Source organism: Streptomyces sp. NPDC005728, from assembly GCF_040630895.1.
Classification (GTDB): Bacteria; Actinomycetota; Actinomycetes; order Streptomycetales; family Streptomycetaceae; genus Streptomyces.
This window is the reverse complement of the sequence record NZ_JBEXYL010000001.1, coordinates 213,176-328,206: the sequence shown is the minus strand read 5'-3', so window position 1 is coordinate 328,206 and position 115,031 is coordinate 213,176. Positions and strand designations below refer to the sequence as shown.

The 115,031-nt window shown below is 72.1% G+C and carries 102 protein-coding genes and 3 pseudogenes (1 of these 105 cut by a window edge); 52 read left to right on the top strand and 53 right to left on the bottom strand.

The genetic code is table 11. The features are described 5' to 3' along the window. On the top strand, positions 1-296 hold the 3' portion of the coding sequence (locus ABZ471_RS01435; protein ID WP_359061132.1) for an ATP-binding protein. The gene continues 154 nt to the left of window position 1, outside the view; 296 of the gene's 450 nt are visible here — the last part of the coding sequence; the start codon falls outside the window, past its left edge; its stop codon occupies positions 294-296. Positions 297-389: 93 nt separating this feature from the next. Here the strand turns inward: ABZ471_RS01435 and ABZ471_RS01430 are convergent, their stop codons facing one another. Beyond that, positions 390-1,433, bottom strand: coding sequence for a DUF2637 domain-containing protein (locus ABZ471_RS01430; protein ID WP_359061130.1), 1,044 nt, complete (start codon positions 1,431-1,433; stop codon positions 390-392). 301 nt (positions 1,434-1,734) lie between these two features. Beyond that, the gene (locus ABZ471_RS01425; RefSeq protein WP_359061128.1) at positions 1,735-2,574 is read right to left on the bottom strand and encodes a (2Fe-2S)-binding protein; all 840 of its coding nucleotides are present in this window, start codon (positions 2,572-2,574) and stop codon (positions 1,735-1,737) included. Positions 2,575-2,740: 166 nt separating this feature from the next. Here ABZ471_RS01425 and ABZ471_RS01420 point away from each other — a divergent pair, with 166 nt between their 5' ends. Next, a complete protein-coding gene (locus tag ABZ471_RS01420; protein ID WP_359061126.1) occupies positions 2,741-3,520 on the top strand; it encodes a GntR family transcriptional regulator in 780 nt (259 codons plus the stop codon). A gap of 107 nt (positions 3,521-3,627) precedes the next feature. Here ABZ471_RS01420 and ABZ471_RS01415 read toward each other — a convergent pair whose 3' ends face one another. Both ABZ471_RS01415 and ABZ471_RS01410 read right to left on the bottom strand, forming a co-directional pair. Next, entirely contained in the window at positions 3,628-4,410 is a 783-nt protein-coding gene (locus tag ABZ471_RS01415; RefSeq protein ID WP_359061124.1) for a hypothetical protein, read from the bottom strand. A 152-nt stretch (positions 4,411-4,562) separates the two neighbouring features. Next, complete coding sequence (locus ABZ471_RS01410; RefSeq protein ID WP_359061122.1) at positions 4,563-6,236, bottom strand: PucR family transcriptional regulator ligand-binding domain-containing protein; 1,674 nt, start codon at positions 6,234-6,236, stop codon at positions 4,563-4,565. Positions 6,237-6,582: 346 nt separating this feature from the next. Here ABZ471_RS01410 and ABZ471_RS01405 point away from each other — a divergent pair, with 346 nt between their 5' ends. The 5 genes from ABZ471_RS01405 (at position 6,583) to ABZ471_RS01385 (ending at position 13,310) form a co-directional block, all read left to right on the top strand. Continuing rightward, positions 6,583-7,476, top strand: coding sequence for an FAD binding domain-containing protein (locus ABZ471_RS01405; protein ID WP_359061120.1), 894 nt, complete (start codon positions 6,583-6,585; stop codon positions 7,474-7,476). Beyond that, the gene (locus ABZ471_RS01400; RefSeq protein ID WP_359061118.1) at positions 7,476-8,057 is read left to right on the top strand and encodes a (2Fe-2S)-binding protein; all 582 of its coding nucleotides are present in this window, start codon (positions 7,476-7,478) and stop codon (positions 8,055-8,057) included. Before ABZ471_RS01405 ends, ABZ471_RS01400 begins: the two co-directional genes overlap by 1 nt. A 1-nt stretch (position 8,058) precedes the next feature. After that, positions 8,059-10,443, top strand: a complete 2,385-nt coding sequence (locus ABZ471_RS01395) for a molybdopterin cofactor-binding domain-containing protein (RefSeq protein WP_359061116.1) — start codon at positions 8,059-8,061, stop codon at positions 10,441-10,443. Between the two features lie 209 nt (positions 10,444-10,652). Continuing rightward, positions 10,653-12,110: an NCS2 family permease gene (locus tag ABZ471_RS01390; protein ID WP_359061114.1), complete on the top strand. Its 1,458-nt coding sequence runs from the start codon at positions 10,653-10,655 to the stop codon at positions 12,108-12,110. 48 nt (positions 12,111-12,158) lie between these two features. Further along, entirely contained in the window at positions 12,159-13,310 is a 1,152-nt protein-coding gene (locus ABZ471_RS01385) for an XdhC/CoxI family protein (protein ID WP_359061112.1), read from the top strand. A 43-nt stretch (positions 13,311-13,353) separates the two neighbouring features. Here ABZ471_RS01385 and ABZ471_RS01380 read toward each other — a convergent pair whose 3' ends face one another. After that, complete coding sequence (locus ABZ471_RS01380; protein ID WP_359061110.1) at positions 13,354-13,665, bottom strand: hypothetical protein; 312 nt, start codon at positions 13,663-13,665, stop codon at positions 13,354-13,356. 65 nt (positions 13,666-13,730) lie between these two features. Between ABZ471_RS01380 and ABZ471_RS01375 the strand changes: the two genes are divergently transcribed. After that, on the top strand, positions 13,731-13,886 hold the full coding sequence (locus tag ABZ471_RS01375) for a hypothetical protein (RefSeq protein ID WP_359061108.1): 156 nt from the start codon (positions 13,731-13,733) through the stop codon (positions 13,884-13,886). Here the strand turns inward: ABZ471_RS01375 and ABZ471_RS01370 are convergent. Further along, the gene (locus ABZ471_RS01370; protein ID WP_359061106.1) at positions 13,873-14,313 is read right to left on the bottom strand and encodes an SRPBCC family protein; all 441 of its coding nucleotides are present in this window, start codon (positions 14,311-14,313) and stop codon (positions 13,873-13,875) included. The two genes, ABZ471_RS01375 and ABZ471_RS01370, sit on opposite strands and share 14 nt — an antisense overlap. Before the next feature lie 140 nt (positions 14,314-14,453). On the opposite strand from ABZ471_RS01370, the gene ABZ471_RS01365 reads away from it, so the two are divergent. After that, entirely contained in the window at positions 14,454-15,269 is an 816-nt protein-coding gene (locus ABZ471_RS01365) for a hypothetical protein (RefSeq protein ID WP_359061104.1), read from the top strand. Between the two features lie 102 nt (positions 15,270-15,371). Here the strand turns inward: ABZ471_RS01365 and ABZ471_RS01360 are convergent. Next, a pseudogene (locus ABZ471_RS01360) lies at positions 15,372-16,140 on the bottom strand (polysaccharide deacetylase family protein). A gap of 194 nt (positions 16,141-16,334) precedes the next feature. On the opposite strand from ABZ471_RS01360, the gene ABZ471_RS01355 reads away from it, so the two are divergent. From ABZ471_RS01355 to ABZ471_RS01325, 7 genes are all read left to right on the top strand, one after another. Beyond that, a complete protein-coding gene (locus ABZ471_RS01355) occupies positions 16,335-16,985 on the top strand; it encodes a phosphoribosyltransferase family protein (RefSeq protein ID WP_359061102.1) in 651 nt (216 codons plus the stop codon). 17 nt (positions 16,986-17,002) lie between these two features. Further along, positions 17,003-17,521, top strand: a complete 519-nt coding sequence (locus tag ABZ471_RS01350) for a TIGR03668 family PPOX class F420-dependent oxidoreductase (protein ID WP_359061100.1) — start codon at positions 17,003-17,005, stop codon at positions 17,519-17,521. A gap of 64 nt (positions 17,522-17,585) precedes the next feature. Continuing rightward, positions 17,586-19,226, top strand: a complete 1,641-nt coding sequence (locus tag ABZ471_RS01345) for a serine protease (protein ID WP_359061098.1) — start codon at positions 17,586-17,588, stop codon at positions 19,224-19,226. Further along, positions 19,223-21,472, top strand: coding sequence for a tetratricopeptide repeat protein (locus tag ABZ471_RS01340; RefSeq protein ID WP_359061096.1), 2,250 nt, complete (start codon positions 19,223-19,225; stop codon positions 21,470-21,472). Before ABZ471_RS01345 ends, ABZ471_RS01340 begins: the two co-directional genes overlap by 4 nt. A 48-nt stretch (positions 21,473-21,520) precedes the next feature. Then, complete coding sequence (locus ABZ471_RS01335; protein WP_359061094.1) at positions 21,521-23,056, top strand: VWA domain-containing protein; 1,536 nt, start codon at positions 21,521-21,523, stop codon at positions 23,054-23,056. Next, positions 23,053-24,108, top strand: coding sequence for a hypothetical protein (locus tag ABZ471_RS01330; RefSeq protein WP_359061092.1), 1,056 nt, complete (start codon positions 23,053-23,055; stop codon positions 24,106-24,108). Before ABZ471_RS01335 ends, ABZ471_RS01330 begins: the two co-directional genes overlap by 4 nt. Further along, positions 24,105-25,415 (top strand): ABC transporter substrate-binding protein, encoded by a 1,311-nt coding sequence (locus tag ABZ471_RS01325; protein WP_359061090.1) that lies wholly within the window; start codon positions 24,105-24,107, stop codon positions 25,413-25,415. The genes ABZ471_RS01330 and ABZ471_RS01325 overlap by 4 nt, the downstream gene beginning before the upstream one ends. A 63-nt stretch (positions 25,416-25,478) precedes the next feature. On the opposite strand, the gene ABZ471_RS01320 is transcribed toward ABZ471_RS01325, so the two are convergent. Further along, complete coding sequence (locus ABZ471_RS01320; protein ID WP_359061088.1) at positions 25,479-26,321, bottom strand: patatin-like phospholipase family protein; 843 nt, start codon at positions 26,319-26,321, stop codon at positions 25,479-25,481. 225 nt (positions 26,322-26,546) lie between these two features. On the opposite strand from ABZ471_RS01320, the gene ABZ471_RS01315 reads away from it, so the two are divergent. Further along, complete coding sequence (locus ABZ471_RS01315) at positions 26,547-27,890, top strand: diacylglycerol kinase family protein (RefSeq protein WP_359061086.1); 1,344 nt, start codon at positions 26,547-26,549, stop codon at positions 27,888-27,890. Between the two features lie 6 nt (positions 27,891-27,896). Here ABZ471_RS01315 and sulP read toward each other — a convergent pair. The 4 genes and pseudogenes from sulP to ABZ471_RS01295 form a co-directional block, all read right to left on the bottom strand. After that, positions 27,897-29,603 (bottom strand): annotated as a pseudogene (sulP, locus tag ABZ471_RS01310) (sulfate permease). Between the two features lie 42 nt (positions 29,604-29,645). Continuing rightward, positions 29,646-32,369 (bottom strand): HAD-IC family P-type ATPase, encoded by a 2,724-nt coding sequence (locus ABZ471_RS01305; protein ID WP_359061084.1) that lies wholly within the window; start codon positions 32,367-32,369, stop codon positions 29,646-29,648. Between the two features lie 119 nt (positions 32,370-32,488). Beyond that, positions 32,489-33,406, bottom strand: a complete 918-nt coding sequence (locus ABZ471_RS01300; RefSeq protein ID WP_359061082.1) for a polyphosphate kinase 2 family protein — start codon at positions 33,404-33,406, stop codon at positions 32,489-32,491. A gap of 42 nt (positions 33,407-33,448) precedes the next feature. After that, entirely contained in the window at positions 33,449-34,591 is a 1,143-nt protein-coding gene (locus tag ABZ471_RS01295) for a magnesium and cobalt transport protein CorA (RefSeq protein WP_359061080.1), read from the bottom strand. Positions 34,592-34,746: 155 nt separating this feature from the next. On the opposite strand from ABZ471_RS01295, the gene ABZ471_RS01290 reads away from it, so the two are divergent. Next, entirely contained in the window at positions 34,747-35,856 is a 1,110-nt protein-coding gene (locus ABZ471_RS01290) for a winged helix DNA-binding domain-containing protein (protein WP_359061078.1), read from the top strand. A gap of 122 nt (positions 35,857-35,978) precedes the next feature. On the opposite strand, the gene ABZ471_RS01285 is transcribed toward ABZ471_RS01290, so the two are convergent. The 3 genes from ABZ471_RS01285 to ABZ471_RS01275 all read right to left on the bottom strand — a co-directional run bounded on the left by ABZ471_RS01285 (position 35,979) and on the right by ABZ471_RS01275 (position 40,833). Beyond that, entirely contained in the window at positions 35,979-36,770 is a 792-nt protein-coding gene (locus ABZ471_RS01285; protein ID WP_359061076.1) for a serine protease, read from the bottom strand. Between the two features lie 205 nt (positions 36,771-36,975). Further along, the gene (locus tag ABZ471_RS01280) at positions 36,976-39,819 is read right to left on the bottom strand and encodes an AAA family ATPase (RefSeq protein ID WP_359061074.1); all 2,844 of its coding nucleotides are present in this window, start codon (positions 39,817-39,819) and stop codon (positions 36,976-36,978) included. 177 nt (positions 39,820-39,996) lie between these two features. Further along, a complete protein-coding gene (locus ABZ471_RS01275; RefSeq protein WP_359061072.1) occupies positions 39,997-40,833 on the bottom strand; it encodes a helix-turn-helix transcriptional regulator in 837 nt (278 codons plus the stop codon). 126 nt (positions 40,834-40,959) lie between these two features. On the opposite strand from ABZ471_RS01275, the gene ABZ471_RS01270 reads away from it, so the two are divergent. Together ABZ471_RS01270 and ABZ471_RS01265 are read left to right on the top strand one after the other, a co-directional pair. Continuing rightward, positions 40,960-42,633, top strand: a complete 1,674-nt coding sequence (locus ABZ471_RS01270; protein WP_359061070.1) for an AMP-binding protein — start codon at positions 40,960-40,962, stop codon at positions 42,631-42,633. Further along, positions 42,630-44,216, top strand: a complete 1,587-nt coding sequence (locus tag ABZ471_RS01265; protein WP_359061068.1) for an AMP-binding protein — start codon at positions 42,630-42,632, stop codon at positions 44,214-44,216. Before ABZ471_RS01270 ends, ABZ471_RS01265 begins: the two co-directional genes overlap by 4 nt. A 4-nt stretch (positions 44,217-44,220) precedes the next feature. On the opposite strand, the gene ABZ471_RS01260 is transcribed toward ABZ471_RS01265, so the two are convergent. After that, positions 44,221-45,006: a hypothetical protein gene (locus ABZ471_RS01260; protein WP_359061066.1), complete on the bottom strand. Its 786-nt coding sequence runs from the start codon at positions 45,004-45,006 to the stop codon at positions 44,221-44,223. Between the two features lie 195 nt (positions 45,007-45,201). Between ABZ471_RS01260 and gcl the strand changes: the two genes are divergently transcribed. Then, a complete protein-coding gene (gene gcl, locus ABZ471_RS01255) occupies positions 45,202-46,989 on the top strand; it encodes a glyoxylate carboligase (protein WP_359061064.1) in 1,788 nt (595 codons plus the stop codon). 119 nt (positions 46,990-47,108) lie between these two features. Here the strand turns inward: gcl and ABZ471_RS01250 are convergent, their stop codons facing one another. From ABZ471_RS01250 to ABZ471_RS01165, 18 genes are all read right to left on the bottom strand, one after another. Continuing rightward, positions 47,109-47,768: a TIGR04222 domain-containing membrane protein gene (locus ABZ471_RS01250; RefSeq protein ID WP_359061062.1), complete on the bottom strand. Its 660-nt coding sequence runs from the start codon at positions 47,766-47,768 to the stop codon at positions 47,109-47,111. Positions 47,769-47,927: 159 nt separating this feature from the next. Continuing rightward, a complete protein-coding gene (locus ABZ471_RS01245) occupies positions 47,928-48,161 on the bottom strand; it encodes a hypothetical protein (protein ID WP_359061060.1) in 234 nt (77 codons plus the stop codon). A gap of 394 nt (positions 48,162-48,555) precedes the next feature. After that, complete coding sequence (locus tag ABZ471_RS01240; protein WP_359061058.1) at positions 48,556-50,013, bottom strand: catalase; 1,458 nt, start codon at positions 50,011-50,013, stop codon at positions 48,556-48,558. 214 nt (positions 50,014-50,227) lie between these two features. Next, entirely contained in the window at positions 50,228-51,121 is an 894-nt protein-coding gene (locus tag ABZ471_RS01235; RefSeq protein ID WP_359061056.1) for a 2-hydroxy-3-oxopropionate reductase, read from the bottom strand. Positions 51,122-51,195: 74 nt separating this feature from the next. After that, the gene (locus ABZ471_RS01230) at positions 51,196-52,026 is read right to left on the bottom strand and encodes a TIM barrel protein (RefSeq protein WP_359061055.1); all 831 of its coding nucleotides are present in this window, start codon (positions 52,024-52,026) and stop codon (positions 51,196-51,198) included. Between the two features lie 150 nt (positions 52,027-52,176). Beyond that, a complete protein-coding gene (locus tag ABZ471_RS01225) occupies positions 52,177-52,920 on the bottom strand; it encodes a hypothetical protein (RefSeq protein ID WP_359061053.1) in 744 nt (247 codons plus the stop codon). A gap of 22 nt (positions 52,921-52,942) precedes the next feature. Beyond that, positions 52,943-53,416 carry a hypothetical protein gene (locus ABZ471_RS01220; protein ID WP_359061051.1) on the bottom strand — a complete coding sequence of 158 codons (474 nt, stop codon included), beginning with the start codon at positions 53,414-53,416 and terminating at the stop codon, positions 52,943-52,945. An 11-nt stretch (positions 53,417-53,427) separates the two neighbouring features. Next, positions 53,428-54,702, bottom strand: coding sequence for an MlaD family protein (locus tag ABZ471_RS01215; protein ID WP_359061049.1), 1,275 nt, complete (start codon positions 54,700-54,702; stop codon positions 53,428-53,430). After that, positions 54,699-55,964: an MCE family protein gene (locus ABZ471_RS01210; RefSeq protein WP_359061046.1), complete on the bottom strand. Its 1,266-nt coding sequence runs from the start codon at positions 55,962-55,964 to the stop codon at positions 54,699-54,701. The genes ABZ471_RS01215 and ABZ471_RS01210 overlap by 4 nt, the downstream gene beginning before the upstream one ends. Then, positions 55,961-57,079, bottom strand: coding sequence for an MCE family protein (locus ABZ471_RS01205; protein WP_359061044.1), 1,119 nt, complete (start codon positions 57,077-57,079; stop codon positions 55,961-55,963). Before ABZ471_RS01205 ends, ABZ471_RS01210 begins: the two co-directional genes overlap by 4 nt. Further along, a complete protein-coding gene (locus ABZ471_RS01200) occupies positions 57,076-58,056 on the bottom strand; it encodes an MlaD family protein (RefSeq protein WP_359061282.1) in 981 nt (326 codons plus the stop codon). The genes ABZ471_RS01205 and ABZ471_RS01200 overlap by 4 nt, the downstream gene beginning before the upstream one ends. A gap of 257 nt (positions 58,057-58,313) precedes the next feature. Next, a complete protein-coding gene (locus ABZ471_RS01195; protein ID WP_359061042.1) occupies positions 58,314-59,354 on the bottom strand; it encodes an MCE family protein in 1,041 nt (346 codons plus the stop codon). After that, positions 59,351-60,598 carry an MCE family protein gene (locus ABZ471_RS01190; protein ID WP_359061040.1) on the bottom strand — a complete coding sequence of 416 codons (1,248 nt, stop codon included), beginning with the start codon at positions 60,596-60,598 and terminating at the stop codon, positions 59,351-59,353. The genes ABZ471_RS01195 and ABZ471_RS01190 overlap by 4 nt, the downstream gene beginning before the upstream one ends. A gap of 5 nt (positions 60,599-60,603) precedes the next feature. Then, positions 60,604-61,419, bottom strand: a complete 816-nt coding sequence (locus tag ABZ471_RS01185; protein WP_359061038.1) for an ABC transporter permease — start codon at positions 61,417-61,419, stop codon at positions 60,604-60,606. Between the two features lie 3 nt (positions 61,420-61,422). Next, positions 61,423-62,193 (bottom strand): ABC transporter permease, encoded by a 771-nt coding sequence (locus ABZ471_RS01180; protein ID WP_359061036.1) that lies wholly within the window; start codon positions 62,191-62,193, stop codon positions 61,423-61,425. After that, positions 62,190-63,119, bottom strand: coding sequence for an ABC transporter ATP-binding protein (locus tag ABZ471_RS01175; RefSeq protein WP_359061034.1), 930 nt, complete (start codon positions 63,117-63,119; stop codon positions 62,190-62,192). Before ABZ471_RS01175 ends, ABZ471_RS01180 begins: the two co-directional genes overlap by 4 nt. A 108-nt stretch (positions 63,120-63,227) precedes the next feature. Further along, positions 63,228-64,196: a sigma-70 family RNA polymerase sigma factor gene (locus ABZ471_RS01170; RefSeq protein ID WP_359061032.1), complete on the bottom strand. Its 969-nt coding sequence runs from the start codon at positions 64,194-64,196 to the stop codon at positions 63,228-63,230. A 101-nt stretch (positions 64,197-64,297) separates the two neighbouring features. Continuing rightward, positions 64,298-65,326, bottom strand: a complete 1,029-nt coding sequence (locus tag ABZ471_RS01165; RefSeq protein ID WP_359061030.1) for a lytic murein transglycosylase — start codon at positions 65,324-65,326, stop codon at positions 64,298-64,300. A gap of 200 nt (positions 65,327-65,526) precedes the next feature. Between ABZ471_RS01165 and ABZ471_RS01160 the strand changes: the two genes are divergently transcribed. The 7 genes from ABZ471_RS01160 (at position 65,527) to ABZ471_RS01130 (ending at position 71,226) form a co-directional block, all read left to right on the top strand. Beyond that, positions 65,527-65,775 carry a hypothetical protein gene (locus ABZ471_RS01160; protein ID WP_359061028.1) on the top strand — a complete coding sequence of 83 codons (249 nt, stop codon included), beginning with the start codon at positions 65,527-65,529 and terminating at the stop codon, positions 65,773-65,775. Further along, the gene (locus ABZ471_RS01155; protein WP_359061026.1) at positions 65,772-66,140 is read left to right on the top strand and encodes a helix-turn-helix domain-containing protein; all 369 of its coding nucleotides are present in this window, start codon (positions 65,772-65,774) and stop codon (positions 66,138-66,140) included. The genes ABZ471_RS01160 and ABZ471_RS01155 overlap by 4 nt, the downstream gene beginning before the upstream one ends. Positions 66,141-66,266: 126 nt before the next feature. After that, positions 66,267-66,782 (top strand): 2-oxo-4-hydroxy-4-carboxy-5-ureidoimidazoline decarboxylase, encoded by a 516-nt coding sequence (gene uraD, locus ABZ471_RS01150; protein ID WP_359061024.1) that lies wholly within the window; start codon positions 66,267-66,269, stop codon positions 66,780-66,782. A 4-nt stretch (positions 66,783-66,786) separates the two neighbouring features. Next, complete coding sequence (gene uraH, locus ABZ471_RS01145) at positions 66,787-67,179, top strand: hydroxyisourate hydrolase (RefSeq protein WP_359061022.1); 393 nt, start codon at positions 66,787-66,789, stop codon at positions 67,177-67,179. A 4-nt stretch (positions 67,180-67,183) separates the two neighbouring features. Beyond that, complete coding sequence (pucL, locus tag ABZ471_RS01140) at positions 67,184-68,107, top strand: factor-independent urate hydroxylase (RefSeq protein WP_359061020.1); 924 nt, start codon at positions 67,184-67,186, stop codon at positions 68,105-68,107. A gap of 127 nt (positions 68,108-68,234) precedes the next feature. Then, positions 68,235-69,614 carry an 8-oxoguanine deaminase gene (locus ABZ471_RS01135; protein ID WP_359061019.1) on the top strand — a complete coding sequence of 460 codons (1,380 nt, stop codon included), beginning with the start codon at positions 68,235-68,237 and terminating at the stop codon, positions 69,612-69,614. A gap of 223 nt (positions 69,615-69,837) precedes the next feature. Further along, entirely contained in the window at positions 69,838-71,226 is a 1,389-nt protein-coding gene (locus tag ABZ471_RS01130) for a nucleobase:cation symporter-2 family protein (RefSeq protein ID WP_359061017.1), read from the top strand. 137 nt (positions 71,227-71,363) lie between these two features. On the opposite strand, the gene ABZ471_RS01125 is transcribed toward ABZ471_RS01130, so the two are convergent. Next, complete coding sequence (locus ABZ471_RS01125) at positions 71,364-72,161, bottom strand: helix-turn-helix domain-containing protein (RefSeq protein ID WP_359061015.1); 798 nt, start codon at positions 72,159-72,161, stop codon at positions 71,364-71,366. Positions 72,162-72,248: 87 nt separating this feature from the next. Between ABZ471_RS01125 and ABZ471_RS01120 the strand changes: the two genes are divergently transcribed. Next, positions 72,249-73,112 (top strand): NAD(P)H-binding protein, encoded by an 864-nt coding sequence (locus ABZ471_RS01120; RefSeq protein WP_359061280.1) that lies wholly within the window; start codon positions 72,249-72,251, stop codon positions 73,110-73,112. A gap of 105 nt (positions 73,113-73,217) precedes the next feature. Here the strand turns inward: ABZ471_RS01120 and ABZ471_RS01115 are convergent, their stop codons facing one another. Then, the gene (locus tag ABZ471_RS01115) at positions 73,218-74,663 is read right to left on the bottom strand and encodes an MFS transporter (protein ID WP_359061013.1); all 1,446 of its coding nucleotides are present in this window, start codon (positions 74,661-74,663) and stop codon (positions 73,218-73,220) included. Between the two features lie 91 nt (positions 74,664-74,754). Here ABZ471_RS01115 and ABZ471_RS01110 point away from each other — a divergent pair, with 91 nt between their 5' ends. Continuing rightward, complete coding sequence (locus ABZ471_RS01110; protein ID WP_359061011.1) at positions 74,755-75,156, top strand: helix-turn-helix domain-containing protein; 402 nt, start codon at positions 74,755-74,757, stop codon at positions 75,154-75,156. A gap of 95 nt (positions 75,157-75,251) precedes the next feature. Here the strand turns inward: ABZ471_RS01110 and ABZ471_RS01105 are convergent, their stop codons facing one another. The 6 genes from ABZ471_RS01105 to ABZ471_RS01080 form a co-directional block, all read right to left on the bottom strand. Beyond that, positions 75,252-75,674: an acyl-CoA thioesterase gene (locus ABZ471_RS01105; protein WP_359061009.1), complete on the bottom strand. Its 423-nt coding sequence runs from the start codon at positions 75,672-75,674 to the stop codon at positions 75,252-75,254. Between the two features lie 52 nt (positions 75,675-75,726). Then, positions 75,727-76,350 (bottom strand): hypothetical protein, encoded by a 624-nt coding sequence (locus ABZ471_RS01100; RefSeq protein ID WP_359061007.1) that lies wholly within the window; start codon positions 76,348-76,350, stop codon positions 75,727-75,729. 177 nt (positions 76,351-76,527) lie between these two features. Further along, on the bottom strand, positions 76,528-77,127 hold the full coding sequence (locus ABZ471_RS01095; protein ID WP_359061005.1) for a histidine phosphatase family protein: 600 nt from the start codon (positions 77,125-77,127) through the stop codon (positions 76,528-76,530). Between the two features lie 137 nt (positions 77,128-77,264). Further along, positions 77,265-77,792, bottom strand: coding sequence for a DUF4232 domain-containing protein (locus ABZ471_RS01090; RefSeq protein ID WP_359061004.1), 528 nt, complete (start codon positions 77,790-77,792; stop codon positions 77,265-77,267). A gap of 28 nt (positions 77,793-77,820) precedes the next feature. Next, on the bottom strand, positions 77,821-79,725 hold the full coding sequence (locus ABZ471_RS01085) for a trypsin-like serine protease (RefSeq protein ID WP_359061002.1): 1,905 nt from the start codon (positions 79,723-79,725) through the stop codon (positions 77,821-77,823). Positions 79,726-79,886: 161 nt separating this feature from the next. Next, positions 79,887-81,095, bottom strand: coding sequence for a pyridoxal phosphate-dependent aminotransferase (locus ABZ471_RS01080; RefSeq protein ID WP_359061000.1), 1,209 nt, complete (start codon positions 81,093-81,095; stop codon positions 79,887-79,889). Positions 81,096-81,176: 81 nt separating this feature from the next. Between ABZ471_RS01080 and ABZ471_RS01075 the strand changes: the two genes are divergently transcribed. Next, positions 81,177-81,803, top strand: a complete 627-nt coding sequence (locus tag ABZ471_RS01075) for a winged helix-turn-helix transcriptional regulator (RefSeq protein WP_359060998.1) — start codon at positions 81,177-81,179, stop codon at positions 81,801-81,803. Between the two features lie 44 nt (positions 81,804-81,847). Here ABZ471_RS01075 and ABZ471_RS01070 read toward each other — a convergent pair whose 3' ends face one another. The 5 genes from ABZ471_RS01070 to ABZ471_RS01050 all read right to left on the bottom strand — a co-directional run bounded on the left by ABZ471_RS01070 (position 81,848) and on the right by ABZ471_RS01050 (position 87,990). Beyond that, on the bottom strand, positions 81,848-82,651 hold the full coding sequence (locus ABZ471_RS01070) for a hypothetical protein (protein ID WP_359060996.1): 804 nt from the start codon (positions 82,649-82,651) through the stop codon (positions 81,848-81,850). Next, positions 82,651-83,913, bottom strand: coding sequence for a VWA domain-containing protein (locus ABZ471_RS01065; RefSeq protein WP_359060993.1), 1,263 nt, complete (start codon positions 83,911-83,913; stop codon positions 82,651-82,653). Before ABZ471_RS01065 ends, ABZ471_RS01070 begins: the two co-directional genes overlap by 1 nt. A 96-nt stretch (positions 83,914-84,009) precedes the next feature. Further along, the gene (locus ABZ471_RS01060) at positions 84,010-84,759 is read right to left on the bottom strand and encodes an NUDIX hydrolase (RefSeq protein WP_359060991.1); all 750 of its coding nucleotides are present in this window, start codon (positions 84,757-84,759) and stop codon (positions 84,010-84,012) included. A gap of 87 nt (positions 84,760-84,846) precedes the next feature. After that, positions 84,847-86,385 (bottom strand): hypothetical protein, encoded by a 1,539-nt coding sequence (locus tag ABZ471_RS01055; protein WP_359060989.1) that lies wholly within the window; start codon positions 86,383-86,385, stop codon positions 84,847-84,849. 105 nt (positions 86,386-86,490) lie between these two features. Next, on the bottom strand, positions 86,491-87,990 hold the full coding sequence (locus ABZ471_RS01050; RefSeq protein ID WP_359061278.1) for an IucA/IucC family protein: 1,500 nt from the start codon (positions 87,988-87,990) through the stop codon (positions 86,491-86,493). An 87-nt stretch (positions 87,991-88,077) separates the two neighbouring features. On the opposite strand from ABZ471_RS01050, the gene ABZ471_RS01045 reads away from it, so the two are divergent. Genes ABZ471_RS01045 through ABZ471_RS01035 form a run of 3 tightly spaced genes read left to right on the top strand, consistent with a single transcriptional unit; the run spans position 88,078 to position 90,787 of the window. Then, positions 88,078-89,580, top strand: coding sequence for an IucA/IucC family protein (locus tag ABZ471_RS01045; RefSeq protein ID WP_359060987.1), 1,503 nt, complete (start codon positions 88,078-88,080; stop codon positions 89,578-89,580). A gap of 20 nt (positions 89,581-89,600) precedes the next feature. Then, entirely contained in the window at positions 89,601-90,515 is a 915-nt protein-coding gene (locus ABZ471_RS01040) for a HipA family kinase (protein ID WP_359060985.1), read from the top strand. Continuing rightward, positions 90,512-90,787, top strand: coding sequence for a SelT/SelW/SelH family protein (locus ABZ471_RS01035; protein WP_359060983.1), 276 nt, complete (start codon positions 90,512-90,514; stop codon positions 90,785-90,787). The genes ABZ471_RS01040 and ABZ471_RS01035 overlap by 4 nt, the downstream gene beginning before the upstream one ends. A gap of 3 nt (positions 90,788-90,790) precedes the next feature. On the opposite strand, the gene aceB is transcribed toward ABZ471_RS01035, so the two are convergent. Further along, a complete protein-coding gene (gene aceB, locus ABZ471_RS01030) occupies positions 90,791-92,416 on the bottom strand; it encodes a malate synthase A (RefSeq protein ID WP_359060981.1) in 1,626 nt (541 codons plus the stop codon). Positions 92,417-92,600: 184 nt separating this feature from the next. Then, on the bottom strand, positions 92,601-93,209 hold the full coding sequence (locus ABZ471_RS01025) for a nucleotidyltransferase family protein (protein WP_359060979.1): 609 nt from the start codon (positions 93,207-93,209) through the stop codon (positions 92,601-92,603). Between the two features lie 131 nt (positions 93,210-93,340). Here ABZ471_RS01025 and ABZ471_RS01020 point away from each other — a divergent pair, with 131 nt between their 5' ends. Next, positions 93,341-93,655, top strand: a complete 315-nt coding sequence (locus tag ABZ471_RS01020) for a DUF5955 family protein (protein ID WP_359060977.1) — start codon at positions 93,341-93,343, stop codon at positions 93,653-93,655. 76 nt (positions 93,656-93,731) lie between these two features. Here the strand turns inward: ABZ471_RS01020 and ABZ471_RS01015 are convergent, their stop codons facing one another. Then, positions 93,732-94,526: an IclR family transcriptional regulator gene (locus tag ABZ471_RS01015; RefSeq protein ID WP_359060975.1), complete on the bottom strand. Its 795-nt coding sequence runs from the start codon at positions 94,524-94,526 to the stop codon at positions 93,732-93,734. Positions 94,527-94,800: 274 nt separating this feature from the next. On the opposite strand from ABZ471_RS01015, the gene allB reads away from it, so the two are divergent. Continuing rightward, positions 94,801-96,138: an allantoinase AllB gene (gene allB / locus ABZ471_RS01010; protein WP_359060973.1), complete on the top strand. Its 1,338-nt coding sequence runs from the start codon at positions 94,801-94,803 to the stop codon at positions 96,136-96,138. Positions 96,139-96,191: 53 nt separating this feature from the next. Next, positions 96,192-97,307, top strand: a complete 1,116-nt coding sequence (gene alc / locus ABZ471_RS01005; protein WP_359060971.1) for an allantoicase — start codon at positions 96,192-96,194, stop codon at positions 97,305-97,307. An 89-nt stretch (positions 97,308-97,396) separates the two neighbouring features. On the opposite strand, the gene ABZ471_RS01000 is transcribed toward alc, so the two are convergent. After that, complete coding sequence (locus ABZ471_RS01000; RefSeq protein ID WP_359060969.1) at positions 97,397-98,161, bottom strand: SDR family oxidoreductase; 765 nt, start codon at positions 98,159-98,161, stop codon at positions 97,397-97,399. Positions 98,162-98,264: 103 nt separating this feature from the next. Between ABZ471_RS01000 and ABZ471_RS00995 the strand changes: the two genes are divergently transcribed. From ABZ471_RS00995 to ABZ471_RS00980, 4 genes are all read left to right on the top strand, one after another. Then, positions 98,265-99,077, top strand: a complete 813-nt coding sequence (locus tag ABZ471_RS00995; RefSeq protein WP_359060967.1) for an AIM24 family protein — start codon at positions 98,265-98,267, stop codon at positions 99,075-99,077. A gap of 89 nt (positions 99,078-99,166) precedes the next feature. Beyond that, positions 99,167-99,793 (top strand): dihydrofolate reductase family protein, encoded by a 627-nt coding sequence (locus tag ABZ471_RS00990; RefSeq protein WP_359060965.1) that lies wholly within the window; start codon positions 99,167-99,169, stop codon positions 99,791-99,793. A 109-nt stretch (positions 99,794-99,902) separates the two neighbouring features. Next, entirely contained in the window at positions 99,903-100,811 is a 909-nt protein-coding gene (locus ABZ471_RS00985; RefSeq protein ID WP_359060963.1) for a DMT family transporter, read from the top strand. Positions 100,812-100,896: 85 nt separating this feature from the next. After that, a complete protein-coding gene (locus ABZ471_RS00980) occupies positions 100,897-101,292 on the top strand; it encodes a ribonuclease domain-containing protein (protein ID WP_359060961.1) in 396 nt (131 codons plus the stop codon). Positions 101,293-101,347: 55 nt separating this feature from the next. Here the strand turns inward: ABZ471_RS00980 and ABZ471_RS00975 are convergent, their stop codons facing one another. Continuing rightward, on the bottom strand, positions 101,348-101,548 hold the full coding sequence (locus ABZ471_RS00975) for a hypothetical protein (RefSeq protein WP_359060959.1): 201 nt from the start codon (positions 101,546-101,548) through the stop codon (positions 101,348-101,350). 169 nt (positions 101,549-101,717) lie between these two features. Here ABZ471_RS00975 and ABZ471_RS00970 point away from each other — a divergent pair, with 169 nt between their 5' ends. The 3 genes from ABZ471_RS00970 to ABZ471_RS00960 all read left to right on the top strand — a co-directional run bounded on the left by ABZ471_RS00970 (position 101,718) and on the right by ABZ471_RS00960 (position 105,032). Continuing rightward, positions 101,718-102,998: a histidine kinase gene (locus tag ABZ471_RS00970; RefSeq protein ID WP_359060957.1), complete on the top strand. Its 1,281-nt coding sequence runs from the start codon at positions 101,718-101,720 to the stop codon at positions 102,996-102,998. Between the two features lie 82 nt (positions 102,999-103,080). Continuing rightward, a complete protein-coding gene (locus tag ABZ471_RS00965; RefSeq protein ID WP_359060955.1) occupies positions 103,081-103,758 on the top strand; it encodes a response regulator transcription factor in 678 nt (225 codons plus the stop codon). 83 nt (positions 103,759-103,841) lie between these two features. Next, positions 103,842-105,032, top strand: a complete 1,191-nt coding sequence (locus ABZ471_RS00960; protein WP_359060953.1) for a cytochrome P450 — start codon at positions 103,842-103,844, stop codon at positions 105,030-105,032. Between the two features lie 13 nt (positions 105,033-105,045). Here ABZ471_RS00960 and ABZ471_RS00955 read toward each other — a convergent pair whose 3' ends face one another. Continuing rightward, the gene (locus ABZ471_RS00955) at positions 105,046-106,068 is read right to left on the bottom strand and encodes a Gfo/Idh/MocA family oxidoreductase (protein WP_359060951.1); all 1,023 of its coding nucleotides are present in this window, start codon (positions 106,066-106,068) and stop codon (positions 105,046-105,048) included. Positions 106,069-106,206: 138 nt separating this feature from the next. On the opposite strand from ABZ471_RS00955, the gene ABZ471_RS00950 reads away from it, so the two are divergent. From ABZ471_RS00950 to ABZ471_RS00915, 8 genes and pseudogenes are all read left to right on the top strand, one after another. Continuing rightward, positions 106,207-106,944, top strand: a complete 738-nt coding sequence (locus ABZ471_RS00950) for a GntR family transcriptional regulator (protein ID WP_359061276.1) — start codon at positions 106,207-106,209, stop codon at positions 106,942-106,944. Between the two features lie 163 nt (positions 106,945-107,107). After that, positions 107,108-108,121 carry a sugar ABC transporter substrate-binding protein gene (locus ABZ471_RS00945; protein WP_359060949.1) on the top strand — a complete coding sequence of 338 codons (1,014 nt, stop codon included), beginning with the start codon at positions 107,108-107,110 and terminating at the stop codon, positions 108,119-108,121. After that, entirely contained in the window at positions 108,118-109,158 is a 1,041-nt protein-coding gene (locus ABZ471_RS00940; RefSeq protein ID WP_359060947.1) for an ABC transporter permease, read from the top strand. The genes ABZ471_RS00945 and ABZ471_RS00940 overlap by 4 nt, the downstream gene beginning before the upstream one ends. Then, complete coding sequence (locus ABZ471_RS00935) at positions 109,155-109,925, top strand: ATP-binding cassette domain-containing protein (RefSeq protein ID WP_359060945.1); 771 nt, start codon at positions 109,155-109,157, stop codon at positions 109,923-109,925. The genes ABZ471_RS00940 and ABZ471_RS00935 overlap by 4 nt, the downstream gene beginning before the upstream one ends. 140 nt (positions 109,926-110,065) lie before the next feature. After that, entirely contained in the window at positions 110,066-111,211 is a 1,146-nt protein-coding gene (locus ABZ471_RS00930) for an ROK family glucokinase (RefSeq protein ID WP_359060943.1), read from the top strand. Then, the gene (locus ABZ471_RS00925; RefSeq protein WP_359060941.1) at positions 111,208-111,789 is read left to right on the top strand and encodes a sugar kinase; all 582 of its coding nucleotides are present in this window, start codon (positions 111,208-111,210) and stop codon (positions 111,787-111,789) included. Before ABZ471_RS00930 ends, ABZ471_RS00925 begins: the two co-directional genes overlap by 4 nt. A 96-nt stretch (positions 111,790-111,885) precedes the next feature. Beyond that, the gene (locus tag ABZ471_RS00920) at positions 111,886-114,732 is read left to right on the top strand and encodes an SNF2-related protein (RefSeq protein WP_359060939.1); all 2,847 of its coding nucleotides are present in this window, start codon (positions 111,886-111,888) and stop codon (positions 114,730-114,732) included. Beyond that, a pseudogene (locus tag ABZ471_RS00915) lies at positions 114,729-115,031 on the top strand (hypothetical protein); the annotation flags it as partial. The gene ABZ471_RS00920 and the pseudogene ABZ471_RS00915, both read left to right, overlap by 4 nt.

Here is a 115,031-nt window from a genome sequence, read left to right as displayed (position 1 = left end):
GGGGCAGGCCGGGCCGCTCGGAGATAGCCGAACTGCTCACCAGCGAACTGGTCACCAACGCGCTCGTGCACACCGACGACGACGCCGTCCTGACCGCCGTGGTCTCACCGCGCGGACTGCGCGTGGAGGTACGGGACTTCGTGGCCCGCAGGCCGCGCCTGAACGCGCCGGAGGCGAGCGAGGACACCCACGGCCGGGGGCTGGTGCTGGTGCAGTCCCTCGCGGACGCCTGGGGCGTACGGCCGCACGGGGTGGGCAAGTCGGTGTGGTTCGAACTCGGTGCCGAGGCCGCCTGAGACGGGCGGCGGCGGACACGGAAACGGGACGGGGGCGTGACCCGTGCGGTCACGCCCCCGTCCCGTGACGAGTCGCAGCTCCGGCCGGACGTCCTAGCCGAACTGCTGCTCCAGGTCCTTCAGTTTGCGCTCCAGCGAGTCCAGGCGCGGCAGGGCCATCGTGTCGTCCTCGGCGGTGAGGTCGACGGTGAGGGGCTCAGTACCCTTGCGGACCGGCTGAAGGGAGGGCCGAGAGCGTACGGGCAGTTGTTCCGGCGTCGATATGGCAGGCTCCGCGGTGGCCTGCGCGGGGGCGCGTTCCACGGCCTGGACCTCGACCTGCCGGGCTCCGGGCCGGCCGACGATGCCGCGGTGGCCCCGGCTGATCGCCTTCAGCTGGGCGCGCTCCACGCGCTGCTGGTCGCGCCGCCGCTGCCGCGTCTGGTCCTTCTGCCGCTTGTCCTCACGGACCTCCTCGACCGCCTCGTCCAGGCTGCGCACGCCTTCCAGGAGCATCAGCGACCAGGCCCTGTAGGTCTCGATGGGGGCCCGAAGCCAGCGGACGATGCGGATCTGCGGCAGCGGGCGCGGCACCAGACCCTGCTCGCGCAGGGCGGCCCGGCGGGTCTGCTTCAGCGCGCGGTCGAAGAGTACGGCCGCCGACATGGACATGCCGGAGAAGAACTGCGGCGCGCCGTCGTGGCCGACTCCCCGGGGAGCGTGCACCCAGTTGAACCAGGCCGCCGCCGCGGCGAACATCCATACCAGTATCCGGGAGCCGAGGGCGGCGTCACCGTGGCTGGCCTCGCGCACCGCGAGGACGGAACAGAACATCGCCGCGCCGTCCAGGCCGAACGGCACCAGGTACTGCCAGCCGCCGGTCAGCCCGAGGTTCTGCTCGCCGAAGCCGACCAGGCCGTGGAAGGACAGGGCGGCCGCCACCGCCGCACAGCAGAACAGAAGTACATAGGAGGCCGTGCCGTAGACGGCCTCCTTGCGCCTGCGGCGCTCCTCGCTGCGCTCCCACGAGTCGTCCGTGCTCGCGTTCTCCCCGGAGGAGCGCTTGCCGCGCGCGAGCACCGCCACCGCCACCAGCATGCCCAGGAGCAGTACGGCGCCAGGAAGCAGCCAGTTGAGCGATATGTCGGTCAATCTCATCAGGGGTCCCTTGCATTGGGATAGGGCGTAACGCCCGCCATATTGGCCCACGCCCGACGGCCCTCAGGGGGTTTCGGGGCAAGAGGCCGCCAAGGAAGTGCAAGGGGATGCCCAGGGCGGCGTTCTGCTCGAACTGCCGCTTGAGGGGCGGGAGTTGAGTTCGAATAAGACTACCCGTACGGATGGTTCCTCGGAAAGTTCCTGAGACTGGTGAGGAAGTTGTGAATTACCTGTCCGCAGGCGGGCGTCCGATTCCGGTGATCTTAGTGGACCCGGGGGGCGCATCGGACCTGAAGGATCCTCAGGTCGCTGCGGCGGCAGTGAGTTTGGCGATGCGGTCGCTGTCGCAGGTGCGCGGACAGGTGGCGCAGGTGTCCGCGGGGCGCACGGTGTAGAACATGCAGCAGCTGGCCCGGTCCCGGGTGGGCAGTGGCTCGCCGTCCGGCCCGGTGAGCACACGGAATGCGGCCGAGCCGACGTACGGCCTCGTCGCGCCCGGCAGCAGCAGCTCCAGCTCCCGTACGGCCCGTGCCTCCTCGGCCTCGCCCAGCAGGCGGGCCACGTACCACAGCCCCTCGACGACCTCGTCCGTCGCCATGCCCCACAGGGCCCGCCCGCGCCGCCGCATCCGCGGCCCGAAGGCGGCGAGCACGGGCTCCAGGTGTTCGGCCACGGCCGCGCGCACCTCGGCCCGCAGCGCCTCCTCGCCCGGCACGACGACGGCGCCGGGCAGTGCGGCCGCGGGGTCGCCCGGCAGGCAGGCGAAGGAGGCGGGGCGTACGGCCATGCGGCCGGCGGTGCGGTCGTAGGAGACCTGTGTCACGGGCAGCCGGGGGACACGGCGGTGCAGGAACCACGGGACGGTGATCAGCAGGCAGGCCGGCCAGGCGTAGCGGTGCAGGCCGAAGCTCGCGACGACGTCCGGGCGGGCCCGCTGCCCGTAGTCCCGCAGGACCTGCGCCTCGTCCCGGGCGAGGAAGGCGTCGAGGCGGGTCCCGCCCTCCGCGAGCCCGGCGGCGCCGACCCGGCCGCCGCCCGCGGGCATCGCCTCCGCCGGGTCCAGGACCGTCACGGCCAGGCCGGGGTAGACCTCGGCGAGGCGGGCGTAGGCGGCGGTGAGCGGCGAGGCCGCAGCGGGCATGGCGGGACCACCGATCCTTGATCGCGTACCGGGTTGCACAGGTAAGGCTAACCTTATCTGCCCTTCAGGGAGTTTGAACTGCCGCCTGGTGCGCCTATGGTGCTTGACGGACAAGTGACAACCCGCCGTTAATGGCCCATGTACCGACAAGCCGGAGGAGGACCCCGTGAAGCAGCGTGTGCAGGGCTCCGCCGGTGTGCAGGGCGCCGCCCGGGTGCCGGCACAGCGCGCGGTCGACGTGGCCCGGGAACGGGACGTGGCCGTGCCGGGCGCACGGGGCGAGCACACGCACTGCGAGCCGCCGATCCCGCAGCCGCGTGCCGTCGTGCAGCGCTCCTCGGTGCGCGGGCAGATCCTGGACGCGCTGCGTACGGCGCTGGTGGCGGGCGAGCTGAAGCCCGGCGAGGTGTACTCGGCGCCGGTCCTCGGCGAGCGCTTCGGGGTGTCGGCGACACCGGTGCGGGAAGCGATGCAGCAGCTCACGCTGGAGGGCGCCGTCGAGGTCGTGCCCAACCGGGGTTTCCGGGTCGTCCGGCGGGGCGCACGCGAGCTGGCCGAGCTGGCCGAGGTGCGGGCGCTGATCGAGGTGCCGGTGATGCTGCGGCTCGCCCGTACGGTGCCGGCCGAGCGGTGGGCCGGGCTCCGGCCCCTCGCGGACGAGACGGCACGCGCCGCGTCCTCCGGCTGCGCGGCGACGTACGCGGAGTCCGACCGGGCCTTCCACCGGGCGGTGCTGTCCCTGTCGGGGAACGAGCAGCTGGTGCAGGTCGCGGAGGATCTGCACCGGCGGTCCCAGTGGCCGCCGGTCGGAGGCCCGGTCCGGCACGGCCGGGCGGATCTGGTGGCGGACGCGGCGGAACACACCGCGCTGCTGGAAGCCTTGATCGCCCGTGACCTGGACGTGGTGCGGGGGCTGGTCGGGGAGCACTTCGCCGGCGCGAGCTGAGCGGGGTCTCGCCGCAGGGGTACGGGTCGTCTGCCGGGTGCGGGTCCGTTCCGGTTGATCGCGCAGTTCCCCGCGCCCCTTCGGCCCGCACCCGCAGCGCTCCGCCGCTAGGCCGTCGCGGCGTCGGGTGCCGGCGGTGTCAACTGGCGGGCCAGCCATGTGGGCACACCCCCGAGCAACCGGAACAACCGGCGGGCCTCCTCCCGCAGTCGCGACGCCTCGGGCTCGGACTCCGCGTCCGCCAGGGAGGCGAGCGCGGGGGCCGTACCCACCAGATAGCCCAACTCCTCGCGGATCCGCAGCGATTCGGCGAAGCCGTGCCGCGCCTCCGTCAACTCGCCGTCCCGCAGGGCGAGTCCGGCCAGATGGCGCCAGGTGAAGGACAGCAGCAGCGGGTCGGAGTGCGCCGTGGCGCCCGCGTGGGCCCGGCGGTACGCGGCGCGAGCCGCCTGCGGGGAACGGGCCAGGTTCTCGGCCAGCAGGCCCCTGCGGAAGTCCAGCAGGGCCCGGCCCGCACCCCCCGGAGGGATCAGCGCCGCCGCCCGGCCCAGCGCGGCACGCGCCTCGTCCGCCCGGTCCCGTACCCCGTGCAGCGTGGCCGCGTAGGCGAGTTGGCCGCGTTCGCAGGCGGCCGCCCCCCGCTCCTCGTCGGAGTGCGCCAGCGCCTCGGCCGTGCGCAGCGCGTCCTCCGCCTCCTCCCAGCCCCGCTCGGTGTACAGGCACCGCTCGACGAGCAGCGCGGCCCGCTGGAGCGAGGCCGTCGGGGTGTCCGGTGGCAGCAGGGCCGCCGCATCGGCCCAGCAGGCCCGCGAGCGCAACCGCCATACCGCGGTCTGGAGAGGATCGTCACCGGCGGTCGTTCCGTTACCAGACATGGCGGAATACGCCACGTTGCCCTCCCCGAGCACGCCATCGAGCTGTTGAGTGGTGGCGGCATTCCAACACCGATGGCGGCGCTGGGCCAAGAGGGTGGGTGAAAGATTTCACAAAGTGGAGGCGCTTTGGCGTGACTTGGTTTGGCCGCCGCGCGCCCCGCCTGACCTCAGCTCATGCGCAGAGCCAGGAAGAAGTCCAGCTTGTCCTCCAGGCGAGAGAGATCCCTTCCCGTCAACTGCTCGATGCGGCCCACCCGGTAGCGCAGCGTGTTGACGTGCAGGTGGAGCCGGGTGGCGCAGCGGGTCCAGGAGCCGTCGCACTCCAGGAACGCCTCCAGGGTCGGGATCAGCTCGGCCCGGTGCCGGCGGTCGTAGTCCGTCAGGGGGTCCAGCAGACGTGCCGTGAAGGCGCGGCGGACGTCGTCCGGAACGAAGGGGAGGAGGAGGACGTGCGAGGCCAGTTCCTGGTGGCCCGCGGCGCAGACCCGGCCGGGCCGGGCCGCCGCCACCCGGCGGGCGTGCCGGGCCTCCTCCAGGGCGCCGCGCAGCCCCTCCGCCGAGTGCACGGCCGCGCTCACCCCGAGGGTGAGCCGCCCGTCCTCGCTCAGGCCCGCAGACAGCGGCTCGCGCACCGACTGGAGCAGCGCGTCGGCGAGCAGTCCGGTCTCCGGGCCGTCGTGCTCGGTGGAGACCGCAGGGAGCGGGACGAGAGCGATGGCCTCGTCACCCGTGTGGGCGACAGCGATGCGGTCCGAGGGCTCCGGGCCCGTGGCCAGCGGGTCGACCAGGATCTCCTCCAGCAGCGACTGGGCGACCGGACCGCCCTCGACCTCGTCGCCCTCCCAGTCGACGCGGGCCACCACCACCTGCCAGTGCGGGGCCGTCCCGAGCCCGGGCAGCAGCACCGGCGCCGCCACCCTCAGACGCGCCGCGATCTCGGCGGGCGCGGCACCCGTCTGGACCAGCTCCAGCACCTCCTGGGCGAGCCTGCGCCGCACCGTGCGGGCGGCATCGCGGCGGTCCCGCTCGACGGCGATCAGCTGGGTGACGCCCTGGAGCAGGTCGAGGCGCTCTTCCGGCCAGTCGCCCGCGTCGGCCTCGACGGCCAGCAGCCAGTCCGACAGGACCGTCTCCCGGACGTCGCGGGCGGCCTGCGGGGAGCGCCCGGAGGAGCGGATGGGGAAGAGGGAGTACCGGCTGCCGCCGAGCAGCAGCCGGTGCGGTCCGCGGCGGCCCGTGCGGGCGGCGGCCAGGTGCTCGGCGGCGAGCCCGGCGCAGGTCTCGGGGGGCAGGTCCGGGCCGGCGACCTTCGAGCCCGCGATCAGGCGGCCGGTGGGCGAGAGCACCCAGGCGCGCAGGTCCAGGTCGGAGCCGAGCAGGTCCAGGACCACGTCCGGGCCGCCGCCCGCCGGGCCCGAGGTCATCATCCGGCGGTGCCGGTCCACCACGGCCGCCAGGTCCCCGGCGCGCTCGCCGGAGACCTGCCGGACGACGTGCTCGGTGATCGTCGCGAACGCCACCGACTCGTGCACCGCGAACAGCGGCAGCCGGTGCCGTGCGCAGGCCTGCATCAGGTCCTCCGGCACATCGCCCAGCTCGGCCTCGCCGGCGGCGAGCGCCGCCACCCCCGCCTGCACCAGGATGCGGACGAAGGGCTCGGAGTCGTCGGCGTCCCGGCGCCAGGCCAGGCCCGTCAGCACCAGCTCACCGCCGGAGAGGTAGCGGCTCGGGTCGCGGAGGTCGGTGGTCATCACCCCGCGCACGGAGCGGTCCAGCTCGTCCTCGCCGCCGAGCAGCCGCAGGCCCAGCGCATCGGTGTCCAGAAGTGCGCGCAGCCGCATCTCGTCGCCGCCGTTCTCTTGTCTCGAAACCTACGATGAATCTTGATGGGTGACGGGGGAGGGACCCGACGCGGGGCGCGCAGGCCGTTCTCCGGGGTCGTCGGGCTGTGTCCTGCGTTTCTCGAGGAAACCGGAGAGGTTACCGATGACCTCCGTTCATACGAATCTACAAGATGCCCACCATGGCCAGCCAACTCCTTCATGGTTTCGGTGACTGACCTCGCCCGAGCAGGGGGCGGTGTACTGAGTCCACTCCGCGTTAACAGGACATGAACGAGCCGGACCCACCGCACACGGATTGGCTCAATCTGTACGACCCACGAGACGAAGAAAAAGAGAGCCGGTCATGGACTTCCTTCGCCCCGCCAGCTGGGATGAGGCGCTCGCCGCGAAGGCCGAGCACCCCAGCGCTGTGCCGATTGCGGGTGGCACCGATGTGATGGTCGAGATCAACTTCGACCACCGTCGGCCCGAGTACCTGCTCGACCTCAACCGCATCGGCGACCTCACCGAGTGGGAGGTCGGCGAGGACACCGTGCGGCTGGGTGCCTCCGTCCCGTACGCCCGGATCATGCAGAATCTCCGTGCCGAGCTGCCCGGCCTCGCGCTCGCCTCGCACACGGTCGCCTCCCCGCAGATCCGCAACCGCGGCGGCGTCGGCGGCAACCTCGGCACGGCCTCGCCCGCCGGCGACGCCCACCCCGCCCTCCTCGCGGCCGGCGCCGAGGTCGAGGCGGAGTCGGCGGCCCGCGGCACCCGCCTGATCCCGATCGACGAGTTCTACACCGGCGTCAAGCGCAACGCGCTCCAGCCCGACGAGCTGATCCGCGCCGTCCACGTCAAGAAGGCGGACGGCCCGCAGCAGTACTCCAAGGTCGGCACCCGCAACGCCATGGTCATCGCGGTGTGCGCCTTCGGTCTCGCCCTGCACCCGGAGACCCGCACCGTCCGGACCGGCATCGGCTCCGCCGCCCCGACGCCCGTGCGGGCCAAGACCGCCGAGGACTTCCTGAACGCGGCCCTGGAAGAGGGCGGCTTCTGGGACAACGGAAAGATCATCACCCCGTCGGTCGCCAAGCAGTTCGCGGACCTGTGCTCCGGCGCCTGCAACCCGATCGACGACGTCCGGGGCACCGCGAGCTACCGCCGCCACGCGGTCGGTGTCATGGCCCGCCGGACACTCACCTGGACCTGGGAGTCGTACCGCGGCACCCGTCGCGCCTCGGAGGGAGCTGCGTAATGCGCGTCAACTTCACTGTCAACGGACGTCCGCAGGAAGCAGACGACGTCTGGGAGGGCGAGTCCCTGCTGTACGTCCTGCGCGAGCGCCTCGGCCTGCCCGGCTCCAAGAACGCCTGTGAGCAGGGCGAGTGCGGATCCTGCACCGTGCGCCTGGACGGCGTCCCGGTCTGTTCCTGCCTGGTCGCGGCCGGCCAGGTCGAGGGCCGCGAGGTCGTCACCGTGGAGGGCCTGGCCGACTACGCCAAGCAGCGCTCCGAGGGCGGCTGCGCGACCGGCGCCTGCGGTACGACGCTGCAGGACGCCCAGCAGTGGCAGGCCAAGGGCACCGACTCGCAGACCGGCGAGGGCACGGAGCTCTCCCCGATCCAGCAGGCGTTCATCGACGCCGGCGCCGTCCAGTGCGGCTTCTGCACCCCCGGTCTGCTGGTCGCCGCCGACGAGATGCTGGAGAGCAACCCGAACCCGTCCGACGCGGACATCCGCGAGGCACTGTCGGGCAACCTGTGCCGCTGCACGGGCTACGAGAAGATCATGGACGCGGTCCGTCTGGCGGCCGCCCGTCAGTCCGAGGGGGTCTGACATGCCGACCAACGGCGCTCCTACGAAGATCACGCAGGGCTCCCAGACCAAGGGCGGCATCGGCGAGTCCACGCTCCGCCCGGACGGCACCCTCAAGGTCACCGGCGAGTTCGCGTACTCGTCCGACATGTGGCACGAGGACATGCTGTGGGGCCAGATCCTGCGCTCCACCGTCGCCCACGCCGAGATCGTCTCGATCGACACCGGTGAGGCCCTGGCCACGCCCGGCGTCTACGCGGTCCTGACCTACGACGACCTGCCCACCGAGGTGAAGAACTACGGCCTGGAGATCCAGGACACCCCGGTCCTCGCCCACGGCAAGGTACGCCACCACGGAGAGCCGGTCGCGATCGTCGCCGCCGACCACCCGGAGACGGCCCGCCGCGCCGCCGCCAAGATCAAGGTGGAGTACAAGGAGCTGCCCGTCATCACCGACGAGGCCTCCGCCACCGCGCCGGACGCGATCCTCGTCCACGAGGGCCGCGACGACCACCACATCGGCCACGTTCCGCACCCGAACATCGTCCACCGCCAGCCGATCATCCGCGGCAACGTGGAGGAGGCCCGCAGGCGGGCCGACGTGATCGTCGAGGGCGAGTACACCTTCGGCATGCAGGACCAGGCATTCCTCGGCCCCGAGTCCGGCCTCGCCGTGCCCGAGGAGGACGGCGGCGTCCACCTCTACATCGCCACCCAGTGGCTCCACTCCGACCTGCGCCAGATCGCGCCCGTCCTCGGCCTGCCCGAGGAGAAGGTGCGCATGACGCTGGCCGGCGTCGGCGGCGCGTTCGGCGGCCGCGAGGACCTGTCGATGCAGATCCACGCCTGCCTGCTGGCGCTGCGCACCGGCAAGCCCGTCAAGATCGTCTACAACCGGTTCGAGTCCTTCTTCGGACACGTCCACCGGCACCCGGCGAAGCTCTACTACGAGCACGGCGCCACCAAGGACGGCAAGCTCACGCACATGAAGTGCAAGATCGTCCTGGACGGCGGCGCCTACGCCTCCGCCTCCCCGGCGGTCGTCGGCAACGCCTCCTCGCTCTCCGTCGGCCCGTACGTCATCGACGACGTCGACATCGAGGCCATCGCCCTCTACACCAACAACCCGCCCTGCGGCGCCATGCGCGGCTTCGGCGCGGTCCAGGCGTGCTTCGCCTACGAGGCGCAGATGGACAAGCTGGCCATGAAACTGGGCATGGACCCGGTGGAGTTCCGGCAGCTCAACGCGATGGAGCAGGGGACCCTCATGCCGACCGGGCAGCCGGTCGACTCCCCGGCTCCGGTCGCCGAACTGCTGCGCCGCATCAAGGCGATGCCGATGCCGCCCGAGCGCCAGTGGGAGTCCAGCGAGGGCGCCGACGTACGGCAGCTGCCCGGCGGTCTGTCCAACACCACGCACGGCGAAGGCGTCGTACGCGGCGTGGGCTACGCGGTCGGCATCAAGAACGTCGGCTTCTCCGAGGGCTTCGACGACTACTCCACCGCCAAGGTGCGCATGGAGGTCATCAACGGCGAGCCCGTGGCCACCGTGCACACCGCGATGGCGGAGGTCGGGCAGGGCGGTGTCACCGTCCACGCGCAGATCGCCCGCACCGAGCTGGGCGTCACCCAGGTGACCATCCACCCGGCCGACACCCAGGTGGGCAGCGCCGGTTCGACCTCGGCCTCCCGGCAGACGTACGTCACCGGCGGCGCCGTGAAGCACACCTGCGAACTCGTCCGCGAGAAGGTCCTGGAGATCGGCCGCCGCAAGTTCGGCACCTACCACCCGGCGTGGGCCACCGCCGAACTCCTCCTGGAGGGCGGCAAGGTCGTCACCGACGGTGGCGAGGTCCTCGGCGACCTGGTCGACGTCCTGGAGGGCGAGACCGTCGAGATCGAGGCGGAGTGGCGGCACCGGCCGACCGAGGCCTTCGACCTGCACACCGGACAGGGCGACGGACACGTCCAGTACTCCTTCGCCGCACACCGCGCGGTCGTCGAGGTCGACACCGAACTCGGCCTGGTCAAGGTCATCGAACTGGCCTGCGCCCAGGACGTCGGCAAGGCCCTCAACCCGCTCTCCGTCATCGGCCAGATCCAGGGCGGTACGACCCAGGGCCTGGGTGTGGCGGTGATGGAGGAGATCATCGTCGACCCGAAGACGGCCAAGGTCAGGAACCCGTCCTTCACGGACTACCTGATCCCCACGATTCTCGACACGCCGACCATCCCGGTCGACGTGCTCGAACTCGCCGACGACCACGCCCCGTACGGGCTGCGCGGCATCGGCGAAGCCCCGACCCTGTCGTCCACCCCGGCCGTCCTCGCGGCGATCCGGGAGGCGACCGGTCTGGAGCTCAACCGCACTCCGGTGCGGCCCGAGCACCTGACGGGGACCGCGTAACACCCAAGCTCTCCGGGCGGTGTGAGGGAACGTCACACACTCCGCCGCACCGCCCGGAGGAACCCCCTTTGAGTTCCGCACCGCTCGCGGTCCTTGAAGTACCAGGAAATTTGTTCGTCTCGGGCCGTCCCCCGGGTCGTCCATTCCCCAAATCCCGTGACCGTCAGGCGGTTGCACGGGTGCCCCTGTGAACCTTGGGAGATGGCACCATGACCCAGCAGTCAGTGGAGCCCAGGACCTCAGCCGACGACGCAGCCGATGGCAGCCGCGTCCCGGCCGGGCGTGCCTGGCTCGACCGGTACTTCCACATAACCAGACGAGGATCCACGGTCTCGCGAGAGGTCCGCGGCGGCATCACCACCTTCATGGCGATGGCCTACATCCTCCTGCTCAACCCCCTCATCCTGTCCGGCAAGGACGCGGCGGGAGACACGCTGGGCCAGAAGGCGCTGATCACCGCGACGGCGTTCGCGGCGGCCTTCACCACCCTGCTGATGGGCTTCGTCGGCAAGGTGCCCCTCGCGCTCGCCGCCGGCCTCTCCGTCTCCGGCGTGCTGTCCTCGCAGGTCGCCCCGGAGATGACCTGGCCGCAGGCCATGGGCATGTGCGTGATGTACGGCGTGGTCATCATGTTGCTGGTCGTCACCGGCCTGCGCGAGATGATCATGAACGCGATTCCACTCGCGCTCAAGCACGGCATCACGATGGGCATCGGCCTCTTCATCGCCCTCATCGGTCTGTACAAGTCCGGCTTCGTGCACCAGGGCAAGGCCACCCCGCTCAGCCTGGGCCCCGCGGGCCAGCTCACCGGCTGGCCGGTGCTGCTCTTCGCCGGCACCCTCCTACTGATCTTCATGCTCCAGGCCCGGAACATCCCCGGCGCCATCCTCATCGGCATCATCTCCGGCACCGTCGTCGCCGCGGTCCTCAACGGCCTCGGCGTCATCGACCCCAAGCAGTGGGCGAACGGCGCCCCCGAACTGCACGGCGGCGCGGTCTCGATGCCCGACTTCTCGCTCTTCGGGCACGTCGAGTTCGGCGGCTGGGACAAGGTCGGCGCGATGACCGTCGGCATGATCGTCTTCACGCTCGTGCTCGCCGGGTTCTTCGACGCGATGGCCACCATCATCGGCGTCGGCACCGAGGCCGAACTGGCCGACGACAAGGGCCGTATGCCGGGCCTGTCCAAGGCTCTGTTCATCGACGGTGCCGGCGGTGCGATCGGCGGTGTCGCGGGCGGCTCCGGCCAGACGGTCTTCATCGAGTCGGCCACCGGTGTCGGCGAAGGTGCCCGCACGGGTCTCTCCTCGGTCGTCACCGGCCTGTTCTTCGCGGCCTGTCTGTTCTTCACCCCGGTCACCGCGATCGTCCCGCAGGAGGTCGCCTCCGCCGCTCTGGTCGTCATCGGCGCGATGATGCTGATGAACGCCCGGCACGTGGACTGGGCCGACCGTGCGACCGCCATTCCGGTCTTCCTGACCGTCGTCCTGATGCCGTTCACGTACACCATCACCTCCGGTGTCGCCGCGGGCGTCATCTCCTACGTGGCCATCAAGACCGCCCAGGGCAAGGCGCGCGAGATCGGCGCCTTCATGTGGGGTCTGACGGTCATCTTCCTGGTCTACTTCGCACTCCATCCCATCGAGGGCTGGCTCGGCGTCCACTAGCCGACAGCCGAACGTCCCTTCCGCGCAACCCCGTTAGGAGACCGAGAGATGCTGGACATCGCCGAGGAGCTGAACCGGTGGGTCGAGCAGGGCCGTGACTTCGCCGTCGCCACCGTGGTGGCCGTCGGCGGCAGTGCCCCGCGCCAGCCCGGCGCCGCCCTCGCGGTGGACGCCGACGGCACGGCCATCGGCTCGGTCTCCGGCGGGTGCGTGGAGGGCGCCGTGTACGAGCTGTGCCAACAGGCACTCAAGGACGGGGAGACCGTCCTTGAGCGCTTCGGGTACAGCGACGAGGACGCCTTCGCCGTCGGTCTGACCTGCGGCGGGATCATCGACATCCTGGTCGCACCGGTCCGGGCGGACGGTCCCGCCCGGCCGGTGTTCGCGGCCGCGCTGGCCGCCGCCGCCGTTGGGGAGGCGGCGGCGGTCGCGCGCGTCGTCTCGGGACCGGCCGAACTGCTGGGCCGAGCCCTCCTCGTCCGCCCCGACGGCTCCTGCGACGGCGGCTTCGGCGCCCATCCCGAACTGGACCGTACGGTCGCCGCCGAGGCCGGCGCCTTCCTGGACGCGGGCCGCACCGGCACTCTGGAACTGGGCGAACAGGGCGCGCGCTGCGGCGCCCCGCTCACGCTCCTCGTCGAGTCGGCGGTCCCCGCCCCCCGTATGATCGTCTTCGGCGCCATCGACTTCGCCTCGGCCCTGGTCCGCGTCGGCAAGTTCCTGGGCTACCACGTCACGGTGTGCGACGCCCGCCCGGTGTTCGCCACCCGCACCCGCTTCCCGGAGGCCGACGAGATCGTCGTCGAGTGGCCCCACAAATACCTGGGGCGCACCGAGGTCGACAGCCGTACCGTCCTGTGCGTCCTCACCCACGACGCCAAGTTCGACGTACCGCTGCTCCACCTGGCGCTGCGCCTGCCGGTCGCCTATGTCGGCGCGATGGGCTCCCGGCGCACCCACCTCGACCGCAACGAGCGCCTGCGCGAAGTCGGCGTCACCGAAATCGAACTGGCCCGGCTGCGTTCCCCGATCGGGCTGGACCTCGGCGCCCGCACGCCCGAGGAGACGGCGCTGTCCATCGCCGCGGAGATCGTCGCGGGCCGGCGGGGCGGCAGCGGCGTCTCGCTGACCGGAGCGCACATCCCGATCCACCGTGACCCGGCGGCACAGCCGGCGGGTCGGATCGGGTCGGTGGCCTGAGGGGCTCGGGAGCCCCGTGCCGGCAGGGGCGGCGACGACGGTCTCAGTCGGGCACTCCGTCCCGCAGGATCTGCCGGGCGACCTTCTGCCGTGCCTCGGTGAGTTCTGTCGCGATGCTGCGCGCGCGGTCGTCGTCGGATGTGACGGCCCCGGGCTCGGGCTCGCCGATGAGCAGGCAGGCCCGGCGTGCGAAGGCACGCCGGGCGCGCTCCAGCCGTCCCGGCTTCTGCGCCGGGCCCGTCGGGTCCACGTTCCAGTCACAGCCGGCGCACCACGGGGTGAACCGGTTGTCCCCCCGGATCTCGGCTCCGCACTGCGGACACGGTTGAACGACTTCTTCCACGACGGCGCTCATGCGCCCTCCCCCCCCCGTACCGGCTTCCGCCTCTCCTGGCAGCAACACGGTTCCACGATCATGGCATGAGTGACGCGAGCACGTCAGTCGAAGAGCCGCAGGCCGCCGGGCTGTGGCCACGACGCCCGGCCGAAACCGACATCGACGCGATCTACGACGGCTTCGGCCGGATCCACGTCGCACGGCCGGGGGACCGGCTCACCTCTTTCACGCCCGCCTGAGCAGCCGGTTCACCGCCCGCCCGAACACCGGGCGGGCCGTCTGTGCCACGACGCCGTCGAAGAGGCGGGGGAGGAAACGGATCCGCAGCTCCTCGCGCCACACCACGCGGGCACGGCCCCCGGGCCCCGGCCGGACCTCGATCTCCGCCCAGCCCAGGATGACCCGGCCATGCTTCTCCAGGCGGCACAGGCCGGGCTCGCCGTCCACCGGAGGGCACCAGACCGTGACCTCCATGGGGTCCTCGAAGGCGAGGGGGCCGAGGCCTGAACGGGCCACCAGGCGGGTGCCCTCGCGGGTCGGTGCGGGCGGGACCACGGTGATCCGGGTGAGCGGGACGACGTCACCGTGACGGGGCCAGTCGGTGAGCCGGCGCCACGCCTCCTCGAGGGGGAGCGGCACGGTGCGTTCGAAAGAGAAGAAGGGCACACCACGATCGTAGGGAATCGCCGTCGGCCACCTGCGAGTTCGCCCCCTGCTCACCTCCTTGGCGCAGCAGCGGGCAGGCCGCCCGCGAACGGGTGGATCCACGAGTGGCCGATGGGGCGCACGGTGCTCACCCTGGAAGGGTGAGCACCGCGGGCCGTGCCGCGGCGGCCTCCGGCCTGAGCGGGTTCCTGGAGAGCCCGATCGTCGGCATGGCTCCGTGGATCGTCTTCTCCCTGCTGGTCGGACCGGGCCGGTTCGAGATCTCGGTCGCGCTCGCCCTGGCCGGCGCTGTCGCCGTGGTCGTCCTCGGCAGACTGGCCCACCGGGGCAGCTCCTGGAAGCTCCTCGAACTCTGCGACGTGGTCTTCTTCGCCGGCATGGCGGTCGTCGGTGTCCTGGCGAGCGACGGCACGCTGCGCTGGCTGGAGACGTACGCCGGGGAGGTCTCCAACATCGCCCTCGCTCTGATCGCCTTCGGTTCGATGGCCGTCCGGTTGCCGTTCACCCTCCAGTACGCCCGCGAACAGGTCGACCCGGCCCTGTGGGACACGCCCGCGTTCCTGCGCACCAACTACGTCATCACCGGGACGTGGGGGCTCGCCTTCCTGGTGGCGGCGCTCGCGGGCGGCTACGGCGACCTCGTCCTGCACAACCCGAACAACCTCTGGACGGGCTGGATCATTCAGATCCTGGCCATCGTCGCGGCTCTTCGTTTCACCGAGTGGTACCCCGAGGTGGTCCGTGCCCGTGCCCGGCACGACAGCGGTCTGCCGGGCCCGGAGCCGCCCCGGGTCGCCGACCTGCTGCTGCCGCTGGCCGGCCTGCTGGTCCCGATCGGGATCGCCGTCCTCGTCTTCGACACCATGTGGTGGCTGGGCGGTGCCCTCATCGTGGCCGGCACGCTGCTCACCAGGGCGTTGCGGCGGCCGGGAGCCGGTCCGGCCCCGAGCGCCTGACGTGGCGGGCCTTCGATCCGGAGGGGCGGTTCCGGGACGGACCGGGAGCGCCCGCGCGACGGGACGACCCGTCCGCGGCCCGCGGCCCGGACCCCGCCCGCGTCAGGGCCGGTACACCTTCCCCGGCTCGGCCTTGCCGGGCGCCAGGAGCTGAGGGACCGTCACGAAGACGTACCCGCGCTCCTTCAGTGCGTCGATGATGCCGGGCACGGCGGGCACGGTGCCCTTGTAGATGTCGTGCAGCAGGATGATCCCGTCCCGGGACGCCTGCTCGAGGACCCGCTTCTTGATCAGCGCGGAGTCGTTGGTCGTGCAGTCCTTCGCGGTCACGCTCCACAGCACCTCGGCGAGGCCCAGATCCTTCGAGATCTTGTGCACGTCGGCGTCCGTGCGGCCCTGCGGGGGCCGCATCGGCGTGGGCTTGCGCCCGGTGAGCCGCTCGATCGCGTCGTTCGGCCGCTTCAGCTCCTCGCGTATCTGCGCGTCCGGGATCCGGGTGAGGATCTTGTGGTCCCAGGTGTGGCTCGCGACCTCGTGGCCCTCGGCCGCCATCCGCTTGACCAGCTCCGGGTACGTGTCGATGTGCCGCTTGCCCAGCAGGAAGAAGGTCGCCGGGACCTTCTTCTCCTTGAGGATGTCCAGCAGTCGCGCCGAGTTCTCGCTGGGCCCGGCGTCGAACGTGAGCGCCATGCACTTGGCCTGGCGGCAGTCGACGGTCCCGAACCGGGCCGGTGCCCCCGTGCGCCGCCTCGCCGCGTGCCGTGCTCGGCGAGGTCGTGTCGACCTCCGCGCAGCCCGACAGCGTCAGCGCCAGGCAGGCGGCGGCCGAGGCGAGCGCGGACAGACGCAACCGTCGGCGCCCTCCGCGCATCTTCATGGGCGCGTGCTGCGGGTCCGGGGCCGTCCCGGTCGAAGTCGGAAGAGGCATGCCGGGACTATGCACTGCGTGTATAGTCCGTACGTTCGAATCCATGCCGGTGGCGTTCCGGCCGTCCCGACGACAGACCCGCCCGCCGTAGCACCATGGAGGTACAGGGGGGAGGACCCCGGCGAAAGGACGGGCCCATGCGCTACCGGGACCGCGCCGAGGCCGGACGGAAACTCGCCGGCCTGCTGAGCGACCTGCGTGACCGGGGCGAGCTTCCCGACCCCGTCGTCCTGGCCCTGCCCCGCGGCGGGATCGACGTGGCCGCACCCGTCGCCCGGGCCCTGGACGCCCCGCTCGACGTGCTCGTCGTACGCAAGATCGGCGCCCCGCACCACGAGGAGTTCGCCGTCGGCGCCCTTGCCCCGGGCGACCCGCCCCTCTTCGACGCCGGCACCCTCGACCGTCTGGGCCTGACCGAGGAGCGGCTCGCTCCCGTCGTGGAGCGGGAACGGCGCGAGCTGGCCCGGCGCGAGCACCGCTACCGCGGTGACCGCCCGCCCCCGCAGCTGAAGGGCCGGACGGTGATCGTCGTCGACGACGGCCTGGCCACCGGCGCCACCGCCCGCGCCGCCCTGCGCCACGTACGGCGCCGGCAGCCCGCCCGGCTCGTCCTGGCCGTCCCGGTCGGCGCCCCGGACTCCCTCGACCTGCTCACCGGCGAGGCCGACACCCTCGTGTGCCCGTACCGGCCGGCCGCCTTCAGCGCCGTCGGCCAGTGGTACGACGACTTCGGGCAGCTGACCGACACCGACGTGCTCGATGTGCTCGACGCACTGCACGCGCGCTGAACGCCCCGGGAGCGACGATGCCCGAACTGGACGGGACCGAGGCACGACGCCGGTTCACCGCCGCCCGGGTGGCCCGGCTGGCCACGGTCGACGCGGCGGGCCGCCCGCACCAGGTGCCGGTGGTCTTCGCCGGGCACAGCCTCGACGGCACCGACCGGCTCGTCACCGCCGTCGACCGGAAACCCAAGACCACCACCCGCCTCAAGCGGCTGAGCAACATCGCCGCCCACCCGTCCGTGTGCCTGCTCGCGGACGCCTACGACGAGAACTGGGAGCACCTCTGGTGGGTCCGTGCGGACGGCGAGGCCCGCGTCCTCGCGCCCGACGCGGCCGACCCGGCCGCGCGCCACGCCCACGAGAGGGCCGTCGCGCTGCTGTGCGAGAAGTACCCGCAGTACCGGGAACAGCCGCCGGACGGGCCGGTGATCGCGGTCACCGTCCGGCACTGGACCGGGTGGGAGGCCCGCCCGCACGGCCCCCGCACGTCCGCGACAACCCCGTGCACACCAGTGGTACCGGAAGGGCACGCGGAGTAACCTCGGGGCCATGACGCGCACGGGGGAGCGAGCCGTCAAGTCGCGGTTACGCACGCCACCTTGGGTGGCTCGCATCGAAGAGCGGGACGGGCAGATCCTCGGTGCGGGGGTGCTCCTGGCCCCCGACCGGGTACTCACCGCCGCCCATGTCGTCCGACCCGGCCGGCCTTACGTCGTCCACTTCGTCGGCGTGCCCGGCGTACCCGGCGTGGCCGCCACGGTCCGTGCGGACGAGCATGTGCCGCAGCAGGAGGACACCTTCGGCGACCGCAGCGGCGACCTGGCCCTGCTGCGGCTGGCGCACCCGCTGCCCGCCGAGCACACCACCCGGCTCTACCGGCTCGCCGCGCCGCACGGACCGGTGAGCATGTACGGCTTCCCGGACGGACACGACGGCGGCCTCTGGCACGGCGCCGTCCTGGTCGCCGCCCGCGGCCGCGACAGCCAGGTGCAACTGCGCCCGCAGACCCCGGACGAGCTCGCCGCCCCGGGCTTCAGCGGCGGGGGAGTGGTCGACCACGACACCGACGAGGTCATCGGGATCGTCCTCAGCGTCGACGAAGGACCCCGCGCCACCTTCAGCTACATGAGCCCCACCGAGACCATCCTCAGCCATCTGCCGCAGGCCGCCGCCTGGACCGAGGGCGCCGAAGCCGTCGACCCGGCGCTGCGCACCGGCGCGACGGGCGGCACCGGCCGGCTCGACGTGCCGTTCGCCACCGAACTCGCCTCCTGGTTCCGCGGCGAGGGCTGGCCGGTGCTCGTCACCGTCGTCCCCGCCCGCAGCGGCCGCGCCTTCACCCTCACCCGCGCCGTCACCCTCGCCGACCGGGAACTGCGCACCCAGCAGAACACCAGCGCCTTCGGCCACGACCCGCCCGAGACCGTGCCCCCGGCCGGCGGCCACGATCTCGCCCTGGACGTCAAGGGCATGACGGCAACCCAGGTGATGGACCGGATCGCCGGGCGGCTCGGCATCCGCGGCGACCCCCGGCCCGAACGGCTCGGCGCCCTGCGCGTCCCGCTCGCCGCCGTCCTGGTCGGCGTCGACCAGGCCGCCGAACCCGACGCCCTGCTCGGCCTGCTGGACCGGCTCGCCGAGCAGGGGGCCCGGCTGCTCCTGGTCTTCCGCCGCCGCGGCGACCACACGGACCGGGCCGCCGAATCCTTTGTCCAGCGTCCGCTGCGCGACCGCTGGACCCGGCTGCACCACGAACTCGACGACATCGTCGACGCGCTGGGACCCGCGCTCGACGAGCGCCGCGACCGCGTGGCAGCGGACCCCGGCACCCGGCAACTGCTCGACGAGGCCGAGGCCGCCGTGCGACGCACCCGGATGCTGCGCGCCTGGGTCGCCCACACCCCCGCACGCGAACGGGAACCCCGCCGCGCCGACCTGCTGTTCACCTTCGAGGACGCCGCCGAACGCCGCCGCCAGCGCCTGGAACAGGCGGTCTCCGTCCTCGACGCCCGGCTGCACCGCCGCGAGGAACTCCTCGGCCGCGTCACCGCCGCCTGGCCGCTGTGCAGGGAACGGGCCGCGGCCCAGGGCGGCGACCTCGTCATGGAGGCCTACCGGCGCTACGAACACGCCCTGTCGCTGCTCCGCCGGACCCCCTGCGACGTGGACGAGGCGGAGACCGCCGCCCGCCGGTTCATCGGCTTCTGCTCCGGCACGGCACCCGGAAAGGAGGGCACCTCATGACCTCGTGCATCCGGCCCGGCTGCGCGGGCCGCATCATGGGCACCGGCTACTGCGACACCTGCGGACACCGCCACCTGGAGCCGCCGGCCGCGCCGACGCCCCCGCCGCCCGACCCCGGCACCGAGGAACCGCCGGGCCCGGGGCCCGTCCACGCCGTCGCCGGAGTCGGCGAACTCGACCAGCACGGACTGGTCCGGCTGCCCGACGTGCCCGACCCCGAGGGCGTACTCGTCGCGGACCCCCGGCCGCCCACCGGCGGCCGCCGCTGCGGCGCGGACGGCTGCACCATGACCATCGGCATCGGCTACGGCGGCCAGGCCGCCCGCGCCGAAGGGCGCTGCCCCCGCTGCGGCACCCCGTACTCCTTGCTGCCCCAGCTGCACAAGGGCGACGTGGTGGATCGCCACTACCGGGTCCTCGGCTGCCTGGCCCGCGGCGGCCTCGGCTGGATCCACCTCGCCGAGGACACCAGCGCCGACGGCCACCGCGTCGTCCTCAAGGGGCTGATCGACGTCCACGACGCGCTCGCCCGCCACAACGCCGTCGAGGAGCGCCGCTCGCTCACCGACCTGCACCACCCGGACATCGTCCGGATCATCACCCACGTCGAACACCAGGTTCCCGGCCGCTCGCCCACCGGCTACCTGGTCATGGACTACATCGGCGGCCGCTCCCTGCAGCAGCTCTTCGACGCCGACGACGCCGAGCGGATCTTCCAGGGCCGCCCCCGCCTCGACCACGTCCTCACCTACGGCTGCAAGATCCTCGGCGCTCTGCAGTACATGCACGAACGCGGGCTGCTCTACTGCGACATGAAGCCCGCCAACGTCATCCACTTCGGGCGGGCGATCAAGGTCATCGACCTCGGCGCGGTCCGCGCGATCGGCGACCGCGGCTCGGCCTACGTCTACACCGCGACCTTCGCCCCGCCCAAGGAGGAGGTCGACAGCCGCGGCTGGCACGTCGACAGCGACCTCTACACCGTCGGCATGACCCTGCAGGCCCTGGCCCGCGGCACCGAACCGGCCCGCGGCCTCGCCCCCGACTCCTTCCGCCGCCTCATCGACCGCGCCACCCACGCCGAACCCCGCGCCCGGTTCCGCTCGGCCGCCGAGATGTCCCGCCAGCTGTGGGAAGTACTCCGCGAGTTCCGCTCACTGCAGTTCGGCGAGCAACTGCCCGAGAGCTCCACCCGGTTCCGTGCCACCGACGCCAGCCTCGACGCCGGGCTCGGCACGATCCCCTCCCTGGACCACTGGACCACCCGCCCCGGCGAACACCCCGCCGAGCTGGACGTCACCCCGCCCGCCGCCGCCGAGGTCGCCGGCGCCCTCCCGGAGCCGGTGCCCGACCCCGACGACGGCGCCGCCCTGCTGCTCGACACCTTCCCGCCCGACGCCCCCGACCGGGTCGCCCGGCAGTGGCCCCGCGAATCCCGCCTCGGCACCCCCGAGACCGCGCTGTGGCTGTGCCGCGCCTACCTCAGAAGAGGCGAGCAGGGCGAGGCGGAGAGCTGGCTGGCCGAGGCCGAGACCCTGCTCGGCGAACGCGCCGCCGCCCACGACTGGCGCATCGCCTGGCACCGCGGCGTGCTCCACCTGAGCAAGGCCGAGGTACGGCGGGCCGGCAGCTGCTTCGAGGCCGTCTACCGGGCGCTGCCCGGCGAGTACGTGCCCAAGCTCGCCCTCGGCTACTGCGCCGAACACGGCGGCGAGGGGCGCACGGCCCGCGCGATGCGGTTCTACGAGGCCGTGTGGGCCCGGGACTTCGCCCACACCGCCGCCGCGTTCGGCCTGGCCCGCGGCCACCTGGCCACGAGCGACCGGGACGCGGCCGTACGCGTCCTCGACGACGTCCCGTCCACCTCCCGCCACTACGACGCCGCCCGCATCGCCGCCGTCCGGATCCGCGCCGGCATCCTGCACGGCGACGCCCCGTCGGCGGCCGACCTGCGGGACGCCGAGCGGCGGCTGCCCGAACTGCACCTGGACGGCGGTGCCGCCGACGGCGAGACGCGGGCCCGGCTGGCCGCGGAGGTCCGCGAGAACGTCCTGCACCGCCGCCCGGAGCACGGCCGGGGGGCCGGGTTCCCCACCGGAGACCTGCTCGGATCCGGCACCGAGGACGCCCTGCGCACGCTGCTGGAACAGTCCTTCCGGCAACTGGCCGCACAGGCACGCACCGCGCAGGAACACGGCCGGCTGCTCGATCTGGCGCACGCCGTACGGCCGATGACCACGTTCTGAGCACACGGAGAACGCACCAGTGGACAGGGAAGCGAGGGGGACGCAGCCATGAGCGTGGCCGAGAGCGCCGAGGAGGTCGAGGTGACCCTCGCGGTCGGCCAGAAGAAGGAACTGCCCGCCGTGCCGACGACGGGCGGGCAGCGCCGCGACCGGGAGATGCACGCCATCCTGGAGATCGGGGTCAGGAGCAACGGCACGCCGGGCCTCGCCGCCGGCGCCGCCCGCGAGGCCGGGCCCGCCCTCGCCGAGGTGCTGATCGTCGACACCTCCCGCTCCATGCTCCATCCGGACACCAAACTGCACGCCGCCAAGGACGCCACGGTCGCCGCCCTCCGGCTGCTGCCGGAAGGGACCGCGTTCGCCGTGCTCTCCGGCCGGTTCGACGCCACGGTGGTCCACCCCGGCCCCGGCCGGGAGGTGATGGCCGTCGCCGGACCCGCCGAGCGCGACGCCGCCGAACGTGCCGTACGCATCCTGGACGCGGACGGTGGCACCGCCATCGGCCACTGGCTCGACCTGGCCCGGCGGCTGCTCAGCAAGCAGTCCGCGCCCGTCAAACATGTCCTGCTGCTCACCGACGGACGCAACGAGCACGACCACCGCGCCGCCATGCGCCTGGACACCGCCCTGGAGGCCTGCGACGGCCGGTTCGTCTGCGATGCGTGGGGCATCGGCGACGACTGGGACGCCGACCTTCTCCTGGGCATCACCCGGCGGCTGCACGGCCGGGCCGGCGCCGTCCGCCGGGAAGGCGAACTGCCCGCCGCATACGAGGAGTTGGTGAACGGACTGCTCGGCACGGCCGTCCCCGAGCTGCGCATCAAGCTCACCCCGACCCCCGGCACGGTGATCCGCCAGGTCAAGCAGGTCGTCCCGAGCGAGCAGGAACTCCTGGCCACCGGCGCCGAATTCGGCGAACGCGGCGCCGAGTACGTGACCCGCGCCTGGGGCGAGGAGACCCGGCACTTCCAGGTCGTGCTCACCGCCGACCCGACCGGCCGCGAGCTCGGCGAGGACCTCCAGCTCGCCGCCGTGGACGTGGTCGTACCCGACTTCGGCCGCCCCGTGCGGCTGCCGGCACCGCAGCCCGTCCTGGTGCGCTGGACCGACAACCCGCTGGACGCGTCCCGGCAGCATCCCGGGGTCCGCCGCCACGAGCTGTACCAGCAGGCGAGCGCTGCCGTGGCCCGGGCGTACCGGGCCTGGCTGCGCCGCGCGGAGGGCGGGGCGGAGGCGGACCGTGAACTGGCCCGTGCGCTGTCGCTGGCCGGGGAACTGGGCGACGCCCACCTGCTGGCCGCCCTGCGCCGGATCGAGGCCGAGCCGGGCACGGGCCGGGTCCGCGAGGGCCTCAAGGACGTCGACTGGCAGCATCTGATCCTGTCCAGCGCCATGACCACACCGCCCCGGCAGCCGGCCGCAGGCCCGCCGGCCGAGGGCCCACCGGCTCCGCCCGGCGCCGACGACCCCGCTCCGGCCGGTGCCGACGAGCTGGTCACGTGCCCGGACTGCCAGTGGATCGGCCCGGCGGACTCCGTGTACTGCGGGGGCGACTGCGGGCGGTTGCTGAAGGGGTCATCGTGACCGATGCCGCCCCGATGACCCATGCCACCTCGATGACCCATGCCGCTCCGACGGCTCATGCCGCCCCGCGCCTGAGGGATCCCGCCCCCCTGCCCCGCTTCCTCGGCCGTCTCGTGGGCGCCGGGCGGCGCCCGCCGGGCGAGGGCAGTACGACCGCCCACGACCTGTCCGTCCGGCGTCGGCTGCTGCTGGCCCTGTCCGCCCTGCTGACCCTCTCCCTCTTCCTGTCCTACGAGGGCGTGCACGGCGACGCGAACCCGCTGCGCACCTCCAGCGCCCCCGCCGTCCTCGCCATCGACACCGCGCTGTACGCGCTCGACGCGGCGCAGGCGGACGCGACCGGAGCGCCCCACTCCTTCAGCGAGTTCCAGAAGCAGATCTCGGTGGCCGCGCAGAGCGTCTCCCTGGCCGCCGCCGACGACGTGGGCGGTCCGGCCGGCCGGCAGGCCGTGCAGACGGTCTCCGGACTGATCACCGGGTACACCGCCATGGTCCTGAAGGCCCAGGTGGAGCCCGAGGGAAGCGTGCTGCGGGAGGCTTACCTCAGCTATGCCACCAGCATCCTGAAGGCCGAGGACTCCGGCATCGAGGCCCGGCTCAGGGACCTGCAGCGTGAACAACTGGCCGCGGTGGAGCGGCAGACCTCCTTCGGGCCGCCGCTGTGGCTCGGCTGGAGCGTGGCCGCGCTGCTCGTCCTCGCCCTCGGTACGGCCCTGGTGGAGACCCAGCTCTTCCTGCGCCACCGGTTCCGGCGCAGGTACAACCGGCAGCTCATCGCCGGCGGAGCACTGCTGGCGGCCGGGTTCGCGGCCCTGGTGCTGTTCACGGTGTGGACCCACCAGGGCATGGCGGACACCCGCGCCCTGCTCGACCGGACGCCGCCCGGCCCGTCCGTTCCCCACGCGGGGCGGCAGACCGCCTCGTACCTGGCGCACACCGGCTTCCGCGCCGCGGCCTCGGTGTGGATCGTGATAGGAGGCGTCCTGCTCATGGCACTGTCCGAGACGGGACTGCGGCAGCACATCAACGACTACCGGTTCAGGCCCCGGTGAGCGCCCCCGGCAGCGGCCCGGCGACGGCCGCACCCGGCCTCCGCCGCCCCTCCCGCCACCTCGTGCGCGTGGTCACCGTGGTGGCGAGCTGCCTCGCCGTGCTGGCGGCGGCCGTCGTGGTGGGCGTACGGGCACTCGGGCAGGAACCGACCGTCACCCTGCTGGCCAACTGGACCGGAGAGGACGCAACGCACTTCCGGGACGCGGTGATCGCCCCGTTCGAGCGGAAGTACCACATCCGCGTCGACTACCAGGGCAGCTCCGCCGAGAGCCAGGTGCTCAGCGCCGACGTGGAGGCGGGCACACCACCCGACGTCGTGGTGCTCACCGGCCCGGGCGAACTCGCCGACTACGCCGAACGCAAGCAGCTCTTCCCCGTCGAAGACCTCGTCCCCCAGGGCGCGTTCGGCACGTCCTGGGCCACGCCGCTGAAGGGGCACGTGTACTGGTTCCCGCTCAAGGCCGACGTCAAGAGCATCGTCTGGTACCCGCGCGACACCACCGACCAGGAGCTGAAGGCGGCCGGGGCCCGGCCGGACCAGTGGTGCCTCGGCATGGGTTCCGGCGCCACCAGCGGCTGGCCCGGCACGGACTGGATCGAGGACATCCTGCTCCAGCAGTCCGGCTGGCGGACCTACCAGCGGTGGGCGCGCGGCCTGCTGCCCTGGCAGTCCAAGGAGGTGGAACGGGCCTGGCAGACCTGGCGGAGGCTGGTCGGCGCGGGAACCGATCCGGACCTCGTGGCACGGGCGCTGAAGACCGAGTACCAGGACGCGTCGAAGCCGGTCACGCAGCGGCCGCCGCAGTGCACCCTGGAGCACCAGGCGTCGTTCGTCCGCAGCTACCAGCCCTGGAAGGACGTTCGCGGCCGCTACACGCACTCGGCCGAGCTGATCCCCGGCGCCACGGCCAAGGACACCTGGGAGGTCTCCGGCGACCTGGTGGCCCTGCTGCACAACACCCCGCAGGCCGAGCAGCTGATCCGCCACCTCGCCTCCGCCGAGGCCCAGCAGGCCTGGACCGCGAAGGAGGCCGGCTTCTCCGTGGACACCAGGGCACAGCCGGCCTCCGACTCCAACGGCTCCTGGCACAGCACCCTGGCCGACACCCTGCTGGACACCGGGGCGGTCCACTGCTTCGACGCCTCCGACGCCATGCCGCCGTCGGTCCGCGACGCCTTCGCGCAGGCGGCGATCGACTTCCTCGCCGATCCGCACCAGCTGGACGAGCTGCTGGCGCAGCTGGACAGCCTCAGCAGCAACGAGGAACTGAACTGGCTGCCCTCGGTCTGCGACCGCGGCCCCTGAGCACCGGCACGGGCCGGAGCGGAAACGGGCGGAACGAGGCGCGGGCCGACGGCGGCGGTCGGCTCAGCCCCGGCTCCACGGCAGCCGCAGCCCCCGCCCCTGCGCCCGCCCCGCCTCCGCGGCCGGGCGGCGGGTGGCCGGGTCCAGGACGTTGTCGCCGATCGCCGCCTGCGACGCCTCGTCCGGCGCGAGGACCACCACCTCGGTGCCCTGGGCGCGCAGCTCCTCCACCGCCCGCTCCACCGGCTGCTCGCTGGGGAACGGCTCGACGGTCCCCATCGGTACGATCAGCAGCACCCGGTCCGCGCCGCCCGCGTAGTCGACATTGGCCATGGACCGCACGCCCCCGTCGACGTACCGGCGCCCGCCGATCGTCACCGGCGGCCACACCCCCGGCACGGCGCAGCTCGCCGCGACGGCGTCGACCAGGGGCACCCCGGAGTCCTTGTCGAAGACGCTCGGCTCCCCGCTCCCGGCGTCCACCGCGACGACCTTGAGCGCCCGCTCCGGCCAGCCGTGGGACGGCAGCCGCGACTCGATCACCGTGCGCCGCCGCGCCTCCGGCACGGTCCGCGCCTCGAGCGCCACCCGCCCCACCGCACGCCGCAGCTCCGGCACCGAGGCGGCGGAGCCCATCGCGGCGCCGATCTCCGCGGCGAACTTCTCCAGGTCCATCTCGGCCGTGATCTCGGCGGGCTGCAACGCGGGATCCACCTGCCGCGCGTACAGCTCCTCCAGCCCCAGCCCGCTGGCCACCTGCGCGGCGACGGTCGCCCCCGCGGAGGTCCCGAGCAGCAGGTCGGCTCCGGTCACGTCCTGTCCGCCGTCGGCGAGCCCCGCCAGCAGCCCGGTGATCCAGGCGATCCCGCCCACACCGCCGCCGCCCAGCACCAACGCCTCGGTCATCTCAGCTCCTTGGTAGTCCTTGATCCACCGGAACGACACCGGACAGGGTGGCACCATTCCCCCGGCACGACGAGTGCGCGGACGGTGCCGTCGGACATGCCGTGCCCGGTGCCCCCTCGTAGCCTGAACGGGAAGCCGGCACCCACGGAACGGGGCCCGGGCTCACCCGGTGCACATCGGCCGGGCCCCTTGTCCGGTCTCGGTGCGGGGACGGGAGGTTGCCCCATGAGCAGGCGCTGGACCGCGCGGGTGGCCCTGCTGGCGGGCGTGGCGGCGGTAGCGGTGCTGCTGGTCTTCGCCGGGCTCGGCAGCATCCTTCTCGTGGCGGTGGGAGTGGCCGGGCTGCTGCTCACGGCGGCCGGCGTGTGGTGGATGCTGACCCGTACCGGGGGGACACGCGTACTGGCCGTGCTGCTGGTGGTCGCCGCGCCGCTCGCGGTCCTCGCGCTGTACACGGCCGCCGGACTGCTGTGGGTCGTGCTGGTCTCGCTCGGCCTGTGGGCCCTGGCCGTCTCCGCGGGCCGGGCCGCGCTCGTCGACGACTCCGCGCCGGGCATGCCGGAGCGACCCGCCGGCCGGGCCCGGCGGCCCTTCCTGATCATGAACCCGCGCTCCGGCGGCGGGAAGGTCGCGAGGTTTCGGCTGGCGGAGCGCGCCCGTGCCCTGGGCGCGGAGGTCGTCGTGCTGGACCCGGCCCGCCCCCAGGACGTGTCCGAGCTGGCGCGGCGGGCCGTGGGGCGGGGCGCCGACCTGCTCGGCGTCGCGGGCGGTGACGGCACGCAGGCCCTGGTCGCCGGTGTGGCCGCGGAGCACGACATCCCGTTCGTGGTGATCAGCGCCGGCACCCGCAACCACTTCGCCATGGATCTGGGCCTGGACCGGCAGGACCCCGCGACCTGCCTGGACGCGCTGACCGACGCCGTCGAACTCCGCGTCGACCTCGGGTACGTCCGCTCGGGACGGCAGCCCGCGGACGGCGGCGCGGAGCGCGTCTTCGTCAACAACGCCTCGTTCGGTGTCTACGCGGCCGTCGTGCAGAGCCCCGCCTACCGCGAGGACAAGGCCCGCACCACTCTGGAGATGCTGCCGGACCTGCTGACCCACCACAGCGGCGCCCGGCTGACGGTCCGCGCAGGGAGGCGGCGCCTGACGGATCCCCAGGCCGTCCTGGTGAGCAACAACCCCTACCGGACGGGCGACTCGGCGGGCCTGGGGCGCCGCGAACGGCTGGACTCCGGCGCCCTGGGGCTGCTGGCCGTCGAGGTCGCCGGCGCGGCAGAGGCGACGGACCTGCTGCTGCGCGGCGGGCACAGTCGCGGGCTGACCGCCGTCACCGCCCGCGAGGTCGTCGTCGACGCCGACACTCCGATGATCCCGGTCGGTATCGACGGCGAGGCCCTGATGCTGCCCACCCCGGTGCACTGCCGGCTCGCGCCCGGCGCCCTGCGCGTCCGTGTGCCGCGGCACCGCCCCGGAGTCCCGCGCGCCGCGCCGCCGGTCGACTGGCGCAGGGTACGTCGCCTGGCCCTGACGATGGGCCGGGTCGCGGCGGGCCGCGCCCCGGCCTGAGCGCGGTCAGCGCTCGTCCGGCAGGGTGGGAGCCTGCGCCGGGAGCGTCCACCGCGCTCCGGTGCGCTGTCGGAAGGCGGCTGACGGTGGACTCCACGGTGGGGAAGAAATGGCCCGGATCGATGGTGCGGGTCAGCCCGTACCGTTCGATCTTGCGCCGCACGGGGTCCTTCAGCTCGGCGAACACGAGGTGGACGTGTGCGGCGTTGAGTGCCTCGTCCAGTTCCTCCAGCACGTCGGCGGCGGTGGTGTCCACGTCGGTCACCGGTTCTGCCGCGATCACGATCCAGTCCGGCCGCGGGTCTGCGCGCGCCAGGCGCCGTACGGCGTCCCGGAAGGTCCTGGCGTCGGCGAAGAACAGCGGCGCGTCGAACCGGTAGATCACCAGGCCCGGCAGATGCTGGGCCCGCGGGTACGACCGCACGTCGTGGTACCCCTCCAGGCCGTCGACCCGCCCCAGCACGGTGCTGTACGGCCACCACGCGCGCCGGAAGACGTTGAGCACGGACAGCGCCACGGCGATCGCGATCCCCGGCAGGACACCGAGCAGGGCCACCCCGGCGAAGGCGGTGACCGACAGCAGGAACTCCGACCTGCGCTGCCGCCACAGCCGCACGGTTCCCGGAAGCTCGGCCAGGGACAGCGAGGCGGTGATGACGACGGCCGCGAGGGCGGGCTGGGGCAGATCGCGGAACATGCCCGGGACCGGCACGAGCATGAGGACGATCAGCACCGCCCCGACGACCCCGGTGAGCCGGCTCCGGGCACCGGCGCGCTCGGCCACCGCCGTCCGGGAGCCGCTCGTGCTGACCGGGAAGCCCTGGAAGAGGCCTGCCGTCAGGTTCGCGGCACCGATGCCCGCCATCTCCTGGTTGCCCCGGACCTCCTGCCGTTGCGGGCTGCGAACGCCGACGCGTTGGAGATCGTGTCGGCCAGGGAGACCAGGGCGATGCCCAGCGCACCGCCGAACAACGGCGCCAGGTCCAGGAGCCGGACGTGCGGGATCGTGAACGGCGGTAGTCCCTCGGGCAGCTGACCGACCAGGCCGACCCCGTGCGCGCCCAGGTCGAAGAGCACGGTCGCGGCGATCGCCACGACCGTCATCACCAGCACCGCGGGGACCTTGGGCAGCAGCCGCTGGAGCACCAGGATCAGGACGATCCCGCCGACGCCCACCGCGGCCGCGGCCCGCACCACCGCCCCCTCGGCGAGCTGGTGCACGAGGCCGACGCACTCCCCGACCAGGTTGTCCGCCTCGACCTTGAAGCCGAGCAGTTTGGGCAGCTGGCCGATCAGAATGGTCAGGGTCAGGCCGTTCATGTAGCCGATCATCGTCGGTTTGGAGATCAGGTCCGCGACGAACCCGAGCCGGGCCACCGAGGCGAGGATCATGACCGCCGCGACCATGAGGGCGAGCACCGAGGCCAGCGCGACCGCCCGGTCGGGATCCCCGCCGGCCGCGACCAGGGGCAGCACGGTGGCGGCGATCATCGGTCCCAGCGAGGAGTCCGGCCCCAGGACCAGGATCCGGGACGGTCCGCACACCGCGTAGCCGAGCAGGCACAGGACGGTCGTGTACAGGCCGGTGATGGGCGGCAGGCCCGCCAGCTCGGCGTAGGCCATGCTTTGCGGCACCAGCAGCGTGGTCAGGACGACGCCCGCGACCAGGTCCTTGGGCAGCCACTCGCGACGGTACGTGGAGAGGGCACGGATCCCGGGAACGGGCCCGGATGCGGGAGGGGGCGAGGAGTCTGCTCACCCGGTGTTCCTCGCCCGGCGGGCCAGGAGCTTGCCCAGCTCCCACACGCACAGCAGCGCGAGGGCGGACAGCAGCGCCCAGCCGAACTGCCGTGCGTCGATGTCGGTCGTCCCCAGGAGGCGACGGAAGCCGTCCATCTGGGTGACCATCACGGCGAGCACGAACTGGCCGAAAGCCACCCAGTTCATCTGCTTGCTGTCGAACGTGGAGGGCGTCAGGACGGACTCCGTCTCGCTGCGGCACTCGAACGCGGCCACGACCAGACAGAGCGCGAAGGCGGTGAACGCGACCGACTGCCCGACCGCGACGCTGTCGAAGAGCGTCTGACCGAGCTTGATCAGACCGAGCAGGACGGCGGTGATCGCCAGCCCGGCGAGCCCCACCGTGACCAGCACGGGCCGGGTGAGCACGGACTCGCCTCGCGGCCGCGGCCGGCGCCGCATGAGCCCGGGACTCTCCCGGTCGAAGCCGAGCGCGAAGCCGAAGGAGGCGTTGACCACGAAGTGGATCCACAGCACCTGCGGTGGGGTGAAGGGCTCGCCCGCGGCGATGTTCAGGATCGCGGCGCCGAGGAACGTCAGGACGAAGGTGACCAGCAGGAGCAGGACGAACCGGATGTACTTGGTGAGGTTGTCGTAGATCGCCCGGCCCTGCTCGACGGCGTACACGATGGTCGCGAAGTTGTCGTCGGAGAGGATCATGCGGCCGGCGTTCTTCGCCACGTCCGTGCCGCTGCCCATGGCGATGCCGATGTCGGCGGCCTTGATGGCGGGCGCGTCGTTGACGCCGTCCCCCGTCATCGCCACGACGTGGCCCTTCTTCTTGAGCGTGTCGGCGAGCAGCACCTTGTGCTCCGGCGCGACCCGCCCGACCACCCCGATGGCGTCGATGCGGGCGAGTTGCTCGTCCTCGCTCATGGCGGCGAAGTCGGTCCCGAGGACGGCCTCACCGGGGATGCCGATCTGCCGGGCGATCGCCGCCCCGGTGGTGACGTCGTCGCCGGTCACCAGGCGGACCCTGACGTGTGCCGCCCGGGCGGCCGCCACGGCGTCCATCGACTCCGCACGGGGCGGATCGACCATCCCGACGAGACTGGTCACCCGCAGCGCCTCGACGTAGGCGAGCAGGTCCGCGTCCGGATCGAAGCCGTCCGGGTCCAGGTCGCGGGTGGCCGCGGCCATCACCCGCAGCCCCTCGCCCCCCATCCGCTCGGTCTGTGCCTCGGCGCGGCTGCGCAGTCCGGCATCCCACGGGACGGTCCCGTCCGCCGCGAGGGCGTCGGCTGCCCGTGCCGTCACCGCGGGGGCCGCACCCTTCACGAAGCACCGGACCACCGGCCGGCCGGAGGCGTCGACCGTCGAGTTGAAGGTGGCCATCAGCTTGTAGGCCGGGTCGAACGGCAGGGTGGCGAGCCGCGGGAGACGCTCCCGGGTGGCGTCGGTGTCCAGACCCGCCTTGTGGGCCAGCACCAGCAGGGCGCCCTCGGTGGGGTCGCCGACCACCTCGCCGTCCACCAGCCTGGCGTCGCTGGCCACGACGTACGGCAGGATCGCGTCCTCGATGCCCGGGGCCGAGCCGGCGGCGTGGTGGATGCTCCCCTCCAGTCCGTAGCCCGTGCCCGAGACGGTGTACCGGTCGGTCGGCGTGAGCACTTCGACGGCGGTCATCTGGTTCATCGTCAGGGTGCCGGTCTTGTCCGAGTTGATCGCCGAGGTGAACGCCAGCGTCTCGACCGAGGGCAGCTCCTTCACGATGGCGTTGCGCTTAGCCAGGTTGAGGCTGCCCACGGAGAGGATCGCCTGGGTGACGGTCGGCAGGGCCTCCGGGATGGCGGCGATGGCGAGCGAGACCGCGCTGACGAACAGCGCGTCCCAGGCCTGGTCGCGGCTCCGCCCCAGCGCGAACATCACGATCATGGTCAGCCCGGCCGCCCCGGTGATCCACAGCGTCAGGGTGTCCAGCTCCCGGGTGAGGGGCGGTACCTCCTTCTCCGTGGCCGACAGCATCCCGGAGATCTTGCCCAGCTCGGTGCCGGACCCCGTGGCGGTCACGACGAGCAGCCCGCTGCCGTGGGTGACCGGCGTGTTCATGAACGCCATGTCGGTCTGGTCGCCGGGCGGCAGCCGGTCGCCCGGCACCGGCTCGGCGTCCTTCGCCGCCGGAACGCTCTCACCGGTGAGCGCGGACTCGTCGATCTGCAGGGCGCTGGCCTCGATGACGCGTCCGTCCGCCGGTACCTGGTCCCCGGCGGCGATGAGCACGATGTCGCCGACGACGAGCTGCTCCGCGGGGATCTCGGCCTCCACGCCGTCCCTGCGTACCCGCGCCGTGGCCTCCAGCATGGACTTCAGCGCGTTCATCGCGCTCTCGGCCTTGCCCTCCTGGCGCAGGCCCACGACCGCGTTCAGCAGGGTCAGCACGATCAGCAGGATCCCGGTGGTCCACTCCCGGATGACCAGCGAGACGACCGCGGCGGCCACCAGGACGAGCTGCATGTAGCTGCGGTACTGGGCGAGGAACCGGCGCCAGCCCGCGACCTGCTGCTCCTCGGGCAGCGCGTTCGGGCCGTGCGCGGCCTGCAGTTCGGCGGCCCGGGCCGCGGAGAGCCCGGCCGCCCGGTCGACGCCGAACGCCGCCACGACCTCCGTGGCGGGCCGCGCGTACCAGGCCTGCTGAGCCGCTCCGGACCCTGCCCCCACGGAATCCGACTGGACCGTCATCGTCCTGCCTCCGATCGGGCCGGCCGTGCCCCGGGATGTCAGCCCCGGCCGTGCTTCTTCCCCTTCGCCCGCCCGTGAGCGGCCTCGCTCCCGCCGTCCGCCGCGGCGTGCCCGGCCGCCTACGGGTCGGCCGCGGCACCGGGGGGCGCCTCCTGCTCCAGCTCCCGCCGGGCGGCCCGCAGATCCCTGCGCGCCTCTTCGCCCACGTCGGGGTAGCGGGGGTCGATGTCCATCAGGGTGTGCCCGAGGACCGCCGCCGTGCAGATCCGCGCGAACCACTTCCGGTCCGCCGGTACGACGTACCAGGGAGCCCACTTCGTACTGGTCGCGGAGAGCATCTCGGAGAACGCCCGCTGGTAGTCGTCCCAGTGGCGCCGCTCCCGGACGTCGGCGGCGGAGAACTTCCAGTTCTTCTCGGGCAGGTCGATCCGCTTGAGGAAACGCAGGCGCTGCTCCTCCTTGGACAGGTTCAGGAAGACCTTCACCACCTTGAACCCGTTGCCGGTGAGGTACCGCTCCCAGTTGTTGATCTCGCGGTAGCGCCGCTCCCAGATGTCTCCTCGGCGCGCGCTGTCCGGCAGCTTCTGCCGCACGAGGTTCTCCGGGTGCACGCGGACGACGAGCACCTCCTCGTAGTGGGAGCGGTTGAAGATGGCGATCTCGCCGCGCTCGGGCAGCCGCCGGGTGTAGCGCCACAGATAGTCGTGGTTCAGTTCCTCGGTGGAGGGCACCTTGAAGCTGCTCACCTTCACGCCCTGCGGATTGACGCCGCTCATCACGTGCCGGATCGTTCCGTCCTTGCCTCCGGCGTCGAGTGCCTGCAGACACAGCAGGACGCCGTAGGTGTCCTGGGCGGCCAGCCGTTGCTGGTACTCGGCCAGCAGGGCCACCCCGGCGCGCAGCAGCTCCACCCCCTCCTGCTTCTTCAGGCCGGCCCTGTACCGCGGGTCGAAGTCCCGGCCCAGATCCACCGTCGAACCCGGTGCCACCCGCAGCGGGTCGATGAAGTCCGCGATACGTGCGGCTCTGTCGTCCACACGCTCATTCTCCGGTCGTCGTTACAAGATCGCCCGCCGGGATCAGAGCCAGTCCTTCCGCTTGAAGATCACGTACAGGCTGACGCACACCACGCCCATCAGCCCGATCGCGAACGGATAGCCGAACCTCCAGTGCAGTTCCGGCATGCGGTCGAAGTTCATTCCGTAGATCGTCCCGACCAGCGTCGGAGCGAACAGAATGGCCGCCCACGAAGAGATCTTCTTGACCTCCTCGTTCTGCTCGAACCCCGCCTGCGCGAGAGCCCGCATCTCCGCGTTCTGCTGCTGGGTGACCAGGGTCGCGTTGACGGTGAGGATCTCGGTGAGGGCCTGGCGGAAGCCGTCGACGCGTTCGCTGATGTGGGTGACGTGGTCGGCGACGTCACGGAGGTAGCGCTGGAGTTCCTCGTCGGTCTCGTACTTGGCGAAACCCGCCATCAGACCGTGCAGCATGCTGACCAGCGGGCGGGTGGCGCGCTGGAACTCGACCATTTCGCGGGAGAGTTCGTAGATGCGGCGGGAGACCTCCGGGTCGCCGCGGAAGACCTCCGTCTCGATCTCGTCGACGTCGATCTGTACACCCGCCACGACCGGGGCGTAGCCGTCGACGACCGCGTCGAGGATCGCGTACAGCACCGCCTCGGGGCCCAGTCCGAGCAGTTCGGGGGTGTCCTCCATGCGGCGGCGGACCGCGGACAGGTCGGGGGCCGCGCCGTGCCGGACCGTGATGACGAAGTCCGGGCCGACGAAGACGTGCAGCTCGCCGAAGTCGACCTCCTCCGGTGCGTCCAGGTAGCGGGCGGCGCGCAGGACGACGAAGAGCGTGTCGCCGTAGCGCTCCAGCTTCGGCCGCTGGTGGGCCTCCATCGCGTCCTCGACCGAGAGCGGGTGCAGATCGAACTCGGCGGCCAGGGAGAGGAGTTCGTCCGCCGTCGGCCGGGCGAGGCCGATCCACGCCATGCCCGAGGGATGTTCGCGCAGCTCACGGAAGGTCTCGGCGAGCGTGGCGGGGGCGGAGACGCGGACGCCGTCCCGGTACAGCGCCGCCTGGACGACGCTCGCCGGCTCGGCCGGCTCCACGGTCTCCGGGGCATCGGGGGCGGTCTCGGCGGCGGGGGCAGCGGTGACGGCACGGCGCCAGACGGACTTCCGGCCGCCGTTCCTGCCGCTGGGGCGCTCGGGCATCGGCTGCCTCTCCGTCGAGCCTGCGTACGGCGTGATCACGAAGCGGGGTACGTGCAGGATAGCCGCGGCCTCCCGCCCCGGGCGCCCGAGACCGGTCCAGGCTCCGGTGAGAATTGCGGACAGAAAGTGTCCGCAAGGAGCGTTAGCGTGCGGGCATGACGAAGAGCAGCGCAGCCGGGGCTCCCCTTCTGGACACCCGCGCCCTGAACCGCGCCACCCTGGACCGGCAGCTCCTGCTGCGCCGCTCCCCGCTGTCCGCGACGGACGCCGTACACCGCCTCCTCGGCCTCCAGGCGCAGAACGTCAAGCCCCCCTACTACGCCCTCGCCGCCCGCCTCGACGGCTTCGCCCCGCAGCGGCTGTCGGACGCGATGGCCGCCCGCGGGACCGTACGGATCGTCACCCTGCGCTCCACCATCCACACCCACACCGCCGAGGACTGCCTGACCCTCAGGCCGCTGGTCCAGCCCGCCCGGGACCGGGAGCTGGCGAACTTCCGCAAGGGCCTCGCCGGAGTCGACCTCGGCCGGCTGGCCGTGCTCGCCCGCGAGCTGGTCGAGGCCGAGCCGCGGACCATGGCCCAGCTGCGCTCGGCGCTCGGCGCCGAGTGGCCGGACGCGGACCCGCGGTCCCTCGCCGTCGCCGCCCGCTGCCGGCTGCCCCTGGTCCAGGTGACCCCGCGCGGCCTGTGGGGGCGGAGCGGACAGGTCGCCCTCACCACCGCCGAGCACTGGCTGGGCCGCCCGGCCGAGCCCGCGCCCGCCGCCGACGCCGTGGTCCTGCGCTACCTCGCCGCGTTCGGTCCCGCCTCCGTCCGCGACATGCAGACCTGGGCCGGACTCACCCGGCTCGGGGACGCCTTCGCGCGCCTGCGCCCGCAGCTCCTCACCTTCCGGGACCCGCACGGAGTCGAACTGTTCGACCTGCCCGACGCGCCCCGCCCCGACCCCGGCACCCCGGCCCCGCCCCGCTTCCTGCCCGAGTTCGACAACCTCCTCCTCGCCCACACCGACCGCACCCGCGTCGTACCGCCCACGTACCGGGGCCGCAGCTGGCAGGGCAACCGGGCCCACTGCACCCTGCTGGTCGACGGCTTCCTGGCCGGCCTGTGGAAGCTGGACGGCGACGCCCTCGTCATCGAGCCCTTCGGCACGCTGACGAAGGCCCAGCAGGAGGACGTGACCGCGGAGGGCGCCCGGATGCTGACGACGATGCACCCCGGGACGCCGTACGACATCCGGTTCGGCACCGTCGTACGGCGCTGAGCCGCCCCCCGGACGGCTCAGCACCGCAGATGTGGAGAGGGGAGCGTTGCGGGCCGCTCGTGGTGGCCCGCAACGCCCCCCTGGTATCTACCTGAGGGATGCTCAGGTGTTCTTCTTCCGGGTTACGAGTTGACCTGCGCGGTCACCAGGTCCGAGAAGGTGGTCAGCCGGGAGTACACACCCGGGTAACCCGCCTCCGCGCACCCCTCGCCCCAGGAAGTGATCCCTGCCAGGACGCCCCCGATGAGCAGGGGACCGCCGCTGTCGCCCTGGCAGGTGTCCACGCCGCCGGACGTGTATCCGGCGCACACCATGTCGCTCTGGACGAAGTCCGAGCCGTAGGAGCTCTTGCAGCTGGAGTCGGACACGATCGGGACGGTCGCGGTCCGCAGCTGGTTGGAGGAGCTGCCGTTCTCCGAGGTGGTGCCCCAGCCGAGGATCCGGGCCGTGGTGCCGGACGCGTACACACCGGTCTGGGACGAGGAGACGTACGACGCCGTCGTGTACGGCATCGACGTCGAGAGGGTCAGTACGGCCACGTCGTCGCCGTTGGTGGCGTCGGTGTAGTCAGGGTTGATCCAGATCTTGCTGACCCGGCTGACCGTGCCGTTGGTGCCGTTCAGGTAGGTCCGGCCGCCGACCACGCGCACACTGCTGGTGGTCTCGCCGACCATACAGTGCGCGGCCGTCACGACCTTCTTGGCGGCCACCAGGGTGCCGCCGCAGAACTGGCTGCCGGACGCGTCGCTGATCTGCATCATGAAGGGGTACGCCGTCGTGGTGGTGGTCGTGCCGCCCACGATGGGCTGGGGTGCGGCGCTCGCCGTGGGGGCGGCGATCAGCGCGGTGGCCGCGGCGGCGGCGGTGGCCATCAGGGTCGCGGCGGTCTTTCTGGCACGTCTGAGCCCGAACATGAGTCTCCTCAGTGGGGGTTGCCGGTGGGGGGTCGCGCGGGTGTGGGGGGTGATCACGAGGGTCGCGGGACCGACCCCCGTATGCCCGGGCGAGCGGCACGCCCTTTACGCTAGGACCCGGTACCCTCGCCTCCCAATGAGGGAACCCCCTAGGGGGTTGGGTGAGGGAAAACCCTCGGTCCGGTTCAGTTAACCTGGCGCGCCGTCACTTCGCGCGTCGCGCCGCCGCCAAACGGACGATGTCGACGCGCGAGCGGATCCCGAGCTTGCGGTAGACCCGGGTCAGGGTCGCCTCGACCGTTTTCACACTGACGAACAGCCGGGCGGCGATCTCCCGGTTGGTGGCGCCCTCCATGACGAGCGCGGCGACCTGACGTTCCATCGAGGCCAGGGCTGCCAGCGCGTCGAGCCCGCCCAGCGCATCCGGCACGGCGCGGGCCGGCTCGGGCTCCGGGGCGGTGAGGGCTTCGTCCACCTGGCGCAGCCAGGGCAGGGCGCGGCAGCGCCGGAACAGCCGGGTCGCCTCGTCGAACGCCGTCACCCGGCGCTGGCCGGTCTCCGGGCGCCGGGTGCGCAGCTGGGCCAGCGCGAACGCGGCCCGCGCCTCCTCCAGGCCGTAGCCGAGCTTGGCGAGCCGGTCCTGAGCGGACGTCAGCTGGGCGACGGCGGCCTCCTGGTCGCCGTGGGCGGCCCGCACCAGGGCCTCCGCGCGGTCGAGCACGCCGAGGACGCTCTCCCGGCCGAGCCTGAGCGCGTGCTCACGGCTGGTGTCGATGACGTCCTGCGCCTCGGCCGGTTCACCGATGCGGACCAGCGCCTCGGCCAGGTCGCCGTGCCAGCGGCCGCGCGCCGGGTCGGTGATGCCGAGGCCCAGCTCCAGGCGGCGCACCCGGCGCAGCGCGCGGACCGTGCCCGCCGGGTCGCCGGCCACCAGCTGGGCGTACCCGAGCGCGCCCAGGGCCCGGGACAGGTACATCTGGTCGCCGTCCTCCTCGGCGTGGTCCACCGCCTCCCGGGCGAGCGCCAGCGCGCGGTCCACGTCCCCGCCGGAGGCCTCCGCGAGCGAGGTGAGCATCGCCGAGGCGGTCTCGCCGATGCCGGAGTCCCGGGCGAGCCGCAGACTCTCGCGGGCCAGTTCGAGGGCGCGGCCGCAGTGACCGGCGCGCAGCTCCGTCTCGGCCAGGCCGCGCAGGAAGTGCACCTCGCTCTCCACCGAGCCGCGCCGGCGCACCTCGCGCAGCAGCGCGGTGACCGTCCCCCGGGCCTCGGCCAGCTGGTCGCCCATGACCAGCCAGCGGAACCGGGCGCTGCCCGCGCCGTTGTGATGGCAGGCCACCCTCGGGTCCTGGGGCTCCTTCAGGGCGCGCTTGATGGTCCGGGGTGCCTCCGGATGGCCCATCAGGGTCTCGGTCTGCGCCTGGAAGGCGAGGGCGAGCAGTTCGGTGCGCCGGTCGCCGCCGCGCTCGGCCAGCCCGGCGGCGTGCGCGGCCGCCTCCCGGGCCTCGGTGAAGTCGCCCTCCACGATCAGCGCCCGCCACGCCAGCTGGTAGTGCACCAGGGCCAGCAGCCGCGGGTCGTCGCCGGCGTCGGCGAGGGCCTGCGGGAAGACGGCGTCGACCTCGGCCATGGTGTGGCCGGCGGTGTCGATGACGATGATCCAGGCCCGCACCCGGTCCGCGGGCACGGTCGCCCGGGTCAGCACCTCGCGGGCGATGTCCCGGGCCAGGTCCACCTCGCCGGCGGTGATCGCGTCCTCGGCGGCCTGCAGCCGCCGCTCGTCGGGGCTGGGCGCGCTGTCCGCGGGGGTGTGCCGGGCGGCCAGGAGTCCGAGCTGGGCCGCGACCGACGGCGCGCCCCGGTCCCGGGAGAGGGCCGCGGCCTCGGCGAGCCGGGCGGCCACCTCGGGGTCGGTGCCGGTGGTGGCGAGGGCCAGGTGCCGGGCGCGTTCGATCGGGTCGGAGGCAGCGGTGGACAGGGCCGCGTGCGCGGCCCGGCGCTCCTGGGCGGGCGCCTCCGCGTACAGCGCGGCGGAGATGAGCGGGTGCGCGAACCGGACGGCCGGCGCCTCCTGTTCGGTGGCCAGCAGCCCGAGTTCGGCGGCCTGGGCGCACTCGGCCTCGGCGTTCTCCCGGCCGGCCGCGTGCAGCAGCGCCGGGGTGGGGCGGGCGCCGGCGCTGGCCACGAGCAGGGTGCGGCGCGCCTCGACCGACAGCATGTCCAGGCGGCTGAGCACCAGGGCGCGCAGCGAGGTCGGCACCGGCAGCGGTTCGCCCGGCCGGGGCGGGGTGGGGCTGTCGGCGAGGGCGCGGCCGAGTTCCAGCGCGAACAGCGGGTTGCCGCCGCTGGTGCGGTGGATCTCGCGGACCGTGGAGCGGGACAGGCAGCCGTGGCCGCGGTGGTCGAGCAGCCGGGCCACCTGGACGTGGGTGAGCGGGCCGAGCCGGACGGCGACCGTGTCCGGCGGGCAGGCGCGCAGATGACGGTCGTACTCCTGGCTCTCCTGACCCTCCGTGCGCACCGCGCACAGCAGTTGGACCGGGGTGCCTTCGAGGCGGCGGGCGGCGAAGCCGAGCAGTTCGGCGCTGGCCGGATCCAGCCACTGCAGGTCGTCGGCGACGATCAGGACCGGGCCCTCGGCGGCGAGCGCGCGCAGCGCGGAGAGCACCGCGAGGCGCAGCGCGAGGCCGTCGCGCTGGAGGCTGGACTCGCCGCGTCCGGTGAGCGCCGACTCCAGGGCGGTGCGCTGGGCGGCGGGCAGCCGGGGGGAGACCTCGTCGAGGACCAGACCGAGGAGGTCGGCCAGCGCCAGGAAGGGAAGGTGGGATTCGGACTCCGTCGCGGAGCAGCGCAGGACGGTGCGCGCGGTGGCGCCGTATTCCTCGGCCAATGCCCGCAGGACGGTCGATTTCCCTATTCCGGCCGGGCCGTGCAGCAGCACACTGCCGCCCGAGGCGAGTTGGTCGCGGGCCGTCGCGAACAGCTCCTCGCGGCCGATCAGCAGGTCGGGGCGGCATCGGGCAGGCTCCTGGAAGTCCCGTCGCACGGTCACCGCTCCCCTCCTGAGTCGTGTCCGGGCCAAATTCTAGGCAACGATCCTTGAAATTCGGACGGAAGCCGTGGTGAGGGAAATAACAAACGGTAACGCATAGGGAAATTCAAAGCGGTGCTGCATGAATGGACAGGTTTCTTCACGGCTGCCGGCGAACCCCGCAGGAGGCGGGCCCGTCTAGGGAAGCATGCCCACCCGGCGCGCTGCGGTCACCGCCTCCCCTCGTGTATGTGCGCCCAGCTTCCGCATCGCCGAGCGCAGATATCCCTTGACCGTCTCCGGGCGCAGGCCCAGCCGCTCGGCCGCGGCCGCGTTGGTGGCGCCCGCCGCCACCCAGGACAGCACGTCCAGCTCGCGCGGCGCCAGGCTCACGCTCCCGGCCGGGTGGGGCGCGGTCAACAGGTCGCAGGCGGTCAGCAGTTCGGCGCGCAGCTCCGGGTCGGCGATCCGGGGTGCCAGCGCGCGCAGCGCCGCATGGGCCTCGCGCACCTGCTCCCAGGCCGCCGCCGGGGCCCGGTGGTCGCTCCCGGGCTCCGGCCGGGCCGCCGCCAGCAGCGTCCCCGCCTCGTCCCGCACCACCAGCGCCTGCTCCACGTCCCGCGCCGCCGCCACCGCCGCGCCCAGCGTGCGGTCGCCCAGCGGCTGGGCCGAGCGCAGCGCGCCGTACAGCACCCCGCGCACCCGCCGCCGCACGACCACCGGCACCGCGAGCACCGAGCGGATGCCCTCGGCGGCCACCGGGACGTCGTACTCGTGGCTGATCCGCCGGGAGCTGGAGTAGTCCGTGACCGCGCACGGCCGGGCCAGCGCGACCGCCTTGCCGCCCAGCCCGTTTCCCGAGGTCACCGCGAGCGAGCTGAGGGCGGTGGTGGTGGTGCCGCTCAGCTCGCTGATGCGGATCTGCGGCCGGCCGGGGGCGACAAGGCCGCCGAAGGCGACGGGAAGCCCCGTGGCCCGCCTCAGCCGGACCAGCGCCCCGCGTATCTCCACCGCTGCCACGGCCTCTGCTGCCACCTCATCGCTCCTTCGGCGCGGCTCCCCTGCGGATCACACCCCCGTTCGGGGGTAGTGAGACCTGCATCACGGATTAGACGATGCCAGAGAGCCGCCCGGCAATGGTCCGGAATTTAGGAGGACGTCATGACGACGGCGACCGAGGTCTTCAGGAGTGCCCGGGACTTCCTGCTGGAACACCGCGAGGACTACGCCGGCGCCTACGAGGGATTCGCCTGGCCGCGGCCCGGGCAGTTCAACTGGGCGCTGGACTGGTTCGACGTGATCGCCGACGGCAACGACCGGACCGCCCTGCACATCGTCGAGGAGGACGGCACCGGGACCCGTCTGTCCTTCGCCGAGATGGCCGAGCGCTCGAACCGGGTCGCGAACCACCTGCGCGCGCGGGGCGTCGCCGCCGAGGACCGCATCCTCGTCATGCTCGGCAACCAGGCCGAGCTGTGGGAGGTCGCGCTGGCCGCGATGAAGCTGCGCGCGGTCGTCATCCCGGCCACCCCGCTGCTCGGCCCCGCCGATCTGCGCGACCGCGTCGAGCGGGGCCGCGTGAAGCACGTGCTGGTCCGGGCCGAGGACACCGCCAAGTTCGCGGACGTGCCGGGCACCTACACCCGGATCGCGGTCGGCGGGCTGCCGGAGGAGGGCTGGGAGCCCTACGAGGACGCGTACACGGCCCCCGCCGCCTTCGTCCCCGACGGCCCCACCCTGGCCGACGACCCGCTGATGCTGTACTTCACCTCCGGTACGACCGCCCGCCCCAAGCTGGTCGAGCACACCCACACCTCGTACCCCATCGGGCACCTGGCCACCATGTTCTGGATCGGCCTGCTCCCCGGCGACGTGCACCTGAACATCTCCTCGCCCGGCTGGGCCAAGCACGCCTGGTCCAACCTGTTCGCCCCGTGGAACGCCGAGGCGACCGTCTTCATCCACAACTACACGCGCTTCGACGCGGCCCGGCTGATGGCCGAGATGGACCGGGCCCAGGTGACCACCTTCTGCGCACCGCCGACCGTGTGGCGCATGCTCATCCAGGCAGACCTGACCCAGCTCGCCACCCGCCCCCGCGAGGTCGTCGCCGCCGGTGAACCGCTCAACCCCGAGGTCATCGAGCAGGTCCGGCGGGCCTGGGGTGTCACCATCCGGGACGGCTTCGGCCAGACCGAGACCGCCGTCCAGGTCTCCAACAGCCCCGGCCAGCCCCTGAAGACCGGCTCCATGGGCCGGCCCAGTCCCGGCTACCGCGTCGCACTGCTCGACCCGGTCTCCGGCGCGCCCGGCGCCCACGAGGGCGAGATCGCCCTCGACCTCACCGACCGCCCCGTCGGTGTGATGACCGGCTACCACGGCGACCCCGACCGCACGGCCGAGGCCATGGCCGGCGGCTACTACCGCACCGGTGACATCGCCTCCCGCGACGAGGACGGCTATCTGACGTACATCGGCCGCGCGGACGACGTCTTCAAGGCCTCCGACTACAAGATCAGCCCGTTCGAGCTGGAGAGCGCGCTGCTGGAGCACGAGGCGGTGGCCGAGGCGGCCGTCGTGCCCGCACCGGACGAGCTGCGCCTGGCCGTGCCCAAGGCGTACGTCGTCCTCGCCGAGGGCTGGCAGCCCGGACCCGGCACCGCGAAGGTGCTGTTCGAGCACTCCCGCGAGGTCCTCGCCCCCTACAAGCGCATCCGCCGCCTGGAGTTCGGCGCCCTGCCCAAGACCGTCTCCGGCAAGATCCGCCGCATCGAGCTGCGCGAGGCCACGGCCGCCGGGTCGGACGCCGAGTACCGCGAGGAGGACTTCCGGTGACCGAGCTGTCGTACACGCACGGGACGAGCGGGACGACCCTGCTCGGCGACACGATCGGCGCCGATCTCGACCGGGCCGTCGCCGCCTGGCCCGACCGCGAGGCCCTGGTCGACGTACCCTCCGGGCGGCGCTGGACGTACACCGAATTCGCCGCCGACGTGGAGCGGTTGGCGTCCGCCCTGCTCGCGAGCGGCGTCGCCAAGGGCGACCGGGTGGGCATCTGGGCGGTCAACTGCGCCGAGTGGGTGCTGGTCCAGTACGCCACTGCCCGCATCGGCGCGATCATGGTGAACATCAATCCGGCCTACCGTACCCACGAGGTCGAGTACGTCCTCGACCAGGCCGGCATCTCCCTGCTCTTCGCCTCGCTCAGCCACAGGACCAGCGACTACCGCGCGATGGTCGAGGAAGTGCGGGGCAGGTGCCCGCAGTTGAGGGAGACCGTCTACATCGGCCACCCCAGCTGGGACGCGCTGATCGCCCGCGGGACCCCGGCGCCGTACCCGGACCTGTCCTGCGACGACCCGATCAACATCCAGTACACCTCGGGCACGACGGGCTTCCCCAAGGGAGCCACCCTGTCCCACCACAACATCCTCAACAACGGCTATTTCGTCGGGGAGATGATCGCCTACAGCGAGCTGGACCGGATCTGCATTCCCGTGCCGTTTTACCACTGTTTCGGCATGGTCATGGGGAATTTGGCAGCCACCTCGCACGGCGCCTGCATGGTCATCCCGGCGCCGTCCTTCGACCCGAAGGCCACGCTGGAGGCCGTCCAGCAGGAGCGCTGCACCTCGCTCTACGGCGTCCCGACCATGTTCATCGCGGAGCTGAACCTCCCCGACTTCGCGACGTACGACCTCTCGTCCCTGCGCACCGGCATCATGGCGGGCTCGCCGTGCCCGGTCGAGGTGATGAAGCGGGTGGTCGCCGAGATGCACATGGAGGAGGTGTCCATCTGCTACGGCATGACCGAGACATCACCGGTCTCCCTGCAGACCCGCATCGAGGACGACCTGGAGCACCGCACCGGCACCGTGGGCCGGGTCCTGCCGCACCTGGAGGTCAAGGTCGTCGACCCGGCCACCGGGGTCACCCGGCCGCGCGGCACGGCCGGCGAGCTGTGCACCCGTGGCTACAGCGTGATGCTCGGCTACTGGAACGAGCCCGAGAAGACCGCCGAGGCCGTCGACGCGGGGCGCTGGATGCACACCGGGGACCTCGCGGTGATGCGCGAGGACGGCTATGTGGAGATCGTCGGCCGCATCAAGGACATGATCATCCGGGGTGGCGAGAACATCTACCCGCGCGAGATCGAGGAGTTCCTCTACGCGCACCCCAAGATCCGGGACGTCCAGGTCGTCGGGGTGCCGCACGAGGCGTACGGCGAGGAGGTCCTCGCCTGCGTGATCCCGCACGACGCGGCCGACCCGCTCACCCTGGAGGACCTGCGCGCCTTCTGCCGGGGCCGGCTCGCGCACTACAAGATCCCGAGCCGCCTCCGGATCCTCGACTCCTTCCCGATGACGGTGTCCGGAAAGGTGCGCAAGGTGGAGCTGCGCGAGACGTACGGCGTCTGACGGGTCAGGCCGAGCCCGACTCGGCGAGTTCCCGGCCCGGGCCGTTCACCGGGGTCGGGGTGCCCGTGAGGTCGAGGACGAACAGGGGGACGCCCAGCATGTCGGCACGAGCGCGGGCGTCCTCGGCGTATCCGGCCAGCGAGAAGTAGACACAGCTCGCGGACTCCGTCATCGCCGTCAGCCACAGCACCTCCACGTCCCGCAGCGAGGCCGGGCGCACGGCCGGGTCCACCTGGGCGACCAGGCCGTGCGCGGCCAGGCCGATGCCGGACGGGGGCCGCTGGTCGGCACGGCGGATGTCCCGGAAGCCGAGCCAGCGCAGATAGAGCGCGGTGGCGGTGACGGCGTCGCGGGCGGTACGGATGGTCACGGGCCGGAACGGGGCCCGGGGAGCGGGGGCCTTCGGTGCGGCCGCTCGCGGTCCTGCGGTCGGGGAGAGGGCTTCGCCCGGTGCGGCTGCCTGCGGCCGTGCGGACGGCGAGGGGGCATCGCCCGGCAGGGCCGCTTCCCCTCGTGCCGGCGGCGCCGGAGCGCCGCTCACCGGGAGGCGCAGGACCGTGCCGCACGGGCAGCCCAGCTCCGGGTGCGGCCACTGGTTGGTGCGGCCGCAGTCGGTGCAGTGCACGGTGACCCAGTCCTCGTCCCAGGTGCGGTGCCCGAGTACGGCGGGACCGGCGGCCGGGTCCAGCCGCAGGGCGGCCGGAGTGCCGCAGACGCAGGGATACGGCGGCGCGGTGTAGACGTGCTCGCGCCGACAGGCCGGACAGCGCACCGGCACGCTCTCGGGCATGGCCACTCCCAGGCGTCACGTCGGGACAGCGCTCCCATCCTGCTCCTGTCGGACCCTCCGTGTCCCTCTCTTGACGACCTTCGGCGACCCACCTACATTGATTTCAGATAGCAGAAATTACTTTCCGCAATACGGAAGTGCTCACCGCGGGGCGCGAGGGGAGTACGCATCCGACAGCCGAAGCAGGAGTACTCGATGGCTCGTATGACCGCTGCCCGCGCGGCAGTTGAGATCCTCAAGCGCGAGGGCGTCACCGACGCCTTCGGTGTGCCGGGCGCGGCGATCAACCCCTTCTACAAGGCGTTGAAGGAGGGCGGCGGTATCAACCACACGCTCGCCCGCCACGTCGAGGGCGCCTCGCACATGGCCGAGGGCTACACGCGCACCGAGCCGGGCAACATCGGCGTCTGCATCGGCACCTCCGGCCCCGCCGGCACCGACATGATCACCGGCCTGTACTCGGCCATCGGCGACTCCGTCCCGATCCTGTGCATCACCGGCCAGGCGCCCACCAGCGTGATCCACAAAGAGGACTTCCAGGCCGTCGACATCGCCTCGATCGCCAAGCCGGTCACCAAAATGGCGGTCACCGTCCTGGAGGCCGCGCAGGTCCCCGGCGTCTTCCAGCAGGCCTTCCACCTGATGCGTTCCAGCCGTCCCGGCCCGGTCCTGATCGACCTGCCGATTGACGTCCAGCTCACCGAGATCGAGTTCGACCCGGAGACGTACGAGCCGCTCCCGGTCTACAAGCCGGCCGCGACCCGCGCCCAGATCGAGAAGGCGATCTCCTTCCTGCTGGAGTCCGAGCGCCCGCTGATCGTCGCCGGCGGCGGCATCATCGGCGCCGACGCCTCCGACCTGCTGGTCGAGTTCGCCGAGCTGACCCAGACCCCGGTCGTCCCGACCCTGATGGGCTGGGGCACCCTGCCCGACGACCACGAGCTGAACGCCGGCATGGTCGGCGTCCAGACCTCGCACCGCTACGGCAACGCGAACTTCCTGGAGTCGGACTTCGTCCTCGGCATCGGCAACCGCTGGGCCAACCGCCACACCGGCTACAAGCTCGACGTCTACCGCCAGGGCCGTAAGTTCGTCCACGTCGACATCGAGCCCACACAGATCGGCAAGATCTTCCCGCCGGACTACGGTGTCGTCTCCGACGCGAAGGCGGCGCTGGAGCTGTTCGTCCAGGTCGCGAAGGAACTGAAGGCCGAGGGCAAACTGCCCGACCGCACCGACTGGGTCTCCTCCACCCAGGAGCGCAAGGCCACCCTGCTGCGCCGTACGCACTTCGACAACGTGCCGATGAAGCCGCAGCGCGTGTACGAGGAGATGAACAAGGCCTTCGGCCCGGACACCCGGTACGTCACCACGATCGGCCTCTCCCAGATCGCCGGCGCGCAGATGCTGCACGTCTACAAGCCGCGCCACTGGATCAACTGCGGCCAGGCCGGCCCGCTCGGCTGGACCATCCCGGCCGCGATCGGCGTCGCCAAGGCGGACCCGGACTCCCCGGTCGTCGCGCTCTCCGGCGACTACGACTTCCAGTTCATGATCGAGGAGCTGGCGGTCGCCGCGCAGCACCGGATCCCCTACGTCCACGTCCTGGTGAACAACGCCTACCTGGGCCTGATCCGGCAGGCGCAGATCGGCCTGGACATCAACTTCCAGGTCAACCTGGAGTTCGAGAACATCAACGCGCCGGAGCTGGGCGTCTACGGCGTGGACCACGTCAAGGTCGCCGAGGGCCTGGGCTGCAAGGCGATCCGGGTCACCGAGCCGGAGCAGCTGGGCGCCGCGTTCGAGCAGGCCAAGAAGCTGGCCGCCGAGTACCGGGTGCCGGTCGTCGTCGAGGCGATCCTGGAGCGGATCACCAACATCTCGATGAGCCGGACGATGGACATCAGCGACATCTCCGAGTTCGAGGACCTGGCCACCGAGCCCGGCCACGCGCCGACGTCGATCAAGCCGCTGAAGGTCTGATCCGGCAGCAGCACACGAGGGGCGGCCCATCCCGGGGGGAATGGACCGCCCCTTCGGCGTACCCGCGACCACCGACCCACAGCCGAACCCACCGCCTCCGCCGGCGTGGGTGCCCGTCCTCAGTCGAAGCCCCCGCCGCCGCCTCCGCATCCGCCGCCGTGGTCGTGGGCGCTGCCGCCGCCTGCGTCGTGGTCGCCCCAGCCGGTCAGGCCCTCGTCGCCCACGAGGCCGCGGATGCCGCTGCCCCGGCCGAGCGGGAAGAGGCCCTCGTCCGCGAGTGCGCCGCGGCCGGTGAGCCCGGCCTCGCGGGCGAAACGGGGCAGCAGAGCGGTCAGGGCCCGCTCGCCGTACAGCGCGACGGCGAGCAGCACCTCCTCCTCCGCCAGGCCGTCCGGGCCGTCGGGCAGCGGATGGCGTGCGCGCAGCTCCGCCAGGTGGCGGCGGGCGGCACGGGTGCGGCCGGGGGGCAGGGACCGCAGCAGGCCGGTCGCCGCGAGTTCGGCCCGCATCCCGGCCAGAGCCCGCCGCACCACGGCACGGCCGGGTAACTCCCGTGGCCCGGCGGGCCGGTAGAGACCGGTGCGTACCGCCTTCTCCAGGGGATGCCGGAAGGACACGGCCTCGCGCGTCCCCGTCCTGCGCAGGGTGCCCGGCCGGCCGACTTGGACCGCGCCGCGCAGATGCAGCCCGAGCACCGCGACGGTCACCGCGGCGCGGTCGCCGCCCCGCAGCAGGGCGACCGCGCAAGGGTCCGGCGGAATCGACGTCGTACGGTCCATGAGACACCCCCGTACGAGGCCCGCCGCCCCCGTGCCGACGGGCCCCGTGTGCCGGTACTGTGCCCGCCGGTGACGGTCGTCGAAGCCTCCCTGGCGGTGTTCAGAGGTTGATTTGAGGGTTGCGTAGGCCGGGTACGGCCGCCGCCGTACCCGGTGTCGTCACAGCTCGTGCTCCGACAGGCCCGGCCAGTCGTCCGGCCCGCCGCCCTGCCACTCGATGAGGTCGCTCTCCTCGACCTCGATCCGGTCCAGGTCGGCCAGCCGCAGGATCTCGACGACGTCGTCCAGATGGGAGGCGAGCCCCAGGACCACGTCCCCCTCGGTGACCCGCCGGGAGCCGTCGAGGGCCGGGGCGTGGACCACGATGTGCGGATACTGCGTCGGATTGCCCATGGGTTCAGCGTCCTGCGGAAGCGGCGGACCCGCACCCGGAGCCCGGGCAGCACGAAAGCGCCCCCCTGACAGGGGGCGCTTCGGCAGATCGTGTGCTGGCCGTCCGGCGGCGCGAGGCTGGGCGCGACAGGACATTCGCGCCGCCGGACGGGGTCGGGAGACCTCACGAAGGAGGTGGTGGCTGGGGACCGCGGCGGATGCGACGGAGCCGGGACCCTTCCCTCTGGTCGAGAAGGGGACTCGGATCCTTCACCACCGCACTGGCTCGCACACCGCCGCGGTCCTCGCCCTGCCCGCCGTACCGAGTGGTCACCCCTCATCCGGACCGCTCGGTTGCGGGTCGTCCGCGTCCGGGCCCGACCTCCCCGTCGGAACCCGGACGCCGTTCGTGGCCTCAGTCCTCGCGCAGGGCGCGGACCGCCGCCTCCACCCGCTTGCCGTACTCCGGGTCGGCGGCGTGGAAGTGGGCCAGGTTCTTCTCGATCACGTCGTCGCGGGAGACCTGCGAGAGGCCGCCGGCGATGTTCGCGACCAGACGCTGCTTCTCCTCCGCGGACATGAGCCGGTACAGCTCGCCCGCCTGGTAGAAGTCGTCGTCCTTGGTGTGGAGCGGAGCCTCGTGGGTGCCGGTGTGGCCGGAGACCGCCAGCGGGGCCGCGAGCGGGCGGCCGGTCTCCACCGGGCCGTCGTAGGAGTTCGGCTCGTAGTTCTTGGCGTGGCGGCCCTGGGCGTTGGACGCCATGAAGCCGTCGCGGCCGTAGTTCTGCGCGGTCGTCGCCTTCGGGGCGTTGACGGCCAGCAGGGTGTGGTTGACGCCCAGGCGGTAGCGGTGGGCGTCCGCGTAGGCGAACAGACGGCCCTGGAGCATCTTGTCGGGGGAGGGGCCGATACCCGGAACGAAGTTGTTCGGGGAGAACGCGGCCTGCTCGACCTCGGCGAAGACGTTGTCCGGGTTGCGGTCCAGCACCAGGCGGCCGACCCGCTGCAGCGGGTAGTCCTTGTGCGGCCACACCTTGGTCAGGTCGAACGGGTTGAAGCGGTACTCGGCCGCCTCGGCCGCCGGCATGATCTGGACGTGGAGGGTCCAGGACGGGTGCACGCCCCGCTCGATGGCCTGCAGCAGGTCCGTCTGGTGCGAGTTGGGGTCCGTGCCCGCCAGCTCGGCGCCCTGCTCCGCGGACAGGGAGCGGATGCCCTGGTTCGTCTTGAAGTGGTACTTGACGAAGAAGGCCTCGCCCTGCGCGTTCGTCCACTGGTAGGTGTGCGAGCCGTAGCCGTTCATGTGGCGGTACGACGCCGGGATGCCGCGGTCACCCATCAGCCAGGTCACCTGGTGTGTGGCCTCGGGGGCGTGGGCCCAGAAGTCCCAGACGTTGTCCGGCTCCTGCTTGCCGGTGAACGGGTCCCGCTTCTGCGAGTGGATGAAGTCGGGGAACTTGATCGGGTCCTTGATGAAGAACACCGGGGTGTTGTTGCCGACGAGGTCGTAGTTGCCCTCGGCGGTGTAGAACTTCACCGCGAAGCCGCGCGGGTCACGGACCGCGTCCGCGCCGCCGAGGGAGTCGGCGACCGTGGAGAAGCGCAGGAAGACCTCGGTGCGCTTGCCGATCTCGCTGAGGAAGTCGGCGTGGGTGAAGCCGGTGACGTCGTCGGTCACCTCGAAGTGGCCGTACGCGCCGGAGCCACGGGCGTGCACCACGCGCTCCGGAATCCGCTCGCGGTTGAAGCGCGCGAGCTTCTCCAGGAGGTGCTGGTCCTGGAGAAGGAGCGGGCCGCCGACGCCGGCGGAGGCGGAGTTCTGGTTGTCGGCGACCGGTGCGCCGGACTCTGTCGTGAGCACGCGCTTCGACATCGTGGACCTTCCGTGCGAGGGGGCAGCGGGAATCTGCGGAATGTTCGGCATCCTCGGAATCAGACTTCCGCTTCATGGAGCTTCCGCTTGCGTGAGCCTAGGTTTGAGCGAACCAGGCGTCAACATTTTGTTGAAGTGAATTCCGGACGGCGCCGCCGCCTGGGCGCGACAGGACAGGTGTCAGCGGCGGCGCCGCCCGGAAGCTCTGGGTGGGTCAGACCTGGGCGCCGGACAGGCGCTCCACGGCCCGCAGCAGGGCCGAGTGGTCCAGGCCGCCGTCGCCCTGGGCGCGCAGCGAGGCGACCAGCTGGGCCACCACGGCACCGACCGGCAGGGCGGCGCCGACGTTGCGGGCGGCGTCGGTGACGATGCCCATGTCCTTGTGGTGCAGGTCGATGCGGAAGCCCGGCTTGAAGTCGCGGTTGAGGAAGTTGTCCTTCTTGCGCGTCAGCACGGTCGAGCCCGCGAGGCCGCCGTTGAGGACGTCCAGCGCGGCCGTCAGATCCACGCCCGACTTCTCCAGGAAGACCACGGCCTCGGCGCAGGCCTGGATGTTCACGGCGACGATCAGCTGGTTCGCCGCCTTCACCGTCTGACCCGAGCCGTGCGGGCCGCACAGCACGACGGTCTTGCCCAGCGCCTCGAAGATCGGCTTGGCCTGGTCGAAGTCGGCCTGCTCGCCGCCGATCATGATCGACAGCACGGCCTCGACGGCGCCGGCCTCACCGCCGGAGACGGGGGCGTCGAGCACCCGGATGCCCTTGTCCTTGGCGGCCTTCGCCAGGTCGACCGAGGTCTGCGGGGTGATCGAGGACATGTCGATCAGCAGGGCGCCGGAACTGGCGTTCTCCAGGATCCCGTCGGGGCCGTAGGAGATGGCCTCGACGTGCGGGGAGGCGGGCACCATCGTGATGACCACGTCGGCGTCGCGCACAGCCTCGGCGATCGAGCCGGCCGCGGTGCCGCCGGCGGCGGTCAGGCGGTCCAGCTTGTCCTGCTCCAGGGTGAAGCCGGTGACGTCGTAACCCGCCTTGATCAGGTTCTCGGACATGGGGGAGCCCATGATGCCGAGACCGATCCACGCGATCTTGGGAAGAGTGTTGCTCATCTTGGGGGTGCCTCTCTGACTGCTCTGCAAAGTCGGGGGTTCGGCGCGTCAGCGCGTCAGCGCCTTGATCGCTTTCAGCGCGCTTCGCGCGGGAGCCACTCGAAGGCCTCGGCGCTCGGGCGGTCGCCGGCCTTGTACTCCAGGCCGACCCAGCCGTCGTAACCGGCCTTCTTCAGCTGGTCGAGCAGCTCCTCCAGCGGGAGCGAACCCGTCCCCGGGGCGCCGCGGCCGGGGTTGTCGGCGATCTGGACGTGGCCGGTCTTCGACGCGTACTGCTCGATCACCGACGGCAGGTCCTCGCCGTTCATGGACAGGTGGTAGAGGTCCATGAGGAAGCGCGCGTTAGCGAGTCCGGTCGCCTCGTTGACCTTGTCGACGATCTCGATCGCCTTGGGCGCGCTCACGATCGGGCACTTCGGCGACTCGGGCTGGTTCAGCGCCTCGATCAGCAGGATCGCGCCGACCCGGTCCGCGGCCCGGGCCGCGAGCGCGAGGTTCTCCAGGGCGAGCGCGTCCTGCGCGGCCGGATCCACGCCATCGACGCGGTTGCCGTACAGCGCGTTGAGCGCCGTGCAGCCGAGAGAGGCGGCGAAGTCCGCGGCCACGTCGATGTTGGCGCGGAACTTCTCCGACTCCGCGCCCGGGATCGACAGGGCACCGCGGTCGGGGCCCGGCAGCCGGCCGGCGTAGAAGTTCAGCCCGGTGAGCTGGACGCCCGCGTCCTCGATCGCCTTCTTCAGGGCGTCGAGCTCGGACCGCTCGGGTGTGGGGGAGTCGACCCAGGGCCACCACAGCTCGACCGCCGTGAAGCCCGCCGCGGCGGCGGCCGCGGGGCGCTCCAGAAGCGGGAGTTCCGTGAAGAGGATCGACAGGTTGACGTTGAAGCGCTGGTCTGCGAATCCCATTCGGGCCGCGCTCCCTTCCATTAGGGATTCCGTATTGCGGAAGTTCGTTTCTGCTTAATGGAAGATTGCCCGCGGGTGGGGGTGACTGTCAAGAGCGGCCACGAAAAAGTGCCCCCGCGCGGGCTGCGCGGGGGCACCTTTCGGGCCTGGTCAGAGGGCGTCGACGGCACTCACCTTCCAGCCGGCGGACGTGCGGGTGAGTGTCATCCGCACCCGGTTGAGGTCCAGCCGGGAGCCCGACACCCGGGTGCTCTGCGTGATCTGGTTGACGAAGAGCAGGACGACGACCTTGCCCGGTGCGGCCGAGACGACGGAGACAGCCGGGGCGCCGCCGTCGGCGGGTGTGGACACGGCCGCCTTCACCACGCCGTGGTACTTCTTCGCGGTCGGCCCGACCACCGTCCTCGTGGTCCTGCCGTACTCGTCGCGGAAGTCCCCGGTGAGCAGGGCACGCGCCCGGGCGAAATCGCGGTCCAGATGGCGGTAGTCGTACGACAGGACGACCGGTGCGGCCTTCCGGGCGGCGGCGAGGGCCTCGGTGCGTGCCCGTGCCGCCTGCTGTCCCTCCCGGTACTCCCGGCCGAGGACGGCGGCGGCGGCCAGAGCTGCCACGAGCGCGAGGCAGAGTGCCGCGTGGAGCAGCCTCCGGAGGCGGGGCGGGCGCGCGGGCGCGCTCTCCTCCTCGTCGGCCTCCGACGTCGGCTCCGGCGGGTCGTCCCAGCCGCCCGGGGGCTCGATGACCACCGTGCGTCCCGAGGGCTGTTCCTCGACCCGCTGTGCGGTCTCGTCGTGCTCCGGACGCCCGGCGCGCTTGGCCGCCGCGCGGGCGGCTGCGGTCATGGTGCGCCGGGCCGGGGAGCCGGCGCTCCGGGTGCGCGAGGTTGTTTGCGCCACGGTAGGTCTCCTCAACTGTGGGTCAGCCCACGAACTCGACGTCGGAGGTCAGCCAGCGGTCGCCCACACGGACGAGGCCGAGCTGGAGTCGGTACGTCCGCGCCTCCCCCTCGGGTACGGCGGTGTTGGTCACCTTGCTGTCGGCCACGACCAGGACCCGGGCCGAGCGCTCGTCGGACCGCACGATGCCCGCCTCGAGGACCTGGCCCTCGGACACCGATCTGTTCTGGGCGACGAGCTTGGTCAGGTCCTCGGTCTGCGCGGCGAACTGCTTCCTGAAGTCGCCGGTGGCGCCCTTCAGCACGTTGCCGCTGTCCCGGCCGTAGTGCCGGTAGTCGAGAGAGGTGAAGTTCAGTGCGGACTGGCGGGCCGCCGCCAGGATGTCCTGACGGCGCTGCTCCGCCGCGCGCTGGTCGGACAGGTTCAGGCCCAGCCAGCCGCACAGCACGGTCGTCAGGACCGCCGCGGCGCCGAGTCCCACCGGCAGCAGCCTCATGCACCCCCCTCTCATGCCATCGGTCCCACGAGCAGCCATTGCCACGACTCCTTTCCGAATACCGTCTGTTCGCCGCCCGTCGAGCCGATCTCCACGGGCGTTCCGTCCGGTCCGTCGGCGGTGCGGGTCTCCGGGTCGTACGGGGTGACGTACGCGGCCCGGCCGACGCCGTACGAACCGGCCGACGCGCCGGGGGCGTTCTGCGCACCTCGCACCGAGGTCTTGTCACCGCGCGGCGCCGTGCAGCGTGCGTCGGTGTTCGCCGGGCGCGTGCTGGTGTCGGCCGGGTCGCGTCGCTGTGTGCCGTAGCCCTGGGTGCACGCCGGCGGGTCGTCGGCGTTCACGGTCAGCCCGAAGTGGGTCGTGCCGTCGCCGGGGATGACCGTGTAGCTTCCCGCGACCGTGAGCGGCAGGGTGACCAGGGCCTGCTCCACACCGGGCAGCCGCGCCACGGTGACCTGGGCGCCGCTGACGAGGTTGGCCAGCAGGACCGGCACGTGCGGGCGCGTCGACTTCAGCAGGGAGTCGAGCTCCTGCGCCGCGGGCACCGAGTTGCCGATCAGCCGCCGCAGGTCGCCGTCGCTCGTCCTCAACTGCTCGGTGAGCGTGGCCAGGTCGCGGGAGAACGACTTGATGGCCGAGCCCTGGTCCGCCTGCGTCCTGAGCACCTTCCGCGAGTCCTCGATCAGCGAGACCGTCTCCGGGAGGGACTCGGACGCCGACTCGACCAGAGCGTTGCCGGAGTCCACGAGGCGGCTCAGATGCGGCCCCGTGCCGGCGAAGGCCTTGCCCAGCTCGTCGACAGTGGTGCGCAGGTCGTCCTTCCCGACCGAGTCGACCAGCCGGTCGAGGCTGAGGACGAGGTCCGTCACGGGCAGCGGGGTCCGGGTGCGGCTGCGCGGGATCGGACTGCCGTCGATCAGATACGGGCCGCCGGCGCGCCGGGGCTGGAGGTCGACGTACTGTTCGCCCACCGCCGAACGGTTGGCGACCACCGCGAGCGAGTCCGCCGGGATCTTCGGCGCGCCGTCCTCGATCTTCAGGCCCACCGAGACTCCGGAGCCGGTCAGCCTCAGATCGCCCACCCGCCCCACCGGCACACCCCGGTAGGTGACCTCGGCGCCGGGGAAGACGCCCCCGGACTCGGCGAAGTCGGCGCGCACGGTGTAGCCGCGGTCGAGGACGGCGTCCACCAGGCCCGTGTACCGGGCGCCGACGTACGAGACCCCGAGGGCGGTGATGGTCGCGAAGGCGACCAGCTGGACCCTGACCGTACGTGTGATCACGGCAGCATCCCCTTCAGCATCAGCTCGGCGAGGCCGAGGTCGACCCCCTGGGGGAGGCGACGTGAGTCGTCTGCGGTGCCGTAGGCCGCGGTGCACACCGGCGGGCACAGCAGGGTGCTGCCGTCGGAGGGCGTCGAGGGGACGGCGGGCACGGACGGGGTGTCCGGCAGGGACGGGGTGGACGGGAGGGGGGCGGGAGTGGGGGCGCCGGGAAGATCCGGGATCCCGGGCGGCGGGGAGTTCCTGCCCCTGCCCGGCTTGTCGTCGACATTGCCGTAGATGCCCGTCAGGTCGAGGTCGGCGGTGATCTTCAGGTTGACGTAGTCGCCCTTCACTGCGTCGGCGGCGTTGCGCGGGAACGGGTAAGTGGTCAGCAGTTCAAGGGAGTTGGGCAGATCGTCGCCCGCCTTGTTCAACTCCTGCAGGACGGGCCGGAGCCTTTTGAGGTTGGCGACGGTGTCGTCCCGGGAGGCGTTCACCACCCTGGTGCCGGTCTTGCCGAGCTCGGACAGGGCTGTGAGCATCTTCGTCAGGTCGCCGCGCTGGTCGGCCAGGACCTTCAGGGCGGGTGGCATGGTGTCGACGGCCTGGGCGATCGTCCTCTTCTCCTCCTTCAGCCGCTTGGCCAGCCGATCGACGCCCTCCAGCGCGCGGACGATCTCCTTGCGCTGGTCGTCCAGGCCGCCGAGGAACGTGTTGAGCTCCCTGAGCAGGGACTTGACCCGGTTCTCACGGCCGTTCAGGGCCTTGTTCAGCTCGACGGTGATCGTCTTGAGCTGGGCCACCCCGCCGCCGTTGAGCAGTGCGGACAGGGCGGACAGCACCTCCTCGACCTCGGGGTTGCGGCCACTGCGGGAGAGCGGGATGCGGTCGCCGTCGCGCAGCCGCCCGACCGCTGCGGTGCCGGGCGGCGCGGACAGCGCCACGTACTTCTCGCCGAGCATGCTGGTCTGCATGAGGCCGGCGATCGCGTTGCCGGGCAGCTTCACGGAGTCGGCGATCCGCAGCCGCACGCGCGCGTGCCAGCCGTCCAGCTCCACCTTCTCGACCGTGCCCACGGTGACGTTGTTGACCTTGACCGCCGACTGCGGCACCAGGTCCAGTACGTCCCGGAACTCGACTGTGACGTGGTAGGCGTGGCCGTCCGAGGCGGCGCCGCCGGGAAGCGGGACGTCGTACCAGCCGTTGAACTCGCAGCCGGTCAGCAGAAGTGCGCCGACCACCGTCCAAGCGGCCACCTGCCCCTTGCGCAGTCCGCTCATGCCCGTGCTCCCAGGATTCCGCCGAGGGTCTTGTCGACCGTGCCCGTCCTCACCGGGGCCGCCGGCAGCTCGGGCAGGGAGTCGAAGAGTTTGTTCAGCTCCTTGCAGTCGGGGTTCTTGCCGCCCTCGTCGCCGGTCGTCCTCAGGAGCGAGCAGAGCAGCGACGCCGGGTCCTGCGGCGTCTGCGCGTTGTTGCGGGTGTCGAGGGTGCCGGCGGCGGGGTTGTAGGCGTTCTGCAGGTTCGACAGGCCCGCGGGGGCGACGTCCAACAGCTCCTCCAGTGCGGCCCGTTGGGTGACGAGGACCTTGGTGACCTTGCTGAGGCCCTGCACGTCCGAGGTCAGGGTCTTCTTGTTGTTCTTCACGAAGCCGGACACGTCGCCGAGCGCCGCGGCCAGGTTCTTCAGTGCCGCTGCGAGGTCCCTGCGCTCCCCGGCCAGCTGCTCGGCCACGTCGGCGAGGCTGGTGTCGAACGACCGCACACTCGTGTCGTCCGCCGCCAGCGCGGCCGTGAACACCTGAAGGTTCTGCACCGTGCCGAACAGGTCGCCGCGCCCGTCGGACAGCGTGGTGACCGCCTGCGAGAGGTCCTCGACCGTCTGGTTGAGGTTCTGTCCCTGGCCCCGGAGGTTGTCGGCGCTCACTCCGAGCAGTCGTGACAGCGAGCCCTTCCTGTCGGCGCCGTTCGGGCCGAGCGCCTCGGCGGTGGTGTGCAGGCTGTCGAAGACGCGGTCCAGCTCGACCGGTACGGCCGTTCGGGACTCGGGGATGACGTCGCCGTCCCGCAGTACCGGACCCTTGCGGTACACCGGCAGCAGTTGCACGTAACGGTCGCTGACCACCGAGGAGTTGACGATGGCGGCCTGCCCGTCCGCGGGGACCTTGCGGCCCCGGTCGTACTCCAGCTCCACCCGCACCCGGCCGCCCTCCGGCGTGATCGTCCTGACCTCGCCGATACGGACACCGAGGACGCGGACGTCGGAACCGGGGTAGATGCCGACGGTACGCGGGAAGTACGCCACGACGCGGACGGGGCCGGGGCTCGGCCACAGGGCGACGGCGAGGCCGACGACAACCGCGAGTGCGGTGAACAGGGCAAGAAGTCTGCGGGTCATCGACTGCCTTCCGTCCGTGGCGAGACCGGGGCGGCGACCATGTTCTGGATGTAGGAGTCGAACCAGCGGCCGTTGCCGAGGGTGTTGGTGAAGACCCGGACGTAGGGGGCGAGCAGCCGGACGCTGCGGTCGAGGCTCGCCTGGTTGCGTTCGAGCATCTTCACGAACACCTTCAGGTTCTTCAGGGCGGGCCCGAGTTCCTTGGTGTTGTCGTCGACCAGGCCGGAGAGCTCGACGCCCAGCAGAGCGGAGCTCTTGAGCAGCTGGTGGATCGCCTCGCGCCGTTTGCCGATCTCCTTGAACAACTTGTCGCCGTCCTTCACCAGCGCGGAGAAGTCCTTCGAGTGGTCGGCCAGCACCTCGGTGACCCCGTTCGCACGGCCGAGCAGCCCGCGCAGCGCCTTGTCACGCGAGGCGACGGTGCGGGAGATCCTCGACAGGCCCTTGATGGACGCCCGCACCTCCGCGGGCGAGTCCTGGAAGGTGACGGAGATCGTGTCCAGTGCCTGCGCGAGCCGGTCCGTGTCGACCTCCTCGGAGGTGGTCGTGAGGTCGCTGAAGGCCTGGACGACGTCGTACGCCGACACCGTGCGCCCGATCGGGATCTCGTCGGCCGGCTTCAACTGCCCCGGACCCTCGGGGTGCAGGGCCAGGTACTTCGCGCCGAGGATCGTCCTGACCCGGATGGACGCGCCCGTGTCGGTGCCGAACGCTGGGCTGCCCTTCACCTTGAACGTCACCTTGACGTGGTCCCCGTCCAGGTCGACGTCCTCGACCTTGCCGACCTTGACCCCGGCGATCCGCACCTCGTCACCCGGCCTGAGCCCGCCGGCCTCCGAGAAGGCCGCGCTGTACGTCGTGCCGCCGCCGATCAACGGCAGGCTGTCGGCGTTGAACGCGGCGACGGCCAGCAGCGTGAGGACGGTGAGGCCGACGGCGCCGACGACGACCGGGTTGCGCTCGCGGAACGGCTTCAGGCGCGGGCGCTTCAGCCGGATCCTGGGCAGCCTGGGTGGCAGGACGCGTACCTTCACCAGCGGTTCGGGGCGGGGCTTGCGCTTGGGCAGGCGGGGGAGTCCGGGCAGCCTGGGTGGCAGGACGCGTACCTTCACCAGCGGTTCGGGGCGGGGCTTGCGCTTCGGCAGGCGGGGGAGTCCGGGCAGCCTGGGTGGCAGGACGCGTACCTTCACCAGCGGTTCGGGGCGGCGGGCCTTGCGCCGCGTGACGCGCATGCTCATCCGCCACACCTCGCCCGTGCCACGTGCAGCTCCGGGGTGATCACCTGCTTCGTCTCCGGCAACACGATCCGGCCGTCGAAGTCGCAGAGGTAGAAGTTGAACCACGAGCCGTAGGACGCCGTCCCCGTCAGCTCGTCGAGTTTGTTCGGCAGCCGCTTCAGGACGCCCTCCACGGTCTTCTCGTTGTCGTTCAGCGTTCCGGTGAGCTCGCCCAGCCCGGCGATGTCGTCCTTCAGCGGCGGACGCGCGTCCTTCAGCAGACCTGACGTGACCTCCGTGAGGTCGCCGATGCTCACCAGGGACCTCCCGATGGGCTTGCGGTCGGCGGACAGCCCGGAGATGACCCGACGCAGTTGCCTGAGCAGCCCGGAGAAGCGGGAACCGCGCTTGTCGAGGGTCTCCAGGACGAGGTTGAGGTTGGCGATCACCGAGCCGATCAGCCGGTCGCGGCCGGCCAGGGTCGTGGTGAGCGAGGCGGTGTGCGCGAGCAGGCTGTTCACCGTGCCGCCCTCGCCCTGGAGGGTCTCGATGATCTCCGTGGCGAGCTGGTTGACGTCGCTCGGACTGAGTGCGGCGAACAGCGGCTTGAAGCCGTTCAGCAGCGCGTTGAGGTCCAGCGCCGGCTGGGTCCGGGCCAGCGGGATGGTGCCGCCGGGCCTCAGCCGGGTGGTGCCGTCGCCGGTGCCCTCGGTCAGCGCGATGTACCGCTGCCCGACCAGGTTGCGATAGCGGACGACCGCGTGCGTGGCCGCGAGCAGGGGCCTGTCCGCAGTGACGCTGAAGGTGACCTCGGCCAGGGTCCGGTCCTTGATCCGGATGCGCTCGACCTCGCCGACCCGCACCCCGGCCACCCGGATGTCATCGCCGGTCTCCAGCCCTGTGACGTCGCTGAAGACCGCGTGATAGGTGTCCTTCGGGGTGAAGGAGATGTTGACGATGGTCGCGGCCAGCAGGGCCGTCGCCGCGATCGTCACCAGCGCGAAGACACTGAACTTGATCAGCGGGGCGGCGGTCCGCCGGGCTCCTGCTTTCCTCATACGACACTCACCGCCGTTCCGCGCGCGAGCGGCCCGAACAGCAGGGTCGCGACGGGCGGCACCTCGTCCGCGGGGACGCCCATGACGGGGGCCACGAGCGAGCCGACGGCCCGCTGTTCGGCCTCGGTGGCGGACACGTGGACACCTCCGGGGAGCGCGCCGGCCGGACTTCCGGCCGACGTACCGTCGTCGAGATGAGGTTTCGGACCGGGGACCTGCGGATGTGGCAGACCACGGCAGTTCGGGCCCGACCGCTCGCCGTAGACCGGCTCCTCACCCGGCCGGTACGCCCCCTGCGGCCGGACGGCTTCGAGGGTGATCCTCATCTCGCCGCCCCGGAACGCGTCCTCCGACGCCTTCTCCTGCCGCACCAGGCCCTGGAAGAGGCACGGGTACTCGGGGGAGTAGCGGGCGAAGAGCTCCAGCGTGGGGCGGGAGACCCGGCCCAGGGTGATCAGCCGGTCGCCGTTCTCGGTGAGGAAGTCGTCCGCGGTGTCCGCGACCGTCGCGGTCGTGCGCAGCGCGGCGGCCACCTGGTCCTTCTTCTCGACGATCGTCCGGCTGGTGATGACCGTGTTGCGCAGGATCCGCATCAGGTCGGGCGCCGCGTCGCCGTACACCTCGGTGACGTCGGCGAACCGCGAGATGTCTTCCTCGATCGACGGCAGGTGCGGGTTGAGGCGGCGCAGATAGCCCTCGAGCCGGGTGAGGTTGTCCCCGATCCGGTCGCCGCGGCCCTCCAGCGCGGTCGCGAACGCCGAGAGCGTGGCGTTGAGTTCGCCCGGCCGGACGGTCCGCAGCAGCGGCAGCAGGTCGTTCATCAGCTGCTGCACTTCGATGCCGACCTTCGTGCGGTCCTGGGTGATGACATCCCCGGCGCGGATCGGCCGGGCCGTGGATCGGGCGGGGGCCACCAGGTCCACGTACTTCTCGCCGAACAGTGTCTTGGGCAGCAGCCGCGCGTGCACGTCCGACGGGACGGAGGAGACGTACCTGGGCTCGAGCGCGATGTCGAGGGTCGCCCGTGTGCCGTCGGCGTGCACCTCGCGCACCTCGCCGACCAGCAGCCCGCGCAACTTGACGTCGGCCCGTGGATCGAGCTGGTTGCCGAGGCTGTCGGCCTGAAGGGTGATGCGCACGACGGACGTGAACGCCTGCTGGTACACGGCCACCGCGAGCGACAGCAGCAGCGCGAGCACGGCGATGAACGCGATGCCGTACAACCTGAGTCTCAGCACTCGCACCGACCTCACCCCGCGATCCGCACGGTCGTGTTGGCGCCCCAGATCGCGAGGCTCAGGAAGAAGTCCAGGACGTTGATGGCGACGATGGATGTCCGCACCGCCCGGCCCACGGCGACGCCGACACCCGCCGGGCCGCCACTCGCGTAGTAGCCGTAGTAGCAGTGCACCAGGATGATCAGCACGGCGAAGACGATCACCTTGCCGAAGGACCACAGCACGTCCACCGGCGGCAGGTACTGCTGGAAGTAGTGGTCGTACGTGCCCGTCGACTGCCCGTAGTAGCCGGTGGTGATGGTGCGGGCGGCGAGGTACGAGGAGAGCAGCCCGATCACGTACAGCGGGATCACCGCGACGAAGCCGGCGATCATCCTCGTCGTCACCAGGAACGGCAGCGACGGGACGCCCATCACCTCCAGCGCGTCGGTCTCCTCGCTGATCCGCATCGCACCGAGCTGCGCGGTGAACCCCGCGCCGACCGTCGCGGACAGGGCGAGTCCCGCCACCAGCGGGGCGATCTCGCGGGTGTTGAAGTACGCCGACAGGAACGCCACGAAGTTGGAGGTGCCGAGCTGGTTCAGGGCCGCGTAGCCCTGGAGGCCGACCTCGGTACCGGTGAAGAAGGAGAGGAAGGCGATGACGCCCACCGTGCCGCCGACGACGGCGAGCGCACCGCGCCCGAAGCTGACCTCGGCGAGCAGTCGCAGGATCTCCTTCTTGTAGCGGCGCAGGGTGCGGCCCGTCCACGCCAACGAGCGGCCGTAGAAGGAGAGTTGGGTGCCCAGCTCTTCGAGGGAGCGCAGGGGACGTTCGAGTGGTCGCATCGGCTAACCCCTCTGCGGGACGACCTGGAAGTACACCGCGGTCATCACGAAGTTGGTCACGAACAGCAACATGAAGGTGATCACCACTGACTGGTTGACGGCGTCGCCCACACCCTTCGGACCGCCCTTCGCGGTGAGCCCCTTGTACGAGGCGACGATCGCCGCGATCGCTCCGAACACCAGCGCCTTGATCTCGGCCGCCCACAGGTCGGAGAGCTGGGCGAGGGTGGTGAAGGAGGCCAGGTACGCGCCGGGGGTGCCGTTCTGGAGGACGACGTTGAAGAAATAGCCGCCCGCGACGCCGACCACCGACACCAGGCCGTTGAGCAGCACGGCCACCAGCATCGAAGCCAGCACGCGGGGAACCACGAGCCGGTGGATCGGGTCGATGCCGAGCACCTGCATCGCGTCGATCTCGTCCCGGATCTTGCGGGCCCCGAGGTCCGCACAGATCGCGGTGCCGCCCGCACCCGCGATCAGCAGCGCGGTGACGATCGGCGAGGCTTCGCGGAGTACGGCGAGAACGGATGCCGCACCGGAGAAGGACTGTGCGCCCAACTGCCGCGTCAGGCTGCCGATCTGGAGTGCGATGACCGCCCCGAAGGGGATCGACACAAGAGCAGTCGGCAAGATCGTCACGCTGGCCACGAACCACGCCTGCTGGATGAACTCCCTTGCCTGGAACGGACGTCGGGGCAGGGTCCGGACGACGTCCAGCGCCATCGCGAACAAGTTGCCCGAGTGCCTGAGCACACCTGTCGGGGAGAGACTCACGCGCCGCTCACCCCCTTCCGGTGCAGTTCGGCCTCCCGTTTCGCGATCGCCTCCCAGCGGGGTGGGCGGGTGATGCCGGGGCTCGGCAGCAGGCGGGGAGTGAGGCCCTCGACTCCGCCGCCCTCGTCGATCCGGGCCAGCTCCTGCTCGACCTGGGCCGCGTCCTTCTCCTCCGCCATGCCGATCGGCCCCTGCATCCGGCCGTTCAGGAACTGCCGTACGACCGGCTCCTTGCTGGTCAGCAGTTCCTCGCGGGGCCCGAACATCACCAGCTCGCGCCGGAACAGCAGTCCGATGTTGTCCGGAACCTGGCGGGCCGAGGCGATGTCGTGCGTGACGATCAGGAAGGTCGCTTCGATCTGCGCGTTGAGGTCGACGATCAGCTGGTTGAGATACGCCACGCGCACCGGGTCGAGGCCCGAGTCCGGCTCGTCGAAGAGGATGATCTCCGGGTCGAGCACCAGCGCCCGGGCCAGTCCGGCCCGCTTGCGCATACCGCCGGAGATCTCGCCGGGCAGCTTTCCCTCGGCGCCGATCAGCCCGACCAGCTCCATCTTCTCCAGCACGATGCGCCGGATCTCGCTCTCGGACTTGCGGGTGTGCTCGCGCAGCGGGAAGGCGATGTTGTCGTAAAGGCTCATCGAGCCGAACAGTGCGCCGTCCTGGAACAGCACGCCGAACAGCTTGCGCACCTCGTACAGGTCGTGCTCACGCAGGCGGGTGATGTCGCGGCCCGCGACCTTCACCGAGCCGCGCCCCGGCTTCAGCAGCCCGACGAGCGTCTTGAGGAACACCGACTTGCCCGTCCCCGAGGGGCCGAGCATCACCGAGACCTCCCCGGCGGGCAGCGTCAGCGAGACGTCCTGCCAGATGACCTGTTGGCCGAAGGACTTGGTCAGCCCTTCCACACAGATCTCCACACCCATCCGGTCCCACCCTTCGCCCGTGGAGCAGCTCCGACATCTGCTCTACGGGGAGGGGTGGGGCGTCCGTCGCGGCGACCGCGATTTTTTTCCGGACGCGTGTACGGCGTGCTACGACAGCTTCAAGGAAGGCACGCCCGGGGTGGGTACAAGGAGGGAAACGGACGGGAGAGGCGGCGCCGACGGGAGAGACGGCACCGCGGACTTCACCGGCAGCTCCGGAAGCGGAGGCGACGAGACCTCCGGCAGGGGCGGCACGGAGAGAGGTACGACGGATCCGCCGACGGGGGATCGGGTCGCCGCCCGGCTCGGGGTCGCCGCCGGCGTCGAGTGCCTTCGCGTCCGCGGGGCGCGCGTCTGCCCGGTGCCGTCGGTCCGGAGCACCTGCGCCTCGCTGGACACCGCCGGCCGCGGAGCCGGAGCGGCCGCGCCACCGCCCCCGTCGAGCGCGTGCGGCAGCACGAGCCCCGCCACCGCCAGGGTCGCCGCCGTCGAGGTGACCGCCACGGCCTGCGCCTTCCCGCCCCCGCGCGGCCGCCCGCGCCCGACCAGGAACAGGACGAGTCCGAGCGTCCCGGCAAGCGAGGCGCGCAGGGTCCGCCGGGCCCGGGCGAGCAGCGACTCGACGGTCCGGTAGCTGAGCCCCATCCGCACGGCGACCTGGCTCACGTCCAGGTCCTCGGACTTCAGCCGGAGCGCCTCCGCCTGCCGGGCGGGCAGCTCCCCGCTGCGCACGGCGAGCCACTTCGCCTCGGCCCGGTCGCACACCGCCTCCTCGACCGGCACCGGGCCCGGCGCGACGAGCGTGGGGCGCCTGCCCACCTCGGCCTCGCGGTTGACCTGCCGGTACCGGTCGACGCACAGCCGCATGGTCACCGTCGTCAGCCAGGCGCCGAGCCGCTCGTCGTCCAGGTCCGGGTGCTCCGCGGCCCGAAGCATCGCCTCGTGCACGGCGTCCTCGGCGTCCTCCCGGCTCATCGAGCGGCGCCGGGCCACCTTGAGCAAATCCTCGCGGTGGCTCCACATGCGCTGCCAACGCTCGTCGGCGGTCGCTATGTCCGCAGGCATGTCCGTCGCCATGAGGGCCCCTTCGCGCTCACTCGCCGGTCCGGTGCTTCCGGCGGGTGGCGACATTACCGCCGAGTATCCGCGGTTGTGGAGAGGGAGACCCTCATCGTGTTTCAGCTGTTGCTGGTCAGCGGCCCTGCATCGGGCAGCACACCGCCGCCGGGCAGCGTGAGGGTCGGTTCGGGGACGGGGACGAGCGGCGTCCGGGACTCCTCCGGGACATCAGCCGTACGGGACGGGGCCGGGGAGGGGGAGGCGGACGGTGTCGCGGGGTTGCGCGAAGGGCCCGGGCCGGGCTTCCGGTCGTCCGACGGCTTCGGCGTGGGCTTCGGGGTGTTCGGGCGGGACGGCTTCGGCCGGTCCCGGGACTCGGCGGACGCGTCCGGCACCACGCGGTGTCCGGTCAGGTAGTACGTGTACCAGGCCTTGACCGTGCGCAGATAAGTGTCCGAGTGGTTGTAGCCGAGGATCGCCCGGTCCAGGTCGGCGGGGTTCGAGAGGTCCCGGCCGCCCGCGCACAGATAGCGGCCGGCGGCGAGCGCCGCGTCGTGGACGTTGTTCGGGTCCGCGTGCCCGTCGCCGTTGCCGTCGGCGCCCCAGTGGGCCCAGGTCGACGGGATGAACTGCATCGGGCCGACCGCGCGGTCGTACACCGCGTCCCCGTCGTAGGCGCCGCCGTCGGTGTCCGGTACGAGGGCGTAGGCGCCGCCGGTCAGGCGGGGACCGAGGACGGGGGTCACGGTCGCACCGTCCGAGGTCACCCGGCCGCCCCGTGCCTGCCCGGACTCCACCTGGCCGATCGCCGCCAGCAACTGCCAGCGCAGCCGACAGCCCGGCGCGGTGCGCGCGAGCTCCTCCTCGGCGCGCCGGTACGCGGCGAACACGGTCGCGGGCAGCGCACCGCCCGTCACCCCCTGTGCCGGAACTTTCTCATGGGTCCGCAGCGGGGGGAGCTCGGTGCGGTAGGGGGTGTCGCCGGACACGCTGGGGCTGTGCTCGGTGGGTGGCGCCTGCCGCGCGGGCTCCGCGGCCCGCGCCGAGAGCGCCCCCGGTGCCTGTGACGCGGTCAGTGCGGCCATCGCCGCCGCCGCGATCGCCGTACCCCTGGCACCTCTGAACGCGCCGGTCCCGAATGTGCGCACCTCGTGGTCTCCTCCCTGGGCGGATTCCGTCCCCTGCTCTACGCGGGCGGGCGGTCGGTCCGTCGCGGGAAGCGGGATCTTCTCGGGAGGCCGGGACGGCACGTGCGTCCGTTAAGGTCTCCCCAGGCGGCCGGGGCGGTCGCACCCCGGTCACGGACCTGGCGGAACGCACAGGTCGGAGCAGATGCCTTGGGGGCACAGTGCGACTGAGAGTGGAGTTCACGACCGAGCCCTTCGACCTGGACAAGGCGCCCGCGCATGCGCTGGTGGCCCGTGAGGTGATCGAGGCTGCGGAGCTGGACGAGGTGGACGTGGGCCCGTTCGGGAACACGGCGGAGGGTGGCGCCGACTCGGTGCTGACCGCCGTGGACGCGCTGCTGCGCAAGAGCCTTCAGGCCGGTGCCACCCGGATCTCGCTGCAGGTCAACGTCATCGGGGAGGGCGAATGACCGGCAACGGGGACGAGCCCTTCATCACGGCCGTGAAACCACTGGTCGACGCCATGGGCGGGGAGATGCTCCCGCCCGACGAGGCCAGCGCCGAGGACGTCGTCCTCGCCTGGCAGGGCGTCGACGTCGTTGCCGTACGCCTGCCCCAGCTGGCCGACTCCCTCGACCACATCCTGGCCGCCATGGAGCGCAAGCGCGGCAAGCCCTTGGCCGACCTGGACCGCAAGTCCAAGCAGGAGGTCGTACGCATACTGGAGGCGCGGGGCGCCTTCGCCGTGCGGCACGGGGTGGAGACCGTGGCGAGCGCGCTGGGCGTCAGCCGCTTCACGGTCTACAACTACCTGAACCGGGAGAAGGGTGCCTGAGCCCGCGCCACGGGATCAGTTGTGTCACCCGGAATTTTCAACAAAGTGTTGACGTCGTGTTTCGGAGAGCGTTAGCTGTTCGCAGCCCGTTCAGCACGACGGCCGTTTCCGGCCACGGAGGCTTCCGTGACTACCACCACTTCCACGCCCCCGGGCCTGGCCCGGTTCAACGTCCTGGAGGAGCACGCGGCCCTCGCCGCCCTCCACGAGGCGTGCGCCTCCGCCGAGTGGGGCCGGCAGCTGCTCGCCGCCCGCCCGTACGCCACCGCCGACGACCTCTACGCCGCCAGCGACGCCGCCATGGCCGAGCTGAGCACCGCGGACCTGGAAGAGGCGATGGCCGGCCACGCGCCGATCGGCCGCCCCAAGCCCGGCGACCCGACGTCCGCCAGGGAGCAGTCCGGCATGGCCGGCGCCGCCGAGGAACTCAAGGCGGAGATGCTCGAACTCAACCTGGCCTACCAGGACCGGTTCGGCCACGTCTTCCTCATCTGCGCCACGGGCCGGACCGGCGAGCAGATGCGGGACGCCGTCAAGGAGCGGATCGGCAACTCGCCGGAGCAGGAGCGGGAGATCGTCCGCACCGAGCTGGGCAAGATCAACCGCATCCGACTGGCCCGACTCGTCGAAGAGGACGCCTGAGACCATGAGCACCAGCACCACCGCCTCCGTGTCCACGCACATCCTGGACACCTCCGTCGGCCGCCCCGCCGAGGGCGTCGCCGTCCACCTCTCCAGCCGTGGTGGCAGGGACGCGGACTGGCAGGCGCTCGGCGCGTCCGCGACCGACGCCGACGGCCGGTGCAAGGACCTTCCGGACCTGCCGGAGGGGACGACACACGTACGGCTCGACTTCGCCGTCGAGTCGTATTTCGAGAAGAAGCAAGCCGATGCGCAGCAGGACGCCCCCGCGAATCGGGACAGCGGTGCCGTGTTCTTCCCCGAGGTGGCGATCACTTTCGCCGTGAACCCCGGGGAGCATTACCACGTACCGCTGCTGCTCAACCCGTTCGGCTACTCCGTTTACCGAGGGAGCTAGCTAAATGCCCACCATCCTGGGACAGAACCAGTACGGCAAGGCCGAGAACCGAGTCGTAAAGATCACGCGGGACGGCGCCACCCACCACATCAAGGACCTCAACGTATCCGTGGCGCTGAGCGGCGACATGGAAGAGGTCCACTACTCGGGCTCCAACGCCAACTGCCTGCCGACCGACACCACCAAGAACACGGTGTACGCGTTCGCCAAGGAGTACGGCATCGAGTCGGCCGAGCAGTTCGGCATCCATCTCGCCCGCCACTTCGTCACCTCGCAGGAGCCGATCAAGATCGCGCGGATCCGCATCGAGGAGTACGCCTGGGAGCGGATCGAGACCTCCGACGCCAACTCCAAGTTCATCGGCGCCGACGAGGTCAAGCACTCCTTCGTCCGCAAGGGCCAGGAGACCCGCGTCACCCAGATCACCTACGACGGTGAGAAGTGGGAGGTCGTCTCCGGTCTGAAGGACCTGGTCGTGATGAACTCGACGAACTCCGAGTTCTGGGGTTACGTCAAGGACAAGTACACGACCCTCCAGGAGGCGTACGACCGCATCCTGGCCACCCAGGTCTCAGGCCGCTGGCGGTTCAACTGGACCGACGACGAGCAGAAGATGCCCAACTGGGAGAAGTCCTACGAGCAGGTCAAGAAGCACATGCTCCAGGCCTTCGCCGAGACGTACTCCCTCTCGCTGCAGCAGACGCTGTACCAGATGGGCTCGCGCATCATCAACAACCGCAGTGAGATCGACGAGGTCCGCTTCTCCCTGCCGAACAAGCACCACTTCCTGGTCGACCTGGAGCCCTTCGGGCTGAAGAACGACAACGAGGTCTACTTCGCCGCCGACCGGCCCTACGGCCTGATCGAGGCGACCATCCTCCGGGACGGCTGCGAGCCGAAGATCCCGGTCGACCTCACCAACCTCTGATCCACCCCCGCCTGCGGCACCCGTGACCGGGGAAACGCGTTTCCGGCCTCCCCGGTCACGGCACTCAAACCTCCTAGGGTCCTGCCGTGCCCACTCCCCAGAGTCCACTGAGCGAAAAGGACGAATCATGGCAGCAGCCCAGCGCATCGTCATCGAGAACTGTTCGATCGCGACGGTCGACGCCGACGACACCGAGTACGCCTCCGGGTACCTGGTCATCGCCGGCAACCGGATCGAGGCGATCGGCGCGGGCAAGGCCCCGGAGGGCCTGGAGAACGTCGTACGCCGCATCGACGCCACCGGGCACCTCGTGACCCCCGGCCTGATCAACACCCACCACCACTTCTATCAGTGGATCACCCGGGGCCTGGCCACCGACCACAACCTCTTCAACTGGCTGGTCGCCCTCTACCCGACCTGGGCGCGCATCGACGAGCCGATGGTGTACGCGGCGGCCCAGGGCTCGCTCGCGATGATGGCCCGCGGCGGCGTCACCACCGCCATGGACCACCACTACGTCTACCCGCAGGGCTCCGGCGACCTCTCCGGCGCGGTCATCCGCGCCGCCCGCGAGACGGGTGTCCGCTTCACCCTGGCCCGCGGCTCCATGGACCGCAGCGAGAAGGACGGCGGCCTGCCCCCGGACTTCGCGGTGGAGACCCTCGAGGGCGCGCTGTCCGCGACCGAGGCGACCGTCAAGGAGCACCACGACGCCTCCTTCGACGCGATGACCCAGGTGGCCGTCGCACCGTGCTCCCCCTTCTCCGTCTCCACCGAACTGCTCAAGCAGGGCGCCGAGCTGGCCCGCCGCCTCGGCGTACGGCTGCACACCCACGGTTCGGAGACCGTGGAGGAGGAGAAGTTCTGCCACGAGCTGTTCGGCATGGGCCCGACCGACTACTTCGAGTCCACCGGCTGGCTGGGCGAGGACGTGTGGATGGCGCACTGCGTCCACATGAACGACTCCGACATCGCCGCCTTCGGCCGGACGAAGACCGGTGTGGCGCACTGCCCGTCCTCCAACGCCCGCCTCGCGGCCGGCATCGCCCGCGTCCCGGACATGCTGAAGGCCGGTGTCCCGGTCGGACTCGGCGTCGACGGCACCGCCTCCAACGAGTCCGGTGAACTCCACACCGAACTGCGCAACGCCCTGCTGATCAACCGCCTCGGTGCCCACCGCGAGGCCGCGCTGAACGCCCGCCAGGCGCTGCGCCTCGGCACCTACGGCGGTGCCCAGGTCCTCGGTCGTGCGGCCGAGACCGGCTCTCTGGAGGCCGGCAAGCTGGCCGACCTGGTGCTGTGGAAGCTGGACACGCTCGCCCACGCCTCCATCGCCGATCCGGTGACCGCGCTGGTCTTCGGCGCGGCGGCCCCGATCACCGCCTCCTTCGTCAACGGACGTCAGATCGTCGAGGACGGCCGCCTGCTGACCGTCGACGAGGACGCCATCGCCCGCTCCACGCGGGACGAGGCCCAGCGCCTGGCGCGCATCGCCCGCCAGGGCTGAGCCGCCGCCGGACTCCGGCCGGGAGGGACGGCTCCCGGCCGGTAGCCGTGGACCCGAGCGGGGTCCATGGCGGCCGTCTCCGGGGCGCGCGTGAACACGCGCGCCCCGGAACGGTCACCGTTCCCCTCCCGGGAACGGCCCGTCCGGGTCCCGCACGACCACACGCATCACCTCCATGAAACCCACGTCAAGGCCGACGTGTTAGCCGCTCGGAGGAGCCGCTGTGACTGTCGCCCGCACAGTCGACGAGACCCACCCCGTCGACGAGAAACTCCCCGCCCTGAAGATGGCGACCACTGGCCTGCAGCATGTGGCAGCCATGTACGCGGGAGTCGTAGCCCCACCCCTGATCGTCGGCGCGGCCATAGGCCTGTCCGGCACCGAACTCACCTTCCTCACCGGCGCCTGCCTGTTCACCGCGGGCCTCGCCACCTTCCTCCAGACGCTCGGCTTCTGGAAGGTCGGCGCCCGGCTGCCGTTCGTCAACGGCGTCACCTTCGCCGGTGTCGCCCCGATGACCGCGATCGTCGCCTCCGCGCACGACAAGTCCGACGCCCTGCCGATCATCTACGGCGCGGTCATCGTCGCCGGCATCCTCGGCTTCATAGCCGCCCCCTTCTTCAGCAAGGCCGTCCGCTTCTTCCCGCCGGTCGTCACCGGCTCCGTGATCACCCTCATCGGTGTGTCCCTGCTCCCGGTCGCCTTCGGCTGGGCCCAGGGCCCCAACCCCGCGGCGCACGACTACGGTTCGGGCACCAACCTGGGCCTCGCGGCCGCGACCCTCCTGATCGTCCTGGTGCTGCGCCGCTTCACCCGCGGCTTCGTCAAGCAGATCGCCGTACTCCTGGGCCTGGTCATCGGCACGCTCGTCGCGATCCCCTTCGGCGCCACGGACTTCGGACCGGTCGCCGACGCGGACGTGATCGGCTTCCCGACGCCGTTCCACTTCGGTGCACCCCAGTTCCAGCTCGCCGCGATCCTGTCGATGATCGTGGTGATGGTGGTCTCGATGACCGAGTCGACCGCCGACATGCTGGCGCTGGGCGAGATCGTGGAACGCCCGGCCGACGAGAAGACGATCGCCGCGGGCCTGCGCGCCGACACCCTCGGCTCGGCCCTCAGCCCGCTGTTCAACGGCTTCATGTGCAGCGCCTTCGCCCAGAACATCGGCCTGGTCGCCATGACCCGCATCCGCAGCCGCTACGTCGTCGCCACCGGCGGCGGCTTCCTGGTCCTGATGGGCCTGTGCCCCATGGCCGCCTCACTGATCGCGGTCGTACCGCGTCCGGTACTGGGCGGCGCGGGCGTGGTCCTGTTCGGCTCGGTGGCCGCCAGCGGCATCCAGACCCTGGTGCGGGCGGGCCTGGAGAAGGACAACAACGTCCTGATCGTCGCCGTCTCCCTCGCGGTCGGCATCATCCCGATCACGGCGCCGGAGTTCTACCACGCGTTCCCCGAGACCGCGAGGATCGTCCTCGACTCGGGCATCTCCACCGGCTGCGTCAGCGCGGTCCTGCTCAACCTGGTCTTCAACCACCTGGGCAAGGGCAACGAGGCGCAGGACGTGACCCATCCGATGGAGTCGGGCGAGGAACTGGCGCCCGCGCACTGAGCGGCGGCGGGGCCGGAGTCACCTCCCTCCGGCCTCGCCGTTCCCGGCCGGTGCACCGCTGTGTGCGCCTGTGCGGCCAACGCCTTTTCCCTTGACGCGGGGGCGTCGCAGGCAGGAGGCGACGTCCGTATCCGCGTTCAGCCGCGGGGCCCCGCCTGGCAGGGGGTGGCCGCGGGCAGCCGGCCCGTGAAGTACGACCGGGGCGGGACACCCATCAGGGCGCGGAAGTCGGACGTCATGTGCGACTGGTCGTAGTAGCCGGTGGTCGCGGCGAGTTCGGACCAGGGGGCACTCGTGGCCCGGTCGATGACCGTGCGGACCCGGGTGATGCGGGCATAGTGCTTCGGGGAGACGCCGACGCCCTCGGTGAACAGATTGCGCAACTGGCGTTCGCTGACGGCCAGTTCGCGGGCCACGTCACGGATCTGGCCGGGAACGCGGTCCGACCGCACGGACAGCGCGTCGGCGCCGGCCCGCAGCAGCGCCGTACGGGAGGCGTCGGCGGCCTCGGTCAGCAGCTCCGGGAGGACGTCCGCGAGGTGGGACAGATCCTCCTCCGGGTCCAGCCACCGCGCCTCGACCGCCAGCCGGCGCGCCGCCCGGCCGGGCAGCCGGTCCAACGGCACGACCCGGCCGACCAGTTCGGCCGCCGGCACGCCCAGCAGAGGGAGCGGCGTGCCGGGGGCCAGGCGCAGCTCCGCACAGGACACGGGAAGCCCCGTGTCGTGGTAGGAGGCCCGCACCCGCGGGCCGACGGCCAGCACATCGCGGTGCCCGCCCCTGCCCACCCGTACGACGACCTTCGTGACGGGGTCCGGGAGATGGACGAAGGTCTCCTCGGGCGGGACGGCACCGGACAGAGCCCGGATCCCGGTGATCCACGGGCGCAGAGCCTCGGGCACGGGCAGCTCACGCTCTGCGGTGGTGTGCGTCATCCCCCCACCGTAAGCGCGCCGCACGGCCCGGCGGGCCCGCCGGCCGTGCCGGAATTTCCAAGAGTCCGGGACCTCGCCCGGGCCACCGTGGTCGTCATGATCCTGGTGACGGGTGCCACGGGCACCACCGGCAGTGAAGTCGTACGACAGCTCGCGGCGCGCGGTGAGAAGGTGCGCGCCCTGACACGGGACCCGGCGCGGGCCGCGGTCCCCTCGGGAGTGGAGGTGGTGCGCGGGGACTACCTCGACGCGGACTCGCTGGAGCGCGCGATGTCCGGGGTCACGGCCGCCTATCTGGTGGGCGTTCCGGACGGGGAGGCGCAGCACGACCGGGCCCTGGTGGCGGCGGCGCGCGCGGCAGGCGTGCCCCGGCTGGTGCTGCTCTCCGCGATCGCGACGGGCGATCCCGGCGTCGGCCCGTTCGGGAGTTGGCACGCGGCCGGGGAGGAGGCGGTCAAGGAGAGCGGCGCGGAGTGGACCGTCCTGCGGCCCTCGTCCTTCGCCTCCAACACCCTCAGCTGGGTGCCGGCGGTCGGGGCCGGTCAGCCGGTGCCGAACATGACCGGGGCGGGCGCGCAGGGGGTGATCGATCCCCGTGACGTGTCGGAGGCGGCGGCGCTCGCCCTGACCGACGGCCGGTGCGCGGGGCGGACGTACACTCTGACCGGCCCGGAGGCGATCAGCGTGCCCGACCAGGCCGCCGTGCTCGCCGCGGTCCTGGGCCGCCCGGTCACCACACGCGACCTCTCGCCGGACGAGACGCTCGACCATCTGCGCACCGCCTGGGGGCTGGACGAGTTCAGCGCGGAGGGCGTGCTCACCGCGAGCGCGTACGTCCGTGACGGCCACAACGCCCGCGTGACCGAGGACGTGCCGGAGCTGTTGGGAAGGCCGGCGCGGACGTTCCGGGAGTGGGCCGAGGACCACAAGGGGGCGTTCGCGGGGGAGTGAGAGGGGAGGCCCTGGGGGGGGAGGGGCGAGTGTGCGGGGCGAGGGGGCGGCGGGTTTTCGGTGCCGTCGCCCCCGCGGCCTGCGTGTCCGCCCCCTCGGCCCGCTTCACTTGCACCGCGGGCGCGGCCGCAGGACCACCCCCGCCAGCACCAGCGCCGCCACTGCGATCCCCGCCGCGACGCGGAACGCCAGCCGGTACCCCTCGGCCGTGGCCGGGATCAGGTCCTCGCCCCGGCCGAGCAGGGCGTCGGTGCGGGCGGCGGCCAGCGTGCTCAGCGCCGCGAGGCCCAGTGAACCGCCCACCACCTGCGTGGTGTTGAAGAGACCCGAGGCCAGCCCCGCGTCCTCCTCCCGCGCCCCCGCCATCGCAAGACCGGTCAGCGCGGGCATCGCCGCCGCGAACCCGGCCGACAGCAACAGCAGCGGCGGCAGCACGTCGAGGGCGTAGGAGCCGTCGACGGGGGCGCGGCCCAGCAGGGCCGTCCCGGCGGTGATCAGCACCAGCCCGGTGAGCAGCACCCGGTGGCCGCCGAACCGGGCGACGGTCCGCGCGGACAGGCCCAGCACGAGCAGACCGATCGCGACCGGGGCGGGCAGGAAGGCGGTACCGGTCGCCAACTCGCCGTAGCCGAGCACGCGTTGCAGATACAGCGCACCGATGAACTGGAAGCCGTACATCGTGCCGATCATCAGCACCTGGACCGCGTTGGCGCCGGTCAGCAGACGGGAGCGGAACAGGCGCAGGCGCAGCAGCGGACGGGCCGCCCGGGCCTGGCGCAGGATGAACGCCGTGAACAGGGCGAGCGCCAGGGCCGCCAGGAGGAAGGTGGCGGTCAGGGAGCGGGTGCCGGCGCCGACGATGACGTAGACCGTGAGCATCAGCGCACCCGTGACCAGTGCGGCTCCGGGACCGTCGGCGCCCCCGCCGAGTCCGGCCCCGCGTTCGGGGGCGAGGACGCGTACCGCCGCCAGCCAGGCCGCGACGCCGATCGGCAGGTTGATCAGGAAGATCCAGTGCCAGTCCAGGGCCTGGGTGAGGGCGCCGCCGAGGAAGGTGCCGAGCGCACCGCCTGCCGCGCCGACCGCGCTGAACACCGCGATGGCACGGGCCTGTTCCCGAGGCTCGGGGAACAGCGCGACCAGCATCCCGAGGACCACGGCCGAGGCCATCGCTCCGCCGACGCCCTGCAGCGCCCGTGCCGCGATCAGCACACCCGGTCCGGTCGCCGTACCGCACAGCACCGAGGCGGCCGTGAACACGGCGAGCCCCGCGGTGAACATCGTCTTGCGGCCGACCAGATCACCCGTTCGGCCCATCAGCAGGAGCAGACCGCCGAAGGGGATCAGGTACGCGTTGACGACCCAGGCGAGGCCGGGACCGCTGAAGCCGAGGTCGTTCTGGATGGCGGGCATGGCCACGGTGACGATGTTGCCGTCCAGGATCGTCATCAGGGTGCCCGCGCACAGGACGGCGAGGGACGTCCGACGGGAGTACGTTCGTGAGGGTGCCACCGTTGCCGGTGACGGGCTGTTCTCGATCGTGGCCGACATGGCTCCCCGTTCCTCTGGCGCACCTTGGTGCACGACTTGTAACGGGGTTCATCGTGGGTGACCATGGAGACCGGCGTAAGGAGGCAGTCCGATGTCCCTGAGGAACACCGGTGTTACCGTCCAGGAAGTGAACGCGCAGGCGTGCCCCGTGCGCGAAGTTCTTGACAGGGTGGCCGGCAAATGGAGCGTGCAGATCCTGGTCGCGGCCGCCCAGGGACCCATCCGCTTCACCGAGTTGGAGCGCGGCATCGAGGGCATCAGCCGCCGCATGCTCACCCTCACCCTGCGCAACCTGGAGCGCGACGGCCTGGTGACGCGCACCGTGTATCCGACCGTTCCGCCGAAGGTGGAGTACGGACTCACCCCGGTCGCCCACGAGTTGCACGAGACGCTCCAGCGGCTGACCGACTGGGCCGAACACAACCGGGTGTACATCGCCGAGGCGCGGGCGGCCTACGACGCCGAGCACCGGCCGGAGCCGCTCGACGCGTAGGGCCTGTCCGGCGGATCATGCCGGAATCGCGGGGACGATGCGCCGTTGGCCGCAGCCGGCCTGATCCGCCGGACAGGCCCTGGGCCGTCCGGCGCTCACAGGCCGAAGAGGCCGAGATCCGTCGCCATCTCCTTGAAGACCTCCCGCGGGTCGGCGACCAGCTTCCGCGCGGTGAGGTCCAGCACGCCGCCCACCGCGATGATCTCGGCCGCCACCGTGCCGTCGGTCCTGCGTATCTCCTGGCGGATCCGGAAGGTCTTGCCGCTGCCCCACTCGAACGCGCAGGTCACGTCCACCTCGTCGCCCGCGAGCAGCTCGCGGTGGTAGCGGATCGTCGTCTCCAGCGACACCGGGCCCACGCCCCGGCCGACGAGTCCGGCCTGGGACACCCCGGCGGCCCTGAGCAGCGACCAGCGGGCGTGCTCCGCGTAGTTGAGGTACACAGCCTGGTTGAGGTGACCCTGCACGTCGATCTCGTACCCGCGTACGGTCACACGGACGGAATACGGTTCGCTCACGACTTCCCCTTCTCGTGTACGACGCACTGATCCCCCGATCCTGGCACGCCGCTCATGCCCGGCGCGGGGATGCCAGCAGATGACGCGCCCTCGTCCGCGGCTCCGTGTACTCCCCGGCCTGCCAGCCGGCCGCCTCCAGCGTGGCCGCGCACGCCCGCAGCACCTCCCCGTCCGGCGCGTACACGGCGACCGCCTCCGGCTGCGGGGTCGCACGCACCCGGTAGCCGTCACCGTCCGGCCCCGCCGGCCGGTGCCCGGCCGCCTCCAGGGCGAGCGCGGCGGCCCGCACCAGATGCGTCCGCTCCCAGCCGCAGGGACGGTCGGTCGCACCGCCCGGGTTGGTCATCCGGCGCAGCTCCAGGAGCCCCTGCCAGGCGCTGTGCACCTCCCGCAGCCGGGCAGGGCCGGACGCGGGTGCCTCCTCCTCACCGCCGACGCGCGCCGCGAAGACCTCGGCACCGGCCTGCGCCGGCGCTGCCGGGGCCTCGGGCACCGCTTCTCGTATGCGGTGGCCCGCGGGGGTGAGGAAATGATCGTGCGGCGGCCGCGGGTGCCGGAAGGCGAGCCCCTGTCTCACCAGGGCGGCCAGCTGCGCGTCCGTCGCACGCAGCCGCCCCGTGACCGGATCGGCGGCCTCGATCACCCGCCGCTGCGCGGCGGTCGGCGGTCGGCTCACGACGGCTCCCTCCGGTGCGTCGGCATCCTGCGAACCGCCAGGCGGGCGGCCCGTTCGAAGCGTACGACCGGGGTCTGACAACGGGCCGCGGCCGCAGCCCGCCGGGTGGATCGGCTCCGGTGACCGAGGTGTCGTCACCGGCCACCGGCCACCGGCTGTCGGCCCGACGGCGGGTCGTCAGTCGCCCGCTTGGATGTTCCAACCCGTCACCACCGGGCGCCCGTGCTCCGTGCCGAGGCGGCACAGCGTGCCCGTCGCCAGCTGGAAGAGGGCCCCGTGCTGCGGGGCCAGGCCGAGCCGGCGGGCGGTCAGGACACGCAGGATGTGGCCGTGGGCGACCAGGACGACGACTCCCTCGGTGTGGGCGAGGGCGGCGTCCACCTTGCCGAGCATCCGGTCGGCGCGCTCCCCGACCTGCTCCGGGCTCTCCCCGGGGTGTTCGGGCGGGCCCGGCGCGACCCCGTCCGTGAACAGGAACCAGTCGGGCCGGGTGCGCCGGATCTCCGCCGTGGTGATGCCCTCGTACCCGCCGTAGTCCCATTCGCGCAGGTCGGCGTCGACCCGGGCGTCGTGGATCCCGATGAGTTCGGCGGTCTGCCGGGCCCGCTGGAGGGGGCTGACGAAGGCGGCGCCGATGCGGTGCGAGCGGATCAGCGGCTCCAGCCGGCGCGCCTCCTCCTGCCCGTGCTCGGTCAGGGGTACGTCGGTCCAGCCGGTGTGCCGTCCGGACCGCGACCATTCGGTCTCACCGTGCCGGACGAGAAAGAGGTCACCCACGTCAGCGCCCTTCCCGCTCGGCTGTCAGCACGGTGCCACACCCCGCCCACAGCCCGCAGGAGGGACTGGGCCAGACGGCCGTTCCTCACCGGGCACGTACGGCGTCGCCGCCGCCCGCACCTTCGCCGCCCCGGCGGTCACCTCCGATACGGAGGAGCCATCGACATGGACTCCCCGCACGCGTCGATCGAGGTGTGCTTCAGACGGGTGTCCAGGACCGGGACGAGGGTCCGGTCGGTGTCGTGCGGCGCCCAGATCACGGCCTCGGGCTGCCGTACGCAGTACAGGTCCGCGCCTTTCGCGCCGCGGGGCGTGTAGTGGATGTCGACGGTCGCCGCCGCCTTCCCGGGCAGCGGGACCGCCCCGGGGTGCCCGTGGCCGGCGGCGTCGATGGTCTCCGCCTTCCCGTTGTGGATCTCGACGCCCGGATAACCGTCGAACACGCACGTGTCCGGGCCCTTGTTGAGGGCGGTCAGCCGTGCGTTGGGCTGCTTGCCGTCCTTGTCCGTGCCGTCGAGCAGGGTCAGCTTCCACTTCAGTGAAGCGGTCCGGCACGGCGGTGCGGCCGCGTCGGATTCGGCGGTGGTGGTGACACCGCAGGCCGTCAGGGCCAGTCCGGCCGTGAGCGCGGCGAGGCCGCCGGCCAGTCGAGTCGTCGCTCGCATCGTTCCCCCTGGAACTGTGTCGTACGGGTCAGGTGCCGGGGTGGACCAGTGTCTTCTCGGCGCCGAGGGCCCGGGTCCGCGTGTCGGCGTACAGGGTGGTCTCGCCGTCGGACCAGCGCACGATCAGGTCGTTGCCGGCGTGGTCGGCGGTGAAGTCGCCGACCGTCATGGTCCGGGCGTGCTGCCACAGGCTGTTTCGGCCCCGTACCCGGGACTTGGTGCCGAGCCCGGCGGTCGAGGTGCGCGCGTAGGTGTCGAGCGCGCCGTCGGTCCGGCGTACGAGGACGTCCCAGTCGGCGGTGCCGCCGAAGTTCCCGGCGGCCGTCAGGGCGGCCTTGGTCCAGGTGCCGTTCGCCGCGACGAGTCGCCTGCCGGTGCCGAGGGTTCCGGCACCGGCTCCGGTGTGGACGGTCACCCGGCCGTCGGACCACCGGACCAGCAGGTCGGTGGCGCCCTTCCTGCCGTGGAACTGGCCGGAGGTGATCTGTACCGCGTTCTTCCAGGCGGAGCCGGGTCGTGCCATCCGGATCTCCCGGCCCAGACCGGAGGTGCCGAGGTCCGGGTAGAGGGTGACCTCGCCGTCGGACCAGCGCACCAGGAGGCCGGAGCGGTCGGCGGCGGTGAAGTTCCCGCCGGTGAGGGCCCGGGCACGGGTCCAGGTGGAGTTGGCCTTCCGCAGCCGCGTCTCGGTGCGGAACCCGCCCTTGCCGTCGCCGGGGTGCAGGGTGACCCTGCCGTCGGACCAGACCACGAACAGGTCGCCGTTCCGGTCGCCGGTGTAGTCGCCCGCCGCCAGGAGGCTGGCGTTCCGCCACCGTGTCGCGCCGCCCGCCAGCTTCTCGCCGAGACCCTGGTACGGGGGTACATCGGAGGGCAGGGCCTGGTTCGCCACGGCGTGGGAGAGGAGGTTCGCGGCGGCGGCGCCGAACGCCGGGGCGTGGCTGACGTAGTCGACGTCGGCGTCGTTGCCGCCGCCGTTGTAGCCGCCGAGGTTGCCGATGACGTGACCGGAGCGTGCGTCGTCCTTGTAGTCGGTGATCCAGGGGCTGCCGGAGACACCGCCGTAGTAGCCGCCACAGGTCATCGTCATCTGCCGGTAGCCGCGCAACTGCCTGGTCGGCACGGTGCACTTGACGGCGCGGCCGGCTCTGTTGTGCCGGTACGAGGGGTATCCGACGACGGTGACGTTCGCGTGGGTGTAGCCGGACGGCCGGGTGAAGGTGAGGCCGCCGCCCACCGCGTCCTGGAGGGACGTGCCGCGCTGGTCGGCCGCGACCCGGGCGAACGCGGTGTCCAGGTCGGACGAGGGCTTCTTGGTCGTCGACGACCCCGGGTCGGGCTTGTACCGCGGGTCGATGAAGATCCGCCGGACCGGAAAGATGCCGTACGGCTGCTGGTCGGGGCCCGCGCCCTTCACGAATTTCGGGACGAAGACGTAGTCGCCGCTCATGTTCAGCGCGCAGTGGGCCGCGGTGAGGACGATGTTCCGGGCCGGGCTGTCGATCACGCTGCCGGTGCAGTGCCAGGTGGTGCCGCGCGGCCCGTCGGAACCGAAGAACGTCCCTATCAGACGGGTCCCCTTGAACAACGTGCCCTGGGGCCTGCCCGCCGCCGCGCTGCCCGGCCGCACCGGCTCGGACGGCGCGGTGCGGACCTCGTCCAGCGGCCGGGCGTCCGCCATGCGCCGGGCGGTCCAGTACCGGGCGGCGTCCCGCGCCGTCTGCCCGGCGGAGGGCCCGGACGCGGACGGCGAACCGGCCTGCACGGCCGGAGGCGGAGACGGCGACTCGGCCTGCGCGGCCGCAGGCGCATACGGCGAACCGGCACGCGCGGCCGGAGGCGGTGAGGGTGACCCGGCCTGCGCGGTCGGAGCCGCGAGCCCGAGCGCCGCCGCGCACAGAGCGGCGACGGCCGCCCGGCGTCTTCCGAGCAAGAACAATGGTGCTCCCCGTGGTCGTCGGAACCGGACCAGCGGGAACGCCGGTGCGGTGCGGCGCTGGTCAGGCGCGCACCGAACGGCTCGTCCGGCCCGTCCTGCACGGAGTCCCCCTGGTCATGCGGGGTGATCTTCGCATGAACGTGCGAAACGGGCCACTACTGCCGGTATCCGCCGAGGAACCGCCCGATCCGCCCGATCGCCGCCTCCAGGTCGTCCGCGTGGGGGAGGGTCAGGATGCGGAAGTGGTCGGGGGCGGGCCAGTTGAAGCCCGTTCCCTGCACCACCTGGATCTTCTCCCTCAGCAGCAGGTCCAGCACGAACTTCTCGTCGTCGTGGATCGGATGCACCTTGGGGTCGATGCGCGGGAACGCGTAGAGCGCTCCCTTCGGCTTCACGCAGGACACTCCGGGGATCTCGTTGAGCCGCTCCCAGGCCACGTTCCGCTGCTCGTACAGCCGTCCGCCCGGGGCGGCGAGTTCGCGGACGGACTGGCGGCCGCCGAGCGCGGCCTGGATGGCGTACTGGGCGGGCGCGTTGGCGCACAGCCGCATGGAGGCCAGCATGGTCAGGCCCTCCAGGTAGTCCTTCGCGTGCTGCCTGGGGCCGGTCACCACCAGCCAGCCGGAGCGGAAGCCGGCCACCCGGTAGGTCTTCGACAGGCCGCAGAAGGTGAGGACCACCAGGTCGGGGGCGAGGGCGGCGGCCGAGTGGTGGACGGCGTCGTCGTACAGGATCTGGTCGTAGATCTCGTCGGCGAAGACCATCAGGCCGTGCCGGCGGGCCAGGTCGAGGATGCCCTCCACGACCTCCTTCGGGTACACCGCTCCCGTGGGGTTGTTGGGGTTGATGATCACCACGGCCTTGGTGCGGTCGGTGATCTTCGACGCCATGTCGGCCAGGTCCGGGTTCCAGTCGGCCTGCTCGTCGCACAGGTAGTGGACCGCCTTGCCGCCGGCCAGGGTCGTCACCGCCGTCCACAGGGGGAAGTCCGGGGCGGGGATGAGGATCTCGTCGCCGTCCTCGACCAGCGCCTGGACGGCCATGGACACCAGCTCGGAGACGCCGTTGCCGAGGAAGACGTCGTCGACGCCCACCTCCAGGCCCAGGGTCTGGTAGCGCTGGGCGACCGCCCGGCGGGCGGAGAGGATGCCGCGCGAGTCGGTGTAGCCGTGGGCCTGCGGGAGCATCCGGATCATGTCCTGCAGGATCTCCTCCGGCGCCTCGAAGCCGAACAGCGCGGGGTTGCCGGTGTTCAGGCGCAGCACGCTGTGGCCCGCCTCCTCCAGCGCGTTGGCGTGCTCGATCACCGGGCCGCGGATCTCGTAACAGACCTCGCTGAGCTTGTTCGACTGCCGGAACTCCATGCGCCCCTCCGGAAACTCGTGTTGCTTGGTTTTACCAAGTGTGAGCTTGGAAAGTCCAACAACACGTCTAGACTGCGTCGCATGTCACCTCGCCGAAGCTACGACCAGTACTGTTCCGCAGCCCGCGCCCTCGACCTCGTCGGCGACCGCTGGACCCTGCTGATCGTCCGGGAGCTGCTCGCCGGCCCGCGCCGTTACACGGACCTGCACGCGGACCTGCCCGGCGTGAGCACGGACGTGCTCGCCTCGCGGCTGAAGGACATGGAACGGGACGGCCTCGCCACCCGGCGGCGGCTGCCTCCGCCGGGTGCCGCGTACGTCTACGAACTCACCCGGCGAGGGCGTGAACTGCTGCCCGTGCTGCAGGCCCTGGGCCGGTGGGGACAGCCGGAGCTGGGGGAGCGGCGACCCACGGACGCCGTGCGCGCGCACTGGTTCGCGCTGCCCCTCCTGCGGGCCCTGGACGGCGAAGGGGTCGTCGAAGTCCGGCTGGAGGAAGGGGACTTCCATGTGTACGCCGGCGCCGAGGAGGGGCCGGTGTACGGCGACGGGCCCGCGCCCGGGGAGCCGGACGCGCGGCTCGTGATGGACGCCGCCACCTGTGCCGACGTCGCCCGTGGCGGGTCCACCCTGGTGGAGGCCGTCCGCGCCGGGCGTGTCACCGTGACCGGCGACGGCACGCTCGCCAAGGCGCTGCGGGAGGCCTGAGAAAGGCAGAAGGCCCGCCGGGCGGGCGGGCCTTCAGGGGTGACTCAGACGCTCGGCGGCACCCGGGACGGGCGCCCCGAGCCGCGCGTGAGCGCGTATCCGCCGATGCCGGCGAGCGCGGCGAGCAGCCCGCCCACCGCGGTCCACACCCAGCGGTCGGACCACCAGCCGGAGGACCAGCCGTCGTCGGGCTCGATGCTGGAGAGCACCGCCGGCTTCGCACCGTCCTGCTCCGCCCCGGACTTGACGGCGACACCCGGTACGAGCGGCTCGGCCAGCGAACCGTCCACCGCCGCCGCGCCGCCGATGTCCTTGGAGTCGACGCGCACCTCGGTGCTCACCGGCAGTCCGAGATCGGCGGAACCACCGAGGTCCAGCACCGTGAGCCGGACGTAGTACGTGCCCGGCAGCGGGTCGTTGGCCCACGGCTCCGACCAGGCGCGCACCGTGCGCAGCACACAGGCCAGCTCGACCGAGGGCGCCCCCTGCGCGGCGGTGCGGGTCGCCGCGCCGTACTGGCAGGACTGGCGCCGCCGCAGACCGTCGTACACGTCGATCTGCCAGGTCTGCTTCCCGTGCGTCCCGGGCAGCTTCACGGTCGCCTTGACGGTCGGGCGCTGCCCGGCGTCCGCGGGGAACGACCAGTACAGGTAGTCGCCCGCGGAGGCGGAGGCGGTCGCCTGCTGCCCCTGCTCGATCTCCGTCGCCGTACGGAAGGACGTGCCCGCCTGGGTGGGCGCCTTGCCGTCGGCCGAGGCGCTCGGCGAAGGGGAGGAGTCGGCGGCCGCCGGTCCGGCGGCCAGTCCGAGCGCCAGCAGCGTGGCACCCAGCACTCGTGTGATGCGCATCAGTTCGTCCTCCAGACGGCGACCCGCCAGCGTGACAGCCAGCCCCACAGCAGACCCGCCACGAAGCCGGTCAGCACCAGCGCGCCGAGCAGCCACCAGCCGCGCCCGAGGCCGAAGGAGGCCACGTCGCCCGCCTTGCTCGGACCGTCCACGACGTCGACCGTCAGCTCCAGCGGCAGACCCGGGGTCGTCTTGACGCCCGAGGCGGCCGAGAAGGAGTTGGTGACCTGGAGGCACACGGTCTCGGCGGCGGCGTTGTCGTCGTCGCTCTCGGCCTTCGGGTACCGCAGGCCCGTGGAGACGACGTCCGTACGGCCGTTGCCCGCCGCCTCACCGCGCACGATCTCGCGGCCGTGCACCGTCACCGCCCGCAGCAGCACCCCGTAGTCGGGGTTGACGGCGCGGTCGTCCGCCACGCTCACCGAGGCGCGCAGTTCCTGGCCCGGCTCGACGTCCACCTTGTACCAGCGCTGCTGCCCGAACTCCTCACGGTCCGTGTACAGCCCGGACTTGAGCGACGGCGCCTGCGCGCACTCGGCCGCGCCCTCGGTCGCCACCGGCGTCACCACCGGATCCGCCGCCCGGTCCACCAACTGCCCGACCCGGTCGGTCAGTTCCTCCTTGTGCTGGACGGAGGTGTAGGTGCCGCCGGTCGCGTGCGCGATGCAGCTGAGCTGGTTGCGGGTCTTGGCGTCCGGCACCAGGCCGAGGGTGTCGATGGTCAGCCCGATGCCCTTGGCCGCGATGTCGCGGGCCACCTCGCACGGGTCGAGCGGCTGGCAGGTGTCCTCGCCGTCGCTGATCAGGACGATACGGCGGGTGCCGTCGCCGCCGTCGAGATCGGCGGCCGCCTTCTGCAGCGCGGGACCGATCGGCGTCCAGCCGGTCGGCGCCAGCGTGGCCACCGCCGTCTTCGCCTCGGTCCGGTTCAGCGGGCCGACCGGGTAGAGCTGTTCGGTGTCCTTGCAGCCCGTGACGCGGTCGTTTCCGCGGTAGTTGGCGCCCAGGGTGCGGATGCCGAGCCGGACCTCCTCCGGCGTCGCGTCGAGCACCTCGTTGAACGCCTGCTTCGCCGCGGCCATCCGGGTGCCGCCGTCGATGTCCCGGGTCCGCATGGAACCGCTGACGTCCAGTACGAGTTCGACCTTCGGAGCGGCTTGCTCCGTCTCGTCGGCCACAGCCGGGGCGGGAGCCGCGAGCCCGGCCGTCAGGGCGGCGAAGAGAGCGCAGACGCCCGCCGCCAGCCGTTGTCTTCTGATCATCGGCGGATCCTATTGATCACATGTGCCGAGTGCCAAAACGGCAGGCGACCGGTGCCGGAACGGCAGACGCCCGGCGCCGTGACGTACACCGTGCCGTCAGCTTCCGCCGCCGCTTCCCGTGCCGTTGCCGAACAGGCCGGCCAGACGGGCCCGGTAGAGCACGGCGACGGTGAACCCGTCGGTGATCCGTCCGTCGGCCACCATCTCCTCCGCCTCGGCGGGCGTCACCACCCTCGCCCGCGTGATCGCCTCGCCCGTCTCCAGTTCGCCGATGCCGTCCACACGGGCGGCGTAGAGCGCGACCTTGTCGCCCTGCAGGCCGGTGTCGGGATGGAGTTCACCGAGGGGGACCACCTCGGTCGGGACCGCGGTGATCTCCTCCTTCAGTTCCCGTGCCACGTTCTCCTCCGCCGTGGCGCCAGGTGCACCGAAGCCGCGCACCACCTCCCAGTGCCGGCTCCGGGTCGCGTGCCGGTGGTGCTCGATCAGCACGACCTTCCCCTCGGGGCCCAGCAGCGGCAGGACCACCACGCCCGGAGAGGAGTCCGGGGGCGGCAGGATGCGGTCGTACAGGCCCAGCCGGCCGTCGGGGAAGCGCACCGCGTCACGCAGGTACCACAGGTAGCGGTTGGCCGACACCACACCGGCAGGTACGGGCCGCACCGCCGCCCGCAGCCGTGCCCGCAGGGCGCCGAACGGGCCGCGGCGACCGCCCGGTTGCGTGGCGGTCACCTGACGCCGGGCGGCGCGGACCAGCGCCGGATCCGTCAGGATCTCGATCCCTCCCGGATCGTCGTTGCGGAACCACTCCGGAACGTCCCGGCGCAGGGCGTCGTACCGGTTCATCGGGCGCTCGGCAGACAGTGCAAGGGTGTTGCTCCCGGCTTCGGTGTGCGGACGGATCTCGGGCGCCTCAGGACTCGCTGCGGTGCCTCAGTACTCGGGCAGGTCCTCGTTGTCCTGGGTGGTCGCGGAGGCCGTGCCCGTCGGGGCGGGGCCCGCCGTGTCCCGGTACCCGGGCAGGCGGCGCACCAGATCGTGGAACTGCGACCATTCTCGTTCACCGGCCAGCCGGACGGAGGCTATCTCACGGGCGAACCGCTGTTCCTGGCGTCCGGCCGTCAGATTGCGCAGCACCAACTGCACCGAACCGGTCAGTGAGCCGGTCACGGTCAGCGGCAGGACCGAACCCGCCACCTCCCACAGGCCGTTGCCGCTGACGGCCGTGAAGACGGCCGCGCCCACCGTGACCACGACCTCGACGACCGGACGCCACGCGGCCGGCCGGGCGTGCCTGCGCTCCCGGGCCAGCGCGAGGATCTCCGAGTTGAGCCGCACATAGCAGTCGAAGACCCGCCCGGCGGAGTCCTGGAACGCCTCCGGGGACGCGGTCAGCTCGCCGAACGCCCGGGTGTACGCGTTCCAGGCGGGCGTCTGCCGCAGCCGCCAGATGTCCTCCAGCGTCAGGGCGCTCACCGCCGACGGCGTCAGGTGGTCCTGTACGGCGGCGAAGGCCTGCCGCTTCAGGAAGGTCAGCAACTGCTCCGGGTCCTCGACGAAGCCGGTGGTGGCCCTGGCCTCGCGGGCCTCCTGCAGCACCACGCGCCGCAGGCTGCCGACCGGGGTGAGCGGGTAACGCCCGAGCGAGTCGGCCAGATTGACGTTGTAGACCAGGTCCAGCAGCTGCTTTATCTCCGCGGCGAAGGGCTTGTCCCGGTCGTATCTGCCCTCCGCGACGTTCGTCCCCGGCACGGCCACGAACTCCTCGTACAGGGCGTTGCGCACGACCGGCTGCCTGCGCACGCTGAGGTCGTTGCTGAAACCGACCACCTCGCCCAGCCGTTGCCCGAACCGGTCCGCGTCCTCCCGGGCCACTCCGACCTGGGCGGCGAGGATGTCGATGTCCTTGGCCGTGAGCCCCTGGACCTTCTCGGCGAACGGCTGGAACAGCCGGATCCGGGTGAGGTCCCGGTTCTCCTGGTCGCCCGGCGTGTCGTCCCAGGACATGCGCACGCAGCGCACCCGGTCGGCGGACGGCAGGCCCGCCAGCGTCTCCTGCCAGGCGGCGAACCCCCCGCGCCGCACGTGCAGATGGCCGGGCGGATTCTCGGCCGGGTGCCGCTCGTTGAGCAGGAAGGGGACGATCGCCCCCGACGCCAGGAGCTTCTGGTGCGCCGTGCGGGGCTCCCCGGGCTCCATGAGGTCGCAGCTGATCGCATCGTTGTTGTAGAAGTAGGCGCGATTGATCACGACCTGGCTCGCGTTGATGAGACTGCGGAAGTACTCGGCCCGCACCTCCTGGACGCGCCGCTCGGCGACCTGGTCCAGGGACCGGCCCCGCTCGATCATGTCCTTCGTGAGCTGCGCCGGCACCCACTGGTTGTCCAGCGACTGCGCGACGACCGCCCCCGGATCCAGCTGCGCGGGGCGGATCGGTGTCATCAGAGCGTCACTGCTTTCGACGTCAGTCATCTACTGCCCTCGAGCATCTCGTGTCCGGCGAACTCCACAGAGGTACACCGCCGGACGGTGAAGGGGAGGCCAACGCATCGTCCGGACAAAGAATATGACGCGAAATCAGTCCGATGACATGCGTGGGTTGGGCAGGGTGGACCAGATGTCCCCGGCATGCCCGGGGGACAACCGCATCAGCGTCAACGCCTTCGCGGGCACCGGCCCCTCACGCAGGGCCGTCAGGTCGGCCGTGCCCGGCAGATCCCGTACGGCCGTCTCCAGGGCCGCGCCCAGCGCCCGGCCCGAGCCCGCCGTGCCCGCGAGTGCCCCTGCCACCAGGGAGCCGAACAGCTTGCGGCGCAGGGTCGTCACGTCGTCCGTGATCAGGCGGCCCGTCAGGGCGGGCGGGGTGATGCCGTGGCGGGTCAGACGGGCGGGGCTGATGCGGATGTCGGCGAGGTCGCGGTAGACGAGGCGGACGGGGGTGTGGTCGGCCGCGAGGATCACGAGGAGGTTCTGGCCGTGGGCCTCCAGGGCCACGCCGAGGTCCAGCAGGCGCAGACCGGCCGTGAGGGCGAGGCGGGCGAAGGCGGCCAGCCAGGCGGCGGAGTCCGCCAGGCCGGTGGCGGGGAGCGCCGCCACCGGCACCACCCGCTCGCCCGGGCCCGCGTACACCTCGGGCGACTCCCGCAGCAGCGCGGCCAGATCGGGGGAGCGGGCGGTGACCGCGCCCAGCGTGCGGGTGATGTGCAGCAGCCCGTCGGTGCGCGTGGCGAGGTCCGCGGCGAACGAGGACAGGGTCGCCGCCGCCTCGACCGAGTACGTGGAGATGTCCCGCACCGAGGAGGTCAGCCGGGCGCTCAGCGCGGTCTTGACGTGCGGACCGCCGGGCAGGGCGAGGGTGCGCAGGGACAGCAGCGGGTGCGCCGGGCGCCAGGGGGTGGACGACCGCTCGAGCACATGGGCCGCCTGCCAGGGGTGCACCGGCAGCCACAGGTCGTGGCCGTCCCGCAGTTCCTCCGGCCAGTCCCCGGACACCAGGCACTCGGCGTCCCGTACGGCGACCGTGCCCAGCGTGACCACCGGCCGGTGCTCCGGCCCGTACGCCAGCTGGTCCGCCACCGAGAAACCGGGCCGGGAACGGCAGTTGGGGTGGAAGGGGTGACCGTCCACCACCCGCTGTTCCCACTCCCAGTCGCTGTCGGGCCACTCCTTCGGATGATCCGCGTCGGCCCGCGACAGCGCCAACGACGCCACGCTGTGCCCGAGTTCCCCCGCGAAGCCCGCCGCGTGCGGCACCGCGAGGTCCGTCATCAGCCGGGCCGGATCGTCGTGGCGCTCCTGGTCCAGGCGGACGGCGGTGACGTACGCGCCGGTCGCGTAGGGGTCGGCGTGCGGGCCGTACAGCGTCCGGCCGTCGGCCAGCCGCAGGGCGAGGCTGTGCGCCCCGCGTATCCGGCCGGTGACCCACGGCAGGGGCTCGTGGGCGAACGCCCGCCACAGGCGCGTCAGCACCGCTGCACGGGCGCCCGGCAGCTCGGCCGTGTACCGGGGCAGCAGGTCCGGCCGGACGGCGGTCAATTCCTCGGCCACCTCGGCCTCGGCGGTGCGGGAGTGGTACACGGTCGGCTCCTCGGGTACGGGCTTCACGAGGCACGATTGTCAGGGACGACAGACATACTGATCACCCGGGCCCAGGACGAAGAACGAATGGATCGCGTGGACCTCAAGCCTCCCGCCGGCACCGTCGGACAGCGCGCCGACGCGTACGCGGCCGCCCCCCTGCTCAACTGCCTGCTGCGGGAGGTCGCCGAGCCGGTCCCGGACCCCGGGGAACGGCCGGTCCACCGGCTGCCCGGCACCGGCCGCCTGCTGCGGGTGCGCCCTGGCCGGCGGCCCGCCGACCCCGAGGTGCACAGCGCCGGCGCCTGGCACCGCCTGAGCCACGCCGAGCTGGTGAAACTGGTCGCCGAGGAGCTGCGCCGGCACACCGGGCTGTCCGACGGCGACCTGTCCGCGGAGATGATCGACAGCCGGGACACGGTCGCGGCCCTGCTCGCCGCCCGCGCCCGGGCGACGGCGCCCGAGGACCCGTACCTGCGCTCCGAGCAGTCCCTGATCACCGGACACCCCTACCACCCGGCACCGAAGGCACGCGGCGGCGGCCCGGCCGCCGCCTGGATGCCGTACGCCCCCGAGGCCCACGCGCACTTCCCGCTGGTGCTGCTCGGCGTCCGCGAGGACCAGGTGGCCGAGGAGGGCGACACCCGCGCCCTGGACGCCCTGGGGACGGCCCCGCCCGGCTACCGGCTGCTGCCCGCCCACCCCTGGCAGCTCGACCTCGTCGCCCGCGATCTCGCCCCGGCCTTCACCGACGGCCGCCTGCTGCGGCTCGGCACCACCGCCTTCGACGCCTGGCCGACCGCGGCGATCCGTACGGTGTACGAGCCCCGGCGGGACCTGTTCCTGAAGTTCAGCCTGGATGTGCGCATCACCAACGACATCCGCCGGCTGTGGCGCCACGACCTGCTGAAGCTGCGCCGCACCGACGCGTTCGCCACCGGAGCGTTCGCCGCCATGGGCACGCCCGCGGCCTGGCTGAGCGACCGCGGCTACCGCACCGCCGCCTTCGCCTTCGAGGAACTGGCCGTGCTCGTGCGGGACGGGCTGCGCGGCCACCTCCTGCCGGGTGCCACCCCGCTGCTCGCGGCCGGGCTCGCGGAGGGCTTCGAGGACAGCCCGCCGGCCGCCGGGTCCGATCCGCAGGCCTGGTGGGAGGCGTATCTGCGGCAGGTGGTCCCGCCCGCCCTCACGGCGTTCGGCGACCACGGGGTCGTTCTCGAAGCGCATCTGCAGAACACGCTGGTCGCCGTGGACGCGGCGGGCATGCCCGTGCAGGCACTGTTCCGGGACGCCGAGGGTGTCAAGGTGCTGCCGGACGTCTCCCGCGCGACCGGCTGGGAGCGGCTGGTGTACTGCCTGGTCGTCAACCACCTCGGCGAGATCGCCGCGGCCCTCGCCGAGCACCACCCCCGCCTCGACCCCTGGCCCGCCGTCCGCCGCGAACTCGCCCGCCACGACCTGCCCGAGATCCCCGCCCTGCTCGCCGCGCCCACCCTGCCCGGCAAGACCAACCTGCTGCTGCGCTGGACGGGAGCGGACGGCGCCGCCGCCCGCTACCTCCCGCTGCCCAACCCCCTGGCCACCGGCTGACCTGCTTTACGCTGGCCGGTGTGCTGCGCGATGTGACTGCCGTTCGATACGTGACCCCCCTGAGGTCCGGCGGTTCCGTGCCCGCGGTCGTCGAGGCCGACGACCTCGGCACGTACGTCGTGAAGTTCACCGGCTCGGCACAGGGCCACAAGGCGCTGGTCGCCGAGGTGATCGTCGGCGAACTCGCCCGCGCGCTCGGACTGCGCTTCCCCGAGCTTGTCCTGGTCCACTTCGACCCGGCCATCGCCGCGGACGAGCCGCACCAGGAGGTGCGCGAGCTGCACGGCGCCAGCGCGGGCGTCAACCTCGGCATGGACCACCTGCCGGGCGCGAAGGACTTCACCCCCGAGATCGCCGAGTTCTTCCCCGTGGACCCTCTGGAGGCGGGCAGGATCGTCTGGCTGGACGCCCTGACCGTCAACGTGGACCGTACGGTCCACAGCTCCAACCTCATGATCTGGCCGACGTCCGGCACCGTGGCGCCGCGCCTGTGGCTCATCGACCACGGCGCCGCCCTCGTCTTCCACCACCGCTGGGACACCACGACCCCCGGCAAGAAGTACGACTTCCGCCACCACGCCCTCGGGCACTACGCCCCCGACGTCCGGGCCGCCGACGCCGACCTGGCCCCCCGGGTCACCGAGGAGCTGCTGCGGGCCGTCGTCGCCGAGGTGCCGGACGCCTGGCTGGCCGAGGACGCCGGTTTCGCCACGCCCGACGACGTGCGCGCCGCCTACGTCGACCACCTCCTCGCGCGCGTACGGCTGTCGGGTCAGTGGCTGCCCACCGACTTCCCGAGCCGCGAGGAACTCGCGGCCGAGGAGGCCGCTCGCGCGGCGAGGACCAGACAGGGCCGCCCGGGCTGGCTGAAGTGGGTCCCCGACCTGCACGGCAGGCCGGCGGCGGAACAGGACGGGACGGTGCACTTCGGATGACCCAGCGCGTACAGATCGAGTACTGCACCCAGTGCCGCTGGCTGCCCCGCGCGGCCTGGCTGGCGCAGGAGCTGCTCACCACCTTCGAGACCGAGCTGACCGAGCTGTCGCTCAAACCCGGCACCGGCGGCGTCTTCGTCGTCCGCGTGAACGACGAGATCGTGTGGGACCGCCGCGAACACGGCTTCCCGGAGCCCACGGCGGTGAAGCGGGCCGTACGCGACCGAGTGGCCCCGGGAAGGTCCCTGGGCCACTCGGAAGGATCCCCGTGAGACTCAGCCCTTGAGCTGCTCGTACGCCGGCAGGGTCAGGAAGTCGGCGTAGTTGTCGTCGAGGGAGACCTGGAGCAGCAGGTCGTGGGCCTCCTGCCAGTGGCCGGCCGCGAAGGCCTGCTCGCCGATCTCCTTGCGGATGGCGTCCAGTTCCTCGGCGGCGACCTTGCGGGCCAGCTCCGGCGTGGCCCGGTCGCCGTTCTCGAACTCGACGCCCGCGTTGATCCACTGCCAGATCTGGGAGCGGGAGATCTCGGCGGTGGCCGCGTCCTCCATCAGGTTGAAGATGGCGACCGCGCCGAGGCCGCGCAGCCAGGCCTCGATGTAACGGATGCCGACCTGGACGGCGTTGACGAGACCGAGGTACGTCGGCTTCGCCTTCAGCGAGTCGACGGCGATGAGGTCGGCCGCCTCGACGTGGACGTCCTCGCGCAGGCGGTCCTTCTGGTTCGGCTTGTCGCCGAGGACCCGGTCGAAGGACTCCATGGCGATCGGGACCAGGTCCGGGTGGGCGACCCAGGAGCCGTCGAAACCGTCGTTCGCCTCGCGGTCCTTGTCCGCCTTGACCTTCTCGAAGGCGACCTTGTTGACCTCTTCGTCGCGCCGGGACGGGATGAACGCCGCCATGCCGCCGATCGCGTGCGCGCCGCGCTTGTGGCAGGTGCGGACGAGGAGTTCGGTGTACGCCCGCATGAACGGGGCGGTCATCGTCACCGCGTTGCGGTCGGGCAGGACGAACCTGGCGCCACCGTCACGGAAGTTCTTGACGATGGAGAACAGGTAGTCCCAGCGGCCGGCGTTCAGTCCGGCGGCGTGGTCGCGCAGTTCGTAGAGGATCTCCTCCATCTCGTACGCCGCCGTGATCGTCTCGATCAGCACGGTCGCCCGGACGGTGCCCTGCGGGATGCCGAGGTAGTCCTGCGCGAAGACGAACACCTCGTTCCACAGGCGGGCCTCGAGGTGCGACTCGGTCTTGGGCAGGTAGAAGTACGGGCCCTTGCCGAGGTCCAGCAGGCGCTGGGCGTTGTGGAAGAAGTACAGGCCGAAGTCGACGAAGGCGCCGGGGACCGGAGTGCCGTCGGCGTCGACGAGGTGGCGCTCGTTCAGGTGCCAGCCGCGCGGGCGCATGACGACCGTGGCCAGCTCCTCGTTCGGGCGCAGCGCGTACGACTTCCCGGACCGCGGGTCGGTGAAGTCGATGTTCCGGGTGTAGGCGTCGACCAGGTTGATCTGGCCGAGGACCACGTTCTCCCAGGTGGGCGCGGAGGCGTCCTCGAAGTCGGCGAGCCAGACCTTCGCACCCGAGTTGAGCGCGTTGATGGTCATCTTGCGGTCGGTGGGGCCGGTGATCTCGACGCGCCGGTCGTTCAGCGCGGCCGGGGCCGGGGCGACCTTCCAGGAGTCGTCCACGCGGACGGCGGCCGTCTCCGGGAGGAAGTCCAGCGTGGAGGTGCGGGCGATCTCGGCGCGGCGCTCCGCACGGCGGGCGAGGAGTTCGTCACGGCGCGGGGTGAACCGCTGGTGCAGCTCCGCCACGAAGGCGAGCGCCGCGTCGGTGAGGACCTCCTCCTGCCGGGGCAGGGGCTCGGCGTCGACGATGGCCAGCGGGGACGGCGCTGGTGCGGACATGAGCTGTCACTTCCTTCAGCGGTGGCACCGGGTGCCAAGTGGCACGAATGGGACAGGGAGCGCCCACTGTGCGGTCGGACGCTTCTGAGCAGTGGATAGTAGTTTCCTCATTGTGGAACTTCAATGGTTTGTTGATGTCGAGATTCTCTGAGTCGAGGCAAGGTGGCGCTCGGTGCCACCCCGTTCACTCAAGGTGGCTCAGGTCGGCCTCGGTGTCGATGTCATAGGGCTCGGCCACGTCCGCGCACTCCACGAGCATGACCTCCGCCGCGTGTTCCTTCAGGTAGGCGCGCGCCCCGCGGTCACCGGTGGCGGTCGCCGCGATGCCCGCCCAGTGGGCCGCACCGAACAGGACCGGATGCCCCCGCTCGCCGTCGTAGGCGGCCGAGGCGAGCGAGCCCTCGCCCTCGTACGCGCGCAGCACCCGGGCGGCCGCTTCGGGCCCGATGCCGGGCTGGTCGACCAGGCTCACCAGGGTCGCGCGTACGCCCGTGCCGGCGAGCGAGCCGAGCCCGGCGCGCAGGGAGGAACCCATGCCCTCGGCCCAGTCGGGATTGTCGACCAGCACGCAGCCGGTCAGCTCGGCCCGCTCCCGGACGTCGTCCGCCCCTGCGCCGAGGACGACATGGATCCGGCCGCATCCGGCCGCGCGCAGCACCGCGACCGCGTGCTCGACCAGGGGGCGCCCCCGGTGTTCCAGCAGTGCCTTGGGTCGCCCGCCGAGCCGTCTGCCGCCGCCGGCCGCGAGCAGCAGCCCGGCGATCTCCTCGCGATCGTCCCGCTTGTCCGTCATGCGTCCTGCATACCCGACGCGGGCCGCGGCGGCCGGTTCCCTTGGGCTGAATTTCGGTCCGCGCTGTGGCGCCGCCGGACGGGGTGGCGTTTACTGGCCCGCGCACGACGGGGTTGCGAGGGGGGAGGGCTGTGTTGCGGAGCTTGGGGCAGAGGCCGGTGACCGGCAGCGACGAGGACCAGAGAGTGGCGGACCTGCGGACCGCGGTCTCGCGGCTGCGCCGCGAACTCGCCGCGCTTCCGTCGGACTTCCCCGACCGGGACATAGCCGAGGACGAACTGGCGACCCTGGCCGCGATGACCGCCGGAGGCATGCCGGAGATCCCGCGTCTGCGCAGGTCCCTGTTACTGATCGCGGGCGCGATCGGCTCGGTCAGCGCGCTGGCGCGGGGGCTGTCGGGGGTCAGGGAGGCGGTGGACCTGTTCGGGGAACCACCGAGGTCCTGAGAGCGCCGGGCGCGTGTCCTTGCCTCGAGGGCGCGACCTCAGGGGACGCGGGGAACGGCGCGACAAGCCACCGGTCTCAGGCGCCAGAACTCGCCAGCGTCTGAGAAAGCTCAACGGCGATCCCCTGCAGTACCGGCACGATCTTGTCCGTCGCCGCCTCGGTCACCCGCCCCGCAGGCCCGGAGATCGAGATCGCAGCCGCCGTGGGGGAGTCCGGCACCGACACCGCGAGGCACCGCACCCCGATCTCCTGCTCGTTGTCGTCCACGGCGTATCCCAGTCGACGCACATCCTCCAGTGCCGCCAGGAACCCGTCCGGCGTGGTGATGGTCTTCTCCGTCGCGGCCGGCATACCCGTGCGCGCAAGGAGTGCGCGCACCTCCTCGTCGGGCACGGAAGCCAGCAGCGCCTTCCCCACACCCGTCGAGTGCGGCAGCACCCGCCGGCCCACTTCGGTGAACATCCGCATCGAGTGCTTCGACGGCACCTGCGCCACGTACACGATCTCGTCGCCGTCCAGCAGTGCCATGTTCGCCGTCTCGCCGGTCTCCTCGACCAGCCGCGCCAGGTACGGTCGCGCCCAGGTGCCGAGCAGCCGGGAGGCGGACTCGCCCAGGCGGATCAGCCGCGGGCCGAGCGCGTACCGGCGGTTCGGCTGCTGGCGTACGTAGCCGCAGGCCACCAGAGTGCGCATCAGCCGGTGGATGGTGGGCAGCGGCAGTCCGGTGGTCGCGGACAGCTCGCTCAGGCCGACCTCGCCGCCCGCGTCCGCCATCCGCTCGAGCAGATCGAAGGCACGCTCCAGGGACTGGACCCCGCCGCTGGCGGAGGATTTCGCGGAGTCGGTGGTGCTGGCGCTGGACGTCGGCACGGCGCGTTCCTTTCGGGGCTGGCAAGAAGGGCAGAAGCCTACCCGGCGGTCGGTTGACTCCCTGATTGTACGTAGCTACGTTCTGCTTGCCGGAATTGTAATTCCGCTTTGTGGAAACGTCCAGAGTGGGCACTCGTGCGGTGTCGCCCAGAAGTGTGCCTCTTGACGGCGGGGTGGTGGGAGTGAAGACTCCTTCAACAGAACGTTGAATTCCGTTACGTGGATGTAAATCCCGTTTCCTGGAAGTAAAACGGCGGCAGAGAGAGAGGTTCGGGTGTCCGACGCTGAACTGGTGCTGCGCTCGACGCGTGTCATCACTCCGGAAGGGACGCGGGCCGCCACGGTCACCGTGTCCGCCGGCAAGATCACGGCCGTACTGCCGTACGACGCCGAGGTCCCGGCTTCGGCACGCCTGCAGGACTTCGGCGACCACGTCCTGCTGCCCGGTCTGGTCGACACCCACGTGCACGTCAACGACCCGGGCCGCACCGAGTGGGAAGGCTTCTGGACCGCCACGCGCGCGGCGGCGGCCGGCGGCATCACCACGCTCGTCGACATGCCCCTCAACTCCCTCCCGCCGACCACCACGGTCGAGAACCTGCGGGTGAAGCGGACGGTGGCCGCCGACAAGGCGCACATCGACGTCGGATTCTGGGGCGGCGCCCTCCCCGACAACGTCAAGGACCTGCGCCCCCTGCACGATGCCGGGGTCTTCGGCTTCAAGGCGTTCCTGTCGCCGTCGGGCGTGGACGAGTTCCCGCACCTCGACCAGGAGCAGCTCGCCCGTTCCCTGGCGGAGATCGCCGGCTTCGACGGCCTGCTGATCGTGCACGCCGAGGACCCGCACCACCTGGCCGCCGCCCCTCAGCACGGCGGCCCCAAGTACGCCGACTTCCTCGCCTCCCGGCCGCGCGACGCCGAGGACACGGCTATCGCGAACCTCATCGCCCAGGCCAGGCGCCTGAACGCGCGCGTGCACATCCTGCACCTGTCCTCCAGCGACGCGCTGCCGCTCATCGCCGCCGCCCGTGCCGACGGCGTCCGCGTCACCGTGGAGACCTGCCCGCACTACCTCACCCTGACCGCCGAGGAAGTCCCCGACGGCGCCAGCGAGTTCAAGTGCTGCCCGCCCATCCGCGAGGCGGCCAACCAGGACCTGCTGTGGCAGGCGCTGGCCGACGGCACGATCGACTGCGTCGTCACCGACCACTCGCCCTCCACGGCCGACCTGAAGACCGACGACTTCGCCACCGCCTGGGGCGGCATCTCCGGCCTCCAGCTCAGCCTGTCGGCCGTGTGGACCGAGGCCCGCAGGCGCGGCCACGGCCTGGAGGACGTGGTCCGCTGGATGTCCACGCAGACGGCCGCCCTGGCCGGCCTGCACGACAAGGGGGCCATCGAGGCCGGCCGCGACGCCGACTTCGCCGTCCTCGCCCCCGACGAGACCTTCACCGTCGACCCGGCCGGCCTCCAGCACCGCAACCGGGTCACCGCGTACGCCGGCAAGACCCTGTACGGCGTCGTGAAGTCCACCTGGCTGCGCGGCGAGTGCATCGTCGCGGCCGGCGAGTTCGGCGACCCCAAGGGCACCCTGCTCGGCCGCCCCCAGTGAGCCACCCTGTGCACCCGCACCCCGCCGACTCCCGAAAGGAACCCCTGATCACCGTGACGGCGACACCCAGCTTCACAGGCGACGCGAACCCCTACGGAGGAGGCGACCCGTACGCGGACTACCGCACCGCCGACTTCCCGTTCACCCAGTACGCCAACCTCGCCGACCGGCAGCTCGGCGCCGGAGTCATCGCCGCCAACGACGAGTTCTTCGCCCAGCGGGAGAACCTGCTGGTGCCCGAGCCGGCCGAGTTCGACCCCGAGCACTTCGGCCACAAGGGCAAGATCATGGACGGCTGGGAGACCCGCCGCAGGCGCGGCGCCTCCGCCGAGCACCCGTGGCCGACGGCCGAGGACCACGACTGGGCGCTGGTCCGCCTCGGTGCGCCCGGCGTGATCCGCGGGATCGTGGTCGACACCGCCCACTTCCGCGGCAACTACCCGCAGGCGGTGTCGGTCGAGGGCGCGTCGGTGCCGGGCTCCCCGTCCCCGGAGGAGCTGCTGGGCGACGACGTGAAGTGGACGACGCTGGTCCCGCGCACGCCGGTCGGCGGCCACGCGGCCAACGGCTTCGAGGTCCTGGTCGAGCAGCGCTTCACGCACCTGCGCGTCAACCAGCACCCCGACGGCGGCATCGCGCGCCTGCGCGTGTACGGCGAGGTCGTACCCGACCCCGAGTGGCTGTCGGTCCTCGGCACCTTCGACGTGGTCGCCCTGGAGAACGGCGGCCAGGTCCTGGACGCCTCCAACCTCTTCTACTCCCCGGCCACCAACACCATCCAGCCGGGCCGCTCCCGCAAGATGGACGACGGCTGGGAGACCCGTCGCCGCCGCGACCAGGGCAACGACTGGATCAGCTACCGGCTGGCCGCGCAGTCCCAGATCCGCGCGATCGAGATCGACACGGCCTATCTGAAGGGCAACAGCGCGGGCTGGGCGTCCGTCTCCGTCAAGGACGGCGAGGCCGGCGACTGGGTGGAGATCCTCCCGCGCACCCGCCTCCAGCCCGACACCGACCACCGCTTCGTCCTCCCGACTCCGGCCGTCGGCACGCACGCGCGCGTGGACATCTTCCCCGACGGCGGCATCTCCCGCCTGCGCCTGTACGGCTCCCTGACGGACCAGGGCGCAACCACCCTGGCCGGCCGCCACCAGGAGCTGGGCGGCTGAATCACCCCCACGCGCGCGTGGGACGCACCGGCCTGGACAGCACCGGTGCGTCCCACGTGTCCTTGCAGGGCGGGCCTGGCCCGTGACGCTCAGGCGGCGTACCCGCCGTCCACGGCGAACTCCGCGCCCGTGACGTACACAGCCTCCGGCCCCGCCAGGTACGCCACCATGGACGCCACCTCCTCGGCCGTACCGAACCGACCCAGCGCCGTCATCGCCGCCTGCTCCGACGCGTACGGTCCGTCCGCCGGGTTCATGTCCGTGTCCGTCGGCCCGGGATGGACGATGTTCGCGGTGATCCCACGCTCCCCGACCTCCCGCGCGAGCGCCTTCGTCAGCCCCACCAGCGCCGCCTTGCTCATCGCGTACAGCGTCCCGCCCGGCCCCGGCACCCGCTGCGTCATGCACGTACCGATCGTGACGATCCGCCCGCCGGCCGGCATCCGCGCGGCCGCCGCCTGGGACGCCAGGAAGACCCCGCGCACGTTCACCGCGAGCACCCGGTCGACGTCCTCCGCAGCGAGCGTCGGCAGCGGCCCCAGCAGTCCCACGCCCACGTTGTTCACCAGCACGTCGAGCCCGCCGTACGTCTGCGCCGTACGCTCCACCGCGCCCGCCGCCTCCCGCGGATCCGCCGAGTCGGCGCGCAGGGCCACCGCCCGGCGCCCCAGCGACTCCACGGCCCGCACGACGCCCTCGGCCGCCTCCTTGCCGTGCACGTAGGTCACCGCCACGTCCGCACCCGCGCGCGCGAGCCGCAGGGCGACTGCCGCGCCGATGCCCCGGCTGCCCCCGGTCACCAGGGCCGCCTTGCCTTCGAGAGATCCGTATGTCTGCGTCGTCTTCGTCTTCATGCGTCCATCCCACCGGTCCGGCAGCCCGTCCACCGGCGGCGAACGGACACCGCATCCCGGCCACTGCCGGAACCATTTGCTCCGTCGCCGGCGTTCTCCCCGCGTGACCCTTCAGCAAGAGATCGTCGGCAACGCCATGCAGATGGCGGTCGTCAACCTGCACCCCGGCCAGACCGTGTACTGCGAGGCGGGGAAGTTCCTGTTCAAGACGACGAACGTGACCATGGAGACGCGGCTGTCCGGCCCTTCGGGCAACGGCGGCCGGCAGAGCGGCTCAGGCGGCGGCATGGGCGGCGTGCTGCGCCAGGCCATGGGTACCGCCATGCAGGTCGGCCAGCGCATGCTGGCCGGCGAGTCGCTGGCGTTCCAGTACTTCTCCGCCCAGGGCGGCGAGGGCACCGTCGGCTTCGCGGGCGTGCTGCCCGGCGAGATGCGCGCCCTGGAACTGGACGGCACGCGCGCGTGGTTCGCCGAGAAGGACGCCTTCGTGGCCGCCGAGTCCAGCGTCGAGTTCGGCATCGCCTTCCAGGGCGGTCGTACGGGCATGAGCGGTGGCGAGGGCTTCGTCCTGGAGAAGTTCACCGGGCGCGGCACGGTGATCATCGCCGGCGCGGGCAACTTCATCGACCTCAACCCGGCGGACTTCGGCGGCCGTATCGAGGTCGACACCGGCTGCGTCGTCGCCTTCGAGGAGGGCATCCAGTACGGCGTCCAGCGCGTCGGCGGCCTCAACCGGCAGGGCGTCATGAACGCGGTCTTCGGCGGCGAGGGCCTCTCCCTGGCCACCCTGGAGGGCAACGGCCGGGTGATCCTGCAGTCCCTCACCATCGAGAGCCTCGCCAACGCTCTGAAGAAGGCCCAGGGCGGCGACAAGCAGGGCCCGACCGGCGGACTGTTCTCGACGCACACGGGCTGAGGCGGCGGACGGCGGACCGATGAGTTGCGGGTGCCGGCGGGGTCCGAGCTGATGACAACAGACCCCGCCCCAGGAAGAAGGCACCCACCATGGGCAAGCTCGTCTCCACCGTCTTCGTCACTCTCGACGGCGTCCACCAGGCGCCCGGCGGCCCCGAGGAGGACCCCAGCGGCGGCTTCGACCAGGGCGGCTGGAGTTTTCCGTACGGCGACGACGACTTCGGCCGGTTCGTCACCGAGGTCTTCGACGGCGTGGGCGCCTTCCTGCTCGGCCGTCGTACGTACGAGATCTTCGCGTCCCACTGGCCGAAGGTGACCGACCCGGCCGACCCGATCGCGTCCAGGCTCAACGCACTGCCGAAGTACGTCGTCTCCGCCACGCTCCGGGCGCCGGACTGGTCCGGCACCACCGTGGTGAGCGGCGACCTCGCCAAGGAGGTCGCGGCGCTCAAGGAGCGCACGGACGGCGAACTCCAGGTCCACGGCAGCGCAGCCCTGGTCCGCTCCCTGCTGGACCTGCGGCTGATCGACACCCTGCACCTGCTGACCGTCCCGGTCGTCCTCGGCGCGGGCCGCCGCCTGTTCGCGGAGGGTGCGGTCCCCACCCGCTTCCGGCACACCGGAGGGCGGGTCACCGGCTCCGGTGTCTCCATCCAGTCGTACGACCTGCTGGGCACCCCCGAGTACGGGTCGTACGCACTCCCCGAAGACGCGTAGGGCCCGGAGAAAGCCCTGGCCGAAGATCGTCACCGCCGGTACGGTGATCGCGCCCTGTGCGAGCCGCCGACGTCTCCGCACCCCCTCGGAGACCGGGAGAAGCCGCCCCATGTCGTCGATCGCCGTACCGGGCGCCACGGTCGCGCCCCGCCGCGCCTGGCACACCGACCTGCCCGTCCTGCTCGTCGCGGTGGTCTGGGGCGCCAGCTATCTCGCCGCGAAGGACATCACCACCGCCCGCACGGTGCTTGCCGTGCTGGTGCTGCGGTTCGCGCTCGTGCTGCCCGTGCTGGGCGTCGCCGGACGGCGTTCCCTGCGTGCCCTGACGGGCGCCCAGTGGCGCGGTGCGGCCCTGCTGGGGCTGATCCTGAGCGGGATCTTCCTGCTGGAGACGTACGGGGTGGTGCACACCTCGGCGACGAACGCGGGCCTCATCATCAGCCTCACCATGATCTTCACCCCGCTCGCCGAGGCGGCGGTCACCCGCACCCGGCCCACGCCCTCCTTCCTCGGCGCGGCGGCCCTCTCGGTGCTCGGCGTGCTCCTGCTCACCCAGGGCGGCGGCTTCACCCGGCCCTCCCCCGGCGACCTGCTGATGCTGCTCGCCGCCCTCGCCCGCACCGTGCACGTCCTCGCGATGTCCCGGATCCGGTCGGTGCAGGGTGCCGACGCGCTGCCGCTGACCACCGTCCAACTCGGCACCGCGGTCGCCGTCTTCGCGGTGCTGTCGGCCGGCACCGGTCCGACCCCGTGGGCGACGGCGGCGGACTTCGGCGCGCGGGAGTGGGCCGGGCTGCTGTTCCTGTCCGCGCTGTGCACGCTGTTCGCGTTCTTCGTCCAGATGTGGGCCGTCCGCCGCACCTCCCCGTCCCGGGTCAGCCTGCTGCTCGGCACCGAGCCGCTGTGGGCCGCCGCTGCCGGCATCGCGCTCGGCGGGGAGCGGCTCGGCGTGCCGGGTCTCGCGGGCGGCGCACTGGTCCTTGTGGGGACCGCGTGGGGGCGCAGGGCGGCAGGTTAACTTCCTGAAAACTCATCGGACTTGACGGGAAAATCTTCAACTTTGTCGTTGACATGCCAACGTCTACGCGCGTCATCATGGAGGCATGAGATTCCCCCCACGAGCAACTCGCATCGGCGCTGCAGCCGCCCTCCTGTCCGCGCTCCTCGTCGGTGGCACCGTCTCCGCCACCACGGCGGACGCGGCTGCCGCCTCCGTCGGCAGCATCTGCTACAGCGACCTGCCGTCGCAGGCGCACGACACCCTGGACCTGATCGACCAGGGCGGTCCCTTCCCGTACTCGCAGGACGGCACCGTCTTCTCGAACCGTGAAGGCGTCCTGCCCAAGCAGTCGTCCGGCTACTACCACGAGTACACGGTGAAGACCCCCGGCTCCTCCACGCGCGGTGCCCGGCGCATCGTGACCGGTGAGGAGTCCCAGGAGGACTACTACACCGCGGACCACTACGCCACGTTCGACCTGGTCGACTTCGGCTGCTGAGCCGGACGGTCCGGTCCTGGACAACGGTGCGAACCGCCGGGGGTCCGGACGGTGTTCATCCGGGCTTCCGGTTCTCCGCGGCCGCGAACAGCGCGACGGCCAGGACCACGAGCGCCACGCTCGCGTAGACCTCGTGGCCGTTCAGAAAGCCGAGCCGTTGCACGAGACCCACATGCCAGTCGGTGAACTCGTGCACCAGGCCCAGCACGCCCTGCACCAGGGCGACGAATCCGAGTAGTTCCAGCAACTGTTTCACGGCACGACTCTCGCCCTGCGGCTTCCCCCCACGCATCGGCCGCAGGGCGAGTACCGTCCGCCGAAAGGCTGTGCTCCTGCCCGGCCCGACCGCCGAAAGTCCACAGGGGTGCGACTTTGGTCGACGTTCCCGCACACGGGGCGGTCGCGGCGGCCGAGCCTGCGTAGATTTGCCCACCGTGAGTGGTCATCAGCCGGCGCGAGCGCCGCACGATTTCGCGGGCCGCCGATGGCTGTTCCCGTCCGCCGTGGTCCATGAGCTGGACCCGGCCGCCGGGACCTCGGGCGCACGGCCGCGTCGCACGGCACGCGACTGGGTCGTCGACTTCTCCTGCTTCCTGCTGGCCGTGTTCCTCGGCCTGGCGGCCGCCGCCGCGCTCCCCAAGGAGCACGGCCTCCAGCACCCCGTCGCCGTCCTCGACCAGGCGCTGGGCGCCCTGGCCTGTGCGGCGCTCTGGCTGCGCCGCCGGTGGCCGGTCGGACTGGCCGTCGCGATGGTCCCGGTCGGATTCCTGTCCGACACCGCGGGCGGCGCGGCAATGGTCGTCCTGTTCACGCTCGCCGTGCACCGGCCCTTCCGGTACGTGGCCTGGATCGGCGGCATCGACCTCGCGCTGGTCCCGCTGTTCTACTGGCTGCGGCCCGACCCCGACCTGCCCTACGCCGGGGTCGTCGTCTTCACCGCCGTGCTGGCCGTCTCCGTCATCGGCTGGGGCATGTTCGTCCGCTCGAAGCGGCAGCTCATGCTCAGCCTGCGCGACCGGGCCCGGCGCGCGGAGACCGAGGCGCGGCTGCGCGCCGAGCAGGCGCAGCGGCTCGCCCGCGAGGCGATCGCCCGCGAGATGCACGACGTGCTCGCACACCGGCTCACCCTGCTCAGCGTGCACGCCGGTGCCCTGGAGTTCCGGCCGGACGCGCCCCGGGAGGAGGTCGTACGGGCCGCGGGGGTCATCCGGGAGAGCGCCCACGAGGCGCTGCAGGACCTGCGGGAGATCATCGGAGTGCTGCGGGCGGGAGACCCGGACGACACGGCCGACGGGGCCGGGGGCCGCCCGCAGCCGACGCTGGCCGCGCTGGAGTCTCTGGTCGCCGAGTCCCGCGAGGCGGGCATGAAGGTCGTCCTCGACCACCGTGTCACCGACCCGGCCGCCGTCCCCGCCTCGGTCGGCCGCACCGCCTACCGCATCGCCCAGGAGGCCCTGACCAACGCCCGCAAGCACGCCCCCGGCACCGAGGTCACCGTCCGGGTCCAGGGCGCCCCCGGGTCCGGCCTGACGATGGCGGTCCGCAACCCCGCCCCCGCATCCGAGGTCCCGCCGGTCCCCGGCTCCGGGCAGGGCCTGATCGGCCTGACCGAACGCGCCACCCTGGCCGGCGGCCGCCTGGAGCACGGGGCCACGGCGGACGGCGGGTTCGAGGTACGGGGGTGGCTGCCATGGGGCGGGAACTGAGGGATCACGCCGGTGACGCGGGTGCCCCCTCCCGTGGCCGACGGCCGCCCACCGCCCGGCGCGCACGTGATTACGTGACCCCATGACTGCGACTGCGATCAGACTCCTCCTCGTCGACGACGACCCTCTGGTGCGCGCCGGACTCGCACTGATGATGGGCGGGGCCGGGGACATCGAGATCGTCGGGGAGGCCGCCGACGGGGCCGAGGTCGAGGACGCGGTCCAGCGGACCCGGCCGGACGTCGTGCTCATGGACATCCGGATGCCCACGGTGGACGGCCTCACGGCCACCCAGCGGCTGCGGGCGCGGGCGGACGCGCCGGAGGTCGTGGTGCTCACCACCTTCCACGCCGACGAGCAGGTGCTGCACGCCCTGCGCGCGGGTGCCGCCGGGTTCGTGCTCAAGGACACCGCGCCCGCCGAGATCGTCGACGCGGTGCGCCGGGTCGTGGCCGGGGAGCCGGTGCTGTCGCCCGCCGTCACCCGCCAGTTGATGCGGCACGCGGCCGGTGGCGCCGCCGACTCCCGGCAGACCCGCGCGCGGGAGCGGCTCGCCCCGCTGGGCGACCGCGAGCGGGAGGTCGCCGTGGCCGTCGGCCGTGGCCTGGCCAATGCCCAGATCGCCGCCGACCTCTTCATGAGCGTGGCCACCGTCAAGACCCACGTCTCCCGCATCCTCGCCAAGCTGGACCTCAACAACCGGGTCCAGATCGCCCTGCTGGCCTATGACGCAGGACTTCTCGACGAGGACAGGCCTTAGACGGGCACTCGGCGCGAGCGCCGCGCGTTGTCCGGGTGACCGGGAGGCGCCCGGTGGCCTCGGGGGAGTCCGGAAGGGGAGCGATGGACAGGCAACAGGTGATCGATCTGGGGGAGTCCGCGGACGAGTTGCGTCGCGATCCGCATCCGGTCTACGCCCGCCTGCGCGAACAGGGCCCCGTGCACCGCGTTCGGCTGCCGGGAGCGGACGAGGACCAGGAAACCTGGCTGGTCGTCGGGTACGAAGAGGCGCGCGCGGCCCTCGCGGACCCCCGGCTGGCCAAGGACGGTGCCAAGATCGGCGCGACCTTCCTGGACGAGGAGATGATCGGCAAGCACCTCCTGGCCACCGACCCGCCTCAGCACACCCGCCTGCGCGGCCTCGTCACCCGCGCCTTCACGATGCGCCGGGTGCAGCAACTGCGCCCGCGGATCCAGCAGATCACCGACGACCTGCTGGACGAGATGCTGCCGCGCGGCCGCGCCGACCTCATCGACTCGCTCGCCTTCCCGCTGCCCATCACCGTCATCTGCGAACTCCTCGGCGTCCCCGACATGGACCGCGCGGAGTTCCGGAAGATGTCCACCGAGATGGTCGCACCGACCAGTTCGCAGACGGAGTACGACGCGGTCGTCCGCCTCGCCGAGTACCTCACCGAGCTGATCGAGGACAAGCGCAGCGCCACCCCCACCGACGACCTGCTCAGCGACCTGATCCGCACCACCGCCGAGGACGGCGACCGGCTCTCCCCGGAAGAACTGCGCGGCATGGCCTACCTGCTGCTCGTCGCCGGCCACGAGACCACGGTCAACCTCATCGGCAACGGCGTCCTGGCCCTGCTCACCCATCCCGGCCAACTCGCCGCCCTGCGGGCCGACATGAGCCTCCTGGACGGCGCCGTCGAGGAGACGCTGCGCTACGAGGGCCCGGTGCAGAGCGCCACGTTCCGGTACGCCGCGGAGCGCCTGGACATCGCGGGCACGGCGATCGAGCAGGGCGACCACGTGCTGATCGGCCTCACCGCCTCCGGGCGCGACGGCGACCGCTACGGCGACCCGCACCGGTTCGACATCCGCCGTGACACCCGCGGCCACCTCGCCTTCGGCCACGGCATCCACTACTGCGTGGGCGCGCCCCTGGCCCGCCTGGAGGGCCGTATAGCCCTCGGCACGCTTCTGGAGCGCGCCCCCGGACTCGCGCTCGACGGTGCGCCGGGCGAGTGGCTGCCGGGCCTGCTGATGAGAGGGGTGCGCAGCCTTCCGGTGCGCTGGTGACCGGCCGGCGGGGTCAGTCGTAGGCCTGCCGTCCCCGGTCCGGGATCTCCGCCAGCCGTACCAGGCGGCGCTCCCGCCGCGACACCTCGCAGGCCTCTGCGATCCGCAGGGCCTGGAGGGCCTCGCCGCCGTCGCAGGGGTTGGGCCGCTCCCCGCGCAGCACCTCGACGAAGGCACACAGCTCGGCCTCGTAGGCGGGCCCGAACCGATCGAGGAAACCGCTCCACGGCTTGTCGGCGGGCGGCGGCCCGGTCGGCTCGGTGGACGCGACGGGCGTACGGTCGTCGAGGCCGACGACGACCGTGTCGCGCTCCCCGGCCAGTTCCATGCGGACGTCGTAGCCCGCGCCGTTCAACCGGGTCGCCGTCGCCGTGGCCAGCGTGCCGTCGTCCAGCCTGAGCAGGGCCGCGCCGGTGTCGACGTCACCGGCCTCGCGGAACATCGGGGGCCCGGCGTCCGAGCCGGTGGCGTACACGTCGGCCACCTCACGGCCCGTCACCCAGCGCAGCACGTCGAAGTCGTGGATCAGCGTGTCCCGGAACAGCCCCCCGGACAGCGGCAGCCACTCCGGCGGGGGAGGGGACTGGTCGGCGGTGGTCGCCCGTACGGTGTGCAGCCGTCCGAGCCGGCCCGAGCGCACCGCTTCCCGGGCGCCCGCGTAGCCCGCGTCGAAGCGCCGCTGGAAGCCCATCTGCAGGACCGTGCCGGCCGCCTCCACCTCGGCGAGGGCCAGCAGCGTGCCCGGTACGTCGAGGGCGATCGGCTTCTCGCAGAAGACCGGCAGGCCCGAGCGCGCGGCGCGACCGATCAGTTCGGCATGGGCCGCCGTCGCCGTGGTGATCACCACCGCGTCCACGCCCCACCGGAAGATCTCGTCCACGCCCGGCGCCGCCGTCTCGCCCAGCCGGTGGGCCAGCTCCTGTGCCCGCGCCGGATCCGCGTCCGTGAGGATCAGCGATCCGACCTCACGGTGACGGCTCAGCGTGTTCGCATGGATGGTGCCGATGCGGCCCGTACCGATGACCCCGATGCGCATGGAAACAAAGTGAGGGCGGACCCCGCACGCTGTCAATGCAAATGTCCGGGCAATCGGACAATCTGACTACACAACTTCCCGTCAACCGGGCACGCGACTACGCTCGGCCCCGTGCCGAAACCAGATGTGGACCCGACCGTGTCGCTCGACCTCCGTGTGGACCGTAGCTCCCCGGTACCGCTGTACTTCCAGCTCTCCCAGCAGCTGGAGGCCGCCATCGAGCACGGCAGCCTCACACCCGGCAGCCTGCTGGGCAACGAGATCGAGCTGGCTGCGCGGCTCGGCCTGTCCCGGCCCACCGTCCGCCAGGCCATCCAGTCCCTCGTCGACAAGGGCCTGCTGGTCCGCCGCCGGGGCGTCGGCACCCAGGTCGTGCACAGCCAGGTCAAGCGCCCCCTGGAACTGAGCAGCCTCTACGACGACCTGGAGGCGGCCGGCCAGCGGCCCGCGACCAAGGTCCTGGTCAACACGGTCGTCCCCGCCTCCGCCGAGGTCGCCGCCGCGCTCGCGGTCGCCGAGGGCGGCGACGTCCACCGCATCGAGCGCCTGCGCCTCGCGCACGGCGAGCCGATGGCCTACCTGATCAACCATCTGCCGCCCGGCCTGCTCGACCTGGACACCGGCCAGCTGGAGGCCACCGGCCTGTACCGGCTGATGCGCTCCGCCGGGATCACCCTGCACAGCGCCCGCCAGTCCATCGGCGCCCGCGGCGCCACCGCCGCCGAGGCCGAGCGGCTCGCCGAGGCCGAGGGTGCCCCGCTGCTCACCATGCAGCGCACCACCTTCGACGACACCGGCCGCGCGGTCGAGTTCGGCGACCATACCTACCGCCCGACCCGCTACTCCTTCGAGTTCCAGCTGCTCGTACGCACCTGACCGGCCGCCCGGCTACGTCGCAATGTCCGGACAATGCGACCGGTAGGTGCTCCCCGGTCATGTCATGGGTGTTCCCTGTGTTCGATACTGGAGCGTTTGGGGCCGCTGAGGTGATCACCGGCCCCTTGCGTACGTACGGACACGGCAAGAAGGGCACGGCCTCGTGGCACGGTTTCGGACCTGGGTAGGCATAGCGCTGGCGGGGGCACTCTCCGTGACGTGCTTGTCATTGGCCGGCTGCAGCAGCACCGGCGGCAAACGGGCCGAGGACGCCCGCAAGGACGCCGCCGCCGAGGGCAGGGCGGCGGTGAACACCCCCCGCTGGACCTTCGCGATGATCACCCACTCCGGGGACGGCGACACCTTCTGGGACATCGTGCAGAGCGGCGCCAAGCAGGCCGCCGTCAAGGACAACATCGACTTCCTCTACTCGCACGACGGCGAGGCCCAGCAGCAGGCCCAGCTGGTGGACGCGGCGGTCGACAAGAAGGTCGACGGCATCATCGTCACCCTCGCCAAGCCCGACGCCCTCAAGGCCGCGGTGGCCCGCGCCGAGAAGGCCGGCATCCCGGTGATCACGGTGAACTCCGGCTCGGCCCGGTCCAAGGACTTCGGCGCCCTCACGCACATCGGCCAGGACGAGACCGTCGCCGGTGAGGCCGTCGGCGACGAGCTGAACGAGCGGGGCAGGAAGAAGGCCCTGTGCATCCTGCACGAGCAGGGCAACGTGGGCCACGAGCAGCGCTGCGACGGGGTCGCGAAGACCTTCCGCGGCACGGTGCAGAAGCTGTACGTCAACGGCACCAACATGCCCGACGTGCAGTCCGCGATCGAGGCCAGGCTCCAGGCCGACACGTCCGTCGACGCCGTCGTCACGCTCGGCGCCCCCTACGCCGACACCGCCGTCAAGGCGAAGTCCGACGCGGGCAGCAAGGCCGAGGTGGACACCTTCGACCTCAACGCCAAGGTCGCCGCCGAACTGAAGGACGGCACCCTCGGCTTCGCCGTGGACCAGCAGCCGTACCTGCAGGGCTACCAGGCCGTCGACCTGCTGTGGCTGTACAAGTACAACAGCGACGTACTCGGCGGCGGCAAGCCGGTCCTCACCGGCCCGCAGATCATCACCAAGGACCAGGCGGCCGCGCTCGCGGAGTACACCGAGCGGGGCACCCGATGAGCGCCACCCTGGAGAAGACGGCAGACGAAAGGATTCTGCAGACCTCTCCGGTGCGGAGGCTGCTCTCCCGCCCCGAGCTGGGATCGGTGGTCGGCGCGCTCGCCGTCTTCGCCGTCTTCGCCTTCGCGGCCGACGGCTTCCTGCGCGCCGCCAGCCTCAGCACGGTCCTGTACGCCTCCTCGACCATCGGCATCATGGCCGTACCCGTGGCCCTGCTGATGATCGGCGGCGAGTTCGACCTGTCGGCGGGCGTCCTCGTGACGTCGTCCGCGCTGATCTCCTCGATGTTCAGCTACCAGATGACGGCGAACACCTGGGTCGGCGTGGGCGTGTCCCTCCTGGTCACCCTTGCCATCGGTGCCTTCAACGGCTTCGTGCTCACCCGTACCGAGCTGCCCAGCTTCATCGTCACGCTGGGCTCCTTCCTGATGCTGACCGGCATGAACCTCGGCTTCACCAAGCTGATCGACGGCACGGTCTCCACCAAGACCGTCGCCGACATGGAGGGCTTCCGGAGCGCCCACGACGTCTTCGCCTCGACCCTCACCCTCGGCGGCGTCGACTTCAAGGTCACCATCCTGTGGTGGTTCGGCCTGGTCGCCCTCGCCTCCTGGATCCTGCTGCGCACCCGCGCCGGCAACTGGATCTTCGCGGTCGGCGGCAACCAGGACGCGGCCCGCGCCGTCGGTGTCCCGGTGGCCAAGACCAAGATCGGCCTCTACATGGGCGTGGCGTTCGGCGCCTGGATCTCCGGCCAGCACCTGCTCTTCTCCTTCGACGCCGTACAGTCCGGCGAGGGCGTCGGCAACGAGCTGATCTACATCATCGCGGCCGTCATCGGCGGCTGCCTGATCACCGGCGGCCACGGCAGCGCGATCGGCTCGGCGGTCGGCGCGCTCCTGTTCGGCATGACGAGCAAGGGCATCGTCTTCGCCGAGTGGAACCCCGACTGGTTCAAGTTCTTCCTCGGAGCGATGCTGCTCCTCGCGACCCTGCTCAACGCCTGGGTCCGCAAGCGTGCGGAGGCCACCAAGTGACACTCGTCGAGCTGGCCGACGTCAGCAAGCACTACGGCACCGTCCGCGCCCTCGAAGGCGTCTCCCTGGAGGTCCACCCCGGTGAGATCACCTGCGTCCTCGGTGACAACGGAGCCGGCAAGTCCACCCTGATCAAGATCGTCGCGGGCCTGCACCGGCACGACGGCGGCACCCTCAGCATCGAGGGGGAGGAGACGACCCTCTCCTCCCCGCGGGAGGCCCTCGACCGCGGTATCGCCACGGTCTACCAGGACCTGGCGGTGGTCCCCCTCATGCCCGTGTGGCGCAACTTCTTCCTGGGCTCCGAGCCCCGCAGGGGCAAGGGACCCTTCAAGCGCCTGGACATCGACTTCATGCGCGAGACGACCCGAGCCGAACTCCTCCGCATGGGCATCGACCTGCGCGACGTCGACCAGCCCATCGGCACCCTCTCGGGCGGCGAACGCCAGTGCGTGGCGATCGCCAGGGCGGTCCACTTCGGCGCCAAGGTGCTGGTCCTGGACGAGCCGACGGCGGCACTGGGCGTGAAGCAGTCCGGTGTGGTGCTGAAGTATGTGGCGGCGGCACGCGACAAGGGCCTGGGTGTTGTTCTGATCACCCATAACCCGCACCATGCGTACTTGGTCGGCGACAGGTTCGTACTGCTGCGCCGAGGCACGATGGTGGGCAATCACACACGGGACGAAATCACCCTGGACGAGCTGACCAAGCAGATGGCAGGCGGAGCCGACCTGGACGCTCTGGTCCACGAACTGCAACGGAGTTGAGGGGCGCGGGGCGGTGCCGATCTGCGGCGCCGCCGCGGGGCGCGACCGGCCGCGGACCGCCCGCACTCGGCAACGGACGCGCACCCCCTCCTCCTGCCCCACGCAGCACTCAGCGTGAGCGTGCGGCAGAATCGAGCCCGATGAGCACCTACCGCGACCTCACCGCCCCCATCGGCTCCCGCCGAGCCCCCGTGCTTCGTACGGTCGGTACAAGGGAACGCCGGTCACACCTGACCGCCCCCCGTGTCCCCACCGTCGGCATCGACATCGGCGGCACCAAGGTCATGGCGGGCGTGGTGGACGCGGACGGCAACATCCTGGAGAAGCTCCGCACGGAGACTCCGGACAAGTCCAAGAGCCCGAAGGTCGTCGAGGACACCATCGTCGAACTGGTACTGGACCTGTCCGACCGCCACGACGTGCACGCGGTCGGCATCGGTGCCGCCGGCTGGGTCGACGCCGACCGCAACCGCGTCCTGTTCGCGCCCCACCTGTCCTGGCGCAACGAGCCGCTGCGCGACCGCCTCGCCAGCCGCCTGTCCGTACCGGTCCTGGTGGACAACGACGCCAACACCGCCGCCTGGGCGGAGTGGCGCTTCGGCGCCGGCCGCGGTGAGGACCACCTGGTCATGATCACGCTCGGCACCGGCATCGGCGGCGCCATCCTGGAGGACGGCCAGGTCAAGCGCGGCAAGTTCGGCGTCGCGGGCGAGTTCGGCCATATGCAGGTCGTGCCCGGCGGCCACCGCTGCCCGTGCGGCAACCGCGGCTGCTGGGAGCAGTACAGCTCCGGCAACGCGCTGGTCCGCGAGGCCAAGGAGCTGGCCGTGGCGGACTCCCCGGTGGCCTACGGGATCATCGAGCACGTCAAGGGCAACATCGACGAGATCACCGGCCCGATGATCACCGAGCTGGCCCGCGAGGGCGACGCCATGTGCGTGGAACTGCTCCAGGACATCGGCCAGTGGCTCGGCGTCGGCATCGCCAACCTCGCCGCCGCCCTCGACCCCTCGTGCTTCGTCATCGGCGGCGGCGTCTCGGCCGCCGACGACCTGCTCATCGGCCCGGCCCGGGACGCCTTCAAGCGCCACCTCACCGGCCGCGGCTACCGCCCCGAGGCCCGCATCACCCGCGCCCAGCTTGGCCCCGAGGCCGGCATGGTGGGCGCCGCCGACCTGGCCCGGCTGGTCGCCCGCCGGTTCCGGCGCGCCAAGCGGCGCCGGGTGGAGCGGTACGAGCGTTACGAGCGGTACGCCCAGGCCCGCCGCGACCGGGACACCGCATGACCCCATCGCTGCCCCATCAGGCCGCGCCCCCGGACGGACCGGGCAGGCCGGCCGAGGACGCGCGTCACAAGGCCAGGCGCCGGGCGCTGACCCTGCTGATCATCGTGCTGCTCATCGGCGTCCCCGCCGGCTATCTGGTGATCTCCGCCAACCAGAGCCGCAACAGCGGCAAGGACAAGGAGGCGAAGTACTCGGCGACCGGCCTCACCGCCGGCATGCCGTCGAAGGTGCAGCGCCGCCTCTACCAGGTGGCGGTCCCGCACCCCGCCGACCACGTCGCGTACTACGAGACCAACAACTGGAAGACCAGCCGGCTGTATGTGCAGTTCCGCACCAACAGCGCCGGCCTGGACAGCTTCCTGGGGACCCTGGGCGTGCGCCGTGACGAGCTGAAGAAGGACGACATCACCATCGGCTCCCGCGACCAGAAGGTCTCCGGCTGGAACTTCACCGGCCCCGGCCCCTGGTCAGGTCTGACCCACCAGCAGAAGAACCCGGCGCCCACCCAGGACGTGGTCGTGAACACGTCCGACCCGAACTATCCGATGGTGTACGTCGTCTCCCGCACGGTCCCGTAGCAAGGGCCCCGGCCGGTCGCCGGAGCCGGTTGTCAGACCCCGCCCGTACAGTCGAAGGCGTCTGATCCGAGGCACGGGCGAGAGGTGGCAGGACGTATGAGCGAAGGCACGGCTGCCGTGGCCGAGCGCACGGGAGGTTCCCGGGATGCCCGCGACCCCGTTCCGGTGCGTCTCGCGTCGGTGTACCTGCCCGCGCCCCTGCCGCGCGAGGGCCGTATCGCCTTCTGGGACCCCGACGGAGGACCGCTGCCCGCCGCCGGCGACACCGACGAGCTGACCGTCGTACGCCGTCAGGGCGCGAGCGTGCGCCGCCGGCAGGTGCCCGCGCTGACGCTGTCGCTCGCCGAGGCCCTGCCGCTGCTGGTCCGGGCCCGCCGCGACCCGGCCGCGCACCCCGCCACGGCCTGCTGGGGCGCCGCCGCCCTGCACGCGCTGCGGCTGGTCGCCCGCGGCCGCCTGCTGCCCGGCCTGACCCCGAGCGGCCACGACGCCTGGCGGGCCGGCCCGCTGGAACCCGACGACATCGCCCACCTGCGTGCGGTGGCCGCGGCGCTGCCCCCGGAGGGCCACGCCGTGCCGCTGCCCGACCCCGGCCCGCTCCGGCTGCCCGAGCCCGAGGCCCTGATCCGCTCCTTCCTGGACGCGGTCGCCGACACCCTGCCCCGCACCCCGGCCGCCCCCCACACCGCCGGCCGTCCCTTCGCCGCCCGCGAGCCCCAGGCGCTGCCCGCCGCCCACGACTGGGCGGCGGAGGTCGCCGCCGGCATGGACGCGGGCGTACGGATCTCGCTGCGCCTCGACCTGTCCGCCTACGACGTCTTCGACGGCGGCGCCGTCGAGGGCGCCCGCGCCGCGGGAGCCGCGATCGTCCAGGTGCACAGCCTCGCCGACCCGACCCTGGTGGCCGACGCGGCGGCCCTGTGGGCGGGGGAGGCCGATGTGGCCCTCGGACCACGCGCGCGCGTGGACGCCGCCCTCGCCGTACGGCGCGCGGCCCGCGTGTGGCCGCCCCTGGACCGGCTGGCCGAGCAGGAGGTCCCCGACGTCCTCGCGCTCGGTGAGGAGGAGCTGGGCGAGCTGCTAGGGGTGGCGGCCGGCCGGCTCGCCGCCGCCGGAGTGGCGGTGCACTGGCCCCGTGACCTGGCCCGCGACCTCACCGCCGCCGCCGTGGTCCGGCCCGCGCCCGGCTCGGCCACCGACGGCACCGGGTTCTTCGAGAGCGAGGACCTGCTCCAGTTCCGCTGGCAGCTGGCGCTCGGCGGGGACCCGCTCAGCGAGGGTGAGATGGACATGCTCGCCGAGGCCCACCGGCCGGTGGTCCGGCTGCGGGACAGCTGGGTGCTGGTCGACCCGGCCCTGGTCCGCAAGGCCCGCAAACGCGAACTGGGCCTGCTCGACCCGGTCGACGCGCTGTCCGTCGCGCTCACCGGCACCGCCGAGGTCGACGGCGAGACCGTCGAGGCAGTCCCCGTCGGTGCGCTGGCCGCCCTGCGCGACCGCCTCACGGCAGGCCTGCGCCCGGCCGAGCCCCCCGCAGGCCTCGCCGCCACCCTCCGCGACTACCAGCTCCGCGGCCTTGCCTGGCTCGACGTGATGACCTCCCTCGGCCTCGGCGGCTGCCTCGCCGACGACATGGGCCTCGGCAAGACGATCACGCTCATCGCCCTGCACCTGAAGCGGGCCCGCAGCGAACCGACCCTCGTCGTCTGCCCCGCGTCCCTGCTGGGCAACTGGCAGCGGGAGATCAGCCGGTTCGCACCCGGCGTCCCCGTCCGCCGCTTCCACGGCCCCGACCGCACCCTGGACGGCCTGGCCTCGGGCTTCGTCCTCACCACGTACGGCACGATGCGCTCCACGGCCGCACAGCTCGCCGAGCAGCCCTGGGGGATGGTCGTCGCCGACGAGGCCCAGCACGTGAAGAACCCGTACTCCGCCACCGCCAAGGCGCTGCGCACCATCCCGGCCCCCGCGCGCGTGGCCCTCACCGGCACCCCGGTGGAGAACAACCTCTCCGAACTGTGGGCCCTGCTCGACTGGACGACGCCCGGGCTCCTCGGCCCCCTGAAGTCCTTCCGCGCCCGTCACGCGCGCGCGGTGGAGAACGGCGAGGACGAGGAGGCGGTGGAGCGCCTGGCCCGCCTGGTACGGCCGTTCCTGCTGCGCCGCAAGAAGTCCGACCCCGGCATCGTCCCCGAGCTGCCGCCCAAGACCGAGACGGACCACCCGGTGCCGCTCACCCGGGAACAGGCCGCGCTGTACGAGGCGGTGGTGCGCGAATCGATGCTGGCCATCGAGACCGCGGAGGGCATCGCCCGCCGGGGCCTGGTCCTGAAGCTGCTCGGCGCCCTGAAGCAGATCTGCGACCACCCGGCCCTGTACCTGAAGGAGGACACCCACGCAGACCGCCTGTCGGCCCGCTCCGGCAAACTCGCCCTCCTGGACGAGCTGTTGGACACCGTGCTCGCCGAGGACGGCTCGGCGCTCGTCTTCACGCAGTACGTCGGCATGGCTCGCCTCATCACCGCCCACCTGTCCGCCCGCGCGGTCCCCGTGGACCTGCTGCACGGCGGCACACCCGTGCCGGAGCGCGAGCGCATGGTCGACCGCTTCCAGAACGGTGAGACCCCCGTCCTGGTGCTCTCCCTCAAGGCCGCAGGCACCGGCCTGAACCTCACCCGCGCGGGCCACGTCGTCCACTTCGACCGGTGGTGGAACCCGGCCGTCGAGGAACAGGCCACCGACCGCGCCTACCGCATCGGCCAGACCCAGCCCGTCCAGGTCCACCGCCTGGTCACCGAGGGCACGGTCGAGGACCGCATCGCCGAGATGCTGGAGGCCAAGCGCGCCCTCGCCGACGCCATCCTCGGCTCCGGCGAGTCCGCCCTGACCGAACTGACGGACCGCGAGCTGTCCGACCTGGTCTCGCTGCGGAGGACCTCGTGACGACCGGCGACCAGCGGCCCGGCGACGCCGCCCGGCGGGCTCTGCGGACCGCACGCGAGCGGGCAGAGGCCGAGCGGGAGGCTGCCGCCGAGGGGCCGGCGCCCGAGTACGCGCCCGAGCGGGCCGACGCTGTGCGACCGAGGCCGGCGGACGCGGCGCGCGCAGCCCTCCGGTCGGCTGCGCCTGCCCGGCGGGACGAGGAAGGAACGACGGACGAGAGCGGTGACTTCGACGGTTCCGGTGGCCGGGGTGAGATCGGTGCTGGAGCGGTGTCCGGTGGCCGGGGTGGGTCCGGTGCT

Bases quoted from the DNA above. Each gene is read 5' to 3' on its own strand.
- ABZ471_RS01430 (WP_359061130.1), bottom strand. From the start codon at position 1,433: ATGAGATTGACCGACATATCGCTCAACTGGCTGCTTCCTGGCGCCGTA.
- ABZ471_RS01425 (WP_359061128.1), bottom strand. From the start codon at position 2,574: ATGCCCGCTGCGGCCTCGCCGCTCACCGCCGCCTACGCCCGCCTCGCC.
- ABZ471_RS01410 (WP_359061122.1), bottom strand. From the start codon at position 6,236: ATGCGGCTGCGCGCACTTCTGGACACCGATGCGCTGGGCCTGCGGCTG.
- ABZ471_RS01405 (WP_359061120.1), top strand. From the start codon at position 6,583: ATGGACTTCCTTCGCCCCGCCAGCTGGGATGAGGCGCTCGCCGCGAAG.
- ABZ471_RS01400 (WP_359061118.1), top strand. From the start codon at position 7,476: ATGCGCGTCAACTTCACTGTCAACGGACGTCCGCAGGAAGCAGACGAC.
- ABZ471_RS01395 (WP_359061116.1), top strand. From the start codon at position 8,059: ATGCCGACCAACGGCGCTCCTACGAAGATCACGCAGGGCTCCCAGACC.
- ABZ471_RS01390 (WP_359061114.1), top strand. From the start codon at position 10,653: ATGACCCAGCAGTCAGTGGAGCCCAGGACCTCAGCCGACGACGCAGCC.
- ABZ471_RS01385 (WP_359061112.1), top strand. From the start codon at position 12,159: ATGCTGGACATCGCCGAGGAGCTGAACCGGTGGGTCGAGCAGGGCCGT.
- ABZ471_RS01380 (WP_359061110.1), bottom strand. From the start codon at position 13,665: ATGAGCGCCGTCGTGGAAGAAGTCGTTCAACCGTGTCCGCAGTGCGGA.
- ABZ471_RS01375 (WP_359061108.1), top strand. From the start codon at position 13,731: ATGAGTGACGCGAGCACGTCAGTCGAAGAGCCGCAGGCCGCCGGGCTG.
- ABZ471_RS01355 (WP_359061102.1), top strand. From the start codon at position 16,335: ATGCGCTACCGGGACCGCGCCGAGGCCGGACGGAAACTCGCCGGCCTG.
- ABZ471_RS01350 (WP_359061100.1), top strand. From the start codon at position 17,003: ATGCCCGAACTGGACGGGACCGAGGCACGACGCCGGTTCACCGCCGCC.
- ABZ471_RS01340 (WP_359061096.1), top strand. From the start codon at position 19,223: ATGACCTCGTGCATCCGGCCCGGCTGCGCGGGCCGCATCATGGGCACC.
- ABZ471_RS01335 (WP_359061094.1), top strand. From the start codon at position 21,521: ATGAGCGTGGCCGAGAGCGCCGAGGAGGTCGAGGTGACCCTCGCGGTC.
- ABZ471_RS01320 (WP_359061088.1), bottom strand. From the start codon at position 26,321: ATGACCGAGGCGTTGGTGCTGGGCGGCGGCGGTGTGGGCGGGATCGCC.
- ABZ471_RS01315 (WP_359061086.1), top strand. From the start codon at position 26,547: ATGAGCAGGCGCTGGACCGCGCGGGTGGCCCTGCTGGCGGGCGTGGCG.
- ABZ471_RS01305 (WP_359061084.1), bottom strand. From the start codon at position 32,369: ATGACGGTCCAGTCGGATTCCGTGGGGGCAGGGTCCGGAGCGGCTCAG.
- ABZ471_RS01295 (WP_359061080.1), bottom strand. From the start codon at position 34,591: ATGCCCGAGCGCCCCAGCGGCAGGAACGGCGGCCGGAAGTCCGTCTGG.
- ABZ471_RS01290 (WP_359061078.1), top strand. From the start codon at position 34,747: ATGACGAAGAGCAGCGCAGCCGGGGCTCCCCTTCTGGACACCCGCGCC.
- ABZ471_RS01285 (WP_359061076.1), bottom strand. From the start codon at position 36,770: ATGTTCGGGCTCAGACGTGCCAGAAAGACCGCCGCGACCCTGATGGCC.
- ABZ471_RS01270 (WP_359061070.1), top strand. From the start codon at position 40,960: ATGACGACGGCGACCGAGGTCTTCAGGAGTGCCCGGGACTTCCTGCTG.
- ABZ471_RS01260 (WP_359061066.1), bottom strand. From the start codon at position 45,006: ATGCCCGAGAGCGTGCCGGTGCGCTGTCCGGCCTGTCGGCGCGAGCAC.
- gcl (WP_359061064.1), top strand. From the start codon at position 45,202: ATGGCTCGTATGACCGCTGCCCGCGCGGCAGTTGAGATCCTCAAGCGC.
- ABZ471_RS01250 (WP_359061062.1), bottom strand. From the start codon at position 47,768: ATGGACCGTACGACGTCGATTCCGCCGGACCCTTGCGCGGTCGCCCTG.
- ABZ471_RS01245 (WP_359061060.1), bottom strand. From the start codon at position 48,161: ATGGGCAATCCGACGCAGTATCCGCACATCGTGGTCCACGCCCCGGCC.
- ABZ471_RS01240 (WP_359061058.1), bottom strand. From the start codon at position 50,013: ATGTCGAAGCGCGTGCTCACGACAGAGTCCGGCGCACCGGTCGCCGAC.
- ABZ471_RS01235 (WP_359061056.1), bottom strand. From the start codon at position 51,121: ATGAGCAACACTCTTCCCAAGATCGCGTGGATCGGTCTCGGCATCATG.
- ABZ471_RS01230 (WP_359061055.1), bottom strand. From the start codon at position 52,026: ATGGGATTCGCAGACCAGCGCTTCAACGTCAACCTGTCGATCCTCTTC.
- ABZ471_RS01220 (WP_359061051.1), bottom strand. From the start codon at position 53,416: ATGAGGCTGCTGCCGGTGGGACTCGGCGCCGCGGCGGTCCTGACGACC.
- ABZ471_RS01210 (WP_359061046.1), bottom strand. From the start codon at position 55,964: ATGAGCGGACTGCGCAAGGGGCAGGTGGCCGCTTGGACGGTGGTCGGC.
- ABZ471_RS01205 (WP_359061044.1), bottom strand. From the start codon at position 57,079: ATGACCCGCAGACTTCTTGCCCTGTTCACCGCACTCGCGGTTGTCGTC.
- ABZ471_RS01195 (WP_359061042.1), bottom strand. From the start codon at position 59,354: ATGAGGAAAGCAGGAGCCCGGCGGACCGCCGCCCCGCTGATCAAGTTC.
- ABZ471_RS01185 (WP_359061038.1), bottom strand. From the start codon at position 61,419: ATGCGACCACTCGAACGTCCCCTGCGCTCCCTCGAAGAGCTGGGCACC.
- ABZ471_RS01175 (WP_359061034.1), bottom strand. From the start codon at position 63,119: ATGGGTGTGGAGATCTGTGTGGAAGGGCTGACCAAGTCCTTCGGCCAA.
- ABZ471_RS01170 (WP_359061032.1), bottom strand. From the start codon at position 64,196: ATGGCGACGGACATGCCTGCGGACATAGCGACCGCCGACGAGCGTTGG.
- ABZ471_RS01155 (WP_359061026.1), top strand. From the start codon at position 65,772: ATGACCGGCAACGGGGACGAGCCCTTCATCACGGCCGTGAAACCACTG.
- uraH (WP_359061022.1), top strand. From the start codon at position 66,787: ATGAGCACCAGCACCACCGCCTCCGTGTCCACGCACATCCTGGACACC.
- pucL (WP_359061020.1), top strand. From the start codon at position 67,184: ATGCCCACCATCCTGGGACAGAACCAGTACGGCAAGGCCGAGAACCGA.
- ABZ471_RS01135 (WP_359061019.1), top strand. From the start codon at position 68,235: ATGGCAGCAGCCCAGCGCATCGTCATCGAGAACTGTTCGATCGCGACG.
- ABZ471_RS01125 (WP_359061015.1), bottom strand. From the start codon at position 72,161: ATGACGCACACCACCGCAGAGCGTGAGCTGCCCGTGCCCGAGGCTCTG.
- ABZ471_RS01115 (WP_359061013.1), bottom strand. From the start codon at position 74,663: ATGTCGGCCACGATCGAGAACAGCCCGTCACCGGCAACGGTGGCACCC.
- ABZ471_RS01110 (WP_359061011.1), top strand. From the start codon at position 74,755: ATGTCCCTGAGGAACACCGGTGTTACCGTCCAGGAAGTGAACGCGCAG.
- ABZ471_RS01090 (WP_359061004.1), bottom strand. From the start codon at position 77,792: ATGCGAGCGACGACTCGACTGGCCGGCGGCCTCGCCGCGCTCACGGCC.
- ABZ471_RS01080 (WP_359061000.1), bottom strand. From the start codon at position 81,095: ATGGAGTTCCGGCAGTCGAACAAGCTCAGCGAGGTCTGTTACGAGATC.
- ABZ471_RS01075 (WP_359060998.1), top strand. From the start codon at position 81,177: ATGTCACCTCGCCGAAGCTACGACCAGTACTGTTCCGCAGCCCGCGCC.
- ABZ471_RS01070 (WP_359060996.1), bottom strand. From the start codon at position 82,651: ATGCGCATCACACGAGTGCTGGGTGCCACGCTGCTGGCGCTCGGACTG.
- ABZ471_RS01065 (WP_359060993.1), bottom strand. From the start codon at position 83,913: ATGATCAGAAGACAACGGCTGGCGGCGGGCGTCTGCGCTCTCTTCGCC.
- ABZ471_RS01060 (WP_359060991.1), bottom strand. From the start codon at position 84,759: ATGAACCGGTACGACGCCCTGCGCCGGGACGTTCCGGAGTGGTTCCGC.
- ABZ471_RS01055 (WP_359060989.1), bottom strand. From the start codon at position 86,385: ATGACTGACGTCGAAAGCAGTGACGCTCTGATGACACCGATCCGCCCC.
- ABZ471_RS01045 (WP_359060987.1), top strand. From the start codon at position 88,078: ATGGATCGCGTGGACCTCAAGCCTCCCGCCGGCACCGTCGGACAGCGC.
- ABZ471_RS01035 (WP_359060983.1), top strand. From the start codon at position 90,512: ATGACCCAGCGCGTACAGATCGAGTACTGCACCCAGTGCCGCTGGCTG.
- aceB (WP_359060981.1), bottom strand. From the start codon at position 92,416: ATGTCCGCACCAGCGCCGTCCCCGCTGGCCATCGTCGACGCCGAGCCC.
- ABZ471_RS01025 (WP_359060979.1), bottom strand. From the start codon at position 93,209: ATGACGGACAAGCGGGACGATCGCGAGGAGATCGCCGGGCTGCTGCTC.
- ABZ471_RS01000 (WP_359060969.1), bottom strand. From the start codon at position 98,161: ATGAAGACGAAGACGACGCAGACATACGGATCTCTCGAAGGCAAGGCG.
- ABZ471_RS00990 (WP_359060965.1), top strand. From the start codon at position 99,167: ATGGGCAAGCTCGTCTCCACCGTCTTCGTCACTCTCGACGGCGTCCAC.
- ABZ471_RS00985 (WP_359060963.1), top strand. From the start codon at position 99,903: ATGTCGTCGATCGCCGTACCGGGCGCCACGGTCGCGCCCCGCCGCGCC.
- ABZ471_RS00980 (WP_359060961.1), top strand. From the start codon at position 100,897: ATGAGATTCCCCCCACGAGCAACTCGCATCGGCGCTGCAGCCGCCCTC.
- ABZ471_RS00965 (WP_359060955.1), top strand. From the start codon at position 103,081: ATGACTGCGACTGCGATCAGACTCCTCCTCGTCGACGACGACCCTCTG.
- ABZ471_RS00960 (WP_359060953.1), top strand. From the start codon at position 103,842: ATGGACAGGCAACAGGTGATCGATCTGGGGGAGTCCGCGGACGAGTTG.
- ABZ471_RS00955 (WP_359060951.1), bottom strand. From the start codon at position 106,068: ATGCGCATCGGGGTCATCGGTACGGGCCGCATCGGCACCATCCATGCG.
- ABZ471_RS00940 (WP_359060947.1), top strand. From the start codon at position 108,118: ATGAGCGCCACCCTGGAGAAGACGGCAGACGAAAGGATTCTGCAGACC.
- ABZ471_RS00930 (WP_359060943.1), top strand. From the start codon at position 110,066: ATGAGCACCTACCGCGACCTCACCGCCCCCATCGGCTCCCGCCGAGCC.
- ABZ471_RS00925 (WP_359060941.1), top strand. From the start codon at position 111,208: ATGACCCCATCGCTGCCCCATCAGGCCGCGCCCCCGGACGGACCGGGC.
- ABZ471_RS00920 (WP_359060939.1), top strand. From the start codon at position 111,886: ATGAGCGAAGGCACGGCTGCCGTGGCCGAGCGCACGGGAGGTTCCCGG.